Consider the following 115343-nt stretch of genomic DNA (forward strand, 5'->3'; position numbering starts at 1 on the left):
TTTTGTCACTTTTGGCTTTGGCTTAGGGACGACGTGGCAATCGAAACTTATCCAGCGCTCAATTCTGAAAAATCGTATTCGTGGTTTAGGCAAAAATCACAAAACCCCAGTCTTCCCAAAACTGGTGTTTACCATTAAAAAAGGCATTAACCATAGCCCTAGTGATCCTAACTACGACATTAAACAATTGGCTTTAGAATGTGCCTCCAAACGGATGTATCCTGATATTCTCAATTATGACCAAGTGGTGAAAGTCACGGGTTCTTTTAAAGCACCAATGGGATGCCGTAGTTTCTTAGGTGCTTATCAGGAGCAAGGACAGGAAATCCATGATGGACGTAATAACTTAGGCGTAGTGAGTTTGAATTTACCGCGTATTGCAATTGAAGCCAACGCCACGAATTCAGCTCAAAGAGCGGTCGAATTTTATAAAATTTTAGATCAACGTCTTGCGATTGCCAAAAAAGCCTTAATGACACGCATTGCACGTTTAGAACATACCAAAGCTCGCGTTGCCCCAATTCTTTATATGGAGGGTGCCTGTGGTGTACGCTTAAAGGCTGATGACAATGTGGCACAAATCTTTAAAAATGGGCGTGCCTCTATTTCGTTAGGCTATATTGGTATCCATGAAACAATCAATGCCCTCTACGGCGATAAACATATTTATGATGATGAACAACTCCGCCAAAAAGGGATTGAAATCGTCGAATATTTACACGAGACGGTGCAACGTTGGAAACAAGAAACAGGCTATGCTTTCAGCCTATATTCCACACCAAGTGAAAACCTTTGTGACCGTTTCTGCCGCTTGGATACTAAGCAATTTGGGCTTATCGAAGGTGTCACAGATAAAGGCTACTATACTAATAGCTACCACTTAGACGTAGAGAAAAAAGTCAATCCTTATGACAAGATAGATTTTGAATTGCCTTATCCACCGTTCGCAAGCGGCGGGTTTATTTGCTATGGTGAATACCCAAATGTTCAGCATAACCTTAAAGCATTGGAGGACGTTTGGGATTATAGCTATGACAGAGTGCCTTACTATGGGACCAATACACCGATTGATGAATGCTATGAATGTGGTTTCAGTGGTGAATTTGAATGTACCAGTAAAGGGTTTACTTGTCCGAAATGCGGTAACCATGACAGTGAGAAAGTCTCCGTGACCCGACGTGTCTGTGGCTATCTTGGCAGTCCAGATGCCAGACCATTTAATGCCGGTAAACAAGAAGAAGTCAAGCGCAGAGTAAAACATCTCTAAGCCAGTCCGACGTCCTTGACCATATGTCACGGACGTCAGTATCGTAGAAAATAAGCACGGTGAAGCCCGCTATGAATTACGTCCAATATTATCCTACTGACATCGTGAATGGAGAAGGAACAAGGTGTACACTTTTTGTCAGTGGCTGTACGCATGCTTGCCGAGGTTGCTACAACAAAAAAAGTTGGTCTTTTTGTGCTGGTCTTCCATTCGATGAAAAAATGGAAGCACAAATCCTTCAAGATCTCAAAGATACCCGTATTAAACGCCAAGGATTAACTTTAACAGGTGGTGATCCGCTCCATCCACGTAATCTGGCGATACTTCTTCCCTTTGTCAAACGAGTCAAACACGAATGTCCTGATAAAGATCTTTGGGTCTGGACGGGTTATACCTTAGCAGAGCTCAAAGCCGATACATTACAACGGCAAATACTGCCTTATATTGATGTCTTAATTGATGGTAAGTTTGAACAGGATAAAGCGGATCCAAGCCTTGTATGGCGCGGTTCTGCTAATCAGATTATTTATCGTTTCACACAATACTAAGCGATATGGATGCCAGAAGCTGAGTTACATGAGTACCCAAAAGATCAGGAGGTTACCTAATATGAACAGAATCGTACCTAAAATAAGATTAAATCTTGCCGAACGCGACAAGATCGCCCACCCTTTTCTTGGTTTCTTTTGCATTGCATTTCGCTGATATGCTGGTTTAACCACTTGTGCATCAGACAAGTCTTTAGAAACCCAAGCAACGCGCTCAGAAAGTAATAAATAAATGCGTAATAAGAGTAACATCCTTGCTTTGAGCATAAGTTATCTTCTCAACATAAAAAGAGTAAATAGGAACTTTAAATTGAAAACAGCTTACAGCTATTTTGCCAAATAACTTGCTTAATTTCTTCTGGTCTTTCCGCTCTTAACTCACATAAATGAGCAAAAATATTGACGATTCTCTCCGGTCGATTGGCTTGTCCTTGAAAGCCAAATACAGGCATATCAGGCGCATCAGTTTCTAATACAAGGCAATCTAAAGGCAAACGGCGAATCACATCACGAGTTTTATTCGCACGCAAATACGTAATCGTCCCGCCTACTCCGATTTTATAACCGAGATCAACAAAACGAACAGCTTGTTGATAGCTACCAGAAAATCCGTGGATAATACCACACATTGGTGAAGAAATATACCGTAAAAAAGGAACAAGCTGATCATGTGCTTTACGTGAATGTAAACTGACCGCTAAGCCATACTGCTTTGCCAATGCTAGCTGTGCTTCAAGAAACGCACATTGTTTTTCCCATAGCCCGTCATTTAACAAATCGGGTACCGCTCTTTCTAGACCAATTTCTGCCACAGCACAACAATTAGAAAGTCGTTTGTCTAACGTCTGCTGCAATTTCTCTAAATCAGCATAAGTATGCTGCCGAATATACAAAGGATGAAGCCCGACGCCGTAATACAAAGACTCAGGATACGCAGTAGCCATTTGTGTAAGTGTCACAATATGCTCGGAAGAGACGCCAACCATTAGCATTTTTTGCACATTGGCTTGTTGTGCTTGTTCCACTAATTGTGCCAGCGTTTCTCCTGTTTCTTGCTGTAAATAATCTAAATGGATATGTGTATCAAAAAATGGCATATCGTTTTCTATTCATTCTTATGCATTAGAACTAGAGAGTTATTTTCCCTGAATAATCAAAATAACGACCCGCTATCGCGCCCATAAAAGTGATGCTAGCCTTACTCTATTCAATGGTGACACTTTTAATGATCACTGGCTCTTTTGGTACATCACGGTGAAATCCTGATCGCTCAGTATCTACTTGGCTAATACGATCAACCACGTCCATACCTGCCACTACATTAGCAAAAACCGCATATCCCCAACTTTTTTGCGTTTCTGCACTAAAATTCAAAAAATCATTGTCAACTGTATTAATAAAGAATTGCGCTGTGGCAGAATGCGGATCAGACGTCCGTGCCATTGCAACAGTACCGCGCAAATTTTTCAAACCATTATTCGCCTCATTTGTAATAGGTGCGTCAGCTTTCTTTTGCTTCATCCCAACCTCAAATCCCCCAGCTTGAATCATAAAACCGGGAATAACACGATGAAAAATCGTACCGTTATAAAATCCTGCTTGGCTATAACGTAGAAAATTCTGAGTGCTAATGGGCGCTTTCTCCTCTTCTAACACCATTTTAATATCGCCATAATTCGTATGTAAAACCACATTCTTTGCTTGAGCAACACAAACAACACCAGCAAGCAAAAGTGCGGTAATTATTCTTAACATTTTCTCTTCTCCTAAAAGAATCCCCTCAATTACGAGGGGAGATACTGATTATTCAACGGTCACCGCAGTAATTACGATGGCTTCTTGTGGTACATCTTGGTGAAACCCTTTATTTCCGGTTTTCACGCCTTTGATCTTATCTACTACATCCATGCCCTCAACCACTTCACCAAAGACGGCATAGCCCCACTCTTGTACCACCTTTTTACCAAATAACTCTTTTGAACGGTGATCTAAAAAAGTATTATCTGCTACATTAATAAAAAATTGTGCGGTCGCAGAATGAGGATCCGATGTTCGCGCCATCGCAATTGTGCCACGTTTGTTACTTAAACCATTGTTGGCTTCATTTTGGATCGGCGCATTCGTCTTTTTCTCACGCATCGCCTCATCCATACCACCACCTTGGATCATAAATCCATCAATAACACGATGAAAAATTGTGTTATCATAGAATCCACTTTTACAGTAATTTACAAAGTTTTGCGCTGTGTTCGGTGCTTTTTCATGATCTAATTGAATTTTAATGTTACCCAAGTTAGTGTGTAATGTAATCATATCTGTTTTCCTCTAATAGTTTTATATCATTCGATTATTTCATAAAAGCACATTAAATGCTATAAAGTAACTTTGTTTATGGCAAATTACGCTATGCTAAATTTATAACACTCCTATACACTTAAGAGAACCAATCCATGCTAAAAATTTTTAATACATTAACAAGAGAAAAGGAAATCTTTAAACCTATTCATGCCAACAAAGTGGGTATGTATGTTTGCGGTATTACGGTTTATGATTTATGCCACGTAGGACACGGGCGTACATTCGTTTGTTTTGATGTGATTGCTCGTTATCTTCGGTATTTAGGCTATGACTTAACTTATGTGCGTAACATCACAGATGTGGACGATAAAATTATCAAACGGGCATTAGAAAATAATGAGACATGTAATCAACTTGTTGAAAAAATGATTGCAGAAATGCACAAAGACTTTGATGCACTCAATGTATTACGTCCAGATGTAGAACCCCGTGCAACCCACCATATTCCTGAAATTATCGCAATGATTGAAAAGCTGATAGCTCGTCAACATGCTTATGTATCCGCTAATGGTGATGTGATGTTTGATGTCGAAAGTTTTAAAGAATACGGAAAGCTTTCTCGTCAAAATTTAGAACAGCTCCAAGCAGGCGCTCGTGTTGAAATTGTCAATGTCAAAAAAAATCCGATGGATTTTGTGTTATGGAAAATGTCCAAACCAGGGGAGCCAAGTTGGTCATCCCCTTGGGGAGAAGGTCGTCCCGGTTGGCATATTGAGTGTTCTGCCATGAACCATAAAGAATTAGGTGAGCATTTTGATATTCATGGCGGTGGCTCGGATTTAACCTTCCCTCACCATGAAAATGAAATTGCACAGTCTTGCTGTGCCCATAGTGGACGCTACGTTAACTATTGGATACATTCTGGCATGATTATGGTTGATCGAGAAAAAATGTCCAAATCACTGGGTAATTTCTTTACATTACGTGAAGTATTATCACTCTATGACGCAGAAAGTGTACGTTACTTTTTACTGACAGCACATTACCGTAGCCAATTAAATTACAGCGAAGAAAACCTCAATCTTGCGCACAGTGCTTTAGAACGTTTATATACGGCATTACGAGGAACAGACCCAACTGCAGTCGCGACAGAAGGGCAAAACTACCTTGCTGCCTTTAGAGAAGCCATGGATGATGATTTCAATACTCCGAAAGCCATTTCAGTCTTATTCGAAATCGCACGTGAAATCAACAAACTGAAAAATGAAGATATATTAAAAGCCAATGCGCTTGCAGCCCGCTTACGTGAATTAGCGGGAATATTAGGTTTACTCTACCAAGATCCAGAGCAATTCTTACAATCGGGTTCAGACAATGATGAAGTCGTGCTGATTGAGGCGTTAATCAAACAGCGTAATGATGCCCGGGCAGCAAAAGATTGGGCAAGTGCGGATGCCGCACGTAACAAACTGGCTGAAATGGGTGTGGTATTAGAAGATAACGTAAATGGTACCACTTGGCGTAAACAGTAAGTCAAAAAATCATAAAAAATGGCAAGGCTCTCACCTTGCCATTTTTTTAACTAAAATCCAGCCTGTTTCTCAAGTTGTTCCACAAGTGCATCATCTAAATTTAAGGCTTGCGCTAATTGACCAAGAAACACAATTTCTTTACGTGATAAATCTTGGCATACCATGCGTGCAGCAAGGTACACCTGCGTGGCAAGTGCGGTATCTTTTCCGACTATTTTCGCAATCTCGCTCACACTTATCGGATGCGTGATTTCTTGCTCTAACCACTGTTGTAACGCCGGATCATCCCCGCCTTCTTGCATAATCAAGGCACGTTCCGATTCCTCTAATACGCCATCCGAAATCGCAGCTGCAATCATCGTGCGCAGAATAATGGCGCTACTGTCTTCCGTTTGCGGAGTTGCTACGAATGCTTCTTGCGAAAGCTCGCCTGTATTTTGCTGAACAGGCTGGTTCTTCTGATAACTCTGATAGGCTTGATAAGCTAAACTGCCCAAAGCAGCCAATGAGCCCAATTTCGTCAATTTCGCGCCACCCTTGCGACCAAGCACCATGGACAAAATCCCCGCCAAAGCCGCACCACCACCCACTTTCGTGATTGTATCCGCCGTACTTTGACTAGGCTTATTCAACTGACCCGCAGATTGAGTGACGGTATTTAAAACTTCATTTAATAAACGATTAAAATTCATGTTAGCTTTCCTCATAAAGTACCGATAAGAACTCCATTAGACTGTTTATCTTATAAAAGATTCACACAAACCCAAAGTGAAAAAATTTTCACAAAAATGACCGCCCTTTTTCGTCGTTTATCTGTGCTATCACCGCTTGTGTCAAACGCCCAATTTCTTGCCAATTTTGTTGTTGAATTAGCTGTTTTTCTACAAACCAAGAACCACCACAAGCGACCACATTAGGAATTGCCAAATAATCACAGATATTTTGTAAATGAATGCCCCCTGTTGGCATAATTTGTAACATCGGATAAGGTCCTAACAATGCTTTAATCATTGCTACTCCGCCCGAAGCTTCCGCGGGGAAAAATTTTACAGCATGAATGCCCATTTCAAGCGCAGCTTCAATTGCCATTGGGTTATTCACGCCGGGGATAATGGGGAAGGATAAACGTTGACACAGTTCAACAATTTTTGGATTAAATCCCGGTGTCACCACACAATCTGCTCCCGCATTCTTGGCTTGCATCACTTGTTCTGGGTTAAGCACCGTGCCAGCCGCGACAAAAATAGCTGGGCGTTGTTGTTTAAGTAAACGAATGGCTTGTTCCGCTGCACTTGAACGAAACGTGATTTCTACGACAGGTAAACCATGTTCAGCTAAACAATCTGCTAGCGGTAAAATCATCTCAGGATTATCTAACGCAATCACAGGGATGACTTTCCAAACGCGTAATTTTTCAACGATCTCTGCGGTGCGGTAAGCCATGTTGTTCTCCTCTAAACCGTATTATGCTTGTTGTTCAAAAACACGGATTTTATTAAAAGCATCTGATAAATCCGAAGCAAAATTAATTTTCTGAATTTCATTTACCGTATTCGATTTGACAATCATCCGTAGCGGTTGAAATTGCATGTTACACATATAAAGCTGTTGATGTGGTAACATATGTTGTACAAAACGAGTCAACGCATGAATACCTCCCGTATCGAGCACCGTGACCGCATCGCATTGCAATACAATATGTTTAATTTCATGCTCGGTATTGACGGTTTTATCATGTAAATCGGCAAATAAATTATCTGCTGCAGCAAAAAATAACGGTCCACTAATACGATAAACTAGCACATCGTTTAAATCTTCAGGATGGGCAATTTCAATCGATTTTGTCATTTCTGCAATTGTACGAATAAACAGTAAACTTGCTAATAAGACGCCAACAGTAATCGCAATCACCATATCAAAAATGACTGTTAAAATTAAGCACGTTAATAACACCGCGATTTCATTACGACCAGAGCGGCGGATGAGCTGAATAATTTGGGGTACATTTGCCATATTCCATGCCACAACGAGCAATAAAGCTGCCATCGACGAAAGCGGTAAATAAGATAACGCATTTGCAAAAAACAAGAGCGCAAACAGAACCAATAATGCATGTACAACACTGGAAATAGGTGACACGCCACCTGCTTTTACATTCGCGACAGAACGCGCAATCGCCGCTGTCGCCGTGATCCCCCCTAAAAACGGTGCGGCAATATTCCCTAATCCTTGTGCTAATAATTCATTATTAGAATGGTGTTTTGTGTCTGTCATATTATCTAAAATCACCGCACATAATAAGGATTCAATTGCGCCTAATACCGCCATGGAAAATGCTGCTGGCAATAACGCTTGAATGGTCTCTAAATTCCAAGTAATCACTTCCCCTTGTGCATTCGGAATATGCCAAGGCAAGATAAATTCAGGTAAGGCATTTGGGATACCAAATCCTTGTGTGCCATCGGATAAAGTGTATTGAAAGGCTGAACCAATGGTGGCAACATCTTGACCTACAGAAATTAAGCCTAAAGACAATAACGTGGCAATAATCACAGCAGGTAAATGACCCGGAATAGGTAAACGTAATTTATGCCATTGCGTTAACATCAATAAGGTCACGATCCCAACAAGAGCATCAGCCCAATTGATCGTCGGTAATGCAGTGACAATAGTTTGCACTTTTTCAAGATAATGCGCAGGCATTTCCACAATAGATAGCCCTAAAAAGTCTTTAATTTGTAACGTGGCAATGACGATACCAATTCCACAGGTAAAACCTAGGGTAACGGGCAAAGGAATGTATTCAATGAGACGTCCTAAGCGGAACAAAGCCATGAGAACTAAAATCAAGCCCGATAACAACGTGGCCATTAACAAGCCACCCAAACCAAACTGTTGCGTAATCGGGTACAAAATCACTACAAATGCCGCCGTGGGACCAGAAACATTAAAACGCGATCCCCCCGTTACCGCTATAATCATCCCTGCGACAATCGCTGTATATAAACCATGTTGAGGCGCTACGCCACTGGCAATCGCCAGTGCCATTGACAAAGGAATTGCAATCACCCCAATAGTTAAACCGGCGATAATATCTCTAATTAAAGATTGACGCGTGTAACCTGCGCGAAAACTCTCTTTTAACGCACTAAAAGGCTTAACGGCTAAGAACACATTTTTGCTGAGAAACCATTTCTTCAACATATTAAAATAAGACCTACAAAATTTAAGAAAACAAGACTGTTTATTTTATCTCAATTTAGCACAGCATTTTATGTTCTAACGCAAAAAATACTTGACTAACTTCAATGAAATTCTTATAGTTCACACCCTATTCAAAACGGTGAGATGTCCGAGTGGTTGAAGGAGCACGCCTGGAAAGCGTGTATATGCGAAAGTGTATCGAGGGTTCGAATCCCTCTCTCACCGCCATTCAATAATATGATTCATATTAACCGCACTTTTTCTTCTCTTCAGTCGATAACTTATTTGGCACTAAGTGACCATATTTCCACTGGACTAAAATAAATAAAACAAGCCCGAATACTGCAAATAACGCCCCAGCAACACCAATGTAGGCTAGCCCATAATGTTGCATCACTTGATTGCCTAGCAATGCGCCAGCCCCAATGCCAATATTATAAATCCCAGAATAAATTGCCATCGCGACATCTGTAGCATCAGGTGCAAGGTGTAACACTCGAATTTGTAATCCTAAGCCAATGCCTGCTATGCCAATTCCCCAGAAGAAGGTTAATAAAAACATTGTCCACGTTTGTTGGCTCGCAATGAATAAGAGCAAAAGTGTAGCGGTGAGTAGTCCCATTGAAAACAAAATAAAACGGATCGGTCCTGCATTATAATAGCGATTAAATAACAAACTGGCGGTAATGCCAGAAAGACCGAAGACGAAGAGAACAAAAGTTGCCATACTATGACTCATTGTGCTGATATTGAGCATAAAGGGTTCAATATAGCTATACGCAGTAAAATGAGCCGAAATAATAATCATAGTAAGCGCATAAAGCCCAAGCAATAATGGACGTTTAAAAAGCGTTGGCAGACTATTTAAAGAACCCGCATTCTTACTTGGTAAGTGCGGTAAAAGTTGATAAAACAAGCATAAAATGCCTATCGCAATAAGGGCAATAATGGCAAAGGTTGCACGCCAACCAAAGAATTGCCCAATCAAACGTCCGAGAGGCAAACCCAAAATCATTGCCAAAGAACAACCTATAGCAAGTAGTCCAATTGCCTGTGATTTTTTATCTTTAGGCGCAACCCGAATGACTAAAGACGCAGTAATTGCCCAAAAAATAGAATGGGTTAATGCGACACCTATTCTGGCTAATACTAATACCCAAAAATCCCAAGCGATCACGGATAACAGATGACTTAAAATAAATAACACCAGTAATTTAATCAATAACCCTCTACGCTCTGCTTTTGCAGTCAGTAACATAAAGGGCAATGACATTAATGACACTACCCAAGCATAAACAGTAATTATTAAACCCGTTTGTGATACGGGCATCGCGAAGCTTTGCGCAATATCAGAGAGTAAGGCAACAGGAATAAACTCTGTTGTATTAAACACAAACCCAGCAAGCGCAAAGGTGATAACACGCGCAAATTGACGTTGACGAGCGGCCTGAAAAGGTAACATAAATTACCTCAATTTTTCTTTAATAAGATCTTTTAATTGATGACGTAAATTCTGATTAAATTCCACTTTATATTGCGGAGAAGAACAACTGTCGAAAAAGCGGATAGGTAAGGAAAAATGCTGATACTGCGGGGAAGTCAACCCTAAATTCAGCGTTACATCACAGGTCATCGTTTTCAAATTTACGGCACCTTGCCCAGACACTCGGACTTTATCAATATGAAAAGTCAATGTATCTAGGTTTAATTTTGTCGCATCCCAAGAAAGGGAGGATTGCAAGTGTTGAAATGAGGTATTGAGATCTTCGCGATTAAAACGCGCTTCATCATAGTGAATAGGCAGATATTTCGTCACCAAGTCTAATAAATTTAAACCATTAAAGTGCCCTTCAGCCATTCGTATTGCCACTTTGCCTTTTTCTATTTTCGTGTCGGTTAACACCAAATCCCCCGAAATATCTGCCTCCCCAGTAAGCAAATAAGGCAAGTTCAACATTTTTTGCCAAGGTGCTAACGCAATATTTTTCCCTACAAAACGCACTTGCTGAGTTGAATTGACTTTATTGAAGAGCTGTAAATCAAATTGTGACTGAGATTGTGAATGGGCATAATGCAGTTCAGATACTGTTGACAACATTGTCGGCTGCTGGGTTGCCTTAAGTGTGAAAAGAACGAAATGTTCACCATTGATTTTCACATCATCGAAAATCACTTGCCAATCTGATGCAGAATGTTGTTTGATAGAACCTTTCTGTAATGCGATCTCCAATTGTTGTGTATTAAATAAAATGGGTTTCGCAAAAGTCATCTTCAGCAAGATATTCGCTAGCTGAATTTGGTTGGGTTCAATCAGAAAGTCCCCTGCAATTTCCCCTGTTATTCCAACCAGATCTGGTTCATGTTGACCTGAATACCAGACATCCATTTGTTCAAAGCGTACTGTCTTCACTCGCTTTTCTAGCGCCAATAGTGACCAAAACTCGGATTGTAAATAAACTTTTGACGCAAAAACAGACCGCACTTGTTGGTCCTGCCATTTGACATCGGATAATCGGATTTCGACTTGAGGAAAGAAGGTAAAATCGAGTTGAGAAAATGTGATGTGTTTTTCATTGAGGACGTTGGTTAAGACAGCATTGACACGATCAATTTGCCAATATGCAAGCGCAAAGATCGCCACAATGACAGCACAAAAACTGATGGCGATCTTTTTCAACATTTTATTTATCCTCATCAATACGACTGGCTACCGCACTTTGCTGATTTTTGTATTTTGCATTCTTACGACTGCTATATGGACGCGCAGCATAGCCACTCAAAATTTCAAAACTTAACGCACCAATCACCATATTGGGACGTAGTGCTAAGGGTAACTTACCTGAATTAAAAAATTCCAATACGATTCGCCCTTCCCAACCGGGATCAATACGATGTGCCGTCACATGTACCATTAAACCTAAACGCGCAAGTGAAGAACGTCCATCTAACCACCCAATAATATTTGCCGGTAGCTTAACCGACTCAAGTGTTGTGGCTAATGCCAACTCACCAGGATGTAAAAAGAAGGCGTCATTTTCACCAATCAGAATTTCTTCACTCATCACCGATTCTAATTGGGCTGAGACTTGTTCTTTTGGACCACTGAGATCAATATAAGGTGCGGAATGCTCACGGAAAACGCGGAAAGAATTCCCTAAACGAACATCGATCGTTGCACCATTAATTTTGTCATTACTCGGTCGAGGGGTTAACGCGATAATGCCATCATCTAAATAACGTTCAATATCAGTATCACATAATCTCATTCTCAGCTCCTTACTGTTAACGTTTTCCCAAAAGTTGTCTAATTTGTGCTTTTAACATATTAATGGCAATTCGATTTTTACCACCTCGCGGGATCACGATATCAGCATATTGTTTAGAGGGCTCAATAAACTGTAAAAACATGGGACGCACTGTTTTACGATACTGCTCCACCACCGATTCTAAACTTCGACCACGTTCTTTCATGTCACGTTGTAAGCGACGAATAAAACAAATATCCAGTGGTGTATCGACAAAAACAGAGACACTGACTTCATCACGCAATTTTTCATCAGTAAGCAATAAAATCCCTTCCAGAATGATCACTTTTTTAGGTTCAAAGTGTTGGACTTGATTGGTTCGAGTATGCTCAACGTAGCTATAGACGGGAATATCAACAGGTTGACCAGATTTGAGTGCTTTGAGGTGTTCAATTAAAAGGTGTCTATCCATAGAATTAGGATGATCATAGTTGGTTTTAATTCGATCTTCCATATCCAAATGACTTTGATCTTTATAATAAGAGTCTTCGGAAATAATGCCAATTTCTTCGCAACCTAGCTCATCACACAACTCTCGATGAACAGTTGAGGCAATTAAGCTTTTTCCTGATGCTGAAGCCCCAGCGATGGCAATAATAATACAAGATGGTGTTGATGAGTTTGACATAGCTATCCCTAAAAAAGCGTTGTTTTGATCGACAAATTATAAAGAAAAAAATCCACTTTTAATAGCACAATTCCAAGACAGATAAAATAAAGCAGATATTTTGCTCATTTACCATAATTTGGAGTAAAGAATCTCTATTTTGTGATAACTCTCACGGTATTCTCCTTTACTTTGCTGTAGGATTTAGAATCACTTTATGACGTTATGTACTTGTGACATATCATTTTTTTCTAATATGAAAAGGGGCAATCACTATGAAGTTCAAAAAACTTTCTTTCGCCATTTCAAGCGCACTTTTAGCTACTGGGTTACTGGCTTCACAAGCCTACGCCAAAGGGCGTTTAGTCGTATATTGTAGTGCGACAAATGAAATGTGTGAGGCAGAAATTAAAGCATTCGGTGAAAAATATGATGTGAAAACCTCATTTATTCGCAACGGCTCAGGCAGCACATTTGCGAAAATTGAAGCTGAAAAAAATAACCCTCAAGCGGATGTTTGGTATGGCGGAACTTTTGACCCACAATCACAAGCCGGTGAATTAGGTCTATTACAGCCTTACCGTTCGCCTAATGTTGATCAAATTGTGCCACGTTTCCAAGACCCTGCAAAAGTGAAAGGTAACTATACTTCTGCGATTTACATGGGGATTTTAGGTTTTGGTGTGAATACAGAACGCCTCAAAAAACTAGGCATCAATGAAGTACCAAAATGCTGGAAGGATTTAACAGACCCTCGATTAAAAGGAGAAATTCAAATTGCCGATCCACAAAGTTCTGGTACAGCTTACACAGCTATCGCTACCTTCGTTCAACTTTGGGGAGAAGAAGCCGCATTTGATTACTTCAAAAACGTACATCCAAACATTTCTCAATACACAAAATCTGGTATCACACCGTCCAATAACACGGCACGTGGCGAAACGACCATTGGTATTGGTTTCTTACATGACTACGCTCTACAAAAACAACAAGGTGCGCCAATTGAAATGATCGTGCCATGTGAAGGTACGGGCTATGAACTTGGTGGGGTGAGTATCCTCAAAGGTGCGCGTAACTTAGATAACGCTAAACTCTTCGTAGACTGGGTATTATCGAAAGAAGGACAAGAGCTTGCTTGGCAAAAAGGCAATAGCCTACAGATCTTAACAAATACCACAGCCCAACAATCACCAACCGCTTTTGATCCAACAAAATTAAACTTAATCGATTATGATTTTGAAAAATACGGTGCCGCGGATGAGCGTAAACGCTTGATTGGTAAATGGGTAGATAGTATCAAATTATCGAAATAGTGAGACAAAAAAGAGGGCAAACCATGAAAAAAACACATCTTGCCCTATTTGGCATGTTAGTGGCAGGTTTAACTGCCACTAATGTGGCAAAGGGCGAAGGCAGATTAGTCGTTTACTGCAGTGCACAAAATGTTGTTTGTGAAAAAGCAGTACAAGGTTTTGCAAAAAAATATGATGTCAAAACCTCTTTTATCCGTAATAGCTCGGGCAGTACCCTAGCGAAAATCGATGCAGAAAAAAATAACCCGCAGGCTGACGTTTGGTATGGTGGACCTTTTGATACTCACTTACAAGCGGCTGAACTCGGTTTATTAAGTCCTTATCCATTCCCTAAACTCAGTGAAGTGATGCCACAATTCCAAAAATTAGGTGATGGCAAAAGCTCCATTGTCTATATGGGAGTACTCGGTTTTGGGGTCAATACAGAACGTTTGAAAAAGTTAGGGATCAAGGACGTGCCAAAATGCTGGAAAGATTTAGCTGATCCTCGTTTTAAAAATGAAATTCAAATGGCTGACCCACAAAGTTCAGGTACAGCATATACGGCTATTGCCACGTTCGTGCAACTTTGGGGAGAAGAACAAGCATTTGATTATTTAAAACAACTTGATCAGCATATTTCACAATATCCAAAAGCAGGGACCGCACCGTCACGTAATACTGCGCGCGGTGAAACCACTGTTGGCATCGGCTTCTTACAAAACTATTCTTTTGAAAAAGAAAATGGTGCGCCAATCGAATTGGTTGTACCTTGTGAAGGGACAGGGTATGAATTGGGTGGCATCAGTGTGATTAAAGATGCGCGTAACTTAAAAAATGCGCAGCTCTTTGCTGATTGGGTTATGTCAAAAGAAGCACAGGAACTGTCTTGGAAGGAAGCGCAATCACACCATGTACCAACTAACATTCACGCCGAACCGTCACCTTATGCGCTTAAGCCAAGTGAATTGAACTTAATTAATTATGACTTTGATAAATTTGGTTCAAATGAAATGCGTAGTCACCTCATCGGAAAATGGGTTGATAAAATCAAACTCAATAAATAGTCAGGAGTCAGCATGAAAACATTAAAAATCTCTGCCATTTCCACCGCACTTTTACTCAGTGGCGGATTGCTCTCCTCTCTCGCTTTCGCAGAAGGGCGATTAACTGTTTATTGCAGCGCACAAAACACGATGTGTGAGCAAGAAGTTGAGGCATTTGGCAAAAAGTATGACGTCAAAGTCAGCCATATTCGTGCGGGAACAGGCAGTATTTTAGCGCGAATAGAGGCAGAAAAAGCCAATCCTCAGGGTGATGTTTGGTATGGCGGTACGCTAGATCCCCATTCACAAGCTGGAGAAATGGGGCTCCTCTCTGCTTATCAATCACCTAATTTGCAATACATTCCGGATGAACTCAAAGATCCCGCTAAAGTTAAAGGGAATTACACTTCCGCCATTTATTTAGGGGTACTCGGTTTTGGAGTAAACACAGAACGTTTAGCCAAATTGAATATTCCCGTTCCTAAATGTTGGCAAGATTTGACCGATCCACGCTTGAAAAATGAAATCCAAGCCGCCGATCCACAAAGCTCAGGAACAGCCTACACAGCATTAGCGACTTTTATCCAACTTTGGGGGGAAGACAAGGCGTTTCGTTATTTGACGGATTTACATAAAAACGTGTCGCAATATACCAAGTCCGGTAACACGGCGACACGCAATACTGCGCGAGGAGAAGCGGCTATTGGTATCGGGTTCTTACATGAACATTCCATTGAAAAAGAAAAAGGGGCGCCTGTTGAATTAATCGTCCCTTGTGAAGGAACGGGTTACGAAATTGGCGGGGTCAGTATTATTAAAGGCGCGAGAAACCTCGATAATGCTAAATTATTTGTAGATTGGGCATTATCAAAAGAAGCACAAGAATTATCTTGGCAAAAAGGGGAAACGCACCAGATTTTAACCAATACTCAAGCAAAACAATCACCTTATTCTCTCGACTTTAAATCAATTAATTTAATTAATTACGATTTTGATAAATATGGTGCTGTAGAAGAACGTAAACGTCTGATCAAAAAATGGGTAGATGAAGTCAAACTTGCAAAATAGTTGGTGGAAATACGTTTAATATGATTCACACGTTGTTCAACAAAAAATTTATCATTCTTGATAAGTAAAGAGGATTTTTTATTTCTTCATTCAATAGGGGCAAGCCCCCTATTGAATGGTCTATTACTGCTTAATTAGAGGTCTTTATGGAGCAGAAAAACACTTTCACATTTAGCACACCATTAATTTGGGTGTTATTCGCCTTATTAGGCTTTGCCCTTTTACCATCAAAAGCCTTAGATTACGGCTTATGGGACTCTACCAGCGATGAAATGCTTGAAGCTATGGGCTGGTATAATCTCAATTTGAGTTGGTCTTGGTTTTTAGCCGTGCTCATTTTTCCCGTTTTATCTTTGATTTTTCCAAAAGAAAGTACAAAACGTGCCAAAATAGAACTTGCTCTGATTGCAGCGATTTTCTTATTTGTCTTTATCTCTGCCACAGTCGCTAAGTTTAGCCTAGGGTATTCCGTCATCATTCTCATGGTGGCACTTCTCGCCCTTGCGACAAATGCTTTAGCACAATTAAAAGTCATGCAGGGGGATAAATTTGTCATCGCCTCGCTCATTGCGATTGTGATGACGATTTTTTTCTTTATCGTTTACCCGACTTTTGCCATTTTACTTTCCATGTTCTTTGATAATGGTGAGTTTAAACCGCAACAAGTCGCTGAAATTATCCAACAACCTTATGTGATTCGCGTTGTAGGAAACTCGCTTGCCGTCTCCTCTGTGGTCGGTGTGCTATCCACCATTTTTGGTTTAGCCTTTGCCCTCTATACCACACGTATCGCTAAACGTACGGCGTTCATTGGTAAAATTTTCTCTATTCTGCCAATTGTTACCCCGCCTTTTGTGGTCGGTTTAGGGGTTACTTTAATGCTTGGACGCTCAGGGTATGTCACTGCTTTTTTAGTGGAATATTTAGGCTTTAGCAGTAACTGGCTATATGGCTTTACTGGTATTGTGATTGCCCATACCTTAGCACTCACCCCTATGTCTTTTATGATCTTGGAAGGTGCCTTAAAATCGATCCACCCTTCGATTGAAGAGGCGGCTTATACGTTACGCTCAAATCGTTACCAAGCGTTCTTCCATATTATTTTCCCATTGCTCAAACCTGCATTAGCCAACTCCTTCTTAGTGGTCGTCATCCAATCCCTCGCGGACTTCAGTACTCCACTTGTCCTTGGCGGAAGCTTTGATGTCATTGCGACTCAAATTTACTTCTATATTGCGGGTTCACAATTAGATTATGCTTCAGCCAGTACATTAGGTACGATTCTCTTAATGTTCTCACTGGCGATTTTCGTGATTCAATATTTATGGATTGGTAAACGTTCCTATGTGACTGTTTCTGGTAAATCGTACCGCGGTGATGTGCAAGAATTGCCAAATGGGCTAAAAGGGATTATCGTCTTTTTCCTTGGCTTTTGGACGCTATTTAACCTTGTTCTGTACGGCAGTATCTTCTACGGCAGTTTCACCGTGAACTGGGGAGTTGACTACACACTCACCTTGAAAAACTACCAAATCCTGTTTGGACAAGGTTTCAGTGACGGTGCATGGCCTTCTTTAATTCAAACCGTGATTTTTGCTGCCAGTGCAGCGCCAGTGACCGCCTTATTTGGTTTACTGATTGCTTATATTACGGTTCGCCGTGAATTCAAAGGCAAGAAAACCTTGGAATTTTTAACCTTACTGTGTTTCGCTGTACCCGGTACCGTGGCGGGGGTATCCTATATTATTGCCTTCAACAGCTCACCAATTTATCTCACAGGGACAGCGATGATCATTATTTTATCAATGGTCATGCGTAATATGCCTGTGGGGATGCGTGCTGCCATTGCAGGCTTAGGTCAATTAGACAAATCGCTTGATGAAGCTTCCCTTTCCTTAAAAGGTAGCTCCTTCAAAACCATTTGGTATATTGTCTTCCCACTCTTAAAACCTGCTTTACTTTCTGCTTTAGTAACCAGTTTCGTCCGCTCAATGACCACGGTCAGCGCAATTATTTTCTTGGTTACCGCAGATACACGCGTGGCAACCTCCTATATTTTAAACCGTGTAGAAGATGGTGAATACGGTATTGCAATTGCATATGGTTCAATCCTCATCGTAGTAATGATGGCGATTATCTTATTCTTTGACTGGATCGTGGGCGATACGCGCATTTCACGTTCTAAAGCGAAAAAAATGAATTAATTGATAGGTAGTAGAATATGAGTAATAACGATTTCTTAGTGTTAAAAAATGTCACAAAAGCATTTGGTAAAGCCGTAGTGATTGATAATTTAGATCTCAGCATTAAACGTGGCACCATGGTCACGCTGTTAGGTCCTTCTGGTTGTGGGAAAACCACTGTATTACGTTTAGTGGCAGGCTTAGAAAGCCCAACTTCAGGGCAAATATTCATTGATGGAGAGGATGTCACAAAATCATCGATCCAAAATCGTGATATTTGTATTGTTTTCCAGTCTTATGCGCTTTTCCCTCATATGTCCATCGGTGATAACGTTGGCTATGGTTTAAAAATGCAAGGTGTCAGTAAAGAAGAACGTGCCAAACGTGTTAAAGAAGCACTGGAACTGGTTGACCTAGCTGGATTTGAAGATCGTTATGTGGATCAAATTTCTGGTGGTCAACAACAACGTGTTGCACTAGCACGTGCCTTAGTGCTTAAGCCGAAAGTGCTGTTATTTGATGAACCGCTCAGTAACCTTGACGCCAATTTACGTCGCTCTATGCGTGAAAAAATCCGAGAGTTACAACAACGTTTAGGCATTACTTCACTGTATGTGACCCACGATCAAACGGAAGCCTTTGCCGTATCCGATGAAGTTATCGTGATGCATAAAGGGAAAATCATGCAAAAAGCACCGGCCAAAGAACTGTATTTGCGTCCAAACTCGCTGTTTCTCGCTAACTTCATGGGCGAATCCAGTATCTTCCAAGGTACATTGCAACAAGATCAAGTCACCGTAAACGGCTACCAATTTAAGCTCAATAATGCCGCCCAGTTTGGATTAACAGACGGAGCATGCTTAGTCGGTATCCGCCCAGAAGCCATTTCTTTTAAAGAAACAGGCGAAGCTGCACAACGTTGTAGCATTAAAAGTGCGGTGTATATGGGGAATCATTGGGAGATTGTCGCCAATTGGGGAGGACAAGATCTGTTAGTCAACACCAACCCAGAGCAATTTAATCCTGAGTTGAAAGAAGCCTATGTGCACTTAGCTGAACATGGTGTCTTTCTATTAAAGCCAGAATAAAAGGTAAGAAAGGCAGACTTTACCGTCTGCCTTCTTTTTTCTAAGCCGATTTATCTAAACTTTAATGCATTCACCCTAAAGTGAGTCGTACTTGTTTAGTCGCGGACAGAATACACTTTAAATTTAGTGGTTTTGGCTAACACACAATGTGAGCCAAAATGTTGATCCAATAAATCAGGATAAGGCAAGAATGCATTCGCCACAATGCGTAATTCGCCGCCCGGTACTAAATGCCATTTCGCTTGCATAATTAATTCACTGACAGCACGATAAGCCGTGTCAATGCCATCGTGAAAAGGGGGATTTGAAATAATCAGATCGAATTTTCCTGCCACATTAGAAAAAACGTCACTGGCGATCACCTCTGCCACTAACTGGTTCTCAGCTAAAGTCCGTTGGCTAGAAGCTAAGGCTAGCGCATGAATATCCGCCATAGTCAGCTCAACTTGAGGATATTGCTGTTTAATATAAGCACCAATCACACCCGCACCACAACCTAAATCTAACACCTTTCCTCGCACCGGTTGATCTAAGGTTGAAAGCAACAAATCTGTGCCAACATCCAACTCACTCGCACTAAATACCCCCGGTAAACTGTAAATACGCAAATCACCTAAGCGAGGATGCTGATAAGTTTTCCAATAATCTGCTAACGCAAAGTGCGGTGTGTTTTTTAAACAAAAATGATACAACCCACAACGCCTTGCCGAGTCAATTTTAGCAATATCGCCATAAGCATCGAGCATTTTTTCCACAGAACGCACTCCGCAGCGATTTTCACCTACAATCAACATTTCTTGACCAATCGGAGCTTGAGCGAGTAATTGCATAAGTTGGAATTGCACTTCTTGCTTGTTTTTAGTCCAGTAAAACACCATGAGATCCGCTTTTTCTTCACAAGTTAATGAAAAATCGACCGCACTTTTGCTTTTGGCATAATCAAAATACCAACTCCATACCTTCACGCTGCGCGCCGGCACTTGCTGAGGAAACTGATCATTAATGCCCCCCGCAAATAAAACTGATTTATGCTCAAAAAAAGAAAGATGACGCTGTAGAACTTGGCTTTCAAGAGAAATCACGCTGTTAATCCTATCTGTTATTCGTTAAAATTGACGCATTATAAAGGAAAAACACGCAACGATGAAGAAATAGCATGAATAGACGAGATCTTCTGTTACAACAAATGGGTATCACACAATGGCAACTGAAGTCCCCTACTCGTTTGAAAGGGGTGGTAAAAATTAATGTAGAAGAAAAAATACGTCTCATCATCGTTGCCGAGCACGCTCTCACAACAGATTCTCCATTATTAAAAGATATTTTACGTAGCTTAGACCTTGATGAAAGCATGTGCTTATGCTTGGATTTTGAACGTATCCCCCATCTAAATACGCAATATCCTGTCCATTATTGGCTACTCAGCGATAATCAGGAAGAAATCGAACGCCTTTCGGCTTTCTGTCAACCCGCAACCGCAATTTGGCAAAGTAGCGCATGGTCGCAGTTTAAACACAACCATCATGCCAAACGCCAACTCTGGCAACAAATGCAAACAACGCTATGATGATCATTACGCAAATTACAGAACATGACTTAGAACGCTTATTTGAAATTGAGCAATCAGCCCACCTCGTCCCTTGGTCTATGGGAATCTTAAAAAATACACAAGGCGAAAATTATCTGAATTTAAAACTCACTTACCATGATCAAATTATCGCTTTCGCCATTTGCCAACACATTCTTGATGAAGCAACACTACTTAATATTGCCGTTGCTCCCTCTTTTCAAGGTAAAGGCTTCGGTAAACAGTTACTGAATCACTTACTTCAGCAATTAACCGAAAAAGGAATTTCTACCTTATGGTTAGAAGTGAGAGAATCCAACATAGCAGCACAGAAATTATATGAGCAACTAGGTTTTAATGAGGTAGATAGGCGCAAGAACTATTACCCCACGCCTCATGGTCAACGTGAAAATGCGATTGTGATGGCACGCTATCTATAAAGCTCATTTCGTTCACTATCAATGGCATAGGCATACAAAAATGCGCTCTATTTTTCAAGCTGCTCAAACATAAGCTTAAACCACGATGTTGTCCGTTCACCTATCGCGTTGAGCCTCTCCTCATCGAGTACTTGTTGTGCAAGTACTCGTTGCCAATAAATATCCCCATCCGAAGCATAATCCCCTTCCGCTAGATGATGTAACAATGTCCGAATCATATCAAAATCTGGCGTCTCAGTATGTCCATATGCTTCTAAATAACGTTGAATATTTTTCATCGGAACCATTTGCATCTGCTGATAGCCCTGCAAATAACTTTCAACATAGATTTGTAATTGTGCTAACGCGATTTCTTTTACACTTAACGCCTCGCTAGCACACAATGCTTGAAAGGTCGCTTGCCCATTCTTACCATAATAAATAGGAGGTTCATGCTGTGCTAACATTGCACATTGAATAAGGTAATACACCCAATTTTCAATTAAATGTTTTTCCTGAATTTGTCCCACTCGCCACATCACTCTACGCTGTGCATACAACTGATCTAGCAGCCCAATCAGACGAATATCGCCATAGCCACTCGGGATAGTCAAATCCACTTCGACGACATGCGCCTCTTGTTTTAAATAATCAGCAACGGTTGTTTTTAACGCGGCAATGTCTTCTTGTTGTTGTAACGCAAAGATCTGGGCAAATTCACCACGCGGTAGCATACCTTTTACTTTTAATTGAGCGAGAACCTCCGCGCTTTTTTCCTCATCACAATAAAGCAATTGCTCATTAATTTGATAGCGCATTAAGCCATCTAAAGTAAAATTTTCACTGTCTTCAATACGTTCTTCTTGTTTAGTAAAAGAAACGCCTAAATGACGTTTAAAGAAAAACGCAACAGGATGTTGAATAAAGGCAATTAAATCCGCTAACGCAATTTCACGATCCTCGGCTAACACTGTTTGTGCGATAGGTTGAACAAAATCCGCCCTCTCTTGTTTCTGAATATTTGCTAGGGGTAACCATTGGTTAGCAAAAGATCCGTTTTCTCCTCGAAAATTATCCGGACTAAATGCTGTCATCGGATGCTGTTCAATTAATCGAGCCTGCCAATCTTGTGTTTCAGCGCTTGATAACTTATCTACTAAATAGTCAATCAATTGACTGACTAACACAGACGGAGGTTTGCTTTGGTTATCCACAATGGAACGTCCCACAAAACTCACATAAAATGCCTCTTGTGCTGACAGCAGCGCTTCAAGGAACAAATAACAATCATCGTCACGGCGAAAACGGTCGGCTTTACGTCGATCATATTGCATCAAATCAAAGCTATTTGGCGTTTGTTGACGAGGATAATCACCTTCATTCATCCCCAATAAACACACCACTTTAAAGGGAATCGAACGCATCGGTAGCAAGGTGCAGAAATTCACTTTCCCTGCCAGAAACTTCATGCTATTCGGATCATCTTCTAATAATGCCGACAGGACATCAGAAACCACTTCACTACTTAACGGTTGATCAAAATGTGTTTGTTGAATATCTGTTACCATTTGCACTATTGTTTCTTGAATATATAGCAAAGTGGTAATATTCGTTTCATCCTCAGCGAAGAAATCTGTTAAAAGCGTAAGTAAATGCTGTTGCCATTTTTCAATAGGCTGAGGCGTTTGTAAAAACTGATACCATGCTGATAACCTTGCAATAAACTCCGCCAAGCGTCCGGCTAATTGCCCTTGTAGTCCATAACAAGGATCAAAGCCTAAATTCCCTTGCCAAATCCCATTTTCCTCACGCATCGCATAACCAAGCAGCATCCGCTCCAGCCCAGCTTGCCATGAGTTAGTGTTCTTTTCTTGTTTACCTTGTTCTTTTTCTACACCAAAACGTATGCCAGCATGTGCGACCCAATGCCGAATCTGCTCTAACTCCATTAACTCAATCTGAAACCTATTCCGAATCGCAGGAATATCTAATAAAGCTAAGATATCTTCTGCGCTAAACTGACTCTCTTTTAAAGCAAGTAAATGAATAAAACTTGCTATTAACACGTCATTTTCAGAAAGACGGTTATCCGAAATAGAAAAAGGAATCTGCCGCTGTGCGACCTGATTGTACTGTCCAAATACAGCTTGAATATAGGGTGTATATTTATCAATATCCGCCACCATCACCACAATATCTTTTGGAGTAAGTGTCGAGTCTTGCTGAAATAAATGAAGCAAATAGTCATGTAAGACTTCAACTTCACGCATAGGGCTATGGCAAGAATGGAACGTTAAAGAGCGGTCATTTTCAGCCAAATTTAAACCTTGCTTGCCTTCTAAATGTAAAATACGCGCTTGTACCTGAGATAAAAGATGTTGGGAAGTTAATTCGGTGTACGCATCAATACTTCGTACGCCTTCGAGCTGTTCTAATTCTGTTAATAAATATAAAAAATCTCGTCCCAATTTCCCCCAGCTTGACAGCAAAGGATGCCCCTCAAATAAATGCTCATGATCATAACTTGATTCAAATCGGGCATTATCTGTATGGTGAAAAACAGGTATAGGTAAAGCGGTATGGTAGCCAGTTCGTTGCATTTGACTTAAGCGTTGCATAAAACGCGGATCAATTAAATCACCCCAATATTCACGACAGCCATTGGTAAAAAATAAATGTACTTCACAATACCGACTCATGGCATAAAAAATTTCTAAATAGCCTTTTGGCAACGCTGAGATACCAAAAATAAAAAGACGCGGAGGTAAATTGACAGGGTGCCGGGTCTGTAAGAACTGCAAGAATTGTGTTTGTAAATAAGCACGATGTAAAGGAACAGTCTGACCGCTTTCAGACAAAACATCCGCCACTAGAGCACGCCATAGTATTGCTTGCCATTTAACATCTTGAGAAAAAGCGTTGCCTATTGGTAGGCGTGTATCTTTTAGCTTGCGTTCTAACTGTGCCATCATAGTGGCTTCATCACCACGCTCCCAACAAGCGATCCATTCTGGGCGGTAAACAAGATATTGGTCAAATAAATCAGCAATTTGGTAGGCTAATTGGTACAACTTTTGTTGTTCTGTTTGATGAGAAGAAGATAAATAATGACGAAGTGATTGAAATTCGACTTGTTCAAGATGCTCGGGAATTAAACGCATTAAACGCCATGTCATCGACGCTTTATTAAATTGGCTTTGTTCCTCAGTATTCGGTAAATTGTCTACGTATTGTTGCCAAATAAAGCTCGCAGGCATAGGAAACTTAATATTACTCGAAATCCCTTGCTGCTCCGCAATTTTCCATTGTAACCACTGTGCCATGCCTGGACTTTGAACTAAAATCACGTCTGACTGAAAGGGATCATCCAGTGTATCTTGCATTAACGTGAGCAAAATATTTTTTTGTACATCAAGATCATTAGAATAATAAATTGTAAACACAGGTCGCCTTATCCACATCGAAACAATCAGTTTGACTATTGTTCCCCACTTTGTGTTCTACCGCAAGTCTTTTACAAGCTAATCTCCGCCAAGGACGTACTGACTTTTACATGCTGTGATGTACATTGAATCTGAAACACTAAGTCATTTCGTTTTACGTTGTTTTCACAAGCTAAGCCCAAAAATTGACGTTGTTTCTGGTTCTGTGCAATTTGTAAAGCTTGAACATGTTGATAAATGTATATTGCACGTTGGCGTTGATAACTTAGCCACTGCTGTGTTGAAAGGAAAATACCACTAAACAACATTAGTGCCATTAACAATACAGGTAAACTCATGCCTTTATCATAATAAAAAATCATGCCAACTTTTCTCTGCTAATTGCCAATCTCGTAATTGTGTTACCCAATATGCTACTGTCGCTTTATGGTAACTCACTTGCACACTTGGCTCTAAAGTTAATCGCCCTCCAGTCACAATTGTTCCTTTTATCTTCCCTTTTCCGTGAATATGTAAATCGCCTTCAGCAATAATTATCGCCTCGATATCTTGTGTCAGCGTCCAACTCGTTTGTTTAGCATCAAACCAGTAAAAATAGGGAGCATGTTGGACAGAAAATTGATGAGAGAAAAGATCTCGATATTCTCGTTGAATAAAATACGCTAATTTCCCGATATTAAGCGCTTGACGAGGTTGTGCTTTAAATAACGCCCGACAAATACACCAAACATAATTCGCTTTACCTTCAACAAGATGAAAAGCGACTTGTTGCCGATTTTCTGAAGATGTTGCTGAGATATGTTTACAAAGATGTTGCTTTTTTTCCTCGTTCTGACGTTGTAATACTAACATTTGTTGAACATCTAATTTCCGTTGATGAAACACAGACAAATGCCAATGTAAAATATCGTCATTCAATAACATTAAAATAGTTAATCCACTGCTTAATAACACTAAAATGACGAAAGTTACCATACCTTTATGATAAATCATTGCTTCTCTCCATGATTCAAGAGTGGTACAACCATTGTCGTTTCATATTGAAAATGTGGCTGTTTTTTTAAGTATCCTTTCAAATAGATTTCAAGCGCTGGCTTTCCCATAAGCCAATGAAATGATAAATCGCTGATGATATATTCTTGATCATCTAATAAATCTACCCAACCACCACTATGACACGCTGACTGTTGTAAGTAAGTACGACATTCTGCTAATTTACAGCGAGAATTTACCGCACTTTTATATGTTAAGCGTGTTTCGAGCATCCCATTATTCAAACGGTAACCAAACAGCTCACGTTCAAGGTGACTGGTATTATTTCGTCCATCCTTAATACAGGTTTTCTCTTTGAACTTTCCCCCTAAACAACCGTTCATATCCAGATCATAAAAAAATAAAATACAATCCGATACATTTCCGCCATGTATTGAGAACAGTTGTAAACTAGCCTGTATTTCTGATTCAAACAGTGAAAAGTTCACTTTATTCGTCGTCTCTGGAGGCGCACGAAAGCCCGCTCGACGAATATCTTTTCCCATTAATTGAATCACTCTTTCTAGCTCAGTTTGCAGTTGCATTTGGAAATGGATTGCCCTATTTTGTCTCTGAACATCAACATAAAAAGCGATAGCAACAAGTAACAAAAGAGAAGAAAGACTTAACGAGATCATCAAACTCAATACTGTATAACCGCGAAATAACATACTTTAATTTTCCTTGTTATGTTCACAAGCACTTAATGAAGCCTCTTTCTTCAATTTAATACTACCCACATTAAATAAAGAAAAAATTGCTTTTTGATAATCGGTTTGTAAAACAAAGCAGGTTGTTTCCAACGTGTCTCTGACAGCACTCAATCGAGTCATCGTATTTGGGTAATAATGTTTCGTCTTTAACATCGTATAACCGGTAAAATGCGAGGAATAGAATTGTGCAGATAATCTTTGGGGACAATGTTGAGGAGCAAAACAATCACAAATATATTCACTTTTTAATTGTGCTGTTAAACACCAATGTTGGCGGTTTACATCACGATTCGCAATCAAAAACCAAACTTGTCCTGATGTTGCTACTCGTGTCTGTAATTGCCGAAGAAAAATCCATAATTGGCGTTGCTCTTGCTCGAAAGAAATAAAATCAATCACTCTCGTCCAATTCGGTAAGACGACGAGCAACATACTGCTTATCAGCAGTAATACCATGAGTATTTCTAACAATGTAAAGCCTCTTTTCATATCTCCTCTTTTTTTGCATATACTGTATATCGCTACTGATTTAACTCATCAATTGACTAGTAATGTTTTGAGATGCGGATCGCAAAAATAAAGTGATAGATAGAAAAATAGGATAAGGAAATGCTGTACTGAAAATAGTCTTGTTGAAAAGAATATAGAATGAAAAAGAAGTGGTGGGTCGTGAAGGATTCGAACCTTCGACCAACGGATTAAAAGTCCGCTGCTCTACCGACTGAGCTAACGACCCATTGCATTAATTGCTTTGGAGTTTATATCGGATTTGAATTAAGTGGTGGGTCGTGAAGGATTCGAACCTTCGACCAACGGATTAAAAGTCCGCTGCTCTACCGACTGAGCTAACGACCCATTGCATTAATTGCTTTGGCGTTTATACAGGATTTGCGTTGAGTGGTGGGTCGTGAAGGATTCGAACCTTCGACCAACGGATTAAAAGTCCGCTGCTCTACCGACTGAGCTAACGACCCGCTTCATATCACTGCGTAACGGAGGCTTATAATACTGATTTTATTTTAATAAGCAATAAAAATTTTCATTTTTTTGTTTATTTGAATGAATACTCACCAAAAGACCGTAATTCTCGCCTTTCTCACTACAAGTAAAATTCCACACATAAAAAAACTGGGTGCGAATGCACCCAGTTTTTAGACAGAAAAATAAATTAGTATGCTAACACAGCACGACGGTTTTTAGAGTAAGCTGCTTCATCGTGACCTAACACAGCAGGTTTCTCTTCACCGTAAGAAACTGTTGATACTTGACCAGCTTGTACACCTTTCGCTGATAAATAATGTTTAACTGCATCTGCACGACGTTGACCTAATGCGATGTTATATTCTGGTGTACCGCGTTCATCGGTGTTACCTTCAACAACGACTTTCGTTGCAGGTGTTGCATTTAAGAACGCCGCATGTGCATCTAAAATTTGTACATATTCACCTTCGATATTGTATTTATCGAAGCCGAAATACACGGTATTATAACGTTGTTGTAAATCTTGTACTGAATAACCGCCAAACATTTGACCAGCGCTTTCATCTTTTTTAGATGAACCACAAGCAGCTAATACAGCAACAGAACCAGCAACTAATAATACTTTAGTTAGTTTTTTCATTGTTTTCTCCTTAGAGTTTTTTATTTAGTTAAATAAGGTGACCAAGCTGGGAATTTAACTTGTCCATCATTTCCTGGTAACCGTGCTTTAAAACGACCGTCAGCGGATACCAATTGTAGCACTTTTCCTAACCCTTGAGTAGAGCTGTAAATGATCATGATACCGTTAGGTGAAATACTTGGACTTTCATCTAAGAAAGTGGAACTTAGCACTTCTGTGGAGCCAGAAGCTAAATCCTTTTTCACAATATTATCTCTACTGATCATGATTATAGCGCTACCATCGGCAGTCATTTGCCCACTATAACTGCGACCACCAGTGCTTACTAATGATGCACCACCACCGGATGCACTCATTTGGTAGACTTGCGGTGAACCGCTTCTATCAGATGTGAACACAATTGTTTGTCCATCAGGTGACCAAGATGGTTCAGTATTATTCCCTGTACCACTAGTCAACTGTGAAATCTGTCCACTACCTAAATTCATTACATAAATATTCAATACACCGTCTTTTGAAGAGGCAAAGGCTAATCTTGAACCGTCTGGTGAAAATGCAGGCGCACCATTATGCCCATTAAACGACGCGACCACTTTACGTGCACCAGAGCCTAAATCCTGCACTACTAGCTGGGATTTTTTATTTTCAAAAGAAACATAAGCTAACTTTTTACCATCATGTGACCAAGCTGGTGACATTAAAGGTTGCGCACTACGGTTAACGACAAATTGATTAAACCCATCGTAATCAGATACTCTGACTTCATAAGGTTGAGAGCCACCGTGTTTCTGCACAATATAAGCAATGCGCGTTCTAAACGCCCCTCTGATGCCCGTTAATTTTTCAAAAACTTCGTCACTGACTGTATGTGCTCCATAACGCAACCACTTTGCTGTTACTGTATATTGGTTTTGTGTTAACACCGTACCCGCAGTACCAGTTGCACCAATCGTATCAACAAGCTGATAAGCGATGTTAAAACTGCCATTTGCTGGTGTTACATGCCCCACTACTACCGCATCAATACCAAGCGCAGCCCAAGCTTCTGGATTCACTTCTGAAACAGATGTTGGGTGCTGTGGCATCCGATTGACTGGAATCGGATTAAATTTACCACTATGGCGTAAATCGGCAGCAATGATATCGGCAATATCCGCTGGTGCAGAACCCGGCCCATTCCACTTAAATGGCACAACCGCAATTGGTCTGGCACTATCTACACCTTCATCAATGACAATTTGTACCTCTGCTTGTGCAGGTTGCAATACAGCAAGAAAGAATACGATCAATATACTCCACATACGGGTGACTAATTTCATTGGAACCACCTATTATTTTTCATTTCCAATCCTTTATCGTTGATTTACGATAAACAAAAAGGCAATACTAACTTTATCTTAATTTAAATTCAATTGGGGATTTCTTATATCTTTGATAGATATCATCTGTTGGTGCTGGCGGGACTTTCTTCGTCCTTGCCACGGCACTTACCGCAGCTTGACAAATATCATCAGGTCCTGATACTCGACGATAATTTGCAATGGTTCCATCCCGTAAAAACTCGACTTCAACGACGCAAACTTTATTTGCAAAACTCGGCTCTTTCAAAAATCTGCGTTGAATTTCTCGTTTAATTACTCCGGCATATTGATCGCCTGTTTTTCCACCATCACCAGCCCCCAGTGCTGCACCGCTTCCTTGGCTTCCCTGACGATCCGTATTTGATCCTCTCGTTGCAGAGCCTCCACCGACATCTCCTCCACTAAAGAAATCATCCAGCGCGGCTTGATTCGCTTTGCGTTGTGCAGCTTCCGCATCGGCTTTTGCTTTTTCAGCTTTTGCTTTTGCTTCCGCTTTGGCTTTTTCTGCTTTGGCCTTCGCTTCCGCTTCTGCTTTGGCTTTCTCTGCTTTGACCTTCGCTTCTGCTTCTGCTTTCGCTTTTGCCTCAGCCTCTGCCTTCGCTTTTTCCGCTTTACGCTTGGCTTCTTCTGTTGCTTTCGCTTTCGCCTCTTCTTCTGCATGTTTAGCCAATGCAGCTAAGCGTTTAGCTTCTGCTTCTGCCTTTAGTTTTGCCGCTTCAGCTAGCTGCTTCGCTTTTGCTTCTTCTGCTTGTTTTTGTTTTTCTAATGCCGCCAAGCGTGCTTGTTCTTCTTGCTTTTTCTGCTCAGCAAGTTGTTTTTGACGTTCAATTTCTTTTTGTTTTTCAATTTCTTTCTGTTTTTCTAACGCTTTTTGCTTCTCAATTTCTTGCTGACGAATGATCTCTTGTTCATCTGGCTGTACAGGTTTCTCTTCAATAACAGGTTCCGTTTTTTTCGCTTTATCGGTTTGACCTTTTTTCTGTTGCTGAAGGCGTCCCCACTCTTGAGCAGCTGCGCCTGTATCAACCATCACCGCTCCCATCACCTCGCTGTCACCTTCACCGCCACCCATAATTTCAACCCGATGATAGAGGGAACCTAAAATCAATAAGCCAAATAAGATCGCGTGCAAAATGACGGAAAGAATAACCGCACTGATGTCTTTATTGTTCTGCTTACTTTGCACAATATTGCCTTTTTATTAAATCGGGTTTGTCATTAATCCAACAGATTTAATACCTGCAAGATGAAGCAAGTTGAGTGCTTTGATCACTTCTTCATAAGGAACATCTCTCGCACCACCCACTAAAAACAACGTATTATTATCTTTATCGAATTCTTGTTTAGACAATTGAGTAACCATCTCTTCAGTCAGTCCCTCTAAGCGCTCTGTACCAATCGCTAAACTATATTGTCCGATACCTGCTACTTCTAAAATAACCGGCACTTTATCTTCATTACTGACACTTTGGCTCTCTACCGCATCAGGCAATTCAACTTGGACACTTTGGCTAATAATTGGCGCTGTTGCCATAAAAATCAGCAACAACACGAGTAACACGTCCAAAAAAGGAACGATGTTGATCTCAGATTTCACATCTCTACGTTTACGGCGGTAAGACATTATCTCCCCTCAAAATTCTAAAAAAACAACCGCACTTATCTCAAAAGGCACGGAACGCTAAACATCGCTTAGCGATTAGTGTGTGCCATTTTTACCAAATGCTTGGCGGTGTAAAATTGTGGTAAATTCATCAATAAAATTACCGTAATTCTGTTCTAATTTACTGACACGTAAACTTAAACGGTTATAGGCCATCACCGCAGGAATTGCTGCAAATAAACCAATCGCCGTTGCAATTAATGCTTCTGCGATACCTGGGGCAACCATTTGTAATGTGGCTTGCTTAGCACCACTCAATGCCATAAATGCATGCATGATCCCCCAGACTGTGCCAAATAAACCAATATATGGGCTAATAGATGCCACCGTTGCTAAAAATGGCACGCGCGTCTCAAGTTCTTCCACTTCACGATTCATGGCCAAGTTCATTGCTCGTGAGCTCCCTTGAATAATAGCCTCTGGTGCATTAGGATTAGCTTGTTTTAAACGCGAAAACTCTTTGAAACCAACATAAAAAATTTGTTCACTTCCGCTCAACCCATCACGCTTATTTTCTAAACCATCAAATAGACGGTTTAAATCTTCACCGGACCAAAAACGATCTTCAAAGGCAGCTGAATCTTTCAATGCCTTTGTTAAAATACGACTACGTTGAATAATAATTGCCCAAGACATAATTGAGAAAATTATTAAAATTACAATAACAAATTGAACAACGATACTGGCTTTTAGAAATAATTCTAAAAAGTTCAAATCTGCAGTCATTACATACTCCAAAAGGTTTTATAACTCATTTACCAATACAGCTTTCATCTCTGCAGGAATAGCGATTGGTTTCATTTTTCCAAGATCAACACAGGCTACTTTTACTGTAGCCTCGCATAAAATCTGTTCCTCTTTCTTTAATCGTTGAGTGAAGAAAATCGATGCGCCTTTCAACTCAGTGACTAACGTCTCGACGATTAATAAATTATCGAGCTTTGCTGGATAGCGATAATCAATATTCATTGTTTTGACAACAAAAGCGAGCTGTTGTTCATTTAACAGTGTATGCTGTGAAAATCCTGCGCAACGCAAATATTCTGTTCTTGCTCGCTCAAAAAAATGCAAATAGCGCGCATGGTAAACGACACCACCCGCATCAGTATCCTCATAATAAACACGAATAGGAAAATTAAATACATTGGCGACCATTGTTCTATTCCTTCCGTTTGTTTACGTCGTCACATCTCGACAAATTGGTGGCGTATTTTAGAGCTTGTATGAATGATAAGCAAGTCTAGCATACGATTCTGAGCAAAAATTTTGCTTTACAACTCATCATTATCCCGCCCAACTTACCACGATAGCCAAAATAAATCCAATATAGCCAATTATAGGCGAAAATAAGCCTTTCCAAAGTGTGCTACGGATCTCAAAGCCAATACCATGAATCCAGAGAATCCCCGTCCCCCAAATCATCAATAAAATTAAGGGTGCTGGTGCACTACGTAAGTTTGTAGAAAAATCATTGATATTGAAGAAAAAAAACAATGTGATCAAGATAGCGAATATAAATGAAAGGGTTCTTAACGAACCCTTATTAAAGATTTGATATAGTGAATTAATCATTGAGATTACTCATCAAATTTACCGGTTTTCTCAATACCGATAGTAATTACCGCGGCTAACATCACCGTAAACAAAACACCCAATACCCAAATGACATAAAACATAATATTTCTCCTTAGTATAATGAGTTTTTGTTCTCTTCGATAAATTGACTATCGAGACGACCAAACATTTTCCAATACGCCCAAATCGTGTATGCAAGTAAAATTACAACAAATACAAGTGCAAAACCGAGCATTAAGGTTAATGTCAATTTACTTGATGTAGAATCCCACATTAACAAGCTTAATTCAGGATGCGTAATGGATGGCATCACGAATGGGAACATAGAAATGCCCGCAGTCAAAATAATACCCGCCATCGTTAAGGATGAGAATAAAAACGCGAAACCTGAACGATCTGCTTTAGAGGCTAAAATGTTCAATACTGCACTTACCACCGCTAGTAAAGGGAAAATCCATAAAATCGGCATGTCTTTATAGTTATTAAACCATGCACCCGCTTCAATCGCCACAGTTTTACCAAATGGAGTTGATGGGGCGTTATGATCAATCACAGATGTCACAACAAAACCGTCTTTGAAATATAACCAAACACCAGCAAGCACAAAAGTAATGATTGTAGCAACGGCACCAGCTTGTGTAATGCTACGAGCACGATGACGTAATTCGCTAGTTGTTTTCATTTGCAACCAAGCACTACCTTGTGTTGTTAACATTGCTAAGCTCACTAAACCACAAAGTAACGCAAACGGATTTAATAATGCAAAGAATGAGCCTGTGTATTTGACTTGCAATAATTCGTTGAATTCAAATGGTACACCTTGTAACAAGTTACCAAATGCCACACCGAAAACTAGCGAAGGGACAAAACCACCAATGAATAATCCCCAATCCCATAATGTACGCCAGGTTGGATTATCAATTTTAGCACGATACTCTAAGCCGACAGGACGGAAGAATAATGCCGCTAAAACTAAAATCATGGCGATATAGAAACCAGAGAAAGAGGTGGCATACACAATCGGCCATGCGGCAAACATTGCGCCACCAGCTGTTAATAACCAAACTTGGTTACCGTCCCAGTGTGGTGCAATGGAGTTAATCATGATACGTTTTTCCACTTCTTTTTTACCAGCAAAAGGCAACAAAGTTAGAACACCCATATCAAAACCATCAGTTACTGCAAAACCAATAAGCAATACACCGATCAAGATCCACCAAACAAAGCGTAGAATTTCATAATCAATCATAATCAGGCTCCTACTTATTTAGATGATTGTTCAAAGTAGTAACGACCTGTTTTTAATGAACTTGGTCCTAATCTACCGTATTTGAACATTAAATACATTTCTACTACAAGGAATAAGGTATAAAGTGCACAGATTAATCCAATGGAGAACCAAAGATCACCTGTTGTGAGTGCAGAGTTAGCCACACCAACTGGTAACACTTCATAAATCGCCCAAGGTTGACGACCATATTCAGCTAAGAACCAACCACTTTCAATTGCAATCCATGGTAATGGAATCGACCATAAAAGCGCTTTTAAGAACCAAGGTTTTGTTCCCACTGTTTTACGCACATTTTGTACAAATGCACCAACCAGAAGAAGAAGTAATAAACCACCTGCTGCCATCATGATACGGAAAGACCAGAAAGTAGGTCCCACATTTGGAATTGTATCTGCCGCAGCTTGTTTAATTTGCTCTTCAGTCGCATCAACCACTTTGTCGGTATAACGTTTCAATAATAAACCGAAACCGAGATCTTTAGAGACAGCATTAAATTGTGCTTTTGTTTCTTCACTGATTTGACCTGCTTTTTTCTGTGCTTGTAATTGAAGTAACAAGTCATATGCTTGAACACCATTACGTACACGTTCCACATTCAACGCTTCTAAATCAGCAAGACCCGCAAATTGTTTATCTAAAGAACGTGTCACAATAATCCCTGCAGCGTAAGGAATTTGAATAGCAAAATCATTACGTTTCTCTGCTTGATTTGGCACTACAAGTAAATTCCAGTCAGCTGGTGCAGGTTGAGTATGCCATTCCCCTTCCATTGCTGCTAATTTCACAGGTTGTGTTTGACCGATTTCATAACCAGATTCATCACCCATGATGATCACCGAGAAAATAGAAATCACACCGAAAGTGGAAGCAATAGAAAACGAACGTTTAGCAAAACCGAGATCACGACCTTTCAAGATATAATAAGCGCTAATCCCTAATACAAACATTGCACCACTCACATAACCTGCAGAGAGAGTATGTAAGAATTTACTTTGTGCAACTGGGTTTAACCATAAATCCATAAAACTGGTCATTTCCATTCGCATGGTTTCAAAATTAAACTCAGAAGCGACAGGGTATTGCATCCAACCGTTTGCAACAAGAATCCACATTGCGGATAAATTTGAACCAAATGCCACACAGTATGTCGCAATTAAGTGTTTACCTTTTGATAATCTGTCCCAACCGAAGAAGAATAAACCAACGAAAGTCGACTCTAAGAAGAATGCCAATAATGCTTCAATTGCAAGAGGCGCACCAAAAATATCTCCCACATAATGAGAATAATATGACCAGTTCGTACCAAACTGGAATTCCATTGTAATACCAGTTGTGACACCGAGAGCAAAGTTAATACCAAATAACTTACCCCAGAATTTTGTCATATCTTTATAAACTTCTTTGCCTGTGGCTACATAGAGCGTTTCCATAATCACTAGAATGAACGATAAACCTAGTGTTAATGGCACAAACAAAAAGTGATATAACGCAGTTAATGCAAACTGCAATCGAGAGAGTTCAACAACGTCCAACATCTCAACTCCTTGTAAATGCTACAAGTTCCTACAAAATGATTACAAAGTAACCACCCCCAATACTTAAAGAAATTCCCTAAGTAGACCCCTTGAATTACCTTCACAATCACAACTATAACACTATGATGTATAATCATTTTTACAGTTGAATAGTTTATCATTATATAGGCAACCCAACTTCGGTATCTATTCTACTACTAAACATAAGGATTAAAAATATAAAAAAATGACACATAGATCACATTTTTATACTTAAATCAAAAATAATGAAAAATATGTAGAACTCTAAGAATTGATACAGGTCAAATTATAAATTTTATTAACATTTTAGCAACGCTTACTGAAATAAAAATCACGGTTTGGATAAAAAAACGACAAAACACTAGACATATCCTATGTATTTTGTTACTTTTCCTAGCGATTGATCCTCAGAAAATAAAAGAATCTAAAGGTATTATAATGAAAAGAAGATTTTCGTTCATTTTGACCGCACTTTTCGCGGCAAGCGCGTTGGTGACTTCACCTGTTCATGCAAGCAAACCTGCTGAAATTAAAACCAATACCAATGCTGCAGTTCCTCAACAGTGTGAAAAACTTTTCAAAGAAACCGAGGATTTAATTGCCGAGGCAGAAAAACAGCCGGGTACACATACCCAAGTGAGTAAAATTAAAAGCAAACTCAACCAAAGCAAACAACAAATTCTCGAGATGGAATTAGCCACTCAAATTAAAAGTTGCGATTTTGCTTTAACTAAGTTAAATACTCTCAAACAGCAATAAACTAAAAAAGCGTGTTAATTTTTCATTAACACGCTTTTTTAATAATGTTTCGCTCGTCTTATTCTGTTAATTTCTCTAACCCAAAATAACGGTACGTTCTTGAGGTTGCCATACGTCCTCGAGGTGTACGCTGTAAAAAGCCTTGCTGTATTAAATAAGGCTCTAGCACATCTTCTATCGTTTCTCGTTCTTCTCCAATCGCAGCAGCAAGATTATCTAATCCTACAGGTCCCCCGTCAAAACGTTCAATCACAGCATTTAACAGTTTGCGATCCAAATAATCAAAACCTGCATCATCCACATCCAACATTAACAATGCGGCTTTAGCACTTTCTTCTGAAATAATGCCGGCATGACGGACATCTGCAAAGTCTCTCACGCGTCTTAATAAACGATTAGCAATTCGAGGTGTCCCCCTTGAACGACGTGCAATTTCATAACACGCGCTATCGGAAATAGATAAATTCAAACAATTTGCACTACGCGCTACGATCGAAGTTAAATCTTCCACTGCATAAAACTCCAGCCGTTGTACAATCCCAAAACGATCACGCAACGGCGATGTTAACGAGCCCGCACGTGTTGTTGCCCCAATTAATGTAAAAGGTGGAAGATCTAACTTGATTGAACGAGCCGCAGGTCCTTCACCTATCATAATATCTAATTGATAATCTTCCATCGCTGGATATAACACTTCTTCAATCGCAGGGGATAAGCGATGAATTTCATCAATAAATAGCACATCATGTGGTTCTAAATTCGTAAGCATTGCGGCAAGATCGCCCGCTTTTTCTAATACTGGTCCTGAAGTAGTACGAATATTCACACCCATTTCATGCGCTACAATATTGGCTAATGTGGTTTTACCTAACCCAGGTGGACCAAAAATCAATAAATGATCCAAAGCATCTTGGCGCAATTTAGCCGCTTGAATAAAAATCGCCATTTGTTCGCAGACGTGCGGTTGTCCAACATAATCATTTAGCAATTTTGGACGAATCGCACGATCAATATACTCTTCATCGCCTTTCGCACTTGTACTAATAATTCTATCTGCTTCAATCATGTTCTTTTCACTTAAAGATTATAAGGCGGCTTTTAATGCTTCACGGATAAGTTGCTCACTAGAAAGTGCCGGCTTGCTGATTTTTTTCACCAGTTTTTCAGCTTCTGCGGCTTTATAACCTAACGCAATCAGCGCAGAAATAGCTTCACTGGCAGGGATATCTTGTTCATTTAAGGCATGTTCAGGCTGTTTAAGATGTTGACTTTCAATAAAGAAGTCTTCTTGTTGAATGCCTTTGAACTTCCCTTTTAATTCCACTAATAAACGTTCTGCTGTTTTCTTACCAACCCCAGGAATCTTCACTAATTTAGAAAGTTCTTCACGTTCAATCGCATAAGCAAACTCTTCCACTGACATGGCTGATAAAATAGCCAGAGCGAGCTTAGGTCCTACACCATTGGTTTTGATTAATTCACGAAACAAAGTGCGGTCGGTTTTTTGCGAAAAACCAAACAGTAAATGTGCATCTTCACGCACAACAAGATGAGTAAATAGAGCTGTCTGTTGACCAATATCGGGAAGCTGATAAAAGCTGGTCATCGGTAATAATAATTCGTAGCCAACGCCTTGCACATCTAACAAAATCTCAGGAGGGTGTTTTTCAACTAAACGTCCCGTCAAATGACCAATCATATCTTCCTCATCACATCATTTATTTTGTTGTATAGCATAAAATAAAACTGGATGAACATCCAGTTAAATTTTTAAACGAAAGCGTCCTCGGCTGTATCGCGCTTTAAGCAGTGCGGTCGTTTTTTCTGGTTTTTCTGTCGCTTGTGCACTATTTGTAACATGGAAAGCGTGTTGAAGAGAATGGGCATGCGTAATCGCTATCGCTAACGCATCCGCCGCATCGGCTTGTGGTTTTTCAGATAAAGTTAAAATCCGTGTTACCATATCTTGTACTTGAATTTTATCTGCAGAACCAATCCCTACTACCGTTTGTTTGACTAAGCGCGCCGCATATTCGAAAACGGGCAAATCATGATTAACTGCGGCAACAATCGCGGCACCTCTTGCTTGCCCAAGTTTTAAAGCTGAATTGGCATTTTTGGCTAAAAACACTTCTTCAATAGCAAACATATCCGGTTGATATTGCAAAATAATTTCATTTACCCCCATGTAGATCCGTTTCAAACGAGTTGGTAAATCTGTAACAGACGTCCGGATCACGCCACTACCTAAATATTCTAAATGCCTACCCGCTTGACGTATAACGCCATAGCCAGTTACGCGAGAGCCAGGATCGATGCCTAAAATAATTGCCATTACTTGCCCCAAAAATAAATGGATCTACATTTTACTGTAAATCCATTATTTTCATCTATGCCGAAAAATTGTTAACACACATTATTTTGCGTTAGTACAATTTTTAGCTAGGATTTTGTTGTTGTCAGTAAACATTACTGCAGCAGTTGTGCCGACTGTGCTTGCTGCAAAGCCATTATCTAATGACCAGACTTTGTTCCCTTCTACGAAACGCACACCATCTTGATAAGTGCTATCGAGTTTCATTTCATGACCAACAACTTGACGATTAATTGTTACTGTTGCGCTATCTGCTTTACCATTAACAAATGTATACGTGGCTGAAACAACTTGATTTTTCTTACCTTTCACATCACAAAAATAAGCTGCTGTTTCAAATGTTGGCTCAGATGATTTCATTTCCATCGCTTTTTTCATGTCCGCACCATTTTGTGCACAGGCAGTTAATGCGCCAGCAACCATTAAGCTTGCAAAAAGTTGAGTTAATTTCATAAGTTCTCCTAAAATAAATGATCAATTGTATGCACGATACAATCGGTAAAATCACTATTAAATAAATCGCATTTAATAGAATAATCTATAGCATAGCCGCTATTTCATCACTGATTTCGCCATTATGATAAACATTTTGTACATCATCACAATCTTCTAGCATATCAATCAGCTTTAACAATTTCGGTGCAGTTTCTGCGTCAAGTTCAACAGTCGTAGACGGAATCATGGTAACTTCGGCATTATCAATTTTAATCCCTGCGGATTCAATACCATCACGGACAGCACCAAGTTCTTCCCAAGCAGTATACACTTCGAAACTCCCATCTTCTTGAACTTGTACGTCATCCGCACCGGCTTCAATTGCGGCTTCCATAATAACATCTTCATCACCAGAAGTAATTAAAATTAACCCTTTTTTGCTGAACAAATAACCAACAGAGCCTTCCGTTCCTAGATTACCGCCACATTTTGTAAAACTCGGTCTAACTTGTGAAATTGTACGGTTAGCATTATCACTTAAGCATTCCACCATCACTGCCGTACCACCAGGACCATATCCTTCATAGATTTTGGTTTCCATATTGGTGTCATCACCACCGCCCACACCACGTTCAATTGCACGGTTAATGGTATCACGCGTCATATTACTTGATAAGGCTTTATCCACCGCAGTACGTAAACGCGGGTTTGCATTGACATCACCACCACCTAACTTCGCAGCTGTCACCAATTCACGAATTAATTTAGTAAAAATCTTGCCACGTTGTGCATCTTGTGCGGCTTTACGGTGTTTAATGTTAGCCCACTTACTATGACCTGCCATTCTCAATTTCCTTCTTTATTAAATAATTATACTCGTTCGATATTCTCTGTAAGATGCCACTATCCAATGGTTGTTTCACTAAATACTTTTCGATTACTGCGCGATTATTCCATGACTTAGTCAAGATCGCTGCCTGCTCTGCAGGTAGCCATTGAAAAGCAACATGCTCTGTTAAATGGGGTATTCTTTCCTCTGCAAGCCCTAGCAAAAACCAGTGTTCAAGACAATGAGTGACATTTGGTGCGTATTTATAACGGAAATGGGGAAAAATTTCAAACGCTATCCTTTCTTCACAATCAAAAAGCGCTAAGCTCTCTGACTGAATATCAATTCCGACTTCTTCTTTCACTTCCCTTATCGCAGTTTCTCTTGGTGACTCATTTAAGGCTAAAGAACCGGTAACAGATTGCCAAAATGTCGGATCATCTTGTCGTTGTAACATGAGAACACGTTGTGTGCTATAACAGAAGATGACCACTAAGACACTATGCGGATTCTTATACATTTTCATCCCATTAATATAGTAATTCAGGTTTAATAATGTCCTTTAACTGGCGATAAGGAAGCACTAAATCGATTTCACCATCTGCATAAGAACCTAATGTATAAACAGGATAACGGAATGTTAATCCATTAATTGTAAAGACAAAATTATCCGTCAGCTCGAGTTCATCATGCATAGAAAAATCCGATATTCCTAATGTTTTTAAACGAGCTAAATTCGCTTCACGCAATAATTCAATCAACTGATAACGTTTATCTGATGAAACCAAAATATCGTCTAGTGTATAAATTTGCTTATTGGTTAAATCAATATTTAAAAACTGTGTATCATACATGCCATGCGCACCACCCGTATAGTAACTCGTGATCACAGAAAATGTCGCTAATTGTTCACGCTGTCCAATAAAATGGATCTCTCGCGAATAATCCCAGCTTTGATTAAGTTCTAATTCTGGCAACACGTCATTAAACCACTTTTGTACGAGCTGTTCGATACCTTGCTCAGAGGATTTGGTTTCAATCAATATACTTAAAGTAAGATTATCCAAGAACGTATTGAGCCAATCGACATTGGTTTTTTGAGATATCAAGCTCAAATTCGCGCAATGTTCTTCTGTTGAACCAACATCAAGTTTAACGTTAACACATTGAAAACGCTGAGCTAAAATATAAAAATCGGACTGGATAGCAATCGTGTCATGCGAGGCTTGAGAGGTATTATTTGCTTTCAGGAATGGTAGTTTATCAAAGCATGATATTAATAAAAAAATAGGAATCAATAAGATAGCATAACGCATAATTACCTCCCAATAAATTTACATGAAAAGGTGCAGTTATGATAACCGCACCTTTTATAAACTTTATTCAGATTTAATTACTTGAACTGACAGTTCATTCAATGCTTGTGGGTTTGCAAAACTCGGCGCCTCTGTCATTAAACAGGCGGCGGCTGTGGTTTTCGGAAACGCAATCACATCACGGATATTGTCCGTTCCAGTCAATAGCATCGTTAAACGATCTAAACCAAAAGCCAAGCCTGCATGTGGTGGTGTACCAAATTTTAACGCATCTAATAAGAAACCAAATTTTTCACGTTGTTCTGCTTCATTAATCCCTAAAATACGGAATACCGTTTGTTGCATTTTCGGATCGAAAATACGCACCGATCCCCCACCCACTTCATAACCATTAATCACCATATCATAAGCATTAGCAACGGCTGAAGTTGGATCCGCTTCTAATTGTTCTGGGCTGAAATCTTTTGGTGAAGTAAATGGGTGGTGCATAGCGGCAAGATCACCTTCATCATCGCGCTCAAACATTGGGAAATCAATCACCCAAAGTGGTTGCCATTCTTCTAATTTCGTTAAGCCCAAATCACGTCCTAACTTCAAACGTAACGCGCCCATTGCATCAGTTGTTACTTTATAGTTATCCGCACCAAAGAAAAGAATATCGCCGTTTTGTGCTTGTACACGCTCTAAAAGGGCTTTTAACACCGCTTCAGATAAAAATTTTGCGATTGGACTTTGTACGCCATCCATCCCCGCAGCAAGATCATTGACTTTTAACCAAGCCAAACCTTTTGCCCCATAAATCCCAACAAATTGCGTGTATTCATCAATTTGTTTACGCGTAATGTCTGTGCCATTTGGTACACGAATGACGGCAATACGACCATTAGGGTCATTCGCTGGACCATTGAATACTTTAAATTCAACCTCTTTTAATAAATCCGCTACGTCCACCATTTCTAATGGATTACGTAAATCAGGTTTATCTGAGCCAAAACGACGCATCGCTTCTGCAAAGGTCATCACGGGGAATTTACCTAAATCTACCCCAAGGGTTTCCCGCCACAAACCATGTACCATTTTTTCCATTATCTCACGCACTTCTGGTGCCGTTAAGAAAGAGGTTTCTACATCGATTTGAGTGAATTCAGGTTGACGATCCGCACGCAAATCTTCATCACGGAAACATTTCACAATTTGATAATAACGGTCAAACCCTGACATCATTAACAATTGTTTAAATAACTGTGGTGATTGCGGTAATGCATAGAATTTACCTTTATGTACTCGGCTTGGTACTAAATAGTCACGAGCTCCTTCCGGCGTTGCTTTGGTTAACATCGGTGTTTCAATATCTAAGAAACCATGTTCGTCCATAAAGCGACGCACAAAGCTGGTAATTTTGGCTCGTGTTTTTAAACGTTGCGCCATTTCTGGGCGACGTAAGTCTAAATAACGGTATTTTAAACGCTGTTCTTCCGTATTATTTTGGTTAAAGTCGAGAGGTAATGGCTCTGCGCTGTTATAAATAGACAGGGATTTTGCTAACACTTCCACTTCGCCTGTTGCCATATTTTTGTTGATTTGATTATCTGGGCGGGCAATCACTTCGCCTTTAATTTGAATACAAAACTCATTACGTAAACTTGCTGCTGTGGTGAGTGCTTCTTGATATACTGGATCGAAACACACTTGTACAATCCCTTCACGATCACGCATATCAATAAAAATTAACCCACCTAAATCACGGCGACGATGCACCCAACCACTCAATGTTACTTCTTGTCCGATATTGTCACGGTTTAATGCACCGCAATAATGTGTACGCATCATTTCAAAATCCTTTGTACTCTTAATTATGCTCAAAAATTCACTCAATTATAGCGGAAAACCAAGAGAGATAAAAAGGTTATTTATGCTTACAAATCAACCAATAAGAAAAAGAAAAGCGATGAACGTTCAAAATAAAGGCGTATTTCCATGCCATATCATCGGATTTTTTGTTATATTACGCCACTTTATTGGAATAAAATTATGTTAAGGATAACCACATGTTATTTATCAATATCACTTTTGCCTGTATTTTAGCGATCCGTTTTTATAGTCTGTCTATTTCAATCCGCCATGAAAAAGCATTGATTGCAAAAGGTGCAATACAATATGGTAAACGCAATTCTACGCTGTTATCCATTGCCCATGTTGTATTTTATCTCGCCGCGATCATTGAAGCTAATAACCAAAACACAGCATTTAATAGCACCTCACAAATAGGGCTGGCGATTTTAGTCTTTGCGATCGCCATGCTATTTTACGTGATTTATGAACTGAAAGAGATTTGGACAGTAAAACTTTACATTTTACCGGAACATCACATTAACCGCTCTTTCTTATTTAAATACGTACGTCACCCGAATTATTTCTTAAACATTATTCCCGAGTTAATTGGTTTATCGCTTTTCTGCCAAGCAAAATATACCGCATTGATTGGATTACCCATTTATTTGCTTATCCTAGGCGTGCGTATTAAACAAGAAGAAAGTGCCATGGCGCATTTATTCCCGAAATCATAATTTATTTGTGATAGGTCGAAACTTCTTCTAAAATGACCGCACTTTTTCTCGGTCTTTAACACATTATGACAAAAGATACTCTATTTTCGACTCCCATTGCTAAATTGGGGGATTTTACTTTTGATGAAAGCGTAGCTGAAGTCTTTCCCGACATGATCCAACGCTCTATTCCCGGCTATGCCAACATCATTACCGCTATTGGGATGTTGGCATCACGCTTTGTTACGGCGAATAGCAACGTCTATGATCTGGGGTGCTCGCGTGGTGCAGCAACATTATCTGCACGTCGTCATATTAATCAGCCCGGCGTCAAGATCATTGGTGTTGATAACTCACAACCCATGGTCGATCGTTGTCGCCAGCATGTTAGTGCCTATCAAAGTACAATACCTGTGGACATTATTTGTGATGATATACGCCATATCGAAATCGAAAATGCCTCCATGGTAATTTTAAATTTCACTTTGCAATTTCTGCCACCTGAAGATCGTCGAGCCTTATTAAGTAAGATTTACCAAGGCTTACAACCGAATGGGATCTTGGTACTATCCGAGAAATTTCATTTTGAAGATCAAAACATGAATGCCTTGTTGATTGATTTACATCATCAATTTAAACGCGCGAATGGATACAGTGAACTTGAAGTCAGCCAAAAACGCACCGCACTTGAAAATGTGATGCGTACAGACAGCATTCAAGCCCATAAAATACGTTTAGCTGAAGTCGGTTTTCAACAAGTGGAATTATGGTTTCAATGCTTTAATTTTGGCTCAATGATTGCGGTGAAGTAAGTGGCATACAACATAAAGGCGGTTCACTACCGCCTTTTGTTTTATAATGCTTTTAAGTTCTTATCTAGTAAGCGGAACAACAACGCTTTTCCCCCTTTAAAGCGATATTCTGCATATTCAGCTTGTGCATAATATTCACCTTTTCCCTCGGCAAAAAAGTAGTCTTGACTTGGTAAACGTGGCCACCACATCGCGACATTCACCGGTAAGTAAATATTTGGTGTACACCCGTCAAATGTTGTAGGTGCTTTGGTTTCAAGACGACACAAGGTAGCAATCCCTAGGCTGTCTCGTTTTAACAACGCATAAATAAAATACTGTGTTTTTTCCTCTTCTAAATTTTTTCCCCATTCCTCACTAATGTCTGCCAAGATTTCATAGTTCAACGTCATATAATCCCCTTGCATCAAGGAACGCGGATCAACAGGTGCCGTTTTTAAAATAATTGACTCACCATTCGTTAAAATATCTTCATATTTATGAATAGTATAATTCGTGGCAAAGGCAATCAAACATGTCGCCAACAAAGTGAATCCTAGTTTTTTACGTAACATTGTTTGTGGTTGAAACGTATTGTGCGATTCAGCTTGTAATGTTGCCTGCGGTGCCTTGTTATAACGTGATAAAACAAACGTAACTAGTGCCAGAACGATGCCTACTCCCATGAGTAAGAAAGATTTATGTAATAAAGGGATACTCAAGAGATAATAGTAATAGCTCAAATTCATGATCACGCCCAACAACGCGAGCGCAAATAATACTCGGCTAACGCTTAAATAAGCCAACAATAACAAAGAAATACACGCTAGGGTTTCATTCACCGCAATAAAACCCAAACACAGTGCGAGAAGAGTCAATAGTACGCTAGCATACAGAAACTTAGCTAACTCAAAACGTCGACTTATTAACACAAAAAATATAATCGGGGTGATAGATATCAATAAATGTAGACTCTTTATCAACCAAGTATCAGAGGTTAGCGCCGTAAAAAAATACCCAGTAATGACATGAAACCAGTCATTTAAATCAGACATTTCTGGTGTCTGTTGTGCAGTATCAAGAAATGTCCAACGGTTGAATATGTCAAGATTCATAGCCAAACCGACTAACAACATTGCCCAAGCAATAGGTAATAGCTTTATCGTATACGGTCTTTCCTCACTTAACGAAAAAAAGTAATAAAGTAGCAAACCACCAAGAATTATCCACTGTTGTGCAGATAACACAAATTGCCCTAAATGCTCTTCATAATAGGCATACCATCTCAAATCAAAAAAACCAATGTAAACTAAAAACGCGATGATAAAGAGTGATGCAATTAAGAAACGTAGCCAATTTGATGAACGTAATTGATACAAAAAGACCGATAGTATTGCCATTAACGCAAGATAAAGGTCATTTTCTCCATCAAAAAGGAAAAAAATGAAATACAGAATAAAACCTGTTGCCATGAACATATCAATGGCAATATCAAACCAGTCTGCCTTTTCTTTTTGATTAAAATGCATTACTAAGGCAACGATAAGAAAAAGGATACTCGGATAGATAAGATCTTGTTCATCTTCCAAACCAAATGAGAAAAATAAAGTAATAAGGAGTAGGCCAGTACAAAATATAATTAATAAAATAAAGAGTGGATAAATATGCCAAGTGACTCGAGAAGCAGTAGGATTATGCCACTTAAACCACTTAATTAACGTGATAATCGCACCAATCGTGCCACCAAATGCCAATATCGTTACCAAAAAGATATCTGATAAAAAATCTTCCCCTGAGCTTAATAGTACTTTCGTACAAATACTGACGACTAAATAGAAAAATAAAACGATTAAATTAAGAAAGTCAAAACGACGCTCTTTATAATAATAGACAAGCCCTGCACTCAATAACCACGACAACAGCACGCTATTGTTGACGATCAGCGCCCAACCAAAGGCAAACACTAAGATAAGCAACGCGATCTTAGGTAAAATGCGCCAATTCTGATCTCTTAAACGCTCACCAAAATATTCATAGCACACGAGAAACAGCATATTTAAAAAGATCATCATGTGCACGATATCACCGAGCAGGGAAATAGCTAAAGATAAAGCCACATTTGCCGTGACCAATAATAATAAGGCACTTGCTACATTAGGAAATAACAGCAAAAACGGAATTTGGCAAATAGACCAAATAGCGAAAAGTTCCCAAGGGTCAGCGCCCGTTTGATACGTTTGCCCAATTAAAGCGAATATTGCCCCAAGCAATACCGCAGCGAGAAAAGCAAAAACAAGAGGAAGTACAGAAGTAACCTGCTTTTTTTTCGCTTCATAGTAATAAAAAAAGACACTTAAAAGGATAGAAACGCCAAAGAGGCTTTGTACTCCATAAAGCTTTTCAAAGCGAGAAAAATAGTCCCAATTTGCCGCAATCCAAGTAATCACGCCACTTGCAAAAAAGCCGGTTCCTAGCAGGAGAAATAAGAGAGTAAGATATTTCCGCCAAGATAAATGAAACAACGTCGTATTTTGCATATACTCGCTCCTCTAGTTAGAGAACATAATGATTTTTCACGATGATTATGGCATAATCATTTCCAATTTTGGCAAAAATTTTTCAGGTTCATAAAAATCAAAATGGGGGGATAATGCGAATTTTACATACAATGTTGCGCGTAACAAATTTAGAGCGCTCAATCCAGTTTTACCAACAGGTTTTAGGTATGCGTTTACTGCGTACAAGTGACAATCCGGAGTATAAATATACGTTGGCATTTCTTGGTTATGACGATGAAGAGAATGCCTCCGTATTAGAATTAACCTATAACTGGGGCGTGACTGAATACGAACTGGGTACGGCTTATGGTCATATTGCGATTGGCGTTGAGGATATTTATGCAACCTGTGATGCGGTACGACAAGCAGGCGGTAAAATCACCCGTGAGCCCGGTCCAGTGAAAGGTGGAAAAACAGTGATTGCGTTTGTCGAAGATCCTGATGGTTACAAAATCGAATTTATTGAAAATAAACATGCGCAATCTGGCTTAGGTAATTAAGTTTCTCGCTCATGAAGTGCGGTCAATTTTAAAAAAATTTCTATAGCGTGGCCTTTGTCCACGCTATATTATTTCAAATAGGATAATAAGGTGACAGAAATACAAGCTGAAGCAGCAAATACCCATTTATTAAAACATCGTTTTCGCGGTTATTTCCCGGTTATTATTGATGTTGAAACTGCAGGGTTCAATGCGAAAACTGACGCATTACTTGAACTTGCCGCCATTACAGTCAAAATGAACGAAGAGGGTCTTTTAGTCCCCGATCAAACTTGCCATTTTCACATTGAACCTTTTGCGGGTGCTAATATTAACCCCGAGTCACTCCAGTTTAATGGGATTGATATTCACAATCCATTACGAGGGGCAGTCAGTGAAACAGTCGCTATCACAGAGCTCTTCAAAATGGTTCGTAAAGCACAAAAAGCAGCAGACTGCCAACGCTCTATTATCGTGGCACACAATGCGGCCTTTGATCAAAGTTTCTTAATGGCCGCAGCAGAACGAACAGGCGTCAAACGCAATCCATTTCATCCTTTTGGTATGTTTGATACCGCAACGTTAAGTGGTTTTATGTTTGGACAAACCGTCTTGGTTAAAGCTTGCCAAGCCGCTCAAATTGCTTTTGATGGTAAACAGGCCCATTCTGCGTTATACGATACAGAGCGGACTGCTGAATTGTTCTGTTATATGGTGAATCATTTAAAACATTTAGGTGGTTTTCCACACCAACAAGCTAACGAAAAGAAATGATTATTCTGCATAAAAAATCTGTTTTATCACCATTTTTATGCAAAAAGATAGACAAATTATTTTTTTTAAGTAAATTTAGAACTCTTTTAAAAAAAACATAACTTAATAACCTAAGGACACATACAATGTTATTAACTAACCCTGTCGTGATTTCCATTGTGGTTCTACTTGCGCTCAGTTTATTGCGTATTAATGTTGTCATCGCACTCGTTATTTCCGCATTAGTGGCAGGTTTAACTGGCAATTTGGGCGTCAGTGAAACAATAAAAACGTTTACGAATGGACTAGGCGGAGGTGCAGAAGTCGCCATGAATTATGCGATTTTAGGCGCATTTGCGGTTGCCATTTCAAAATCAGGCATTACTGATTTACTTGCCTATAAAGTCATTAAACGTTTGGGCAATACACCAAGCAGTCGCTCAATGGCGGGTTTTAAATATTTTATCTTAACAATCCTCACGCTGTTTGCCGTTTCATCGCAAAACTTATTACCTGTCCATATCGCGTTTATTCCTATTGTGATTCCACCGCTTCTTGCGATTTTCAATAAACTAAAATTGGATCGTCGTGCCGTTGCTTGTGTTTTAACTTTTGGTTTAACCGCCACTTATATGTTATTACCAGTAGGGTTTGGGAAAATTTTTATTGAAAGTATCCTCGTTAAGAATATCAACCAAGCCGGCGCGACTTTAGGCTTACAGACATCTGTGGCTAAAGTGTCATTAGCTATGGCCGTCCCAGTGATTGGCATGATTCTTGGTTTACTGACAGCGATCTTTATTAGCTATCGTAAACCGAGAGAATATGCCATGATGCGCAGCGAAATCAGCACGCAAGATATTGAATCACATGTTGCTCAAATCAAGCCGTTCCATGTCGGCGCAAGTTTAGTGGCAATCATTGTTACTTTTGCCCTTCAGCTCTTTACCAGTTCAACCATTATTGGTGGATTAGCCGGTCTGATTATTTTTGCTGTTTGTGGTATTTTCAAATTAAAAGAAAGTAATGACATTTTCCAACAAGGCTTACGTTTAATGGCGATGATTGGTTTTGTGATGATCGCTGCTTCTGGCTTTGCCAATGTTATTAATACAACGGGTGGTGTAACGGCGTTAGTTGAAACCTTCAGTCAAGGTTTTGGCGCAGAAAATAAAGGGATTGCAGCCTTTTTAATGCTGTTAGTTGGCTTATTTATTACTATGGGGATTGGCTCATCATTCTCAACGGTACCTATTATTGCCTCTATTTATGTACCACTTTGTCTTTCTCTTGGTTTCTCACCTTTAGCAACGGTTTCGCTTATTGGGGTATCCGCTGCGCTTGGTGATGCGGGTTCGCCTGCCTCTGACTCAACATTAGGACCAACCTCGGGTTTAAATGCAGATGGTAAACATGATCATATTTGGGATTCTGTCGTCCCGACATTTATCCATTATAATATCCCACTCATTCTTTTCGGTTGGTTAGCCGCCATGTATCTGTAATATCCACATCAATCCTCCTACTAGGGAGGATTGATTGTTTATCACCACCTATGAAAAAAACAGAACTTATTCGAATCTTAACAAACAAGATCACGCAACTTGATCACAAACAGTGTACAGCGACAGAACAGCCATTAAAAACGCGTTTTGCCCCTCATTTATTTAGTGAAAATAACCAAGTCTTTTCTTTTTATTTTCAAGAACTAAAGCAAACGCTAACACAACTAGAAAATGCACCGGAAACGGACATTGCACTCTGCGCCTTTTTTGCAGAAAAATTACTATCACAGTATGTTGCTTTATCTGAAGCCTTAACTCATACTCAAATCAAAACAAAAACCTTCACTCCGACCAATAAAGCAACACATCATGTTCATCAACTCCCACCTAGAGAACGTTTAGAAAAATATTATGAGGCATTACAAGCATTAAATGAAAAATTGATGTCACTACAAGATAGCCAACAAAAAACACAAGCAGAGCAAGAAAAAAAACTGTTAGGACAAAAAATCCAACTAACTCAGCAACGAAAAGCAAAGTGTCTGGCAGCCATTGAAACGTTAGAAGAATATTTAGTATTCAAAAATACACAAGATAAAAAGTAATTAACCTACTGAGATAAACACTGTCCTCATCATTCAGCATATCATTTCTCTCCCCCGTAAATTTCTTACGGTCTAAAATATAGCTCATTGTACGCCTCCTCAACTAAACATTTAGGAGGAACTATGCGATACCTTTTGTGATCGCACTCAAAGATAATACCATTATACTTTTCGTACAACATCACATCATAAACCAGATAGTTAATAAGAAAACAAGATGTAAAGATAAGAAAAAACCGTAAGCCAAACGACTTACGGTTTTCAAAATTTGATGGCGGAGGAAGTGAGATTCGAACTCACGGAGGGCGTAAACCCTCGCCGGTTTTCAAGACCGGTGCCTTCAACCACTCGACCATTCCTCCGTGATTTAAGCGTGGTGAATAATACGGATTTTAGCTTGCTAAGTCAAGCAATTAAATAAGGATTTTTATTCAATTGCTTTATTTTAGAACAATTCGTTACTTGCTATCTTGTTGTCTAATAGCAAATCACAACTCCGTGCTTATTCGCCTTTATTCTCCGCTTTTGTCGGTCCTGCATAAACGTGGCTAATCGCACTATGATGCCCTGCTGAACCTTTGCCATGGAAATAGTAACGCGACTCACTCCACACGCCAATTTGGCACATTTCAAGAGGCTCATCACTTGCTTTAGCTAGCGTCATTTCTGATGTCGTATGCGGCACTGCCGAAATAGTACCTAAGCGTCCACTAAACTGATAGTTTCGTTGTAAGCGACTAATGGACTTCACTTCATCCCCTTGAGCAGGCATTTCGACTTGTTCAACAACTTCTTCTACTGGCGGCTGTTGTGGAAGTCTATTTTCGTCCTTCTCCTTCACACTGAGTTCTGTCGAAACGTCGTTTAATGGCTTGTGCTCGGTTTCCCCTTCTGCTTCGCCTATTTTAGTATCTGCTACCGATAAAGGTTGCATAATGGCTAAAGCTTGCTCTTCTTCTAAACGCTGTAACGATTGTTTGACTTTCTTTTCAACCGACTCATTCGCAGGCTGTACAACGAAACCATTAAATGGTGATACACCTTTTTCACTGCCTTCCGCCACCAAATCAAGTGCAGGAATCGTTGCTGCGCTTTCTTTTGGCTGATGTTGTTGTTCTAATAACTCATCTACCGATAAGAATTGGTTTTCTTTTACTACAACAGGTTGGAAATCAGGCCATACTTTACCACTTGCTAACTCTGGAGAAGCTACCGCAGCAAATAATGGCATTGGTGCTTTAAACTCTTGGTTCTGACGACGACGGCGTTGATTATTCACACGTAAATGACGAGGTAAACGGCGACGATTATTATCACGGCGTTTTTCTGTTTCTCCTTCTTCAACTACAGGCACAGTTTCTGGCACAAGTTCTGTTGCAACAACCGTCTCCTCAACCACGGTTTCTGCTTCAGGCATACTTATTTCTGTCTCGACAAGTGGCAATGCACGTTCATGAGCATCATCGCTAATACGGACTTTTTTACGCAGATCGCGACGTTGACGACGTGGCGAAACGGACTCCACTTTTTCCACTTCAACGCTCTCAACGGTAGCAGTATCTAATGTATTTTCCGTTACAGATACGGTATCAACCGCATGATTTGCCTTACGATTACGTTTAGTATTACGTTCTGAACGAGGACGAATCACTTCTTCAACAACCTCATCTTGACGTTTCGTATTGCTATCACGCTCCACATTCTCTGCACGTGAACGACGTTGATTACGACGTTCTTGTTGACGGCGATTACGGTTACTCTTAGGACGATTTCCTTTTGACTTCTCTTCCACCACTGGTTTATCAGCAAAAATTGCTTTTAATTTTGCCAGTATGCGAGTCAATAAAGACGGTTTATTTTCGACCTTCTTCTCTGGAACGGGTGCAGGTGCAGGAATTGCCATTGAAACAGCCGCACTTTCTAAAACGTTTTCACTTGTTAAAGCTGCGGTTTCAATATTACGTGACACAAGAGATTCCTCAGGCACAAAATGCTCATCTTTCTCTTGATGTAATTTAACTAAATTATAACTGAGCTCATGTACTTCTTCGCCCTCACGCACACGGAACACGCCAAAGTGTGGAGTCTCCATCGTTTCATTTGGTACGACAATCACATCCACATCGTGACGTTTTTCAATGCTGTGAATCGCACGACGTTTTTCATTTAATAAATAAGAAGCAATTTCTACTGGCACAAGGGTATGCACTTGTTTGGTATTTTCTTTTAATGCTTCTTCTTCGATTAAACGTAAAATAGAAAGAGAGAGTGATTCATTATCACGGATTTTACCTGTCCCTTGACAACGCGGGCATACATGATGGGATGACTCCCCTAACGATGGGCTTAAACGCTGACGTGACATTTCCAACAAACCAAAACGAGAAATACGACTAATTTGGATACGTGCACGATCTTGACGTACAGCATCACGAATACGATTTTCTACTTCGCGTTGATGACGAACTGGAGTCATATCAATGAAATCAATCACAATCAAGCCGCCTAAGTCACGTAAACGTAGTTGACGAGCAATTTCATCTGCCGCTTCAAGGTTAGTATTTAACGCGGTTTCTTCAATGTCGCCACCTCGCGTCGAACGAGATGAGTTGATATCAATCGCCGTTAAGGCTTCTGTCACATCAATGACGATCGAGCCACCAGAAGGTAACCGCACTTCACGTTGGAACGCGGATTCGATTTGTGATTCAATTTGATAGTGGCTGAACAACGGTACTTCGCCCTGATAAAGTTTGACTCGATGAATAAAGTCAGGACGCACTAATTTAATATGCGCTTTGGCTTTTTCATACACTTTAGGGCTATCAATTAAAATTTCACCGATATCACGGCGCAAGTAATCACGAATAGCTCGTACAATCACATCGCTTTCTTGGTGAATCAGGAAAGGCGCAGGGCGACTTTGCGAGGCTTGTTTAATTGCTTCCCAATGGTGAAGTAAAACTTTTAAGTCCCATTGTAATTCTTCCGGCGACTTACCTACCCCGGCAGTACGCACAATTAATCCCACACCGTCTGGTACTTCAAGAGAACTCAATGCATCTTTTAACTCAAGACGTTCATCCCCCTCAATACGACGTGAAATACCGCCTGCTCTCGGGTTATTCGGCATGATCACCAAGTAACTTCCCGCTAAAGAAACAAAAGTTGTCAACGCAGCCCCTTTATTCCCACGTTCTTCTTTATTTACTTGAACAATGACTTCTTGCCCTTCGCTCAAAATATCGCGAATGTTTGGGCGTCCTTGATAGACATAATCATCGGGAAAATACTCACGTGCAATTTCTTTCAAAGGCAAGAAACCATGACGTTCGGCACCATAATCCACAAACGCGGCTTCAAGACTAGGTTCAACACGAGTAATACGGCCTTTGTAAATGTTTGCTTTTTTCTGTTCATGACCTGGACTTTCAATATCCAAATCAAATAAACGTTGTCCATCCACTAGAGCAACGCGCAACTCTTCCTTTTGAGTTGCGTTGATTAACATTCTTTTCATTATTTGTTCTCTTAATTTTTATTCTGTCTCTATTAAAAAATCACCGCACTTTTCTTCGCTATCGACCTCGTGTCTGTCGCAGAATGTCAGTCTCTCGACTGTCAGCTGCTGGGTGCATTGATAACGTTACTCAAATGAAAGATACATTTGCGTAAAACAGCATCGACTCATCAAAATGATACTGTAAGTCGCGATAGGATTTTTAATATATAAAATCATTGGGTTACTAATGTCTTATGCCATTCGCTGCATTATATGACCACAATAATAACGCTCCATTTTCAAGCCAATTTAATGGCATAAAAATACGCCTTATTATGTACTTATCCCTCTTATTTATCAAGGTAATTTTAATCCTTTAAAGGAAAGCAAAATATGATATGATCCGTCCAATTTCTATCAAATAGACGTATCAAATGAACCAAAAAAAAGACGAAAAAGTCATCAATCAAACAGTAAAAATGCTGACGATTAGTGAAGATGAAGCAGGGCAACGTATTGATAATTATTTATTAGCTAAACTCAAAGGTGTGCCAAAAAGTTTAATTTATCGTATTTTGCGTAAAGGCGAAGTCCGTGTAAATAAAGGGCGTATTAAACCAGAATACAAACTGCAAGCCAATGATATTGTACGAGTTCCTCCTGTCTGTGTGTCAGAAAAAGAACACGCGCCAATTTCAACTAAATTAAATAAAGTCAGCCAATTAGAAAAACAAATTTTATTTGAAGATGAGTGTTTATTAGTCTTAAATAAGCCCTCTGGTATTGCTGTTCACGGTGGGAGTGGATTAAGTTTTGGCGTGATTGAAGCCTTACGCACCTTACGTCCTGACGCCCGTTTTCTTGAGCTTGTCCATCGTTTAGACCGTGATACTTCGGGAATTTTATTGGTCGCGAAAAAACGTTCCGCCTTACGCAGTTTACATGAGCAATTACGCGAAAAAACGGTACAAAAAGATTATTTAGCCTTAGTCCGTGGGCAATGGCAATCCCATTGCAAAGTGGTGAAAGCGCCACTACTAAAAAATGAGTTATCCAGTGGCGAACGTATTGTACGAGTCAGTGAACAAGGTAAACCGTCTGAAACCCGTTTTTCAATCGAAGAACGTTATGAATATGCCACTTTGGTAAAAGCCTCCCCCGTCACAGGACGAACTCATCAAATTCGAGTACACACTCAATATGCAGGTCATCCTATCGCTTTAGACGATAAGTATGGCGATAAACACTTTGATGAGCAAATGACTCAATTAGGCTTAACACGCTTATTCTTACACGCGTTTTCTATTCGTTTTGAACACCCTAAAACAGGTGAAACATTACGCATTAATGCACCATTAGATCCAGAAATGAAAAAGATCTTGGGTGCATTGCGTGAGCAAAAATCAAGCAATTAATATCATAACAACAAAAAATGACGGGGAAATACGAGTGAAATCTTGTGAGAGGTAAGAAGAACCACACATCAGGAGGAAAACGCATGACAAAACAAGTTAGAATTGTTGTCTTAACCGGTGCTGGCATTTCAGCCGAATCGGGTATTCGCACTTTCCGAGCTACTGATGGCTTATGGGAGAATCATCCTGTTGATGAGGTTGCTACCCCAGAAGGCTTTGCTCACAATCCCAAACTCGTGCAGCGCTTTTACAATGAACGCCGCAAGCAGTTATTTTCTGATCAGATTGCACCCAATGCTGCCCATTTCGCCTTAGCGGAACTGGAGAAAAAACTCGGCAATAATTTACTCATCGTCACACAAAATGTAGATAATTTACACGAACGTGCAGGGTCAAAAAACTTGATTCATATGCATGGGGAATTATTGAAAGTTCGCTGTGTCAAATCAGGAAAAATTTATGACTGGCAAGGAGATATTGGTGAGCACGACAAGTGTCTTTGCTGTACACCTACTCAGATTCTGCGTCCGCATATTGTATGGTTTGGCGAAATGCCGTTAGAAATGGAAAAAATTCAGACCGCACTTTCTGAGTGTGATTATTTTATTTCAATTGGAACGTCTGGCAATGTTTATCCCGCAGCAGGGTTTGTACGCGAAGCGCTATTTTATGGGGCTCACACAGTCGAGCTTAATTTAGAACCTAGCCAAGTGCGGTCTAGTTTTGACGAATGTCATTATGGTAAAGCGACGGAATTGGTTCCACACTATTTAGCACAATTTCTTTAAACATAAAAAATCCCAAACACACCTGTTTGGGATTTTTTATGCTATTCGTTAACTAGATATTCTGATTAATAAAGTTAGCTAATTGGTTCTTTGGTAAAGCACCCACTTGTGTCGCAACGGCTTTACCATTTTTAAATAAGACTAAAGTAGGGATACTACGCACACCTAATTGTGCTGGTGTCGCTTGGTTTTCATCAATATTAATTTTCACCACTTTCACTTTACCCGAAAATTCTGCTGCAATTTCATCTAAAATTGGAGAGATCATACGGCAAGGACCACACCAAGGTGCCCAAAAATCTAATAAGACCGGTACATCTGAATTGACGACGTCTGCCGTAAATGTTGCATCAGTTGAATGTAATACTTCCATTATTTCTTCCTTTTTTGTTAATAACATTCTTTATAATAAGAATATTTTTTATCATTTCAAGTGCAATGATAATATCATAAGCATTATGCAAATCAATCCGTCCACGAGGAAAACTTAGTTTAATTGTGCAAACGCTTGTAATAAATCCGCTTTAATATCCTCTACATTTTCTAAACCAACAGAAAAACGCAAAAGACAATTACACACACCGCGCGCAATACGCTCCTCTTCTGGAATATCCATATGGGTTTGTGTCGCTGGATAGGTAATAAAGCTCTCTGTTCCCCCCAAACTTTCAGCAAAAGTGATTAGTTTCAGCGCTTTCAAAAAAGGATTAACCCAATGTGCTTCATGTAAGCGGAAAGAAAGCATACCGCCCTTATTTGGATATAACACATTTTTTACTTGTGGCTGAGAAGCCAGAAACGCAGCCAGCTGTTTGGCATTTTGTTCATGACGTTCCATACGTAAGGCGAGGGTTTTCATGCCTCGAATCGTTAACCATGAATCGAAAGGCGACAGAACTGCACCAGCCCCATTCTGAATATAGAATAAACGTTGGCAGAGTTCTTCACCTTTTGCCACAACCAGTCCAACCAAGGCATCGTTATGACCAGCCAAGTATTTAGTTCCACTATGAATCACAATATCTGCACCAGCCTCAATTGGTCTAAATAAAACCGGTGTTAAGAAAGTATTATCGACAATCAAAAGCAGATTATGTTTTTTCGCAATTTTTGCAATCGCAGCCACATCACATTCCTCCATCAAAGGATTAGAAGGAGTTTCTACAAAAATTGCTTTTGTATTAGACGTAATCGCCGCTTCGATACAGGATACCTCTGATGTATTCACATAAACTGGTTTAACGCCTTGTGTATTTTTGTACGCGAAATCCAATAAACGATAGGTGCCACCATACACATCACGCGAAACAATCCACTCATCAGGGGAAGTAAATAAGGACATGATTAATTGAATTGCCGCCATTCCTGAAGCACAAGCAAAGCCTCGTTCCCCACCTTCTAATTTAGCAATGGTTTCTTCTAAAACGCTACGTGTTGGATTTTTCGTACGTGTATAGTCATAGCCTGTACTTTCACCAATTCCATGGTGGGCATAAGCTGTTGATAAAAAGATCGGTGTAGAAACTGCACCAGTACGCTCATCCGTTCGATTTCCAGCCTGCGCTAATAACGTTTCAATTGAATAATGTTGTGTCATAGAACCTCTGTATTCCCTAAGTAAAGAATAAAAACTTATTATTTTAGCTATCTAGATGTCTAGACTTGATATTATGTCATAAAAGTGAAAAAAGAAAATAGAAAAATTTTCAATCAACAAGAAAACACCAAGTTGTTTAAAGTTAAGCAAAAAACACATTTTTTAAACAGAAAAAATTAATATGCACTTTTTTTCACCAATTAATCACTTTTTTTCAAAACAACCGTTGACAGATTTTTATAAATCAGTAGAATGCACCGCACTAACAGCGAATGCGGGAATAGCTCAGTTGGTAGAGCACAACCTTGCCAAGGTTGGGGTCGCGAGTTCGAGCCTCGTTTCCCGCTCCAAACTAACGGCGTGTTAGCAAAGCGGTTATGCACTGGATTGCAAATCCATGTAGCTCGGTTCGACTCCGGGACACGCCTCCATACGCTGATACTAAGTTAGTTTAAAAAAGATATAAAATTGTGCGCCCGAGTGGTGAAATCGGTAGACACAAGGGATTTAAAATCCCTCGCTTTTCGAAGCGTGCCAGTTCAAGTCTGGCCTCGGGCACCATTTAAAATATCAAGGAAATCAGCAATCCAGTCGCTTAACGCGGCTTTTTTTTGTATCTAAAATTTCCTGTTTTTCTTAATCTTTCACCTAGTCGCTATTTGATAGCCGTGATTTTCTTTATTAATATTTTATATACAAGCCAAATGGTGACCAATCGTGCCGCCTGCTCATGCTTCAAATGCTCTCTATCACTCATATATGCTTTTCATCCGTATTTAGTTTATCTTACGCATGCTAAAAGACGGCATTTCTCGTCTACTTTAGCGATCACAAATAGAGCGTGTTTTTCGCTTTCTGCTTTCTTCCTTCTCCACTTATATCACATCAATAATCCTTATACGTCCTTATTCCTGTGACAAGGCGACAACAGGCTTTAATCTTGCAGCATTACGCGCAGGAAAATAACCAAAGATCATGCCGATCATTGACGAACAAACAAAAGCAATCAAAAAGGAAGAAAACGTAAATTGCATTTTAATACTGTCAGTGAATGCAGAAAAAAGTCCCCCCAATAATAAAGAAAGTAATACGCCCAACATACCACCAAGTAAGCTCACACTCGCTGACTCAATCAGGAACTGGTGTAAAATATCTTTCTCTTTTGCACCGACAGCAACACGAATACCGATTTCACGAGTTCTCTCTATAACAGAAACTAGCATGATATTCATTACCCCAATCCCCCCTACAACTAACGAAATAAACGCAATAGACGAGATCATCATCGTCAACGTTTGGGTCGTGCGCTGAAGAGATTGTAAAAACTTACGACTGCTGAAAGTAAAGAAATCTTTCCTACCATGTTGTATGGTTAATAAATCAATAATAGCTTTTTCTGCCAGTTCTGGTGCAATATGCTCTTTAACTTGTACCGTAATCTGCTGAAAATAAGACTGATTGTATAACCGGCTCACGACAGTGTTATAAGGTAACCATATTGCGGCACGCTGTCCTTCTATATTTTGAGAAGGGGTTTCTACTACCCCGACAATCAAAATCGGAATTTGCCCAATAAAAACCGTTTTTCCGACCGCACTTTCCGTCCCAAAGATGACCTGCTGTGATTTTTTATCAATCACACTAACCGCTTGATGAGTTGCCATATCGTGAGCATTAAACCAACGTCCATTGAGCAACCTGTGCTTTCTGAGTTGGAAAAAAGCGTCACTTACGCCATAAACTGACGCATTCACTGTTCTATTTAAGAAACGTAACGGTAGATCGACTGAAATCTGAGGTGTAGCCCCTTTTAAGTAAGGTTGTTGGCGTAAGAGTGCTAAATCAACCTGATTGAGCGTTTGAATTTTTATCGCATCGGGATCACCCCAATTCTTTCCTGGATAGATATCAATTGTATTATTGCCTAACGCACTAAACTCAGCTAAAACTTTATTTTTTGCGCCTTCCCCTAACGCAATGACACACACTACCGCAGCAATGCCAATAATAATGCCGAGCATCGTAAGTAATGTTCTGATTTTATGCGCAAACATCATGTGCATTGCCATCAAAAAAGCCGCATGATAACGGCGTAGCGTAGCCAAATAATGGATTGAAGAGAGCTGAGGTGTCACTTCTTGAACGGATGATTTCATTAGGTTTTGAGTCACGCCACTATCCGCAATAATCTCACCGTCTTTCATTGTGATAATTCTGTCTGCATGCGATGCAATTTGCATATCATGCGTAATCAAAATAACCGTATGTCCCTGATGATTCAAGGTCTTCAGTACGGATAAAACTTCCTGACTGCTTTGACTGTCTAATGCTCCAGTAGGCTCATCAGCTAAAATAATCTCACCGCCATTCATCAATGCCCGTGCAATGCTCACACGCTGTTGCTGCCCACCGGAAAGTTGAGAAGGTTTATGCTTTAACTGATTTTCTAATCCCAAACGACACAATAATTTTTGTGCTCGTTCAATCCGCTTTTCCTTCTCCATAGCAGAATAAATAGCCGGTATTTCGACATTTTCTACTGCAGTGAGATGAGGCAATAAATGATAACGCTGGAAAACAAAGCCAAAGTGGTAACAGCGTAAATCCGCCAATTCATCAGAGGATAATGTGCTGATCTGACGACCTCGAAAAAGATACTCACCATCATCCGCCTGATCAAGTACACCTAATAGATTCATTAAGGTCGATTTCCCCGATCCCGAAGCCCCTACGATCGCTACCATTTCGCCAGCATAAATCTTAAGATTGATCGACTTTAATACTGTCGTTTCAGTATCGCCATGACCATAACGACGCACAATATTTTTCAATTCAATTAAAGGTTGATTCATCATAATCCAAGATCATATATTTCTTCGTCATTCAAGGACGTAGCTAGATTTACTGACAGGACAACGTTATCACCTTCAGATAAACCTTCTACAATTTCTATTCTTGCCCCATCTTTTAAGCCTGTTTTCACGATAACCTGCTCTTTTTCACCTGATTGATTTAAAACAGTCACAGAATAATGATTGGGTTTGAGCATTTGTCCTAATGCAGAAATCGGGAGCGTCACAACATTTTCTCGTTTATCTAATAAAATAGACACTTCTGCTGTCATCGCGATACGTAGTTTATGGTCGGGATTAGGAACCTCAAAAGTTGCATAATAATACGTCGCCTCACTCACTTTCACAGGTGATAATTTAATTGCAGCTAATTTGGCATGAAATTGTGCATGTGGTGCCCCTAATAAAGTAAAATGAACTGGTGCACCCACTTGTAGATCAATCACATCCGCTTCAGAAACCCGAGCATTCACTTTCATGGTGTCAATGACAGCCAATTTCATTAACACCGGTGTTTGTTGACTCGCGGCTAAGGTTTGTCCACTCTGTGCCACAACGGAAATCACTACACCATCAAGCGGAGAACGGATTTCAGTATAACCTAATTCTGTGCTCGCTTTTTCCACTTTGACTTTGGCACTTTCTACTTGGCTTTGCGCCATACGTAATTCTGCACTTGCAATAATTCGCTTATTTTCGGCTTCCTCAATATCTTTTTTTGTCGTAGCCTCTTTTTTATTCAACTGATAATGGCGTGCCAAATTCACTTCAGATAACACCAAATTCGCTCGCTTTACCTCTAAATTTGCTTCAGCACTTTCTAACTCTGCTTTTGCAAGCTTCAACTCGGTTTCCGCAATACGCGGATCAATAAGTGCTAATAAGTCCCCTTTCTTGACACGCTGCCCTTCTTGCACCACGATTTGTTTCACTTGACCAGAGGCCTGTGAACCAATCTCAACTTCTTCTTTTGCTTGCAAAATACCACTTGCCGTAATCACTTTTTGTATATCACTTCTTATCGCTGGAAAAATAATATCGCTGCTATTTTCCTCTTCGCTTATATAGTAAAAAGTAACGAGACAGAGTAATAAAACAAGCAAGGCATATTTACTGTATTTCCTCATGTAAAATCACTCTCCTTTATCAATTTCACTTAATATCATGCTAGAAAAGAATAAAAAGGGAGGCATACTTTGCCTCCCTCAAGATAGATTAAAACATATAGTAGAAATTTAAAGCTGAACTTATTTCACCACTTCGTTTCACAATCGGTGATTTTTTTATCGCTTTAGAATAAGTTTCCCAGGAAAAAGAAAGTCCCATACCAATATGATTGGTAATTGCATAATGACTATTCAATGCAATATGTCCTGAATACGCTTTTTTCGGATGGTACACAGATTTAAGTTTCGTTTGATTCAGTTCTGCTTTCTTAATACCGAAATAGTAATTGGTATATTTTGCAGAATAATAACTCAAACCAAAAGAAGGGGAAATACTAAATTTATCGGTTAACATAAAAGTACGGGTCAAAGTAATATCGCTATTGAACCCCCGACGTCCTTTTTTCATTTCAAGTGAAATGTTCGTATTTGGTAAATTAAACAAATCACTTAAGTCATAATCTAGACCTAACCCTACAGCAACTTGTGTTTTACGATCTTGAATAGAATCATAACCAGGCTTAAGATCTTTTCTTTTTATGGGGGCACCATCAAAGGGACTCAAGAACAGTGAAGTGCTAAAACTCGGGGTAAAAACGTGCTGATAACCTAGTTCGCTTAACCCTGCCGCACCACGCATATAAAAATTGCCAAAAGATAAATCAAGCATCAAAAACGGTTCAACGGCTGTCTTCTTTTTTACCTGATAAATACTATTTCCAGCAGATACACCGACACCAATTAAATTGTTATTTCCAATTGAAAAACTGGATATTGGAAGAGCCATTAAACAACATGCTAACAATTTACTTTTATTTTTCATACAAACCTCGTATAAAATGAATTGGAAGATGAATTCTGATATTAAATACATATTATTTCAATAAAAACTGGTCAAACCTCAATAAAAGCAAACGTTTGCTTAAATTTAACAAGATAATAAATAATCAAATTAAATAAAAATTAAACACTTAAAATTTTATTAATAATAAATAAAATGAATTAAAAAATAATCTTATTATTCATTAATCTCATTATGAATAAAAATAATAGAAAGTCATAAAAACACAAAGAGAATAAATTGACTTAGAAATAAGCATTGCATATTAAAAAAGATATTCAGTCTCAATGTCCAAATAATCTAAAGAGATCTATTGGGGGAAGAAAAAAACGAAAAAGGTAAAAAGGTTGAGCAAATAACTTATCTTGCTCAACCTTTTAAGTCAACAACATCGTACAATAAGCCCCTTTCATGAAAGATAATATCATTGAGTCGCTTCTTAGACGAATAAAGTGCGGTGTAAAAAGCCACTATTTTAGAAACCCGCTCTCCTCCGAATATCATCAAAATGTTCATCAATCAGTAATTCTCCATTCAGAAACACTGTGCGGAGCTGGTTCTTTTGCTGTCCAAGCGCCTTTTGTTCAATCGTGTGCCACCGGTTCTCTTGTTTCACTAAGGCAAGCACGCCTCTTTTCGAGCGCTTTGCTTGGCTAGTAATCGGGTCTTTATACACATCATGCCATTCGCCTGCAATACACACTGCACTGGCCTTCATTGCCCAACTCATTGTGTCTCGATTCACTTGCTGTAATAATCCGCCTCCCATACCAAAGGCGACATTCTCAACACTAAAACCGCTGGCAAGAATTGCCTCCAAAATTTTACCTAAAGAATTCACATTAATACCATCGCCTTGAATAAGGCGCACACAATCAGGCAAGACTTTATAACCTTTACTATTTAAAGTCGTACCAAATTTCTCAGCCAAGATCGCTAAAGTGCGACAAACCACTTCAGCAGGATCACCACTATCAGGGCGAACCACTAAAGTGCCTCCTTTTATCTCCACCAGATCTTTTAGTTGCGTGCCCCAAATATTTTCTAAAGCATTCCAAAGGTCATAACTATCTGACACGACTGCATATATTTTATGTTCACCTGCAAATTGCTCAACCATATTACGATAAGCATCCACTTCTCTCTCTTTTCCCCAAGACGTCATCGTGCTATGTTCCGCCGCAGGAATCGAAAACGCAGGCATGCTAGTCGCGTTATACCAACGCTTTGCTGCGACAAGCGCAGACACACTGTCGGTTCCCATAAAATTCACTAAATGTGCTAAACCGCCTAATGCCACGGTTTCTAAACTTGATGCACCACGAGCACCAAAATCGTGCAATTTAAAACCGAGTCCTGCTAAATTATCTGACGATTTTTCTAATGCCGTTTTAATTTTTTGTTTACAGAAATATGACACACTCGCCACCGTAGAAGGATACCAAATCGCACGCAATAACGCGGTTTCTAAATAGCCAACTAACCAAAAAAACTCAGGATCAGTATTAACGATTTGACAAACCACATTTCCAGTAGGTAACACAGTGCCTTCTGGTACTGCTTCGATTTTGATTGGTAATAAACCTTGATGTTTCTCCAATAAACGTTGCCAACCTTGACGATTAAATGGCAAGCCGTGTGCCGTCAAAACAACTTCTGCTTCATCAATATCATTTTGCGAGATAGGTTTCAGTAAATATTCTTTAATAAATGCTTGTAAACCAAACGCAAGCACATCAAAGTTTCCTCTACGCGCTTCAATATAGTAAGAAATATATTCTGTATTAGGAGGATATTGGAGCCAATGAGAGGCTTTATAGCTATCTGTATTCAAGATAAGATTAAGAAAATTAGAAGTATACATTTCATTTAACCACTAAAAATAAATAAAAATATAAAATTTGATGCATACACTTTACCAAAAATTTTTATCCACTGCATTAATAATCTTGAAGAATGAAAAGTGCGGTACGTTTTCTTAGCATTAAGATATTAAAAATAGAAAAAGTAATGAAAATCGCATTTCTGTTCAATTTTCATTACTTTTATTTAAAAAGGTACTCAAGTCCAATGAGCACTCAGTCCTTAGAACTGATAATGTGCTCCAACAGCAAAGGAAGACTGTCCTTTATTCCGCGCATGCTGGAAACCAACTTCCGTTGAAAATGCAAAACGTGGCGTTAAATGGGCAACGAATTGTGTATTTAAATGAAGTGTATCAGCCAGTTTACCTTGCTTATAAGCTACATCATCAACATACAATTGACGTGTTTTTTGTTGATACATATCGTAAGAAAGTAAACCTTTTACTTCAAACTTCCCGATTCGATAGTTCACATCAACACCTAAATTCGTTTTTAACGCATTGAAATTATTATATTTCAATAACGCTTTATTCGCTTGGTCATTGACATCTGAAAGCGAGGCATATAAATAATGCAAACCAACCATTGGTGTAATAAACGCATTTTTCATCCATTGATAGCGATAACCTAAATCCGCACCAATATTAAAAGTATAACCTTTCACATGACCTGCATGTTCAATGTCGCCCTTATGTTTTTGATAGCCAGCTGATAAATCTACTATCAGATTGTGAGGCAAGTTACTATGCCAATTTATACTTCCTCCCCAGCTGTGGTATTTCGCTTTCGTCTCACCATCTACAGCTTTCGGCGTCACTTTATAGGACGTTTTATTCAATGCTGTATACAGGGCATGGTTACCACGTTCAGACTGCCATACTTTGCCTCCTAACATCACACCGCTATAACTCGCATTAAAATCATACCCATAGTCAATAAAGCTTAAGTTTGAGCCATATTTTTGTTTACCATTAAGATACTTAACAAAAATACTGCGATCTTTTTCTTGCAATAAACGCGTTTCATGCATGAAACTTTGCTGAAGTTGCTCGCTCATTTTATTAAGCGCAAGATTGGCGGTTAAATAAGAAGCTAATACCGGATTTACTTGTGGGCGAGCATTTACGGTTAATGGTGCTTTCAATGGAGCCACCGTGGATACGGCTTTACCATCTGCTGTAATTAACTTATTTGTTAAATAGAGTGAATGTGGCTGACTTGTTGTACGTAAAACACTTGGTTTAGCCACTGAAGCCAAAGTATAAACATACATGCCATCTTTTAGTTCATCGTTAACTAAACGCCATTTGACTTGTCCATTATCCTTAAATGCGATTAGTTCTTCTCCTTGGGCATGGTAATAACCTTTATCATTTGGTTTGAGTTTTTTCTGTAAGTTGACATGCAGCTTAACTTCTTTACCAGATACCCCTTTCGCAATATTTAACATCGGTGTGCTCTCATCTGAAACACTAAGTTGAATATACCCTGATGCTTCATTATTGACAGTTAATGTATCAATATTTTGCACTGATTCAACTTGTAGAATACCTGTTTTATTGAGCGTAACATCTGTGAAAGCTTTATTTTTATCTTGTTCTGATTTTTGCGCTAAAACTAAGGTCCCTTCACTGACTGTCACACCGCCTAAACTTTCTCCTACACCTTGCTTAATCGCAATACCATCACCTATTTTTTCAAGGGAGTCTGCACCGTTATAAGTAACAGTTAATGGTGTTTTTTGGCGGATATCACTGAATATTTTGCCATCACGCCAGAAAAATTCTTGCATTTCAATTGGTAAGTACATAATAGTTGTGTAATCAACCGTATTTTCATAGGCTAAGCCAATACTACCATCTCCTAATTCAGCAAGAGAACTATATACATAACCATTACTATATCCTCTCAAATTACTCTGTCTAGAAGTTCCAGTACTGCTAATTTCTCGCAACAATTTGTCTGTTTTCCAAACAATAGAACCATCCTTTTGTACTTCACCTAAAAATAATTTTCCATTTTTTCGTTTATCATCTCCACCATTTCCTTCGACTGATTGTCCAGAAAAAATCAAATACTCTTTCCCATTGATTTTTTTAGAATATTTAATCACTGAAAGTTGAGAATAGCCATGTTTTAATTCACTTACCTGATGGGTATCTAACCAAGTATATCCACCATCTTTTGATGTGGACATAATCACTCTTCCACTTGTATTACGCATAAAAAGTTTCAAATCACCATTCTCAAGCTCGATAAGTTGAGATTCTGTTAGCTCATGTCCACGCTGATTTGTTCGAAGCGTTTGAGAGTTTTGCCCATACAAATCTGGACGGCTATCATTAGGGCTAGCGCCCAAATCCCAAGTTTTACCACCATCTTTACTAATAACCAATGCTGATGATTGCTTACCATGTTGATTAGTGTAATAAATAGGAAAAAGTAAACTTCCATTCTTTGTTTGGATTCCAACACCAGGACCTGTACCAAAAAACTTCATCCAATCTTTCTTCACTTGTGCACTTAAATCAATAGGATTTGACCAAGTTTTTCCATTATCATCCGAATGGATTAACCAAACATATGCAGTATTAATGGCTAAAAATGGTGTATTCCTATCTTTCAAATAAATATTTCCAACTTTCTCATTTCTCTCATTATAAATATCTCCCAAATCTTTAAAGTTTAATTTTGGATTCCCTTCTACAACAACTCTATAAGATGTTTTCTTATTCTCATGATCGAAAACCTCTCCATTTTCACGAAGAGTCCAACGTTGACCCGATTGCGTTTCATTTAAAATAGGATACTGTTTACCATCAATATTAATGCGCCCATTACCACTGTCTTTTACACCAAAAAAACCTGCTCCATCGGCAAACATATCAACTGCTAAAAAAATTCTACCATTACGTTTATCTTGTACCATCTGAGCATCGATCAAAAAAGCAGAATTACAGTAAGTTGTACAATTTGGTCTATCTCCCCACGCGTTGAATGTTACAGGATCTGGTGCTGATGGGGATTTTTCCCCATTCTTTGATGGCAAATCCAAAATCGTTGTAATATTTCCCCATGTTTTCCCATCATCATGACTAATTCGGATTGCGGTATCAATATCGCCCCAGTCACCACGGTGTTGCCAACGCTTATCTGCGGCGGCAATTAATACACCGTCTTTTGTTCTTAATAAAGACGGAATGCGCCAAATTGGCACATTATCACTACCTTGTTCTACTAAGCTCTGATGAAAGAGTAGGCTTTCTTGATGTTCTTTCACACCAAAGAGTGCTTTATCTTGTTGCTGGATTTGACCAAAGGTCAATGTGGATGTGAGTAGCAGACTTGATATGGACAACGCCAATACACTAGGATTAAATTTTTTCATCATCACCTCAACTATAAAATAAGCTCAACCTTCAAACAACTTCAAAATATGTTGTAAAAACAACATGATCTAAACTAACCGCCTTATAAAATGGAGTAAAGCACGAGAGAACAATAGTTAGAGTGGAGTCACAATTTTATGTAAAAATATGGAGAAACACACCATTTATGTATAAAAAATAACCATGCTATAAATAGAAAAAAAGCAAAAAACAACAATTTTGATAAGCAATTGAAATTTAATAATTTATTAATGAAGTGAAATAAAAAGAAATACGATGAATAATAGAAAACACGCTGTCTATCATAAAATGAAGCAATAAAAAGAGCGGTCAATTTATCAAAAATTTTTCATAAAAAATAACCGCTCTTGAGAAACACAAGAGCGGTTAAATATTTGAAGGGATAGCACTACTACGCGTGATAACGTCCCACGCCGAGTTCATCTTCTTTACGAGTACGATTAATCACCATTTGTGGCGATTGAACAACGCGAAGTCCCATTTGTTCTTCAGTTCTGACGACTTCACCACGCAGTGAGTTAGTAAACACATCCGTGATCTTGATATCAACAAACTTCCCAATCATATCTGGCGTACCCACAAAATTTACGATACGATTAGTTTCTGTACGCCCTGTGAGTTCCATTAAATCTTTTTTCGATGGTCCTTCCACTAGCACGCGCTGTTCTGTTCCTAACATTGCTCGACTAAATTGCGCGGCTTGATTGTTAATGCGTTGTTGCAACACATATAAACGTTGTTTCTTCTCTTCTTCTGTCACATCATCAGGCATATCTGCTGCTGGCGTGCCTGGACGTGCTGAATAAATGAAGCTGAAACTCATATCAAAATTTACTTGTGCAATTAAATTCATGGTTTGCTCAAAATCTTCTGCTGTTTCACCCGGGAAACCAACAATAAAATCTGAGCTAATTTGAATCTCTGGACGCACCGCTCTTAACTTCCGAATAATCGATTTATATTCTAATGCCGTATGATTGCGTTTCATCATAGATAACACACGATCAGAACCACTTTGTACAGGTAAGTGTAAGAAGCTCACTAACTCTGGCGTATCACGGTACACATCAATAATGTCATCAGTGAACTCAATTGGGTGACTGGTGGTAAAACGTAAACGGTCGATACCATCAATAGCGGCTACTAAACGTAACAATTCCGCAAAAGTACAAATACCGTCATCATGAGTTGCACCACGATAAGCGTTCACGTTTTGTCCTAATAAATTCACTTCACGCACGCCTTGCTCTGCCAACTGTGCAATTTCAAATAATACATCATCCACTGGACGACTGACTTCTTCACCACGCGTATAAGGCACTACACAGAATGAGCAATATTTATTACAGCCTTCCATAATGGATACGAAAGCAGTTGGACCTTCTGCACGCGGTTCTGGTAAACGGTCGAATTTTTCAATTTCTGGGAAACTGACATCGACTACTGAGCTTTTACCACCTCTGATCTGATTGATCATTTCAGGTAAACGATGTAAGGTTTGTGGTCCAAAAATAATATCGACATAAGGAGCACGAGTACGAATGTGTTCTCCTTCTTGTGAGGCAACACAGCCCCCAACACCGATAACGAGTCCCGGCTTATGTTTCTTTAATTCTTTCCAACGTCCTAATTGATGGAAAACTTTTTCTTGTGCTTTTTCACGAATTGAGCAAGTGTTTAACAATAACACATCCGCTTCTTCCGGAATTTCTGTTAACTCTAAGCCGTGAGTACTGTTTAAGAGATCTGCCATTTTAGATGAATCATATTCATTCATCTGACAACCCCACGTTTTAATATGTAATTTTTGCGTCATATCGTTTAAAAAATTCAGTTAACCTATAAAAATGTGACTGGCTATTTTACAGTCTTGAACCTATGCTGGCTAGCTAAAAAAGAGATTTCTTTTGAAATTCCCTCATTGACGGTAGAATACGTAACAAAAAGAAAAGGAAAATCCTATGGACGTCATACAAAAAGACATGATCGTGGTTGGCGGTGGCATGGTTGGTGCAGCCTGTGCGCTTGGCTTAGGTAAACAAGGACATCAAGTCCAGCTTATCGAACACGCCCCACTCCCACAGTTTCAACCTAATTCGCCTTACGATCTTCGCATTTCTGCGATCAGTGTTGCTTCCGTTAATCTCTTAAAACAATTAGGTGCTTGGCAGTATATCGAAAATACTCGTATTTGCCCGTATCGCGCCTTAGAAACCTGGGAGATCGAAGGATTTGGTACCACTTTCCATAGTCAAGAATTAAACTTACCTGAGCTGGGTTTTATGATAGAAAATAATGTTGTACAACTTGGTTTGTGGCAGGCAATTTCAAGCATTGAAAACATCCAAACTTGCGTAGAATGTACTATCCAAAAAGTCGAAAAGTGCGGTGAAAATTGGCAAATTTTGCTAGCTAATGGTACAACTTACCAAGCCCCTCTTATCATTGCCGCAGATGGGGCGAATTCACAATTACGCCAAATTGCTAATATTGGGACGAGTGGTTGGCAATATCGTCAAAGCTGTTTGCTTATTACCGTCGATACTGAACTTGAACAACAAGATGTCACCTGGCAACAATTTTTCCCTTCTGGACCAAGAGCCTTTCTACCATTATTAGGCAAACAAGCCTGCTTAGTTTGGTATGATTCCCCACAACGTATCCAAACCCTCAAACAACTTTCTCACGAAAAATTAGCGGCGCAAATTGAGCAAGCTTTCCCGGCACGATTAGGAAAAATCAAAGTGCAAGCAGCAAATAGCTTTGAGCTGACTCGAACCCATGCGCAAGATTACTTTAAACAAGGTATTGTGCTAGTAGGTGATGCTGCACATACCATTAATCCTCTTGCTGGACAAGGTGTGAATCTAGGTTTTAAAGATGTCAACATTCTGCTTGAAGTACTACAGCAGGCGAGTCAGAAAAAAGAGCCTCTCGCCAGTGATGATGTACTTATACGTTATCAGCGTAAACGTAAACCCGATAACCTATTAATGCAAACAGGTATGGATGTATTTTATAAAACGTTTAAAGAAGATATCTTACCGCTCAAAATAGTACGTAATGCCTCATTATTCCTCGCCAACAAAGCAACACCATTGAAAAAGCAGGCATTGAAATATGCATTGGGTTTATAACACTTATTTCTCATGGCATGAGGCTTAACTTGACGAGCTAACCGTTCAATAGACAATAAACCAATACAAAATCCCTTTAGATTTATGCGTCGTAATACAAACTGAAGGGATTTTAAATTTCAATATTCCTTTTCTAAGAAAAGGCTTGCATTATTTAACTGTTTTATTTTAGAATACGCCATTGGAATAAAATATATTTTACCTTTCTCGTCATTTATCTGAAAAATTCGCTTTCATTAATCCCCCCTCCGCAACATATTTACAGTGTTTTACTCTTTATTACAACAAAATGAATTACTTTATGTTTATTTAAATAAGGTAAACATTATTTCTGAATTTATATCTTTTCTGATTATTTTTTTACTTATATTGATACATCTTTATATTTATTTATGTATTTCATACAATAAAAAACATAACAATCCAAACTATCTTTGTTTTATGAGTAAAACTTTATTTTTTATCTAGAAAACCCATTAGTCCAATTAAACCACACCTTGACCTAGTTTGCTTTTTTTAAAACGAGATCTATAATCAAGTCAAACTCAAATCACATAAACAATGTAAATTCATTTATTTAACACAAACAGCACTAAAACTTTAAGGCATATTTATAACAATACAAAGAAAATAAAAAATAATTTTTTAAAACATTGTTACATCTCTATCTAAATTATATTTAGATACTCGGTATATTTTTTTCAAAAATATAGTGACTTTAATTAAATAAATTAAGTATTACGTTATATCCTCGTTAGCATTTTATTAAGTTATACCATCTGTCATTTTCATTTCTATTTTTTCTTTAAGGGACAGAATATGAATATTGAAAAATTAAAAATTGGCATCATTGGTCTTGGTTACGTTGGACTACCTATCGCTGTGGAATTCGGTAAAAAAGTCCCTACGGTGGGTTTTGATATTAATGAAAAACGTGTCAAATCACTGGCGTCAGGTAAAGATTACACATTAGAAGTGTCTGAAGAGGAATTACAACATGCCTCCAAATTACGTTATACAAACCAAACCAAAGGGTTAGAAGAATGTAATTTCTTTATTGTGACAGTTCCCACTCCGATCGATCATTACAAACAACCGGATCTTAAACCCCTGATAAAAGCCTCAGAAACTATCGCAGAAGTATTGAAAAAAGGGGATGTCGTTGTATATGAATCGACAGTTTATCCAGGTGCGACTGAAGAAATTTGTGTGCCTGTACTTGAAAAAATGTCAGGTTTGAAATTTAACCATGACTTCTTTGTCGGTTATAGCCCCGAGCGGATTAATCCCGGTGATAAAGAACATCGTGTTACGAATATTTTAAAAATTACATCCGGTTCAACTCCACTCGTCGCCAATTATATCGACTTCGTTTATAAGCTCATTATAAAAGCGGGAACACATCAAGCCCCAAGCATCAAAGTGGCTGAAGCCGCTAAAGTAATTGAAAATACACAACGAGATGTCAATATCGCCCTGATTAATGAACTTGCCTTAATCTTCAACAAAATGGGGATTGATACCGAAGATGTGTTAAACGCGGCAGGAACGAAATGGAACTTTTTGCCTTTTAAACCCGGTTTGGTAGGCGGGCACTGTATTGGCGTAGATCCTTATTATTTAACACACAAAGCACAGTCACTGGGCTTACATCCCGAAATTATTCTTGCTGCACGCCGTTTAAATGACCGTATGGGAGAATATGTCGCGACACAACTCATTAAAGAAATGGTGAAAAAAGACATTCCCGTGGTCAATTCTAAGATTTTAGTGATGGGCTTGAGTTTCAAAGAAAATTGTCCAGATATACGTAATACCAAAATTATTGATCTCGTTAATTCATTAAAAGAATACGACATTGATATTGATATCTACGATCCTTGGGTAGATAAATACGAAGCAGAAGCAGAATATGGCTTAACACCAATCACAGAGATTCATTCACATAACTATGATGCCATTATTATCGCCGTTGCACATCAACAATTTAAATGTATGACGGAAAAAGATTTTAAAGCATTAGGGAAAGAAAATTTTGTCCTTTATGACCTGAAATATGTGTTAGATCAATCTCAAGCCAATATTAGATTATGAATCTGAAATTATGTTAATACGAAATACACTATTACTCACAATAAGCCATATGTTATCTCGAGGAAGCTTAATTTTTTCTTCCATGATCATATCAAGCTTAATGGATAAAGAACAATTCTCAATCTACAGTTATTTCATATTAACAACGACGACAATATCTATTTATTCTGCCTTGGGAATAGGAATCACGACAAATAAATTTTTTTCCTCATTAAAAAAAGAACTTAATTTAGAAACACCCGTGATGACACTATGGATTATAAATATTAGCCTAGCAATCTTAGGAGGAGTAATATTCACTCTATTATCAGAGCAAATCATTCCTAAATCAATTAACTTTAATAAAAATTATTTTGCTATTGTTATTCTTTTTTTATGCTTGGATATTTATACAAGCAATGCGCTCATTGGATTAGGAGAATATATAAAATTATGTATTACATCACTCCTTTTCTTTTGCATAAACATCATTATGGTGGTGATAGCAATTTTAAATAACAATATCGATTACGCGATACTAGGATTAATCTCTGGCGTGATAGTCCAGCTGATCTTTAATACAGTATTCGTACTCCGATATCTTTCGAGCATACAGCTTTTAGAGAAAGTAAATATAAAAATAGCCCACTTAAAAGAAATTTTAAAAACAATGGGACCTATGATGTTTGTTTCTCTCTTTGCCGCATCGAATACTTGGATAGTAAGTCAATATATTTTAGTTTCAAACAGAGAAAGTGCCCTTGAGTTCAATCTCTTTTCAATAGGATTACAATGGTTTTCACTGGCGCTCTTTTTACCCTCTGTTTTTTCTAGAGTATTACTAAACTATTTTATCTCTCATACACATTCAAATAGTTTAGTCATAGCGAAAAGAAATATTGCGTTGATTCTTTCCCTATTTTTATTGCTCACATTTGTTTCATATATTGCGTCACCCATCATTCAAGGGATTTATAGTAGATACACGATTCCTGCAATATTAATACCTTTATTCTTATTCATTGCAGGAATAAATTCATCTACAAACATATTAGGTAATATTTTGATTTCTCAAAATCAAGAATGGGTATGGTTAATTTTCGTAACAATTGGTTTTCTATTGCTAAACATACTTTGTGCTTTAATAAAAGAAATCGACAGCATGACTGGTACAGTCATTATGTTAATTAATAACATTCTTATATTTTCACTTTCTCTTTTTTATTTATTCGTTTATAAAAAACCTCATAAAGAAGAAATAAAAATATGAAATATCTCGTTATACTTATATTAAGCTTATTTTCATTACTGTTTATATCAACAACAGGAAATTTGTTCTTTGTATTAAGTATAACTCTTACACTAATAACATTATTGGTAACAGAAAATAAAAATTTAGTCCATCAATTATTAGGTATAGGATATGTCACCTTTGTCGCTTATCCTTATATCATACTCTTCTACCTAGGCTGGCAAGAAGAAACGCTTTATCTCTTTTATATGGTTTATTTTTTCTTTTTCTTTCTTTACTTTACAAAAGAAACTGATTTTTCAAAAGAAAAAATAATCAGAGAAAATGTAAGGTTAAAAAAAATAAAATACTATTTTTTATGTTTATCATTAATAGGAATGTTATTTTTAACCAACGGTGATCCAACTTTTTTCGTCGCTGGTGCTGCAATAATATTATTATTCATGCTGAGATATATGAATAACTTTGGCTATAAAGACTTGTTTATATATAGCATACCATACCTAGGTTACATCATTATTTACTCAATATTTTTCTGGTCTGGGTTTGGTCGTCTTGTTCTCGTTGGTAATATTATTTTCCCATTATTATATTGGTTAAAATTCTCCAGATTTAAAATAGGCAATAGCATTATATTTATTTTTTCAATCATCATTGGCTCCTTAATGTCATTACTTAGATTTGAAAATGAGAGCCTAACACTTGATTTATTATTAAAAGATTCAGCTGTGGGGCCCTTTATATTGAGTTACGGTATGTTTTCTGCAAAAGATTATTATCAAATTGATTTATCTGGCTTATCAGAACAAATCCAACTGATGTTTTTCGCTTTTACACCAAGAGCACTATGGACAGATAAACCTATTGGATTCGGCAGACTCTATGTAGATAAAGAAATGGATACGACAATTTTTTCAGATAGTCATTCTATCGCTGCGCTTATTTTCGGTGATTACTATTTCTTTCTGAGTGAGTATTGGTTAATTGGTATCATTTTATTTTCTGTTTTCATCATTTTGTTTTATCGGTTTTTAAATCATAAACTCGTATCAATTAACCATGTTGCCCTCATTTATCTCCCTACATTAATTTGGGGAGGCATGGCTTCTTTCGGTGCAAGATTTAGTACTGGTGCAATGGCAATATTGATTTTACTCTTTATTGAAAAATGTTTATTTAAATACATCAAAGGTAAAAAATAATGGAAAAGAAAAATGTTTTGATTTTCACAGGATTATACTTGCCTGGTGTGAAAGGTGGTGGTCCAATTAGAACGATTTATAATTTAACCTCACGCCTTAAAAATGACATCAACTTTTATATTATTACGTTAGATAGAGATCTTGGCGATCCTTCACCATATAAAAATATTGCAACAAATACATGGACAGCCGATGAAAATGGCACAAGGATTTATTATATCAACCCAAATTTTAAGATAAGAGAATTAATAAAAGTCGTTAACCAAATTGACTATGACGTTCTATACCTTAATAGTTTCTTTAATTTTAGATTTACTATTATCCCGTTATTTTTAAATAAATTTCATTTTTTTAAAACAAGTAAACCCATTGTTTTAGCACCACGTGGGGAATTGTCATCAAGTGCATTATCTCTCAAAAAATACAAGAAAGAGATATTTACAAAACTCGCATCATGGATTGGGCTCTATGATCAAGACATTGTCTGGCAAGGGTCAAGTGCGCATGAAATTAATGATATATATACATTCTTAGTCAAAAATAATATCACTTATAAAAAAATAATTGAATGTAGAAATCTATCAACCCCCTCTTCATTAACAACATCCAAAGAGGGAATAAATAATCAATCAAGGTTGAGAATTTGTTTCTTATCAAGAATAGCAAAAATAAAAAATTTATATTTCGCATTAGAAATACTACAAAAAATAGATTTCCCTGTTTTCTTAGGTATCTATGGACCATTAGAAGACAAAAAATATTGGAACGCTTGTTTATCATTAATTAGCAAGCTCCCTTCTCATATTGAAGTGAAATATTATGGCATCGTTGAAAATACAAAAGTACAAGAAACAATTTCAAACTATGATTTATTTTTCGTGCCGACTCAAGGTGAAAATTACGGTCACGTATTTATAGAAGCCCTTTCTTCTGGCACCCCAATATTATTAAGCGACCAAACACCTTGGCGAAATTTAAAAGATAAAGGCATTGGTTGGGATATTCCTTTAGCAAGAAAAGATCGCTTTATTCATGCTTTACAGGCGTTTAATCATCTCAACGTGGAAAAAAGACAGATTATTAAACAAAAATGTATCAATTTTGCTGACAGCATTATTAATAGCAAAGAAGTCTTAGATGCCAATAAAAATATATTTTTGGATTTAGTCTAATCTTTACATTTGAGGAAAGTATTATGTTTAAAAATAAAACACTTTTAATTACAGGTGGAACGGGTTCTTTTGGTAATGCTGTACTCAAACGTTTCTTAGAAACAGATATTCGAGAAATTCGTGTTTTTTCGCGTGATGAGAAGAAACAAGATGACATGCGGAAAAAATATAATGATGCAAAATTAAAATTTTATATTGGCGATGTTCGTGACTACGATAGCATTTTAAATGCCTCACGAGGTGTTGACTATATTTATCATGCTGCCGCATTAAAGCAAGTGCCTTCATGTGAGTTTTATCCGTTAGAGGCAGTGAAAACCAATATTTTAGGTACGGCAAATGTCTTAGAAGCCGCCATCCAAAACCAGATAAAACGCGTCGTCTGTCTTAGCACAGATAAAGCGGTGTACCCAATTAATGCGATGGGCATTTCTAAAGCAATGATGGAAAAAGTCATCATCGCAAAATCGCGTAACCTAGAAGGCACACCAACGACAATCTGTTGTACTCGCTATGGCAATGTCATGGCTTCTCGTGGTTCGGTTATTCCATTATTTGTCGATCAAATACGTCAAGGCAAGCCTTTTACTATTACTGATCCTGAGATGACACGCTTTATGATGACATTGGAAGATGCTGTGGATTTAGTCCTATATGCATTTAAAAATGGTCAAAATGGTGATGTTTTTGTACAAAAAGCCCCCGCAGCAACCATTGGTACCCTTGCCAAAGCAATTACTGAATTATTATCTGTCCCAAATCACCCTATTTCCATTATAGGTACGCGTCATGGAGAGAAAGCATTCGAAGCTTTATTAAGCCGTGAAGAAATGGTTCATGCAATTAATGAAGGTAATTATTATCGCATCCCAGCCGATCAACGCAGTTTAAATTACAGTAAATATGTCGAAAAAGGGGAACCAAAAATTACCGAAGTCACCGACTACAACTCCCATAATACCGAGCGTTTGACTGTCAAGGAAATGAAGCAGTTACTGCTTAAACTTGAATTCATACAGAAAATGATTGAGGGTGAATACATCTCACCGGAGGTATAAAAATGAAAGTCTTAGTAACAGGTTCAAATGGTTTTATTGCGAAAAATCTGATTCAGTCTTTATTTGAGGAACAAGATATTGAGATTTTATGTTATCACCGTCAATCCTCTGAGAAAACGCTTATTCATCATGTATTGAGTGCTGATTGGATTATTCATCTTGCGGGTGCGAATCGTCCACCTGAAGAACAAGAATTTATGACATCAAATACACAATTGACGGAAAAAATTTGCCGTATTTTACAGCGTCATCAGAAAAAAACGCCTTTGTTATATTCCTCTAGCATTCAAGTAGAAAGTCCCAAAATAAGTACTTATTCGCAAACCAAATTAGAAAGTGAATATCATATTCATCAATTACATAAAGAAAATGGTAATCCGATTTATATCTGCCGTTTAGCTAATGTCTTTGGCAAATGGTCACGCCCTCACTATAACTCGGTAGTCGCCACATTTTGCCATAACTTAATTCATGATTTACCCATCGAAATTCATGATCATGCTGCAGAAATAAGGCTCATTTATATTGATGATGTCGTTGACACCTTTTGCCGTCTTATTGCAGGCAAATACCAACCTCAAACTACGCCTTTTTATATCAACCCAGAATATAAAATCACGGTAAGTGAGTTATATCAACTGCTCATGTCATTCAAAAATACACGCAATACCCTGATAACCAGTGAGGTTGGCACGGGGTTAAAGCGCGCATTATATGCCACTTATCTCAGTTTCTTACCCCCTGAAAAATTTACTTATGTGATTCCGCAATATCGAGATGAAAGAGGTGTTTTTGTCGAAATGCTTAAAACACCGAGCGCGGGACAATTCTCTTATTTTTCAGCACAACCTGGAATCACCCGCGGCGGACACTACCATCATAGTAAAACAGAAAAATTCTTAGTGATTCGAGGTAAAGCGCTGTTCAAATTCAAACATGTCATAACAGGGGAAACTTACCAGTTAGAAACACATGGGAAACACCCGACGATTGTCGAAACGGTTCCAGGTTGGGCACATGATATTACAAACATTGGTCATGATGAGATGTTTGTCATGTTATGGGCAAATGAAATATTTGACCGTGAAAAACCCGATACGTATGCCATGCCAATTACATCTTAATAGGAATAACTAATGAAAAAGCTAAAAGTCATGACGGTTGTTGGTACTCGACCAGAAATTATTCGCTTATCTCGAGTCATTGTGGCTTGTGATAAACACTTTCAGCACATTCTTGTCCATACTGGACAAAACTATGACTACGAATTGAACGAGGTCTTTTTCCATGATTTAGGTATTCGCAAACCTGACTACTTCCTTAATGCTGCGGGAAAAACCAGTTCAGCCACCATCGGAAATGTCATTATTGCCGTTGATCAATTACTGGAGGAAACCCAGCCAGAAGCATTATTGGTTCTTGGTGATACCAATAGCTGCCTTGCCGTATTACCCGCCAAGCGTCGAAAAATCCCAACGTTCCATATGGAAGCAGGAAATCGTTGTTTTGATATGCGTGTGCCAGAAGAAATCAATCGTCGTATTGTAGATCATACAGCCGACATTAACCTGACTTACAGCACTATCGCAAGAGATTACCTCCTCGCTGAAGGACTAAGTCCAGATCTTATCATCAAGACAGGGAGTCCGATGTTTGAAGTACTGCATTTCTATCATGAGCGGATTAAGCACTCAAAAATATTAGATAAATTAGGATTAACCCCTTTCCAATATTTTGTAGTCAGTGCGCACCGCGAAGAAAATATTAATTCAGAACCGCACTTTTTGGATTTAATCCATACATTAAATGCGGTTGCGAAAAAATATCAATATCCTGTGATCGTTTCGACACATCCAAGAACCCGAAAACGGATCGAGGAGTTAAACATCACTTTTCATCCATTAATTCAGCTATTAAAACCGTTAGGCTTCCTTGACTACAACAAATTACAGCTCATGGCAAAAGCCACTCTATCTGATAGTGGAACGATCAATGAAGAGTCCTCTATTTTAAATTTTCCTGCATTAAATCTACGACAAGCTCATGAAAGACCTGAAGGAATGGAGGAGGCGGCTGTCATGTTAGTTGGACTACAAGCTGAACGTGTTTTACAAGGTTTAGCTATTCTTGATGAGCAACGTCGTGGACAAGAGCGAAATTTACGCTTAGTCGCAGATTACAGTATGCCGAATGTAAGTGCCAAAGTGATACGTATCCTTTTAAGTTATACCGATTATGTTAACCGCGTTATTTGGAAAAAATACTGATGAAGATTTTACTATTAACTCAATGGTTTGAGCCCGAGCCAGCTATTAAAGGGTTGGCATTTGCAAAAGAATTAAAAGCGCAGGGACATGACGTACAAGTCTTAACTGGCTTTCCGAATTATCCCGGCGGAAAAATATATGAAGGTTATAAACTTCGATTTTTCCAAAAAGAATGCATTGAAGGCATTCCTGTATTAAGGGTGGCGCTCTACCCAAGCCATGATAGCTCAGCCATAAAACGCATTCTCAATTATGTCAGCTTTGCCTTTATGGCAATGTTATTCGGTATCTTTGCGACCAAAAAATGTGATGTTATTTATGCCTATCACCCTCCTTTAACAACAGGCATCGCCGCCATCATGATTAAACTTTTTAGACGGACACCCGTTATCTATGATATTCAAGATTTATGGCCAGATACTTTAAAAGCCACTGGTATGCTAACGCATGATCGATTACTAAAAATCGTCGATTACGTCTGCCAATGTGTTTATAAATGTGTTGATCATATTGTGGTTTTAAGCCCTGGCTTTAAAGAAAAACTCATCCAAAAATCCGTTCCCGCAAATAAAATCAGCGTGATCTATAACTGGTGTAACGAAACTGCGCTAATCAACACTGAAACATCACAGACTGTTCATTTATGTCACCAAAAATTCAATGTTCTTTTTGCTGGCAATATGGGAAAAGCGCAAGCCCTCGATACGATACTGGATGTCGCAGCTAATATGCTTCCTTATCCTGATATTCATTTTACCTTTATCGGTTCTGGTACAGAAACAACACGCTTAAACACGAGAAAAGATGATGAAAATTTAACGAATGTGACTTTTATACCACGTGTACCGATGTCTCAAATCGGTCATGTATTACAACAAGCAGATTTATTACTAGTTCATCTGAAACAAGACGCGTTATTTGAAATCACGGTTCCCTCAAAAATACAGGCGTATATGGCAATAGGAAAACCCATTTTAGTTGCAGTACCAGGAGATGCGAGCAATTTAGTGAGGCTCGCACAATGTGGAGAAACCGCGCTATCAGAAAATATCGAGAGCATACAACGTGCCATTTTGAAAATGTATCACTTGCCGGCGCAAACACGCCATCTTTTAGGCAAAAATGGGAATACTTTCTATTTTAATGAATTATCTTTGCAAAAGGGTACTGAGAAATTTATTGAATTGTTTAAAAAAATAAAACCTGAAAAATCAGTTTGATATTCAGCTCACAGCTTCGTAAACAGCTTAGGAGAGTGGAACAATGCTAAAACGTTTTCTCGATATTGTGATTTCAGCCACTGCGCTAATTTTACTTTCTCCCCTATTTTTAATTATTGCTTATCAAGTAAGAAAAAATCTAGGGACGCCTATTTTATTTCATCAGATGCGCCCTGGGCGATATGGTAAAGCATTTAACATGATCAAATTCCGCACAATGAAGGACAGCAGAAATGAAAAAGGCGAACTTTTACCTGATAGTGAACGATTAACACCCTTTGGTCATTTCCTACGTTCAAGTAGCCTAGATGAGTTACCGGAATTATGGAATGTCTTAAAAGGCGATATGAGTTTAGTTGGACCTCGTCCTCTCTTAATGGAATATCTCCCCTTATACAATGCTGAACAAGCTAAACGGCATAACGTGCGCCCCGGCATTACCGGTTATGCCCAAGTTAACGGGCGTAATGCAATCAGTTGGGAACAAAAATTCAAATTAGATGTTTGGTACGTAGAAAATCAATCGTTGTGGCTAGATATCAAGATTCTCTTGAAAACCCTCAACGTCGTCATTTTTCGCAAAAATGTTAACGATCAATCGGGGCATTCGATGCCGAGATTTTTAGGTGATACGGAGAAAAAATAAGATGAATACTTCTGTAACATGTACGCTTGTTGAGATCGATCATGAATGGGATAACAAGATTCAATCCTTTGACTTCGATATTTATCACATGTCTGGTTGGATCAAATCGTCTGCACTCATTGATCAAGGTGAGCCCAAAGGATTGATTATTACCCTGAATGAAAAAACCTTGTTGTTTCCTCTCATTATTCGTCGATTAGATGACAAATATTGGGATATTACTTCCACTTATGGTTATAGCGGTGTATTAGCCAGCACAAACTTAACAGAAACAGAAATCGATAAGATGTTAACCACTGCGATAGATTATCTGAAAGACAGACATTGTGTTTCATGGTTTCTACGTCTTCATCCTATTTTAAATGCTAATTGGTTTTCGCATGTTGGTCATTTAGTAGCACATGGTCCAACCCTTTCCTCCGATTTAACAAAAACAGCAGAAGAACATTGGGCAGAAACACAATTAAGACATCAAAGAGGCATCAAAAAAGCGCAGAAAGTCGGCGTAACAACAAAAATCGAACAATTAAATAATCAGAATCTTGAAATCTTTATCCATATCTATGAAGAGACAATGCGTATGTTAGGCGCAACGGCATTCTATTTCTTTCATAAGCAGTATTACGACAGTTTATTACAGTTATTACATAACAACATTATCTTAATTACAGCATTCAATAAGAAGCAAAAACCGATAGCCTCTTCAATGTACACCTATTGTCAGAAAAGTGGAATTATGCAGCACCATTTAGGCGGGACATTAGATGATTATCGAGAGTTACAACCCTCAAAATTGATTACTCATGAAGCACGTCAATGGGGAAGAGAAAATCACTATAAGGTATTACATTTTGGTGGTGGTTTGGGGGCCCAAAAAGACTCTTTATATGAATATAAGAAAGGTTTTAGCTCAAATAGCCATATATTCAAGACTCACCGCATTGTGATTAATCAAAATGTATATCATCAACTATGTCACGCCAAAGGGTGTACAGAAGAACAGATTCACAATCTAACAGAGTATTTTCCACTCTACCGCAAATAAGGGGAAAGCAATATGTTAACAGGTGAAAAAGTAGTATTAAGAGCAATTGAGCTCAAAGATAGCGAATTATTACAACACTTAATGAATGATCCTCTTATTACGGGTAAGACGATTGGTTGGACTTTTCCAGTGTCATTACATGCCCAAGAGAATTTCATCAAATCTTTATCTAATTCAAACAAAGATTATCGCTTTCTTGTTGTTGATAAACAAACACGAACAGCAATTGGTCTGACTGGATTGTGGAATATTCATTGGCAAAATCGATCCGCAGAATCTGCCATTAAGCTTTCTCCTCACGAAAGCCAAAAAGGTTATGGCACTGAAACTATTATGCTCATGATGGCTTGGGCATTTTACACCGTTGGTTTAAGACGCCTTTATGCAGAAATTCTCACTGAGAATGCGCCCAGTCTTGCAGTTTATCTTAAAAAGTGTCACTGGCGAATTGAAGGCACACAACGAGAAGCCATCTTTAAAGCGGGAGAATGGCGCGATGTACATAATATCGCCATTTTAAAAGAAGAGTTTGATCAATTACCCGAGGCACAAAAATATATTCATTTTGTTTGCCCTAATAATAAGACTCCAACTCGTTAACCTTTTACTTTGGAGAAATTTATTATGCTCAATACACCTTTTGCACCTTGGCCATCCTTTTCAGCACAAGAAATTGATGCCGTCGTCAAAGTACTTCAGTCTAATCAAGTCAATTACTGGACAGGACAAGTATGCCGAGAATTTGAAAAAGAATTTGCACACTACACTCAAACAAAACATGCCATTGCGTTGATGAATGGTACAGTTGCACTGGATCTTGCCTTAAAAGCCCTCGACATTAAAGCTGGCGATGATGTGATTGTGACTTCTCGCACTTTTCTTGCTTCAGCAAGCTGTATTATCACTGCCGGCGCAAATCCTGTGTTTGCCGATGTCGAGCTTGATTCACAAAATATCTCTCGTCGAACTATTGAAGCCGTTTTAACGCCGAATACAAAAGCTATCATCTGTGTACATTTAGCAGGGTTAATGTGTGATATGGATCCGATTATGGCGCTGGCTCAAGAAAGAGGATTGTATGTCATTGAAGACTGTGCTCAAGCTCATGGCGCAATGTATAAAGGACGTTCCGCAGGTTCCATAGGTCACATTGGTGCTTGGTCATTCTGCCAAGACAAAATCATGACAACTGGCGGAGAAGGCGGAATGGTGACTACGAATGATACGGTCCTTTGGAATAAGATGTGGTCCTATAAAGATCATGGTAAAAGTTTTGACGCAGTTTATCATAAAACACATCCTGCAGGCTTTAAATGGCTTCACGAATCTTTTGGCACCAACTGGCGCATGATGGAAATTCAAGCGGCGATTGGACGTATTCAACTTACAAAAATGCCAGAATGGACGAAAAAACGGAATCAAAATATGCAACGTATTTTGACCGCATTTGCTGATTCACCTTATTTTACGCAACATACACCAACACCAGATTATGTTCATGCCGCCTATAAATGTTACGTACAAGTCAACCCGAAAACGCTACCTCAAGGCTGGGATCGTGATCGTATCATGCAACATATCAATGCATTAGGCGTGCCTTGTTATAGCGGTTCTTGCTCAGAAGTTTATTTAGAAAAAGCATTTGACCACACCACATGGCGACCAAATAAACGTTTAGAAAACGCGAAACAATTAGGGGAAACCAGTTTAATGTTTTTAGTCCATCCCACATTAACTGAATCAGACATCAGTCGATGTGTGGAAGTGATAAAAACAGTAATTGAACAAATTTAAATGGCGTTTAGAACTTATGAATATGCATTATTTAATCACTTCCTTAACACTGCTTTCTAAAACGAATAAAAAGATTTTTTTATTGGTGTTAGATTTCATTGCATGCCCAATTCTGCTTTGGCAATGTTATATGCTGAGATATTGGAGTATAGAAATTTCAGTAAATTTACCATTTTTATTGGGTATTTCGTTACTCACTGTAGGAAGCCTCCTTTTGTTTGGTGTGTATGACTTCATTATCCGTAGTTTTAGCGAAACGTTAATTTTACGCTTAGGTTTAGCCACCATTATCACCGTGCTTAATCTTTATCTTGTGACGTTCATCGCGGAAGAAATGTTACCGAGATCGATTCCGTTAATGTATGGTTTTTTAATGTTCACTTGGATTTGGCTCAGCCGTGGCATTATACGCTTTATCGTAAAAGCACACTTAACTACAAAAGCCCCCAAAATACGTATTGTTGTTTACGGTGCAGGCGCATCAGGACAACAAATTATCAGCGCACTACAACGTTCTTGTGAGTACTTACCTTTATTTTTTATTGATGATAATAAGCAACTTTGGGGAAGAACTTTAGGTGGTTTCAAAGTCTATTCTTTCGAAACTGCCATGACCTTGTTAAAAGACTATCGTGTTGATGAAATCTTAATTGCGCTTCCTTCTGTCAGTCGGGAACGTCGAAGAGAACTCATTAAAAAGCTGAATAAAACACCTTGTAAAATAAAAGAATTACCGAGCTTACAACAACTCGTGGATGGCGAAGTAGGGCTTTCTGACATTCAAGAAATTGCTATCGAAGATCTCTTAGGGCGCGATCCAGTCCCCCCAATCACCGCTTTATTAAATAAAAATATCCAACATAAGTCCGTTATGGTAACTGGCGCTGGCGGTTCAATTGGTTCCGAATTATGTCGGCAAATTCTGTTAAATCATCCGACGAAATTAGTGCTGTTTGATGTTTCAGAATATGCCCTCTACTCTATCCATCTTGAGTTATTACATATTCAGCAAGAGAAAGGAACACACGTGGAAATTATCCCACTGTTAGGCTCTGTACAAAATCTCAAGCTGCTTATCAAAGTCATGCAAACTTTTGAAGTTAATACGGTATACCATGCTGCTGCGTATAAACATGTTCCATTAGTTGAATACAATGTCATACAAGCGGTATACAACAACATTTTTGGCACATATAACGCAGCTAAAGCGGCGATGCGATGCCAAGTCGATGCCTTTGTATTAATTTCTACCGATAAAGCCGTAAGACCCACAAATGTGATGGGCACAACAAAACGTGTTGCAGAATTGTGTTTACAAGCCTGTGCCGATACTTATGGTAAAACCCTAGACGGCGTCGTCCATAAAACCCTTTTCTGTATGGTCCGTTTTGGCAATGTATTAGGTTCCTCAGGCTCTGTTATTCCTTTATTTAAACAACAAATTAAAGAAGGGGGACCGATTACTGTAACAGACGAACGTATCATCCGTTATTTCATGACAATCCCTGAAGCTGCACAGCTTGTTATTCAGGCAGGAGCTATGGCAAAAGGAGGAGATGTGTTTATCCTCGATATGGGCGAACCCGTTAAGATTCTTGAATTAGCGAAGAAATTAATTTTACTTTCCGGTCTCAGTATCAAAAATGAAAACAATCCAAATGGTGATATTGAAATTAAATTCACGGGTTTACGTCCCGGAGAAAAACTTTATGAAGAACTCCTCATTGGCGGAGAAAATGTCAGAAAAACGTTGCATCCACGAATCCTAACCGCGCAAGAAACATGTCTTCCTTTTTCGGAGTTGTCCTTACTCTTAGACGAATTGGAGCGTGCATGTAAAAAATCAGATTATCAAAAAATTCATGACATTTTGCGCAATGCACCGACAGGATATCAACCTGTCACAGAATTAGCAGACTTAATTTACACTCAACAAAATAATCACATACATCTATGGGGGTAAAGCAACGGTGAACATCAATAAATAAACTGTATCCAGATGAACAAAAAACCGAGGTAGCTGTAAGCCTTTCACTTATTCACTAATTAAAATGAGTAAAAGACATGTATAAATTATCTAGACTTCTCATCCTAATCGGCATTGGCATGTCTGTCTCTGCCTGCTCCGTCATGCTACCCTCCACCAAATCACCCGTAAGTGGTGTTAAGGTCTATGCGCAAGGCGGACCTCTTGATGCGCAAAAAGCAGTCGATGCCTACTTAATTACCCCTTCGTTGGTTAAGCAACTCGCGCCTTCTATACCTTTTGCTCGTGCCAACCCGCCACTCGATCAAAAAATTAAAGCCTACCAATACCGTGTAGGTCCTGGTGATGTATTAAATATTACCGTTTGGGATCATCCTGAATTAACAACACCAGCAGGGGCTTATCGTTCGGCGGCGGAATCCGGTAGTCAAGTTCATGCTAATGGCACGATCTTCTACCCTTATGTAGGTTCTATTCATGTCTCTGGACTGACCGTAAGCCAAATTAGAAACAAACTGACCAAAAGGCTCGCCAACTATATTAGTGAGCCACAAATTGAGGTCAGTGTCGCCACTTACCAATCGAAAAAAGCCTATATTACAGGGGAAGTAAATCGTCCGGGGCAACAATATTTGACTAATGTTCCGTTAACTTTATTAGATGCAATTAACCATGCTGGTGGCTTATCTGAACATGCTGATTGGCACAATGTCACACTCAATAGCAAAGGAAAAGATGAAAAAATCTCAGTCGAAGCACTTATCCAACGAGGAGATTTAAGCCAGAACCGCTTATTAGTTGATGGTGATATTGTTCATGTTCCTCGTAATGATGCGAATAAAGTCTTTGTGATTGGTGAAGTTGCTCAACCGCAAATGCTCAAAATTATGCATTACGGTATGACATTAACTGAAGCAATCACAGCAAGTGGTGGTATTGATAAATTAGCTGCAGATGCAACGGGGATTTTCGTTATTCGTGGACAACGTTCGCCATCTACAACAAGACAAGCGACATCGTCTGAGGAAAATATAGAAAAAATTGCAGATATTTACCAATTAGATGTCACCGATGCTACCTCTTATCTTCTTGGTACCGAGTTTTATTTAAAACCTTATGATGTGGTTTATGTCACAACAGCTCCAGTTGCCCGCTGGAATCGTGTGATTAGTCAGATCGTGCCTACTTTGTCAGGGTTCGACTCAATCACTGAAAGTATGTTAAGAATCCGAAATTGGTAATATGTTTGAGCAAATTCTGGTCGTATGTATGGGAAATATCTGTCGTTCCCCTGTAGGGGAAAAATTACTACAACACCATTTCCCAGAAAAAAACATTACCTCTGCAGGTCTTGTCACTGAACGTAGTTGCTTAGTTGACAAGCCTGCCGACGATATGATGATAAAAATTGCTAGCCAGCACGGATTAAATCTTTCGGCTCATCGTGCTAAGCAGTTGACACATGCATTATGTCATAAAGCCGATTTGATTCTTGTTATGGAAAAAGCGCATATTGAATTAGTTCATCAAATATGCCCTTTATCTCAAGGTAAAGTCATGTTGTTTGGACATGGATTAACTGCGTCAAAAGAGATTCCCGATCCCTATAAAAAGAGTCAAGAAATGTTTGAGTATGCTTATCAAATGCTAGATAGCGCAGCATATCAATGGAAAAAAATGTTATAGGATATGAAATAATGAACGAGAAAAACCATGAAGAAACACTTGATGTAATGAAATTCCTCGGCATTTTATTAGATCATAAAGGGTGGATTGCCCTGTTTACCCTACTTACAACACTCATTGGAGCAGGCTATGCCTTTCTTGCCCCTCCTGTTTATCTTGCGAATGCTTCCATACAGATTGAAGATAAATCAGCGGGCGGTGCATTAAAAGATTTCGCGGGGATCTTTGAGGAAAAATCCTCCTCGCATACCGAAATCGCGATTTTAAAATCGAGAATGGTGCTCTCGTATGCGGTTGAAAAACTCGATTTAACGACACAGGTTGAGCCAATTTATCCGGTTCCTATCTTGGGTAAACTGTTCGCAAGTGCCACAGGCTATTCACCGCAAATCACCATTTCCCATTTCACACCACTCAATGAAGCAGCCAATACACTCATCTTAGAAATTGGTGAACAACGAGATAGCTATACCCTTTTTCTGGAAAAAAACTACAGAGCCACTGCTAACAGGCAAAGTGGGGGAAAAATATGATACGGATCTTATTCAATTTTCTTTATCTCAGATAAATGCCAAACCTAAACAACGTTTTCTAATCAACAAGCTACCAGAATTAACCGTTATTTCAGCCTTACAGGAACAACTGTCGGTTCATGAAATTGGTAAACAAACGGGCATCATTAATATTGCGATTCAGGGAAAAGATAAAAAACACATACAAGATATCGTTTCGAGTATTGCTGAAAGTTACTTATTACAAAATGTCGCGAGAAATTCGGCAGAAGCCTCTAAAAGTCTAGAGTTTCTTAATCAACAATTGCCAGATGTACGTCAGAAACTGTCTGACTCAGAAAATAGATTGAATGAATTCCGCTTAAAAAATGAATCTGTTGATCTCAGCCTTGAAGCAAAAGCCACATTAGACACCATTATCCAAATAGAAGCGGATCTCAGCGAATTGTCTATTCAAGAAAGTGAAATCTCACGTAAATTTACGCTAAAGCATCCTTCTTATGTTGCTTTAATTGATAAAAGAAATGTCTTGAATGCGGAGAAAGAACGATTAAATAAGCAATTAGAAAAATTGCCAAATATACAGAAAGAAATGATTCGTTTTACACGTGATTTAGAAGTCAACCAACACATCTACATCCAACTCTTAAATAAAATGCAAGAGTTAGATGTTGTAAAAGCAAGCACTATTGGTAACGTTCGTATTTTAGATCATGCACAAGTATTTCCAAATCCTGTTGCACCTAAAAAAGCGCTCGTTATCATACTTGCCTTTTTATTAGGCGGACTTTTATCGTCCTTTTTAGTGCTGTTTAGGAATTATTTCCAACGTGGTATTGAATCAACGGCGGATGTTGACAAAACGGGACTACCGACTTACGCCGCCATTCCACATTCAGAACAACAGCCGGCGATTTCCCGCAAACATGTACATAAAGGAAAATATCGTCTCCTGTCAGAAAGTCACCCTGAAGACAATGCGATTGAGGCCATTCGTAGTTTAAGGACAAGTCTCCATTTTGCCATGTTAGAAGCACCAAATAATCTTGTGATGATTTCTGGCACATTACCTTCTGTAGGAAAAAGTTTTATTTCGAGTAATTTAGCTAATGTGTTAGCAAAAACTGGAAAACGAGTTTTACTGATTGATGCTGATTTACGTCGCAGTTACTTGCGCCCGTTCCTCGGTATTGCAAATAAACAGGGATTAAGTGAGGCTATTGCACAAAATATTCCATTTGAAGACATCGTTCATCAATATGCTGAATTTGCCATTATTACGAAAGGAAATACACCACCTAATCCATCAGAACTTTTTTATACTGCGCGTTTTCAGCAACTTCTTGAATGGGCATCGAGTCATTATGATCTTGTTGTAATTGATACACCGCCAATTCTGCCGGTAACAGATGCTGCTATTATTGGACGTTATGTTGGTACAACCCTACTGGTTGGCTTATTTGGGAAAACAACGGTTAAAGAAATTGAAATCGCTAAAACACGTTTTGCACAAGCAGGTGTCCCCGTTAAAGGGTTTATTTTAAATGGTACAAAACGCAAAGCGCTGAGCTACTATGATTATTACAATTACCGCAGCTAGCATTTGAGGAAAAAAAAGGAAAGTGCGTCATGTCACTCACTTTCCTAATCAATTTAGCCTAACTTAAAAAAACAAACATGTGTTGCCACATGGCTGTTTTTGCTTAATAGCCATCTTCATGCATATTCGGGAAGAACGTCTTATCTTGAATGCGTTTTACGCGTGTTTCAATCCGACCATCACTGTGTAATTCAAGCTCTCGCCAACCAGGCTGAACTGAATCAAGTGTAAACGTATTATGATCTGGTTTAAATTGGATACAGGTTGCAGGTGTTGCCATCACTCTATAACCTCGCCAGTTAGCATCCATTTCTTGGTGAATATGACCATGTAAAATCCCTTTCACTTTATCAAAAGGGGCTAATGCATACGCTAATTCATGAGCATTACGTAAATTATGCTGATCTAACCAAGTTGAATGGGTAGGCAAAATGTGGTGATGTAAGACAATTAACGTATAACGTTCTGGATGATCTTTTAATTTTGCGACCAACCAGTCTATTTGATATTGGCTTAATTCACCATGTGGAACGCCAAACACTTGACTATCTAACATTAAAATCTGCCAAGATTTGCCTAAAAGAATGTGCTTTTTCGGATTTAAATTACCTTGATCCTGATTCAAGATTTCAAACATTTTTGGTTGAAAATCATGATTTCCGGGAATCCAAAAGACGGTTTTTTCTAAGCTTTTCACTTGTTCACAAAAATGTAAGTAGCCTTCACGACTACTATCTTGAACCAGATCCCCTGTAGCTAACACCAGATCATAGTCAAAACGACTGGCTTTAATTTCGTGTAAAACTTGAGAAAAGCTTTGAAATGTATTGATGCCTAATAATTCCCCATGCTCATCTTTAAACAAATGAGGATCGGTAATTTGAATGATTTTGAACACCTCCGCTGATGTATCATATCTATAAGTGCTGAACAAAGCGAACTCCTACGACTAAAATAAAACTCTTTGTAAATTACCGACTTATCAAAGAAATTGCACCTACCAAAATAAAAAAATGTTAGCTATGTCATATTTATTGATAAAAAATTTTCTGAAAATTAAACCTAAATCACACTTTTATCGTGTGGATTTAGAAAATTGAATTATGAGAGGGTCTTATAATTCAACTGTAACCACTGTAATCCCAACACCGCAATGCTATTATCAATTTTTCCCTCATTAACCCATTGATAAGCTTGCTCACGGCTCACTACATGGACACGGATATCTTCATTCTCTTCGCTCAAACCGTGTAGCCCTTTCGCTGTTGTGCTATCCACTTTGCCCACAAACAAATGGATACGCTCAAACACACCACCTGGGCTGTCCCACACGCTTAAACAATGTTGCAAATCTTGCACTTGCACGCCGGCTTCTTCTTCGCTTTCACGTAGCGCAACCTCTTCTGGTTTTTCCCCTTCTTCTACCATGCCGGCGATCAACTCTAACAACCAAGGTGACTGTGCTGAATCAGGTTGATAAGCACCAATACGCACTTGCTCAACCAATACAACGGCATCTTTAATCGGATCGTAAGCAATCACCGCAGATGCTGCCCCTTTGACTAACAATTCACGAGTGACTACCCCACTGTATCCGCCAGCAAACAGCTTGTGTTTAAATTGAATCTTTTTTAATTGAAAAAAACCTTGGTATAAGGTTTCTTCTTTAAGAATGTCAATATCTTGCTGACGAAACTGTTGAATTTCCATGTTATCTCCTTAAATAAAAAAACGACAAAAAATCTGCGCGAGATTCGCAAGCAAACAGGCTTTGCCCGCAATTTCTTCCTGCTGCCATGCCTCACATAATATATCTGCATTCAACTGTTGTTGGGCTTGTTGTGCAATCGGTAAATAACTGATATGCCAAGGTTCATAACCAATTTCTTTATCTTGTGGTAACTGCGTGAAAGGCAAGGCAAAATCAAAATGAGCGAGATTTTGTTGCAACCAGTCACTTAATTCAAAGAAATAACCGCCTTGTTCATATTCCCAAGGTTCAAGTTGTAAAGTTTGATGAGGAGGCAATAAGTGCGGATCAAAAACATCAATTTCCGTGCCCCAATGATGACGACTACCACCCGGCAAAGCAGACCAACGTAAAATAGCTTGTACTTTTTCCCAGTCGGAAAGTGTGCTCAAATCGAGCGGATTTCCCTGATCATCATGCACTTTACGCTCACCATAAAATTTCGCATTCCAAATGGCTTGTTGACGTTGAAAGTCACGAAAGCTACTGGCTGGCTGTAAATTAAAGCCATGTTTAGCTGCACTTTGCTGTAAACATTGAAAAGCCACTAAGCAATCTTGGTGTAAGAAATGATGGACAGAAAATGGGCAAGGGAGTGCAACTAAATGTGTGCGTGCCTTGCCGGTTAATTGTTCGGGTGTAAAGAGAAAGCTCATACGCGTTCCAACATATTACACAAAACGTGCTGATATACCTCACCACATTTTGCCAGATCATCTACATTGACACATTCATCGACTTTATGAATAGTTTTATTCAACGGTCCAAATTCCACTACTTCTGCCCCCATTAACGCAATAAAACGGGCATCTGACGTGCCACCACCGGTATCTAAGTGCGGTCGGTTTTGCGTGATTTTTTCCACGACATCTAGCAAGGTATCCACCAATTTGCCTTTCGCTGTTAAAAACGGTTTGCCCGATAGATGCCACTCAATACGATAATTTAACTGATGTTTTGCCAACATCTCTGCAACTTTCTTTTTAATGATGTCATCGGTCACTTCTGTGCAATAGCGTAAATTAAATTGCACATAAAGCTCACCCGGGATCACATTATTGCTACCTGTTCCCGCCTGAATATTAGCAATTTGCAATGAAGTCGGTGGAAAAAAGTCATTACCGTTATCCCATTGATAAGTGGTCAATTCCGTTAAAAAGCCAAGTGCCTTATGCACTGGATTTTGTGCTAAATGCGGATAAGCCACATGCCCTTGTATCCCTTGAATATAAAGGTTTGCTGTAATCGAACCGCGGCGACCATTTTTGACAATATCACCAAACTGCTGAGCACTTGAAGGCTCGCCGACAATACAATAATCAATCGGCTCACCTCTTGCCATTAATGTCTCGACTACACGTACTGTACCATCTTTAGCGGCAGCTTCTTCATCTGAAGTAATTAATAAAGCAACAGTACCTGAATGCTCTGGATTGGCTTTCACATAGTGTTCTGCTGCCACCACCATCGCCGCAAGCGATCCTTTCATGTCTGCCGCACCACGCCCATACAGCACATTATCCACTAGCTGTGCGGAAAAAGGCGGATACTGCCATTGGGTTGTATCCCCCACAGGCACCACATCGGTATGTCCTGCAAAGGCAATGACTGGCGAACCCGAACCATGTTTCGCCCATAAATTTAACGTATCATTAAAAGGGAGCCATTCGATTTGGAAACCTAAACGTTCTAAACGCTCAGCGATGATCTGTTGACAACCTTGATCGTCAGGGCTAATGGATGGTCGGCGAATCAATTCACGGGCTAATTCAATAATGGAATTTTTCATTTTTATACCGCACTTTTGCTCAAGAAGGTAAAACGGGGTTTCTGTCAAAAAAGATCAGGGCAACCATGCCACGATCGTCTTATTTAAAACAGGCTGCATACTCTTTTGCATTAAAGCCAATCAATGCCTTGCCGTCTTGTAAAATAATTGGACGTTTAATTAAGGTAGGCTGCTCAAAAAGCACCTCAAGTGCGGTCTGTTTTGATAAATTTTCTTTCACCTCATCACTCAGATTCCGCCATGTAGTGCTACGTTTATTGACTAACACTTCCCAACCAAACTGGGCTTCAGCTTGTGCCAACCAGCTTTTGTCTAAGCCATCTACACGATAATCATGCAATTGGTGTGTAATATTATTGGCACTTAACCAACTTAATGCTTTTTTCACAGTATCGCAATTTTTAATGCCATAAACAGTAATCATCATTTCTCCTTAAAATAAAAATCCCTTAGATATTTGACCCAAGGGATTTTAGCATATTTCAAAATACGACGTTAATGACTTGTGAGTTTACCTAACAAGGTGTTCATGCGTTTAATAAAGGCAACTGGATTTTCAAGGCTACCACGCTCAGCCAACATCGCTTGTTCAAGTAGCAATTCAATCCAATCGGCAAATTGCTGCTCATCGGCAATTTCTGCTACTTTTTGTACTAAACCATGTTCTGGATTTAATTCGAAGGTGTATTTAACCTCTGGCATCGCTTGACCCGCCGCAGCGAACAATTTCGCCATTTGGGTGGTCATCTGATCATCACCCGTCGAAACAACCGCTGGCGTATCCGTTAAACGGTGGGTTAAGCGCACTTCTTTCACGCGCTCGCCAAGCAAGGTTTTCACACGTTCCACAAAAGAAGCATATTGCTCATCTTGTGCTTTTTGACTGTCTTCCTCTTTATCCGCTAAATCACCTAGATCTAAATCCGCTTTACTGATGGTTTGCAGTGGCTTACCGTCAAATTCCGTTAAGTAACTTAACATCCATTCATCAATACGATCGGACAGCAATAATACTTCAATGCCTTTCTTATTGAATAATTCTAAGTGCGGTGAGTTTTTCGCGGCGACATAAGTATCTGCCGTAATGTAATAAATCGCCTTTTGTCCTTCTTTCATACGTGCCACATAGTCTTCTAACGATACGCTTTGTTGGCTGCTGTCATTGTGTGTTGAAGCAAAACGTAATAATTTTGCAATCGTTTCTTTATTTGCAAAATCTTCTGCTGGACCTTCTTTTAACACTAAACCAAACTCTTGCCAAAAGCGTTGGTATTTCTCTGCATCGTCTTTGGCTAATTTTTCGAGCATTTGTAATGCACGTTTCGTTAGGGCTTTACGTAAAGCACTCGTGACTTTGTTATCTTGTAAAATTTCGCGTGATACATTCAGTGGTAAATCATTGGAATCTAATAAACCACGCATAAAACGCAGATAATTTGGCATAAAGACTTGCGCATCATCCATAATAAAGACACGTTGCACATACAGCTTTAAGCCGTGTTTATGTTCGCGATTAAATAAATCCCAAGGGGCTTTTGCTGGCACATAAAGTAAACTAGTATATTCTTGATTTCCTTCTACTTTATTGTGTGCCCAAAGTAACGGATCGGTAAAATCATGACTTAAATGCTTATAGAACTCTTGATATTCTTCTTCCGAAATCTCATTTTTTGCACGTGTCCACAAGGCTTGCGCTTTATTGATTTTTTCCCATTTAATGCCGGTTTCTTTGCCTTCATCGTCATATTCTTTGGTTAAGATTTCTACTGGCAAACCAATATGATCCGAATATTTGCCGATAATTTCACGTAAGCGCCAATCATTTAAAAAGGCTTTTTCATCTTCACGTAAGTGAAGGGTAATTTCGGTACCACGTTCTTTTTTGTCAATATCCGCCACAGAATACTCACCTTCGCCTGCCGATTCCCAAAGCACCGCTTTATCTGCACTTACGCCTGCTGCACGCGTTTTCACAGTGACTTTATCTGCCACAATAAAGGCGGAATAAAAACCGACCCCAAACTGACCAATTAATTGGCTATCTTTGGCTTGATCTTGTCCTAATGCACTTAAAAATTCTTTGGTACCCGATTTGGCAATGGTACCTAAATGATCGATTACTTCATCACGCGTCATCCCAATACCATTATCACTAATGGTTAAGGTGCCTTTCTCTTCATCAAAACGAATACGCACTTTTAAATCCCCATCACCTTCATAAAGCTCTGGCGCAGACAAGGCTTTAAAACGCAATTTATCTGCCGCATCAGAGGCATTGGAAATTAATTCACGTAAGAAAATTTCTTTATTGGAATAGAGAGAATGGATCATTAGTTGAAGAAGTTGTTTGACTTCTGATTGAAAACCACGCGTTTCTTGATTCGTCGACATAATATTTCCTTCTGTTACGCTTTATTACACTTAATAAGTGCTTCCTGATATAAGTGCAAAAAACGAAATTTCAAGGGAAAATACTACTATTAAGCGCAAAAAAAGTGCGGTAGAAAGTTTCACCTTTTCCACCGCACCATTTAAACAACGTTTAATTAGGCAATCTGCTTAGAAATCGTAACGTAAACCCACTTTCGCGCCGTATTGGTTGATTTTAACGCCATCAATTTTACCTAAACGATTATATTCGATACCCGCGTTCAGAGACACATTCTTCACTAACGCATATTGTGCCCCCGCTAAAAAGCCATAGCCCAATTTATGTACTTTTGTACTGCGATATTCTGAATAGCCTGGCGCTTTAAAATCTAAAGTGGATTTGAAATGATTTTGAGAGAGTCTCATCCCGACATAAGGCTTAATTTCTGTACCAAAATTGAAATCATATAATGCAGACAGCCCCCATGAGGTCACTTTGAGCGAATATTTTTCTGGTCCATAAACAGTTTGAGCCCCCCCACCATTTGAAATCGTGGCACTCTCTTGCTCTGTATGGGTTAATTTTCCATAATGGCTATAATCTAATGCTAAACGGAAATCATCAAATTTATAACCCACTGCTAAACTTGATGAAAATTTACTCTTACTCACATCTTCAAATTTTAACTTGGAATACCCCAAATCACCCTGTACATAAAAATTAGCGCTTGCTGTTGCTGCACATAATGTGCCTAACGCTAATATAAATACTGATTTTTTCATTGTCATGTCCTCTTTAGTGTTAATGGAGTTATAAAATCTTGGCAACGATACTATCAAGCCATATTAAGTCTTCTTAATCAACCGAGATTTACAATTTTTACATAAGTATACAATGTTATTTTTTTGTATATTATAGTGTCTTCTTTGTGTCAAATGATGTTCTTTGCATTGGCAATAGTAAGCAAAAGTCGGTCCTCTTACTCGCGTTACATCAAATTGATGACACACTTCCGGTGTTAAATGAAAAACATCTTGCATTACGCTCTGCCATTCTTCACCGTGTGGTTTAACGCGACCAAATACTTGATAAACAATTAAATGAGCGAGTTCATGGGGCACCACTTGCTGAATAAATGCTGCTGAATTTTCAAGTAACAGAATCGGATTCAGCCGAATTTCATTTTGTTGCAAATATGCCACACCAGCTTTCATGCCTCGTACATTATAATGCACTGTTGGCATAGAGAACGTACGATTGAAATAGCCACTCGCAAGTTGCAAACACTGAGTGAGTTTACGTTGAACTTGCCTATTTAAATGACGGAGCTGAGTTTGTGGTTGCATAATTGGCATAAAAAAGAAGGCGAACGTTGTTGTCCGCCTTTACGTTTCTTGTCCGAGTAACGGTTATTTAAGTCCTGCTGCAGCGCGTAATTCTTCTGCACGATCAACTTTTTCCCATGGGAATTGTTCACGCCCAAAGTGACCATAAGCCGCCGTTTCACGGTAAATAGGCTGAATTAAATCAAGCATTTTAATTAAACCGTACGGACGTAAATCAAAGAATTCACGCACCAATGCTACTAATAATTCGTTAGCAACTTTACCGGTACCAAAAGTTTCCACCATGATAGACGTCGGATCAGCAACCCCAATCGCATACGAAAGTTGAATTTCGCAACGATCTGCAAGCCCCGCAGCGACAATATTTTTCGCCACATAACGCGCCGCATAAGCAGCTGAGCGGTCTACTTTGGAAGGATCTTTACCCGAGAATGCACCGCCACCATGACGCGCGGCACCGCCGTAAGTATCCACAATAATTTTACGCCCTGTTAACCCGCAGTCCCCCATCGGACCACCAATCACAAAGCGTCCTGTTGGGTTGATGAAATATTTGGTTTCTTTTGATAACCACTCTGCAGGTAAAACAGGCTTAATAATTTCTTCCATCACTGCTTCATGCAAATCATGTTGTGAAATGCTGTCACAGTGTTGCGTAGAAAGGACGACCGCATCGACCCCAACAATTTTGTGATCTTCATATTTTAGCGTGACTTGGCTTTTTGCATCAGGACGTAACCATGGCAAGGTACCTTCTTTACGCACCTTGGCTTGACGCTCCATTAAACGGTGCGCATAGGTAATGGCTGCAGGCATCAGCACTTCAGTTTCATTAGTGGCATAACCAAACATAATCCCTTGGTCACCAGCACCTTGATCTAATGGATTTTCACGATCCACACCTTGATTAATATCGGAAGATTGTTTACCAATTGCATTTAACACGGCACAAGAATGACCATCAAAGCCCATATCAGAATGTTTATAGCCAATATCACAAATCACCTGGCGGGTTAAGTTTTCAATATCTACCCAAGCCGATGTTGTGATCTCGCCACCCACTAATGCCATCCCTGTTTTTACATAGGTTTCACAAGCAACGCGGGCTTTGGGATCTTGTTTTAAAATTTCGTCTAATACCGCATCGGAAATTTGATCGGCAATTTTATCTGGATGTCCTTCTGATACGGATTCGGAAGTGAATAAATAACGAGACATAATATCCTTCTTGTGTTCTTTTAGATGTTTCTGCGTCTGGACGGCTATAATACGCTTTTATTGAGAAAATTCAATCTTTATCGCAAAAAAATTTCCCTTCGTGATAAAACACACGAAGGGAAATCGTTTTCAGACAAGCAAGAAAAGACAATTAAAAAATTTCACTCTCCACGAAAAAATAAGCAATTTCGCGTTTTGCACTGTCCAGACTGTCCGACCCATGCACTGAATTATGTCGCCCATCAATCGCAAAATCGCGACGAATTGTCCCCTCTGCGGCTACGGCAGGGTTCGTTGCCCCAATTAAGGTGCGATAATCTTTCACCGCATTTTCTTTTTCTAGCACTAATGCTAAAACCGGTGCAGAGATCATATACGCGACGAGCTCAGGAAAAAACGCTTTATCTTGATGCTCCGCGTAAAACCCTTCTGCTTGCGCTTGTGTCAGATGTAACATTTTCGCTGCCACCACGCGAAACCCCGCTTGTTCAAAACGGCTTAGAATAGCGCCAATTAAATGTCGTTTTACCGCGTCAGGTTTAATCAATGAGAGTGTTCTTTCTACTGCCATATCTGGTCCTTATCCCTTGACTGGATTTAATAATAAGTTGGCGAGCGTTTGCACACCAATCCCCGTTGCGCCCACAGCCCATAAATCGCTGGCTGTTTTACGATAAGTGGCTGAACAATCAATATGTAACCAATGTTGTTGATAATTTTTCACAAAGTAAGATAAAAAAGCTGTGGCTGTACTTGCACCCGCCCCTACTGGCACCGTCCCTGTATTCGCAATATCGGCAAATGCCGTGCTTATTTGTGAACGATGTAATTCCGCAAACGGTAAACGCCAGAAAGGTTCTTGTTCGGTTTCCGCAGACTTAAAGAGCGCAGCTACCAATGCATCATCCATAGACAATACTGAGTGGTAATCATTGCCTACCGCCATTTTTGCAGCTCCAGTTAACGTTGCACAATCAATGATCATTTTTGGCTGTTGTTTATCGGCTTCAATTAATCCATCTGCAAGTACCAAACGCCCTTCCGCATCCGTATTTAAAATTTCAGCAGTCACGCCGTTGCTGTAAGTGATAATATCACCCAATTTAAACGCATTGCTGCTCACCAGATTTTCTGCACAGCATAAATAGAGTTTCACACGTTGTGTTAAACCACGGGCGATGGCTAACCCTAATGAGCCTGTTAACAATGCCGCGCCGCCCATATCTGTACGCATCGTGCTCATATTATCACTTGGTTTAATGCTATAACCGCCACTGTCAAAAGTAATGCCTTTCCCCACTAAACAGGCTAATACCGGCGCATCAGGATTGCCTGTTGGGTTGAAATCTAATTGCAACATCGCTGGCGGGTTAGCAGAACCACGTCCCACATTCCAAATACCTTGATAATTCTGTGCTTTTAATTCTTCGCCCGAAATAATGTTAAAACTGACCGCACTTTTATCCCCATATTCTTCTGCTTGTTCTTCGATAAAGTGGGCTGCACGGCGCGCCAATTCCACAGGGGTAATCACTTCCGCGGGCAAATTAATCATTTCACGTACAAAATCACCACATTGAATGCGCGCTAATAATTCCGCTTGCGGTGCATCGTCTAAAGTTGGAAATTCCACCGCATAATCTTGTTTTGCGCTATAAAAACCTTGATAAAATGCCCAGCAGGTTTCTAAATCCCAATTTTCGCCAGCAAGTACCACATCTTTAATCCCCTGACCACGTAATTTACGCGCTGCTTTTTGTACAGTATTACGCGCGGAATAGTCAGTAACATGAATAGTGGCTTGCGCCTGATGAAAACTTAATAGTGCATTTTTTCCCCAAGCTTCATCTGCCACTTGAGTCGATAACATAATTTGCATTGGCATAAACGATCCTTTTATTTTTTGTATTATCTAAATAAAAATAAAGTGCGATTCACTATACCAGTTTTTCCGCACTTTAGTACCTTTTCCACAAAATATCTTTTCTTTCATGGTGACAAATAATTCACATACCATGCGACTGTTTTTCGTAATCCCGTCTCAAAATCCGTTTTTGCCACCCAGCCTAATTCGTCTTGAATTTTTGAGGCATTTATCGCATAACGCAAGTCATGACCGGGACGATCTTTCACAAAAGTGATCAGCTGCTTAAAGTCGGTTATTTCGCTGAGTTGATCCAAAAACGCTGTCAATCCTCCCGCCTGTTTTAACTGATTTAAGATCTCACATAACCGCATCACAAGATGAATATTACTGTACTCACAACGTGCACCAATATTATAGGTTTCCCCCACTTTGCCCTTTGTTAGTACAAGATACAAAGCTTGTGCATGATCATCAACAAACAACCAATCTCGCACTTGCTGCCCATCGCCATAGAGCGTCAGCGGTTTTCCCTGTAAAGCCTGACTTAACATAAAAGGAATGAGTTTTTCAGTATATTGATAAAAACCATAATTATTCGTACTGTTGCTCATCACAATGGGCAAACCATAAGTTCGATGCCAAGCTCGTACTAAATGATCACTAGCTGCTTTTGAGGCAGAATAAGGGCTACTTGGACGATAGGGGGAAGTTTCTGTAAACGCAGGTTGTGTGAACTCAAGGTCACCAAATACCTCATCTGTTGAAACATGGTGAAAACGAAAAGCCGCTTTGCTTTTTTCGTCTAATGTGAGCCAATATTGCCGAGTCACCTCAAGTAAAGTATAGGTACCAACAATATTTGTTTGAATAAACGCGGCTGCGCCAGCAATTGAGCGATCAACATGACTTTCTGCTGCCAAATGCATAACACAATCCGGTTGATAGCGCTGAAAAATGTTGCTCAAGGTCGTGGCATCTGCAATGTCACCTTGTTCAAAATGGTAACGTGGGTTGTCAACAACAGTGGCTAAAGCGTCCAAATTACTGGCATAGGTGAGTTTATCGAGATTTATAATCTGATCTGATGTTTGGCTTAAAATGTAGCGAATAACGGCGGAGCCAATAAAACCTGCCCCACCAGTAATAAGGATCTTTTTCATCTTTTATCTTGAAACGGATGGAATAAAAACTTGCCGTACATCACAAAACTTGTATAATTCAGCACAACCGTATAATATACAGCAATTAAAATCAAAATGCTGTAAACATTTGTAGTTTATTTAGAGGAACCAATGGCAAAAGAAGATTGCATTGAGATGCAAGGCACAATTTTAGAAACCTTGCCAAACACGATGTTTCGTGTTGAATTAGAAAACGGTCACGTTGTGACAGCCCACATTTCAGGTAAAATGCGTAAAAACTATATTCGTATTTTAACCGGTGATAAAGTGACCATTGAAATGACACCTTACGACTTAAACAAAGGTCGCATTATTTTCCGTAGCCGCTAACCTATTTTGACAAAAAAGCACTGATATTTCAGTGCTTTTTTGTTTGTTCTGACTTATGTACGGGGCATGAATAAACGACGACGAATCAGTGCGCCGACCCCACGCATTAAGAGCAGTAGCAACGACAGTCCATAGATAGCGGTATTACCAAACACAGCGTAAGGCGTTTGACCTTCCGTAGCCACCACTTTATGCGTTAACGTCGTTTCAATGAATTGTGGCGCTTGTGCAACAATTTTACCTTGCTCATCAATAAACACGCTAATGCCAGTATTGGTGGCACGAATGACTGGTTTCCCAAACTCTAAAGCACGCATTCTTGCCATCTGTAAATGTTGCCAAGGTCCAATAGAGTCACCAAACCACGCATCATTTGAGACTGTGAGAATGAAATCCGTGTCTTGTTTCACATTCTTCCTTAGTTGCTCACCCAAAATAATCTCATAACAAATTGCCGCACTTAGCTGGCGATTTTTGACCACTAACGGCGATTGAATTTCATCACCACTTTGGAAAGCAGACATAGGTAAATTAAACACACTCCCTAATGGACGCAATAATGTCTCTAAAGGAACATATTCACCAAAAGGCACAAGGTGATGCTTACTGTAACGATTTGTCGTTTCTAATGAATAAGGGAAATCCGTATTTCCCAAGGTAATAATTGAATTTAATAACTTATTTGCTGTTTCATCTTGATAGATCGTCCCCATGACGATTTCCGTTCCAGCTTGTTGTGCATGTGTTTGCAGTCCTTGGAAAAAAGGCTGAATATGATTTTCTAACACTGGCAATGCAGATTCAGGCAAAATAATGACGTCAGTTTTACCGAGATGTTGACTAATTAACTTATGATAAATATCTAAAGTTTGATACAGATATTCTGGTTCCCATTTTAAATTTTGCTCAATATTGCCCTGTGCTAACGTCACAAGCAAATCCCTGTCTTCTATTTTTCTGACATACTCAGCCTTGGAAGAATAAGCTGACAATCCACCAACTAGGGTGAGTAAAAGGAGATTAGCTATCACAACATTCCACTTTCTTGGTTTAATAAGCAAGACGGAAAACAAATTAAAAATCACCGCACTGACCCACATTACAAAGAAAGTGACGCCAGTAACACCAAACATCGGCGCGAGATGAGCAAATGGGCTATCGATTTGACTATAACCAAATTGTAACCACGGAAACCCGGTAAAGAGCCAGCCGCGTAAAAATTCGGTAAAGGTCCAAATCACGGGGAACATCGCTAAGCTACTGATTTGAAAACGCTGGATCAAATAAGCAAAGAGCATCGGATACAATGCAAGATAGGCGGCTAAGACAAGGACTAACACATAGCTCACCACGACAGAGGCACCACCAAATTGATGAATGCTAACGTGTACCCAATTTATCCCAAAAGTGAAAAAAGCTAATCCCCACAAAAATGCCGACCAAAGTGCGGTCTTTTTTTCCGCTGTTTTAGCAACAAAAATAAGACCTAAAAGCGATAAGTAAGCACAACCCCAATAATCAAAAGGGGAAAAGGCTAACACCCCGATCATGCCTGAAAAAATCGCAATAAAATAAGTAAAAATCTTTTTTTTCATCTTCTTTAAATAATGAAGCACGAGTCTTTACTCGTGCTCGTCTTCTGTATCGACGTGTTTAATCTTCCTTTAGTTCTTCGGCTTTTTCAATTTCAGCTAACTGCTCATCCGTGACAGTAATGCGTAATTGAATCAAACGACGACTATCCGCAGAAGTCACTTTAAAACCGATATTCTCAATGGTGATTTCTTCACCGCGTTTTGGTAAGTAACCAAAGGCTTGCATGACCACCCCACCAATGGTATCCACCTCTTCATCAGCAAAGTGAGTATTAAACTGTTGATTAAAGTCTTCAATATCCGTTAAAGCGCGTACCGCATAAGTATGGCGAGAAAGCTGACGAATATTGACAATTTCTTCTTCATCGAATTCATCTTCAATATCCCCTACAATTTGCTCAAGAATATCTTCAATTGTCACCAAACCAGACACTGCACCAAACTCATCAACCACGATCGCCATATGAAAACGTTCTGAACGGAAATCTTTGAGCATCCGATCAACTCGCTTACTTTCCGGCACAATTACCGCAGGACGTAATAAAGGCATTAAATCAAATTCTTCCGCATTGGAACGTAAAAAGCGGAGCAAATCTTTCGCATGTAGAATCCCTGCGATATTATCACGCTCATCCGTAATAACCGGAAAACGCGAGTGTGCTGACACAATGATCGTATCCAAACAAGAATCTAAATTTTGATCCGTGTGAATAAATACTATTTGTGAGCGGGGGATCATAATGTCACGCACGCGTAATTCCGCGATTTCCATGACACCTTCTATCATCTCCCGTGTATTTTGATCAATCAGCTCGTTTTGCTCTGAATCGCGAATCACTTCGACCAGTTCTTCACGATTTTTTAATTCACCTTGGAAAAAGCGCCCAAACAGCGATTGAAAAAAACTTTTTTTCTGGTGAGATTCAGTAGAGTAAGTATTTGATTGTTCTTCGTTAGCCATAAATTTTTGAATACGTTTCCGTCAACATTGACCGTTGAAAAGTAACATATTTCCTGCTTAATAGCAAAAAAAAGCCCCTAGACAGTGGGGCAAAAAACGACAATTCGCATTTATTGTTATGATGAAAAGTTAAAACGGGTCCAATGTTGATATTTTTCTCCGGCTTGGCTCATGCCGCCCAATGTCCACCACTCAGGATGATTAGGGGTATCAGGTAAGGCTTGTGTTTCTAACGCAATCCCGACGTAATCCTGATAGTATGAGCCGAAACGATTCGGCGTGCCGGCTAGAAAATTCCCAGTATATACTTGTAAGGCAGGTTGAGAGGTGGAGACCTGTAAACGTAAAGAACCGTCTGCTGCCGTAAGAACCGCACTGAGTTTTTCTTTGTCTTGATTTAATAGAAAAGCATGATCATACCCTTTTACTAGGGCTTGTTCATCTTGTAAAAAGTCTTTCTCAATAGACTTCATCTCACGAAAATCAAAACTGGTGCCCTGTACGGATTTCAACGCTGCACAAGGGATCCCCTCTGGATTCACAGGTAAATAATGGTCAGCATTGACTTGCAAATAATGTTCTCGAATGTCCTCACCAAGCTCCGCGTTATTGAGATTAAAATAAGCATGGTTGGTTAAGTTTAGTGGGGTATCTTGATCACTTTCCGCCTCAAATTGAATTTCTACACAATTTTGCTCGCTCAGTAAGTACGTTACACGTACTTTCACATGACCGGGAAAACCTTGATCACCGTCTGGCGAAGAAAGTGAAAAACACACAAAATTTTCACCGCACTTTTCCAATTGCCAACGTTGGCAATCAAAACCATTTTCGCCACCATGTAACTGATGTTGTCCTTGATTCGTCTGTAACTGAATCGGCACCCCATTTAATACAAAACGTCCATTCGCAATACGATTCGCATAACGCCCGATAGTCGCACCTAAATAAACCTGTTGCTTAGGGTAATCCTCAAGCTGACAGCCTAATAACACCTCACGTAATTGATTTTGCACAGGCACCTTACAAGACAACCATGTCGCCCCCCAATCCATCACTTGGATAGACATCCCTTTTGCATTGGATAAAGTGACTAATTGAAATGGTTGTCCATCTGGTGCGACACCCAGTGTACACTTGCTCAGCATACGCTTACTCCTTGTGAGGCAGTACACACATAAAAATCTTCTTTTAAACCCGTTTGTTGGGCGTAATTATCAGCAATAATCTGACGAACGGCTTCCACTTTTTCCACCGGTGCAACCGCCACAATACACCCACCAAAGCCACCGCCAGTCATTCTAGCGCCACCGGTTTTACCAATTGCAATCTGTGCCAGTTCCACTAAATAGTCAATTTGAGGTACCGTAATCTCAAAATCATCACGCATTGACTCATGCGATTGCGCCATAAGTTCTCCCAGTAGCGCAAGATTGCCACTTTGTAAGGCTTTAACCGCATCTAAAACACGTTGGTTTTCCGTCACCACATGACGTGCACGTTTCGCCACTTCGGGATCCAATGCCGTCAACTCTGCTTCTCTTTGTTTAAATTGAGCAAGAGACACATCACGTAATGCTTTCACGCCAAAGAATTTCGCGGCGACTTCACATTGCTGACGACGAGTGTTGTACTCCCCCGCCACCAAATCGTGTTTCACATGAGAATTCACAATCATCACCGCCACATTAGCGGGAATAGGCGTTGGAATCGTTTCTAACGAACGACAATCGATCATCAGTAAATGATCTTTCTGTCCTAAGGCTGAAATCAATTGATCCATATTGCCACATTGGCAACCGACAAACTGGTTCTCAGCTTTCTGACCAATAAGCGCAATTTCCGTATTAGTTAAAGGTAAATTACCTAATTGTTGGCAAAATTTGCCAACCGCCACTTCTAAAGAGGCAGAAGAACTCAAGCCCGCAGATAACGGCACATTACCAGAAATCACTAAATCCGCACCGCACTTAAAGTCTGGACAATGGGCCTGCACAAATTTCACCACGCCACGTACATAACCTGTCCATTTTTTACTTGAATCTGGAGTAATCTCTTCTGCTAAATCAAATTCATCCCATTGCTGCAAATCACCAGCATAGACTTTAAATCGGCTATCATCCCGTTTTCGACCACTGATGGCGGTGCCATAATTAATTGCACAAGGCATCACAAAACCATCATTATAATCCGTATGTTCACCAATAATATTGACTCGACCTGGTGCATAAACATTTAAGGTCGGTGTACAATTAAATTTTTCTTGAAATAAGCGTTGAGCAGATTGCTGTGGAGTCATGTTATATCCCTTTCCTTATCGCAAACAATATGCGTCTTATCAAATGACAAATAGAAATCGCGTTGTATCTCACTTAGGTTATCTTTGCTTATAATGCACTTCACTGAGCACACGTAAACGTTCTGCGGCTTGCTCTGCAGTTAAATCACGTTGAGATTCCCCTAACATTTCATAACCTACCATAAATTTACGTACAGTAGCAGAACGTAATAATGGTGGATAAAAATGGGCATGAAGTTGCCAATGTTCATTGCTCTCTTCATTAAAAGGCGCCGCATGAAACCCCATGGAATAAGGGAAAGAGGTTTCAAATAAATTATCGTATTTTGTCGTCAGTTTTTTTAATGCCAGCGCTAAGTCTTTGCTTTGTTCTTCAGTTAAGTCCGTCAAACGTTTCACATGCGCTTTCGGCATCAATAACGTTTCAAATGGCCAAACCGCCCAATAAGGCACCACCGCTAACCAATGTTCAGTCTCAACCACCACGCGTTCTTTCAGTTCAATTTCACGTTTGGCATAGTCCATTAACATCACCGAACCTTGCTTAGCAAGATACGCGCGCTGAGTCTGATCCGCACGCGCTACCTCATTTGGCAAAAAGCTATTCGCCCAAATTTGCCCATGTGGATGCGGATTAGAACAGCCCATAGCGGCACCTTTATTTTCAAAGATTTGGACCCATTGATATTTTTGCCCCAATTCTAGCAACTGCTCTTGCCACACTTTTATCACGTCATGAATTTCTTCGACTGTTAATAAAGGTAAGGTTTTGCTATGATCAGGCGAAAAGCAAATCACGCGACTTTCGCCTTGTGCTTTTGATATTTGGAATAAAGGATCGGTCGACTTTTCTGGATTAGGTGTTTCTTCTAATAACGCAGAAAAATCATTTTTGAACACGAAAGGCTTTTGATAATCAGGGTTTTGTTCACCCGTAATACGCTTATTGGATGGGCATAAATAACAGGTTGGATCATAACTTGGCTTTTCATCTTCAGCCACTTTTTCTTGTTGCCCTTGCCAGGGACGTTTTGCTCTATGTGGTGATACAAGTACCCACTGATCGGTTAACGGATTATAACGGCGATGTGGGTGTTCGGTTGGTTCAAATAGTGAATGACGCATCTTTTACTCCCGACAACTGAAAACGGTTACATTTTATTTTTGGCATAAGATACCAAATTATCAAAAATAAACTGTTAACTAGATCACAAAATCAAGAAATCCCTTACGATTTTACTTTGTTTTTTGTGTATAAGGTGTCAGATTTAGTGCTAAACGTTTTCAAACCTAGCAAAATTTTATAGGATGAAAACAAGGGTTTCTCACAGGAAAGGTCATATTCGTTATGGTTACTATTCATGATGTTGCACAACATGCGGGTGTTTCTGTCGCTACGGTATCTCGCGTACTCAATAATCATCCTTCTGCGAGTGAAAAAGCTCGCATCGCCGTCCAAGCTGCCATCGAAAAGCTTGGTTACCAACCCAATGCGAATGCACAAGCACTTGCCATGAAAAATACCGATACTATTGGTGTGGTGGTAACAGATGTTACCGACGCCTTTTTCGCGATCTTAGTGAAAGCTGTCGATAAAGTGGCAGAAGAATACAAAAAAACCATTATCATTGGGATTGGCTATCATAATGCAGAAAAAGAAAAAGAAGCGATCGATACACTATTACGCAAACGTTGTAGCTGTCTTGTGGTACATGCAAAGGCACTCAGTGATGAAGTCCTATGTCAATATTTAGAAAAAGTGCCAGGTATGGTGATTATCAATCGTGTTGTGCAAGGGTATGAACATCGTTGTGTTAGCTTAGATAATGAAAAAGGGACTTTTATCGCGACAGAAACCTTAATTAAGCTCGGGCACAAAAAAATCGGCTATATTGGTTCAAACCATTATATTATGGATGAAATAGAAAGACATCGTGGTTATCTGGCGGCGTTAAAGCAATACCATATCCCCGTCATTGAACATGCGATTACGCACAGCTCACCCGATTTTGAAGGGGGAGAAGAAGCCATGATTAACCTACTCAGTTACAATTCCGATCTCACCGCGGTGGTCGCTTATAATGATTCTATGGCAGCCGGTGCGATTTCTGTATTAAATGAAAATAACATTCGTGTTCCAGCCCAATGTTCGATCATCGGCTTTGATGATATGCCAATTGCACGTTATTTGATTCCTAAACTCACTACAATCCGCTATCCCATCGATTTAATGGCGAATTATGCGGCAAAATTAGCGCTAAGCTTAGTGGATCAAGATGTGAAAAAACCTTCACACATTCAATTTAATCCCACATTAGTTAGACGTTTCTCAACTGAGCAGCATTCACAATGAGCTAATGATGAAAACGTAAACATTTTCCATTAACAATACAAAAAACGTGGTTAAATTTGTGCAAATTTAGCCACGTTTTCTTTTTTTATAGTAAAAAAACACCTTGAAAGTGTGATCAAGGTAACAGTTTCATGAGTCAATTGTAATCGTTTTCACAAATGTGAGTGAGATCACAGTCTTAGAAAATATTTTCCAGTATGATTCACCCCAGTTATCTAGGCAAAGTGGGTTAAACGCAAAAAGATAACAAAATCTATTCGTTCTAAATAGGAGAGTTATTATGAAAAAAACCGTATTAAGTGCTGTTGCTTTAGCAGTCGGTCTAGGCGTAGCCGCTTCAGCAGCGCAAGCCGCCGATCGTATTGGTGTAACCATTTACAAATATGATGATAACTTCATGTCACTCATGCGTAAAGAAATCAATAAAGAAGCTGAGCAATTTAAAGATATTGAGTTATTAATGAACGACTCACAAAACGCACAAGCGGTACAAAATGACCAAGTGGATGGTTTGATTTCTAAAGGCGTTAAAGCCTTAGCCATTAACCTCGTTGATCCAGCGGCAGCACCAACTATTATCGGTAAAGCAAAACCTGATGATATTCCTGTTGTGTTCTTTAATAAAGATCCTGGTGCAAAAGCAATCGGTAGCTATGAACATGCATACTATGTGGGTACCGATCCAAAAGAGTCTGGTTTAATTCAAGGTTCATTGATTGCTAAACACTGGCAAGCTAACCCTGCATATGACTTAAATAAAGACGGTAAAATTCAATACGTTTTATTAAAAGGTGAACCAGGGCACCCAGATGCAGAAGCTCGTACAAAATTCGTCATTGAAGAATTAAATAATAAAGGCATTCAAACTGAGCAATTATTCATCGACACGGGGATGTGGGATGCCGCTTTAGCGAAAGATAAAATGGATGCATGGTTATCTAGCTCTAAAGCAAATCAAATCGAAGTGATCATCGCTAACAACGATGGTATGGCGATGGGGGCATTGGAAGCCACGAAAGCACATGGTAAAAAATTACCAATCTTCGGTGTAGATGCATTACCAGAAGTCCTCCAATTAATCAAAAAAGGTGAAATTGCAGGTACGGTGTTAAATGACGGTGTGAACCAAGGTAAAGCCGTTGTTCAATTAAGTAATAATCTTGCAAAAGGAAAACCTGCCACTGAAGGCACAAAATGGCAGTTAAAAGATCGTGTAGTACGTATCCCTTATGTTGGTGTGGATGCGGATAACTTAAACGAGTTCCTAAAATAATAAACTATAACAAAACAAGAAGTTGTAATTCTCGGGGAGGTATACCCTCCCCCTTTTTATGTGAGGTTGGATATGACAACTCAAATTCCAAATCAAGACAGTGAAATACTGCTCACAATGACCAATGTCTGTAAATCCTTTCCCGGTGTTAAAGCGTTAGACAATGCAAACCTAACTGTGCGCTCGCATTCTGTCCATGCCTTAATGGGCGAAAATGGGGCGGGCAAATCAACCTTATTAAAATGCTTATTTGGTATTTACAGTAAAGATGAAGGTGACATCCTTTTCTTAGGCAAGCCAGTCAACTTTAAAACGTCGAAAGAAGCCTTAGAGAACGGGATTTCCATGGTGCACCAAGAACTTAACTTGGTTAAACAATGTACTGTAATGGATAATCTTTGGTTAGGACGTTATCCATTAAAAGCAGGCTTTGTCGATCACGGCAAAATGTATCGTGATACCAAAGCGATTTTTGAAGAATTAGATATCGATATCGATCCAAAGGAAAAAGTGGCCAAATTGTCAGTGTCACAAATGCAAATGATCGAGATCGCAAAGGCCTTTTCATACAATGCCAAAATCGTAATCATGGACGAACCGACTTCTTCGCTTTCAGAAAAAGAAGTTGAACACCTATTTAAAATTATCGCGAAGCTGAAACAACGTGGCTGTGGCATTATTTATATTTCGCACAAAATGGACGAAATCTTCAAAATTTGTGACGAAATTACGATTTTACGCGATGGTAAATGGATCAATACAGTCGCTGTTAAAGGCACCACAATGGATCAGATTGTATCCATGATGGTTGGGCGTGAACTCACACAACGTTTCCCACCAAAAACCAATACCCCAAAAGAAACCATCTTAACGGTGGAAAATCTGACCGCACTTAATCAGCCATCTATTCAAGATGTTAGTTTTGAATTACGCAAAGGCGAAGTGCTCGGCATTGCGGGACTGGTTGGGGCAAAACGTACCGATATTGTGGAAACGATCTTCGGGGTGCGTGAACGTAAATCTGGTGTGATTAAACTGCACGATAAGGAAATGAAAAACCGCAATGCGTTCGAAGCCATTAACAATGGTTTTGCTTTGGTCACGGAAGAACGTCGCTCTACAGGGATTTATGCGAATCTCAGTATTGAGTTTAACTCATTAATTTCTAACATGAAATCCTATATCAGCAAGTTAGGTTTATTGAGTAACACAAAAATGAAAAGCGACACGCAATGGGTCATTGATTCCATGAATGTGAAAACGCCATCTCACAAAACCAATATTGGCTCATTATCTGGTGGTAACCAACAAAAAGTGGTCATTGGTCGTTGGTTATTAACCCAACCTGAAATCTTGATGTTAGACGAACCAACACGTGGTATCGACATTGGTGCGAAATATGAAATTTATCAGCTGATTATGGAATTAGCCAAAAAAGATAAAGGTATCATCATGATTTCATCTGAAATGCCAGAGTTATTAGGGGTTACTGACCGAATTCTTGTGATGAGTAACGGTAAAGTCGCAGGTATCGTGAATACTGCTGAAACCTCACAAGAAGAAATTTTACAGCTCGCTGCAAAATATTTATAAAACACAGAATTAAGGAAATAAATTATGGCTGCATTAAAACAAAATAAATCCCTTGATTTCTTTAAACAAAATGCAATCTACTTTGTATTATTAATTTTACTCGGGATCATCATTGTTCAAGACCCAACATTCTTGAACTTACGAAACTTCAGTAACATTTTAACGCAATCTTCCGTACGCTTAATCATCGCGCTGGGTGTAGCCGGCTTACTTGTCACACAAGGGACAGACTTATCTGCCGGTCGCCAAGTCGGTTTAGCGGCGGTTATTTCAGCGACCTTGTTACAAGCCATGGACAACTTTAACCGCGTTTTCCCAGATTTACCTGAGCTCCCAATTCCGGTTGTAATTTTAACCGTTTGTGCGATTGGTGCAGTCATCGGTTTAGTAAATGGTTTAGTTATTGCTTACTTAAACGTAACACCATTTATTGCCACCATGGGGACCATGATTATTGTTTATGGGATTAACTCACTTTACTATGATGCGGTGGGAGGATCGCCAATTGCAGGCTTTAACGAAACCTTCTCAACGTTTGCACAAGGTTTCTTTAAATTCGGTTCCTTCAAACTGTCCTATATCACGATTTATGCTGCTGTTGCGACCTTCTTAGTGTGGGTATTGTGGAATAAAACGCGCTTTGGTAAAAATATCTTTGCTATCGGTGGTAACCCAGAAGCGGCTCGAGTATCTGGCGTTAACGTCGCACGTAACTTAGTGGTTATCTATATGATCGCGGGAATGTTCTACGGTTTTGGTGGAATGTTAGAAGCCGGTCGTATCGGTTCTGCCACTAATAACTTAGGTTTCATGTATGAATTAGATGCGATTGCTGCCTGTGTAGTAGGGGGCGTTTCATTCGCCGGTGGTGTGGGTACGGTTATTGGTGTGGTAACTGGGGTAATTATCTTTACCGTCATCAACTACGGCTTAACCTATATCGGTGTTAACCCATATTGGCAATATATCATCAAAGGTAGCATCATCATTCTTGCGGTGGCTATCGACTCACTCAAATACGCGAAGAAAAAATAAAAAGGCGTATCGCACTAGCACAAAAAAGGCGATTCTCAGAATCGCCTTTATTTTCTATCGAAGCGTCGTAAAAGAGACGAACACCACACAACTCATCACACTACTGGCTCAATCCTTTCACGAGATTCTCAACAAAATCCAACCGCACTTTATGCCCCTCAAAGGTTTTGCTAAAGCGGAATTTGGTTGGTCCATCAAAACGATACACACTTGGTTCAGTTTGAATTAATTGTAAAAATTTCATTGGATCCAGAGCCGCATTAGAGGCAAACTCAATGAAGCCACCCTGTGCATTCGCATCAATTTTCTGAATTTGAATCTTTTTCGCTAACTGGCGTAATTCTGCGATACGGAATAGCGATGTAGTGGCTTCCGGTAAACGACCAAAACGGTCAATTAACTCCACTTTTAACTCATCTAATTCCGGCTTATTCTCCGCCCCAGCAATCCGTTTATAGAAAGATAAACGAATATTTACATCACCCAAGTAATCCTCTGGCAACAAGGCAGGCAAACGTAAATCAATCTCGACTTGTTGTTGAGTGAGTTCTTCTAGGGACGGCTCACGCCCAGCTTTTAAGGCATTCACCGCACTTTCCAATAAATCCATATACAAAGAGAAGCCAATCGATTCAATTTGCCCACTTTGTTCAGAACCAAGGAGTTCCCCCGCACCACGAATTTCTAAATCGTGAGTAGCAAGAATAAAGCCCGCCCCTAAATTATCTAAGCTCTCTAACGCCTCAAGACGTTTTTGTGCATCTTTGGTCATGGCTTTTATCGGTGGGGTTAATAAATAGGCATACGCTTGGTGATGTGAGCGCCCCACTCGACCACGTAATTGATGTAATTGGGCTAGACCAAAGTTATCCGCACGCTCAATAATGATCGTATTTGCGGTAGGGACATCAATCCCCGTTTCAATAATGGTGGAACACACCAACACATTAAAACGCTGATGATAAAAATCCGACATGACCCGCTCAAGCTCACGTTCACGCATTTGACCATGACCAATGGTCACCCGTGCCTCAGGTACCAGTGTACGCAATTTTTCAGCACAATTTTCAATACTCGCTACGTCGTTATGGAGATAATACACTTGTCCACCACGCAAAATTTCACGCAAAATCGCTTCACGGATCACTGATTCATCGCTTTGTTTGACAAAGGTTTTGATCGTCAGGCGGCGCGCTGGCGGTGTAGAAATAATCGACAAGTCCCGAATACCGTGCATCGCCATATTTAAAGTTCGTGGAATAGGTGTCGCGGTTAAGGTAAGAATATCAATATTGGCACGTAGCTGCTTAATCCGCTCTTTTTGACGCACCCCAAAACGATGTTCCTCATCGATCACAAGTAAACCCAAATCTTTAAATTGCACATCTGATTGAATCAGTTTATGCGTGCCAATCAAAATATCGACTTTCCCTTCCGCCAGATTCTGCAAGACCACTTTTTGTTCTTTCGCTGTTTTAAAACGTGAAAGCACTTCCACATTGATCGGTAAATTGGCAAAACGATCTTTAAAATTCTCAAAATGTTGTTGCGCCAATAAGGTCGTCGGTACCAACACCGCCACTTGCTTATGATTCATTACCGCCAAAAATGCCGCACGCATCGCGACTTCTGTTTTTCCAAAGCCCACATCACCACAAACTAAACG

The 115343-nt window shown here is 39.2% G+C and carries 103 protein-coding genes, 8 tRNA genes and 1 pseudogene (2 of these 112 running past the window's edge); 45 read left to right on the forward strand and 67 right to left on the reverse strand.

The window, feature by feature from the left end:
• Both nrdD and nrdG read left to right on the forward strand, forming a co-directional pair.
• Nucleotides 1-1267 carry the 3' portion of an anaerobic ribonucleoside-triphosphate reductase gene (gene nrdD, locus KPF51_RS06305; protein WP_005722867.1) on the forward strand. Its footprint begins 875 nt before the window's first position, so 1267 of the gene's 2142 nt are visible here — the last part of the coding sequence; its start codon lies off the left edge, out of view; it ends in the stop codon at nucleotides 1265-1267.
• A gap of 71 nt (nucleotides 1268-1338) precedes the next feature.
• The gene (gene nrdG / locus KPF51_RS06310) at nucleotides 1339-1815 is read left to right on the forward strand and encodes an anaerobic ribonucleoside-triphosphate reductase-activating protein (protein ID WP_005722868.1); all 477 of its coding nucleotides are present in this window, start codon (nucleotides 1339-1341) and stop codon (nucleotides 1813-1815) included.
• A 24-nt stretch (nucleotides 1816-1839) separates the two neighbouring features.
• Here the strand turns inward: nrdG and KPF51_RS06315 are convergent, their stop codons facing one another.
• From KPF51_RS06315 to KPF51_RS06330, 4 genes are all read right to left on the reverse strand, one after another.
• On the reverse strand, nucleotides 1840-2082 hold the full coding sequence (locus KPF51_RS06315) for a hypothetical protein (protein WP_005722869.1): 243 nt from the start codon (nucleotides 2080-2082) through the stop codon (nucleotides 1840-1842).
• 38 nt (nucleotides 2083-2120) lie between these two features.
• Nucleotides 2121-2912 carry a TatD family hydrolase gene (locus KPF51_RS06320; RefSeq protein WP_005722871.1) on the reverse strand — a complete coding sequence of 264 codons (792 nt, stop codon included), beginning with the start codon at nucleotides 2910-2912 and terminating at the stop codon, nucleotides 2121-2123.
• Nucleotides 2913-3018: 106 nt separating this feature from the next.
• Nucleotides 3019-3570, reverse strand: coding sequence for a peptidylprolyl isomerase (locus KPF51_RS06325; RefSeq protein WP_005722873.1), 552 nt, complete (start codon nucleotides 3568-3570; stop codon nucleotides 3019-3021).
• Between the two features lie 48 nt (nucleotides 3571-3618).
• Nucleotides 3619-4128: a peptidylprolyl isomerase gene (locus tag KPF51_RS06330; protein WP_005717092.1), complete on the reverse strand. Its 510-nt coding sequence runs from the start codon at nucleotides 4126-4128 to the stop codon at nucleotides 3619-3621.
• 137 nt (nucleotides 4129-4265) lie between these two features.
• On the opposite strand from KPF51_RS06330, the gene cysS reads away from it, so the two are divergent.
• Nucleotides 4266-5645 carry a cysteine--tRNA ligase gene (gene cysS, locus KPF51_RS06335; protein WP_005722875.1) on the forward strand — a complete coding sequence of 460 codons (1380 nt, stop codon included), beginning with the start codon at nucleotides 4266-4268 and terminating at the stop codon, nucleotides 5643-5645.
• A gap of 50 nt (nucleotides 5646-5695) precedes the next feature.
• Here cysS and KPF51_RS06340 read toward each other — a convergent pair whose 3' ends face one another.
• The 3 genes from KPF51_RS06340 to dauA all read right to left on the reverse strand — a co-directional run bounded on the left by KPF51_RS06340 (nucleotide 5696) and on the right by dauA (nucleotide 8849).
• Nucleotides 5696-6337, reverse strand: a complete 642-nt coding sequence (locus KPF51_RS06340) for a tellurite resistance TerB family protein (protein ID WP_061405920.1) — start codon at nucleotides 6335-6337, stop codon at nucleotides 5696-5698.
• Nucleotides 6338-6425: 88 nt separating this feature from the next.
• On the reverse strand, nucleotides 6426-7088 hold the full coding sequence (locus tag KPF51_RS06345; RefSeq protein WP_061405919.1) for a bifunctional 4-hydroxy-2-oxoglutarate aldolase/2-dehydro-3-deoxy-phosphogluconate aldolase: 663 nt from the start codon (nucleotides 7086-7088) through the stop codon (nucleotides 6426-6428).
• 21 nt (nucleotides 7089-7109) lie between these two features.
• On the reverse strand, nucleotides 7110-8849 hold the full coding sequence (gene dauA / locus KPF51_RS06350) for a C4-dicarboxylic acid transporter DauA (protein WP_016534464.1): 1740 nt from the start codon (nucleotides 8847-8849) through the stop codon (nucleotides 7110-7112).
• 138 nt (nucleotides 8850-8987) lie between these two features.
• Here dauA and KPF51_RS06355 point away from each other — a divergent pair.
• Nucleotides 8988-9077: transfer RNA gene (locus KPF51_RS06355), tRNA-Ser, on the forward strand.
• A gap of 19 nt (nucleotides 9078-9096) precedes the next feature.
• Here the strand turns inward: KPF51_RS06355 and KPF51_RS06360 are convergent.
• The 4 genes from KPF51_RS06360 to udk are packed head-to-tail and all read right to left on the reverse strand — an operon-like array spanning nucleotide 9097 to nucleotide 12782.
• Entirely contained in the window at nucleotides 9097-10311 is a 1215-nt protein-coding gene (locus KPF51_RS06360; protein WP_059246128.1) for a sugar transporter, read from the reverse strand.
• Between the two features lie 3 nt (nucleotides 10312-10314).
• Nucleotides 10315-11529, reverse strand: coding sequence for a hypothetical protein (locus KPF51_RS06365; protein ID WP_061405918.1), 1215 nt, complete (start codon nucleotides 11527-11529; stop codon nucleotides 10315-10317).
• A gap of 1 nt (nucleotide 11530) precedes the next feature.
• Nucleotides 11531-12115, reverse strand: a complete 585-nt coding sequence (dcd, locus tag KPF51_RS06370; protein WP_005717106.1) for a dCTP deaminase — start codon at nucleotides 12113-12115, stop codon at nucleotides 11531-11533.
• Between the two features lie 16 nt (nucleotides 12116-12131).
• Complete coding sequence (udk, locus tag KPF51_RS06375; RefSeq protein ID WP_005722886.1) at nucleotides 12132-12782, reverse strand: uridine kinase; 651 nt, start codon at nucleotides 12780-12782, stop codon at nucleotides 12132-12134.
• 254 nt (nucleotides 12783-13036) lie between these two features.
• Between udk and KPF51_RS06380 the strand changes: the two genes are divergently transcribed.
• From KPF51_RS06380 to fbpC, 5 genes are all read left to right on the forward strand, one after another.
• Nucleotides 13037-14074, forward strand: coding sequence for an ABC transporter substrate-binding protein (locus tag KPF51_RS06380; protein ID WP_005754420.1), 1038 nt, complete (start codon nucleotides 13037-13039; stop codon nucleotides 14072-14074).
• 23 nt (nucleotides 14075-14097) lie between these two features.
• On the forward strand, nucleotides 14098-15120 hold the full coding sequence (locus KPF51_RS06385; protein WP_005722890.1) for an ABC transporter substrate-binding protein: 1023 nt from the start codon (nucleotides 14098-14100) through the stop codon (nucleotides 15118-15120).
• 12 nt (nucleotides 15121-15132) lie between these two features.
• Entirely contained in the window at nucleotides 15133-16167 is a 1035-nt protein-coding gene (locus tag KPF51_RS06390; protein ID WP_005722892.1) for an ABC transporter substrate-binding protein, read from the forward strand.
• A gap of 146 nt (nucleotides 16168-16313) precedes the next feature.
• Nucleotides 16314-18371, forward strand: a complete 2058-nt coding sequence (locus KPF51_RS06395) for an iron ABC transporter permease (protein WP_005754424.1) — start codon at nucleotides 16314-16316, stop codon at nucleotides 18369-18371.
• Between the two features lie 17 nt (nucleotides 18372-18388).
• Nucleotides 18389-19438 (forward strand): ferric ABC transporter ATP-binding protein, encoded by a 1050-nt coding sequence (gene fbpC, locus KPF51_RS06400; protein WP_005722897.1) that lies wholly within the window; start codon nucleotides 18389-18391, stop codon nucleotides 19436-19438.
• Nucleotides 19439-19533: 95 nt separating this feature from the next.
• On the opposite strand, the gene rsmC is transcribed toward fbpC, so the two are convergent.
• A complete protein-coding gene (rsmC, locus tag KPF51_RS06405) occupies nucleotides 19534-20520 on the reverse strand; it encodes a 16S rRNA (guanine(1207)-N(2))-methyltransferase RsmC (protein WP_061405917.1) in 987 nt (328 codons plus the stop codon).
• A 74-nt stretch (nucleotides 20521-20594) separates the two neighbouring features.
• Between rsmC and KPF51_RS06410 the strand changes: the two genes are divergently transcribed.
• Nucleotides 20595-21005, forward strand: a complete 411-nt coding sequence (locus KPF51_RS06410; RefSeq protein ID WP_005722901.1) for a DNA polymerase III subunit psi — start codon at nucleotides 20595-20597, stop codon at nucleotides 21003-21005.
• Nucleotides 21002-21445, forward strand: coding sequence for a ribosomal protein S18-alanine N-acetyltransferase (gene rimI / locus KPF51_RS06415; protein ID WP_005722903.1), 444 nt, complete (start codon nucleotides 21002-21004; stop codon nucleotides 21443-21445). Before KPF51_RS06410 ends, rimI begins: the two co-directional genes overlap by 4 nt.
• 47 nt (nucleotides 21446-21492) lie before the next feature.
• On the opposite strand, the gene recC is transcribed toward rimI, so the two are convergent.
• The 18 genes from recC to KPF51_RS06505 all read right to left on the reverse strand — a co-directional run bounded on the left by recC (nucleotide 21493) and on the right by KPF51_RS06505 (nucleotide 35658).
• A complete protein-coding gene (gene recC, locus KPF51_RS06420; protein WP_005722905.1) occupies nucleotides 21493-24867 on the reverse strand; it encodes an exodeoxyribonuclease V subunit gamma in 3375 nt (1124 codons plus the stop codon).
• Nucleotides 24868-24938: 71 nt separating this feature from the next.
• Nucleotides 24939-25229 carry a DUF5374 domain-containing protein gene (locus KPF51_RS06425; RefSeq protein WP_005722908.1) on the reverse strand — a complete coding sequence of 97 codons (291 nt, stop codon included), beginning with the start codon at nucleotides 25227-25229 and terminating at the stop codon, nucleotides 24939-24941.
• Nucleotides 25213-25860 (reverse strand): DUF2572 family protein, encoded by a 648-nt coding sequence (locus KPF51_RS06430; RefSeq protein WP_064661088.1) that lies wholly within the window; start codon nucleotides 25858-25860, stop codon nucleotides 25213-25215. The genes KPF51_RS06425 and KPF51_RS06430 overlap by 17 nt, the downstream gene beginning before the upstream one ends.
• Nucleotides 25857-26570, reverse strand: a complete 714-nt coding sequence (locus KPF51_RS06435) for a type II secretion system protein J (protein WP_005722912.1) — start codon at nucleotides 26568-26570, stop codon at nucleotides 25857-25859. The genes KPF51_RS06430 and KPF51_RS06435 overlap by 4 nt, the downstream gene beginning before the upstream one ends.
• A 3-nt stretch (nucleotides 26571-26573) precedes the next feature.
• Nucleotides 26574-27101, reverse strand: coding sequence for a prepilin-type N-terminal cleavage/methylation domain-containing protein (locus KPF51_RS06440; protein WP_005722914.1), 528 nt, complete (start codon nucleotides 27099-27101; stop codon nucleotides 26574-26576).
• A gap of 171 nt (nucleotides 27102-27272) precedes the next feature.
• A tRNA-Lys gene (locus tag KPF51_RS06445) sits at nucleotides 27273-27348 on the reverse strand.
• A gap of 43 nt (nucleotides 27349-27391) precedes the next feature.
• Nucleotides 27392-27467 (reverse strand) — tRNA-Lys (locus KPF51_RS06450).
• A gap of 43 nt (nucleotides 27468-27510) precedes the next feature.
• Nucleotides 27511-27586: transfer RNA gene (locus tag KPF51_RS06455), tRNA-Lys, on the reverse strand.
• Nucleotides 27587-27780: 194 nt separating this feature from the next.
• Nucleotides 27781-28233, reverse strand: a complete 453-nt coding sequence (pal, locus tag KPF51_RS06460) for a peptidoglycan-associated lipoprotein Pal (RefSeq protein WP_005722918.1) — start codon at nucleotides 28231-28233, stop codon at nucleotides 27781-27783.
• 20 nt (nucleotides 28234-28253) lie between these two features.
• Nucleotides 28254-29552 carry a Tol-Pal system beta propeller repeat protein TolB gene (gene tolB / locus KPF51_RS06465; RefSeq protein WP_211599570.1) on the reverse strand — a complete coding sequence of 433 codons (1299 nt, stop codon included), beginning with the start codon at nucleotides 29550-29552 and terminating at the stop codon, nucleotides 28254-28256.
• 73 nt (nucleotides 29553-29625) lie between these two features.
• Nucleotides 29626-30780, reverse strand: a complete 1155-nt coding sequence (gene tolA / locus KPF51_RS06470) for a cell envelope integrity protein TolA (RefSeq protein ID WP_061405913.1) — start codon at nucleotides 30778-30780, stop codon at nucleotides 29626-29628.
• A gap of 15 nt (nucleotides 30781-30795) precedes the next feature.
• Nucleotides 30796-31218 (reverse strand): colicin uptake protein TolR, encoded by a 423-nt coding sequence (tolR, locus tag KPF51_RS06475; protein WP_005722921.1) that lies wholly within the window; start codon nucleotides 31216-31218, stop codon nucleotides 30796-30798.
• A gap of 75 nt (nucleotides 31219-31293) precedes the next feature.
• Nucleotides 31294-31983 carry a protein TolQ gene (gene tolQ, locus KPF51_RS06480; protein WP_005732598.1) on the reverse strand — a complete coding sequence of 230 codons (690 nt, stop codon included), beginning with the start codon at nucleotides 31981-31983 and terminating at the stop codon, nucleotides 31294-31296.
• Nucleotides 31984-32001: 18 nt separating this feature from the next.
• Complete coding sequence (gene ybgC, locus KPF51_RS06485; protein ID WP_005722941.1) at nucleotides 32002-32412, reverse strand: tol-pal system-associated acyl-CoA thioesterase; 411 nt, start codon at nucleotides 32410-32412, stop codon at nucleotides 32002-32004.
• A gap of 129 nt (nucleotides 32413-32541) precedes the next feature.
• A complete protein-coding gene (ybgE, locus tag KPF51_RS06490) occupies nucleotides 32542-32829 on the reverse strand; it encodes a cyd operon protein YbgE (RefSeq protein ID WP_005717137.1) in 288 nt (95 codons plus the stop codon).
• A gap of 5 nt (nucleotides 32830-32834) precedes the next feature.
• The gene (locus KPF51_RS06495) at nucleotides 32835-32933 is read right to left on the reverse strand and encodes a cytochrome bd oxidase small subunit, CydX/CbdX family (protein WP_005717140.1); all 99 of its coding nucleotides are present in this window, start codon (nucleotides 32931-32933) and stop codon (nucleotides 32835-32837) included.
• A gap of 11 nt (nucleotides 32934-32944) precedes the next feature.
• Nucleotides 32945-34081: a cytochrome d ubiquinol oxidase subunit II gene (gene cydB, locus KPF51_RS06500; protein ID WP_005717141.1), complete on the reverse strand. Its 1137-nt coding sequence runs from the start codon at nucleotides 34079-34081 to the stop codon at nucleotides 32945-32947.
• Between the two features lie 14 nt (nucleotides 34082-34095).
• Complete coding sequence (locus tag KPF51_RS06505; RefSeq protein WP_005722953.1) at nucleotides 34096-35658, reverse strand: cytochrome ubiquinol oxidase subunit I; 1563 nt, start codon at nucleotides 35656-35658, stop codon at nucleotides 34096-34098.
• Nucleotides 35659-36117: 459 nt separating this feature from the next.
• On the opposite strand from KPF51_RS06505, the gene KPF51_RS06510 reads away from it, so the two are divergent.
• On the forward strand, nucleotides 36118-36438 hold the full coding sequence (locus tag KPF51_RS06510) for a DUF5339 domain-containing protein (RefSeq protein WP_005754446.1): 321 nt from the start codon (nucleotides 36118-36120) through the stop codon (nucleotides 36436-36438).
• Nucleotides 36439-36496: 58 nt separating this feature from the next.
• Here the strand turns inward: KPF51_RS06510 and ruvB are convergent, their stop codons facing one another.
• From ruvB to aspS, 8 genes are all read right to left on the reverse strand, one after another.
• Entirely contained in the window at nucleotides 36497-37504 is a 1008-nt protein-coding gene (gene ruvB / locus KPF51_RS06515) for a Holliday junction branch migration DNA helicase RuvB (protein ID WP_005757065.1), read from the reverse strand.
• Nucleotides 37505-37522: 18 nt separating this feature from the next.
• Nucleotides 37523-38137 carry a Holliday junction branch migration protein RuvA gene (ruvA, locus tag KPF51_RS06520; RefSeq protein ID WP_005754448.1) on the reverse strand — a complete coding sequence of 205 codons (615 nt, stop codon included), beginning with the start codon at nucleotides 38135-38137 and terminating at the stop codon, nucleotides 37523-37525.
• A gap of 63 nt (nucleotides 38138-38200) precedes the next feature.
• Nucleotides 38201-38773 (reverse strand): crossover junction endodeoxyribonuclease RuvC, encoded by a 573-nt coding sequence (gene ruvC, locus KPF51_RS06525; protein WP_005751719.1) that lies wholly within the window; start codon nucleotides 38771-38773, stop codon nucleotides 38201-38203.
• 81 nt (nucleotides 38774-38854) lie between these two features.
• On the reverse strand, nucleotides 38855-39265 hold the full coding sequence (locus KPF51_RS06530; protein ID WP_005722963.1) for a hypothetical protein: 411 nt from the start codon (nucleotides 39263-39265) through the stop codon (nucleotides 38855-38857).
• 85 nt (nucleotides 39266-39350) lie between these two features.
• Nucleotides 39351-40091 (reverse strand): YebC/PmpR family DNA-binding transcriptional regulator, encoded by a 741-nt coding sequence (locus KPF51_RS06535; RefSeq protein WP_005722965.1) that lies wholly within the window; start codon nucleotides 40089-40091, stop codon nucleotides 39351-39353.
• On the reverse strand, nucleotides 40078-40602 hold the full coding sequence (nudB, locus tag KPF51_RS06540; protein ID WP_313903925.1) for a dihydroneopterin triphosphate diphosphatase: 525 nt from the start codon (nucleotides 40600-40602) through the stop codon (nucleotides 40078-40080). The genes KPF51_RS06535 and nudB overlap by 14 nt, the downstream gene beginning before the upstream one ends.
• A gap of 4 nt (nucleotides 40603-40606) precedes the next feature.
• On the reverse strand, nucleotides 40607-41392 hold the full coding sequence (locus KPF51_RS06545) for an RsiV family protein (protein WP_005754451.1): 786 nt from the start codon (nucleotides 41390-41392) through the stop codon (nucleotides 40607-40609).
• A 63-nt stretch (nucleotides 41393-41455) separates the two neighbouring features.
• Nucleotides 41456-43222, reverse strand: a complete 1767-nt coding sequence (gene aspS, locus KPF51_RS06550; protein WP_010906950.1) for an aspartate--tRNA ligase — start codon at nucleotides 43220-43222, stop codon at nucleotides 41456-41458.
• Between the two features lie 218 nt (nucleotides 43223-43440).
• Between aspS and KPF51_RS06555 the strand changes: the two genes are divergently transcribed.
• Together KPF51_RS06555 and cmoA are read left to right on the forward strand one after the other, a co-directional pair.
• A complete protein-coding gene (locus tag KPF51_RS06555; protein WP_005722973.1) occupies nucleotides 43441-43959 on the forward strand; it encodes an isoprenylcysteine carboxyl methyltransferase family protein in 519 nt (172 codons plus the stop codon).
• Nucleotides 43960-44024: 65 nt separating this feature from the next.
• Nucleotides 44025-44750 carry a carboxy-S-adenosyl-L-methionine synthase CmoA gene (gene cmoA, locus KPF51_RS06560; RefSeq protein ID WP_064661116.1) on the forward strand — a complete coding sequence of 242 codons (726 nt, stop codon included), beginning with the start codon at nucleotides 44025-44027 and terminating at the stop codon, nucleotides 44748-44750.
• 41 nt (nucleotides 44751-44791) lie between these two features.
• Here the strand turns inward: cmoA and KPF51_RS06565 are convergent, their stop codons facing one another.
• Complete coding sequence (locus KPF51_RS06565) at nucleotides 44792-47266, reverse strand: GDYXXLXY domain-containing protein (RefSeq protein ID WP_061405912.1); 2475 nt, start codon at nucleotides 47264-47266, stop codon at nucleotides 44792-44794.
• Between the two features lie 113 nt (nucleotides 47267-47379).
• Between KPF51_RS06565 and gloA the strand changes: the two genes are divergently transcribed.
• From gloA to priC, 4 genes are all read left to right on the forward strand, one after another.
• Nucleotides 47380-47787 carry a lactoylglutathione lyase gene (gene gloA / locus KPF51_RS06570; protein WP_005717189.1) on the forward strand — a complete coding sequence of 136 codons (408 nt, stop codon included), beginning with the start codon at nucleotides 47380-47382 and terminating at the stop codon, nucleotides 47785-47787.
• A gap of 90 nt (nucleotides 47788-47877) precedes the next feature.
• Nucleotides 47878-48540 (forward strand): ribonuclease T, encoded by a 663-nt coding sequence (gene rnt / locus KPF51_RS06575; protein ID WP_211599569.1) that lies wholly within the window; start codon nucleotides 47878-47880, stop codon nucleotides 48538-48540.
• Nucleotides 48541-48665: 125 nt separating this feature from the next.
• A complete protein-coding gene (locus tag KPF51_RS06580) occupies nucleotides 48666-50024 on the forward strand; it encodes a Na+/H+ antiporter family protein (protein WP_064661115.1) in 1359 nt (452 codons plus the stop codon).
• A gap of 50 nt (nucleotides 50025-50074) precedes the next feature.
• Nucleotides 50075-50629 carry a primosomal replication protein PriC gene (priC, locus tag KPF51_RS06585; RefSeq protein ID WP_061405911.1) on the forward strand — a complete coding sequence of 185 codons (555 nt, stop codon included), beginning with the start codon at nucleotides 50075-50077 and terminating at the stop codon, nucleotides 50627-50629.
• A 272-nt stretch (nucleotides 50630-50901) separates the two neighbouring features.
• Here the strand turns inward: priC and KPF51_RS06590 are convergent.
• Together KPF51_RS06590 and rne are read right to left on the reverse strand one after the other, a co-directional pair.
• Nucleotides 50902-50991 (reverse strand) — tRNA-Ser (locus KPF51_RS06590).
• A gap of 140 nt (nucleotides 50992-51131) precedes the next feature.
• The gene (gene rne, locus KPF51_RS06595) at nucleotides 51132-54149 is read right to left on the reverse strand and encodes a ribonuclease E (protein ID WP_061405910.1); all 3018 of its coding nucleotides are present in this window, start codon (nucleotides 54147-54149) and stop codon (nucleotides 51132-51134) included.
• Nucleotides 54150-54565: 416 nt separating this feature from the next.
• On the opposite strand from rne, the gene rluC reads away from it, so the two are divergent.
• Together rluC and cobB are read left to right on the forward strand one after the other, a co-directional pair.
• Nucleotides 54566-55546: a 23S rRNA pseudouridine(955/2504/2580) synthase RluC gene (gene rluC / locus KPF51_RS06600; RefSeq protein WP_005722994.1), complete on the forward strand. Its 981-nt coding sequence runs from the start codon at nucleotides 54566-54568 to the stop codon at nucleotides 55544-55546.
• Nucleotides 55547-55629: 83 nt separating this feature from the next.
• Nucleotides 55630-56334, forward strand: a complete 705-nt coding sequence (gene cobB / locus KPF51_RS06605) for a Sir2 family NAD+-dependent deacetylase (protein WP_005722996.1) — start codon at nucleotides 55630-55632, stop codon at nucleotides 56332-56334.
• A gap of 52 nt (nucleotides 56335-56386) precedes the next feature.
• Here the strand turns inward: cobB and trxA are convergent, their stop codons facing one another.
• Nucleotides 56387-56710 (reverse strand): thioredoxin, encoded by a 324-nt coding sequence (gene trxA / locus KPF51_RS06610; protein ID WP_025248426.1) that lies wholly within the window; start codon nucleotides 56708-56710, stop codon nucleotides 56387-56389.
• 111 nt (nucleotides 56711-56821) lie between these two features.
• Nucleotides 56822-57931: a methionine biosynthesis PLP-dependent protein gene (locus KPF51_RS06615; protein WP_005722999.1), complete on the reverse strand. Its 1110-nt coding sequence runs from the start codon at nucleotides 57929-57931 to the stop codon at nucleotides 56822-56824.
• A gap of 274 nt (nucleotides 57932-58205) precedes the next feature.
• Here KPF51_RS06615 and KPF51_RS06620 point away from each other — a divergent pair.
• The 3 genes from KPF51_RS06620 to KPF51_RS06630 all read left to right on the forward strand — a co-directional run bounded on the left by KPF51_RS06620 (nucleotide 58206) and on the right by KPF51_RS06630 (nucleotide 58492).
• Nucleotides 58206-58281, forward strand: a tRNA-Gly gene (locus KPF51_RS06620).
• A 7-nt stretch (nucleotides 58282-58288) separates the two neighbouring features.
• Nucleotides 58289-58362 (forward strand) — tRNA-Cys (locus tag KPF51_RS06625).
• 43 nt (nucleotides 58363-58405) lie between these two features.
• A tRNA-Leu gene (locus KPF51_RS06630) sits at nucleotides 58406-58492 on the forward strand.
• A gap of 344 nt (nucleotides 58493-58836) precedes the next feature.
• Here the strand turns inward: KPF51_RS06630 and KPF51_RS06635 are convergent.
• The 6 genes from KPF51_RS06635 to miaB all read right to left on the reverse strand — a co-directional run bounded on the left by KPF51_RS06635 (nucleotide 58837) and on the right by miaB (nucleotide 69881).
• A complete protein-coding gene (locus KPF51_RS06635) occupies nucleotides 58837-60786 on the reverse strand; it encodes a MacB family efflux pump subunit (protein ID WP_005723002.1) in 1950 nt (649 codons plus the stop codon).
• Entirely contained in the window at nucleotides 60783-61910 is a 1128-nt protein-coding gene (locus tag KPF51_RS06640; RefSeq protein ID WP_061405909.1) for an efflux RND transporter periplasmic adaptor subunit, read from the reverse strand. Before KPF51_RS06640 ends, KPF51_RS06635 begins: the two co-directional genes overlap by 4 nt.
• 88 nt (nucleotides 61911-61998) lie before the next feature.
• The gene (locus KPF51_RS06645) at nucleotides 61999-62772 is read right to left on the reverse strand and encodes a MipA/OmpV family protein (RefSeq protein WP_061405908.1); all 774 of its coding nucleotides are present in this window, start codon (nucleotides 62770-62772) and stop codon (nucleotides 61999-62001) included.
• A gap of 493 nt (nucleotides 62773-63265) precedes the next feature.
• Nucleotides 63266-64654 (reverse strand): nicotinate phosphoribosyltransferase, encoded by a 1389-nt coding sequence (locus tag KPF51_RS06650; RefSeq protein WP_064661152.1) that lies wholly within the window; start codon nucleotides 64652-64654, stop codon nucleotides 63266-63268.
• Between the two features lie 221 nt (nucleotides 64655-64875).
• Complete coding sequence (locus KPF51_RS06655; protein ID WP_061405906.1) at nucleotides 64876-68043, reverse strand: exo-alpha-sialidase; 3168 nt, start codon at nucleotides 68041-68043, stop codon at nucleotides 64876-64878.
• Between the two features lie 413 nt (nucleotides 68044-68456).
• On the reverse strand, nucleotides 68457-69881 hold the full coding sequence (gene miaB / locus KPF51_RS06660) for a tRNA (N6-isopentenyl adenosine(37)-C2)-methylthiotransferase MiaB (protein ID WP_005717221.1): 1425 nt from the start codon (nucleotides 69879-69881) through the stop codon (nucleotides 68457-68459).
• Between the two features lie 145 nt (nucleotides 69882-70026).
• On the opposite strand from miaB, the gene KPF51_RS06665 reads away from it, so the two are divergent.
• From KPF51_RS06665 to KPF51_RS06745, 17 genes and pseudogenes are all read left to right on the forward strand, one after another.
• Nucleotides 70027-71202 carry an FAD-dependent monooxygenase gene (locus KPF51_RS06665; RefSeq protein WP_005723020.1) on the forward strand — a complete coding sequence of 392 codons (1176 nt, stop codon included), beginning with the start codon at nucleotides 70027-70029 and terminating at the stop codon, nucleotides 71200-71202.
• Nucleotides 71203-72021: 819 nt separating this feature from the next.
• On the forward strand, nucleotides 72022-73296 hold the full coding sequence (gene tviB, locus KPF51_RS06670; RefSeq protein WP_005754484.1) for a Vi polysaccharide biosynthesis UDP-N-acetylglucosamine C-6 dehydrogenase TviB: 1275 nt from the start codon (nucleotides 72022-72024) through the stop codon (nucleotides 73294-73296).
• Between the two features lie 10 nt (nucleotides 73297-73306).
• Nucleotides 73307-74545 (forward strand): hypothetical protein, encoded by a 1239-nt coding sequence (locus KPF51_RS06675; protein WP_061405905.1) that lies wholly within the window; start codon nucleotides 73307-73309, stop codon nucleotides 74543-74545.
• The gene (locus KPF51_RS06680; RefSeq protein WP_211599568.1) at nucleotides 74542-75729 is read left to right on the forward strand and encodes a hypothetical protein; all 1188 of its coding nucleotides are present in this window, start codon (nucleotides 74542-74544) and stop codon (nucleotides 75727-75729) included. The genes KPF51_RS06675 and KPF51_RS06680 overlap by 4 nt, the downstream gene beginning before the upstream one ends.
• Complete coding sequence (locus KPF51_RS06685) at nucleotides 75729-76901, forward strand: glycosyltransferase family 4 protein (RefSeq protein WP_061405903.1); 1173 nt, start codon at nucleotides 75729-75731, stop codon at nucleotides 76899-76901. Before KPF51_RS06680 ends, KPF51_RS06685 begins: the two co-directional genes overlap by 1 nt.
• A 23-nt stretch (nucleotides 76902-76924) precedes the next feature.
• A complete protein-coding gene (locus tag KPF51_RS06690) occupies nucleotides 76925-77959 on the forward strand; it encodes a nucleoside-diphosphate sugar epimerase/dehydratase (protein ID WP_005723086.1) in 1035 nt (344 codons plus the stop codon).
• A 2-nt stretch (nucleotides 77960-77961) separates the two neighbouring features.
• Entirely contained in the window at nucleotides 77962-79083 is a 1122-nt protein-coding gene (locus KPF51_RS06695) for an NAD-dependent epimerase/dehydratase family protein (RefSeq protein WP_005723088.1), read from the forward strand.
• Between the two features lie 12 nt (nucleotides 79084-79095).
• Nucleotides 79096-80226: a non-hydrolyzing UDP-N-acetylglucosamine 2-epimerase gene (gene wecB, locus KPF51_RS06700; protein ID WP_005723090.1), complete on the forward strand. Its 1131-nt coding sequence runs from the start codon at nucleotides 79096-79098 to the stop codon at nucleotides 80224-80226.
• A complete protein-coding gene (locus KPF51_RS06705) occupies nucleotides 80226-81446 on the forward strand; it encodes a glycosyltransferase family 4 protein (protein WP_005723092.1) in 1221 nt (406 codons plus the stop codon). Before wecB ends, KPF51_RS06705 begins: the two co-directional genes overlap by 1 nt.
• Before the next feature lie 43 nt (nucleotides 81447-81489).
• Nucleotides 81490-82092, forward strand: coding sequence for a sugar transferase (locus tag KPF51_RS06710; RefSeq protein WP_005757100.1), 603 nt, complete (start codon nucleotides 81490-81492; stop codon nucleotides 82090-82092).
• Between the two features lies 1 nt (nucleotide 82093).
• A complete protein-coding gene (locus KPF51_RS06715) occupies nucleotides 82094-83137 on the forward strand; it encodes a GNAT family N-acetyltransferase (protein WP_042742647.1) in 1044 nt (347 codons plus the stop codon).
• A 12-nt stretch (nucleotides 83138-83149) separates the two neighbouring features.
• Entirely contained in the window at nucleotides 83150-83737 is a 588-nt protein-coding gene (locus KPF51_RS06720) for a GNAT family N-acetyltransferase (RefSeq protein ID WP_005723112.1), read from the forward strand.
• 24 nt (nucleotides 83738-83761) lie between these two features.
• Nucleotides 83762-84931 carry a DegT/DnrJ/EryC1/StrS aminotransferase family protein gene (locus KPF51_RS06725; protein WP_061405901.1) on the forward strand — a complete coding sequence of 390 codons (1170 nt, stop codon included), beginning with the start codon at nucleotides 83762-83764 and terminating at the stop codon, nucleotides 84929-84931.
• A 22-nt stretch (nucleotides 84932-84953) separates the two neighbouring features.
• A complete protein-coding gene (locus KPF51_RS06730) occupies nucleotides 84954-86894 on the forward strand; it encodes a nucleoside-diphosphate sugar epimerase/dehydratase (RefSeq protein WP_025248425.1) in 1941 nt (646 codons plus the stop codon).
• Nucleotides 86895-86995: 101 nt separating this feature from the next.
• A complete protein-coding gene (locus KPF51_RS06735) occupies nucleotides 86996-88159 on the forward strand; it encodes a polysaccharide export protein (RefSeq protein ID WP_005723127.1) in 1164 nt (387 codons plus the stop codon).
• Between the two features lies 1 nt (nucleotide 88160).
• Nucleotides 88161-88604 carry a low molecular weight protein-tyrosine-phosphatase gene (locus KPF51_RS06740; RefSeq protein ID WP_014325758.1) on the forward strand — a complete coding sequence of 148 codons (444 nt, stop codon included), beginning with the start codon at nucleotides 88161-88163 and terminating at the stop codon, nucleotides 88602-88604.
• 11 nt (nucleotides 88605-88615) lie between these two features.
• Nucleotides 88616-90716 (forward strand): annotated as a pseudogene (locus tag KPF51_RS06745) (polysaccharide biosynthesis tyrosine autokinase).
• A 103-nt stretch (nucleotides 90717-90819) separates the two neighbouring features.
• Here the strand turns inward: KPF51_RS06745 and cpdA are convergent.
• The 12 genes from cpdA to rfbB all read right to left on the reverse strand — a co-directional run bounded on the left by cpdA (nucleotide 90820) and on the right by rfbB (nucleotide 102217).
• A complete protein-coding gene (gene cpdA, locus KPF51_RS06750; protein WP_061405900.1) occupies nucleotides 90820-91650 on the reverse strand; it encodes a 3',5'-cyclic-AMP phosphodiesterase in 831 nt (276 codons plus the stop codon).
• A gap of 167 nt (nucleotides 91651-91817) precedes the next feature.
• Entirely contained in the window at nucleotides 91818-92426 is a 609-nt protein-coding gene (gene nudF / locus KPF51_RS06755; RefSeq protein ID WP_061405899.1) for an ADP-ribose diphosphatase, read from the reverse strand.
• Between the two features lie 9 nt (nucleotides 92427-92435).
• Nucleotides 92436-93122, reverse strand: coding sequence for a M15 family metallopeptidase (locus KPF51_RS06760; protein ID WP_061405898.1), 687 nt, complete (start codon nucleotides 93120-93122; stop codon nucleotides 92436-92438).
• Complete coding sequence (dapE, locus tag KPF51_RS06765) at nucleotides 93119-94255, reverse strand: succinyl-diaminopimelate desuccinylase (RefSeq protein ID WP_005754516.1); 1137 nt, start codon at nucleotides 94253-94255, stop codon at nucleotides 93119-93121. Before dapE ends, KPF51_RS06760 begins: the two co-directional genes overlap by 4 nt.
• 79 nt (nucleotides 94256-94334) lie before the next feature.
• A complete protein-coding gene (locus KPF51_RS06770; protein WP_005717328.1) occupies nucleotides 94335-94679 on the reverse strand; it encodes an ArsC family reductase in 345 nt (114 codons plus the stop codon).
• 71 nt (nucleotides 94680-94750) lie between these two features.
• Nucleotides 94751-96646 carry a molecular chaperone HtpG gene (htpG, locus tag KPF51_RS06775; RefSeq protein ID WP_014325753.1) on the reverse strand — a complete coding sequence of 632 codons (1896 nt, stop codon included), beginning with the start codon at nucleotides 96644-96646 and terminating at the stop codon, nucleotides 94751-94753.
• Nucleotides 96647-96814: 168 nt separating this feature from the next.
• The gene (locus tag KPF51_RS06780; protein WP_061405897.1) at nucleotides 96815-97408 is read right to left on the reverse strand and encodes an opacity family porin; all 594 of its coding nucleotides are present in this window, start codon (nucleotides 97406-97408) and stop codon (nucleotides 96815-96817) included.
• A 63-nt stretch (nucleotides 97409-97471) separates the two neighbouring features.
• Nucleotides 97472-97981 carry a SprT family zinc-dependent metalloprotease gene (locus tag KPF51_RS06785; protein ID WP_014667844.1) on the reverse strand — a complete coding sequence of 170 codons (510 nt, stop codon included), beginning with the start codon at nucleotides 97979-97981 and terminating at the stop codon, nucleotides 97472-97474.
• A 54-nt stretch (nucleotides 97982-98035) separates the two neighbouring features.
• Complete coding sequence (gene metK, locus KPF51_RS06790) at nucleotides 98036-99190, reverse strand: methionine adenosyltransferase (RefSeq protein ID WP_005751763.1); 1155 nt, start codon at nucleotides 99188-99190, stop codon at nucleotides 98036-98038.
• Nucleotides 99191-99341: 151 nt separating this feature from the next.
• Complete coding sequence (gene ndk, locus KPF51_RS06795) at nucleotides 99342-99761, reverse strand: nucleoside-diphosphate kinase (RefSeq protein ID WP_005717335.1); 420 nt, start codon at nucleotides 99759-99761, stop codon at nucleotides 99342-99344.
• A gap of 9 nt (nucleotides 99762-99770) precedes the next feature.
• On the reverse strand, nucleotides 99771-101069 hold the full coding sequence (pepB, locus tag KPF51_RS06800; protein ID WP_016533576.1) for an aminopeptidase PepB: 1299 nt from the start codon (nucleotides 101067-101069) through the stop codon (nucleotides 99771-99773).
• A 110-nt stretch (nucleotides 101070-101179) separates the two neighbouring features.
• A complete protein-coding gene (gene rfbB, locus KPF51_RS06805) occupies nucleotides 101180-102217 on the reverse strand; it encodes a dTDP-glucose 4,6-dehydratase (protein WP_061405896.1) in 1038 nt (345 codons plus the stop codon).
• A gap of 132 nt (nucleotides 102218-102349) precedes the next feature.
• Here rfbB and infA point away from each other — a divergent pair, with 132 nt between their 5' ends.
• Nucleotides 102350-102568: a translation initiation factor IF-1 gene (infA, locus tag KPF51_RS06810; protein WP_005717339.1), complete on the forward strand. Its 219-nt coding sequence runs from the start codon at nucleotides 102350-102352 to the stop codon at nucleotides 102566-102568.
• A 53-nt stretch (nucleotides 102569-102621) separates the two neighbouring features.
• On the opposite strand, the gene lnt is transcribed toward infA, so the two are convergent.
• The 5 genes from lnt to galT all read right to left on the reverse strand — a co-directional run bounded on the left by lnt (nucleotide 102622) and on the right by galT (nucleotide 108548).
• Nucleotides 102622-104163 carry an apolipoprotein N-acyltransferase gene (gene lnt, locus KPF51_RS06815; protein ID WP_005723158.1) on the reverse strand — a complete coding sequence of 514 codons (1542 nt, stop codon included), beginning with the start codon at nucleotides 104161-104163 and terminating at the stop codon, nucleotides 102622-102624.
• Nucleotides 104164-104221: 58 nt separating this feature from the next.
• Complete coding sequence (gene corC / locus KPF51_RS06820) at nucleotides 104222-105124, reverse strand: CNNM family magnesium/cobalt transport protein CorC (RefSeq protein WP_005733087.1); 903 nt, start codon at nucleotides 105122-105124, stop codon at nucleotides 104222-104224.
• 116 nt (nucleotides 105125-105240) lie between these two features.
• Nucleotides 105241-106272, reverse strand: a complete 1032-nt coding sequence (gene galM / locus KPF51_RS06825; protein ID WP_005723159.1) for a galactose-1-epimerase — start codon at nucleotides 106270-106272, stop codon at nucleotides 105241-105243.
• Complete coding sequence (gene galK / locus KPF51_RS06830) at nucleotides 106266-107423, reverse strand: galactokinase (protein WP_005723161.1); 1158 nt, start codon at nucleotides 107421-107423, stop codon at nucleotides 106266-106268. Before galK ends, galM begins: the two co-directional genes overlap by 7 nt.
• Nucleotides 107424-107501: 78 nt before the next feature.
• Nucleotides 107502-108548: a galactose-1-phosphate uridylyltransferase gene (gene galT / locus KPF51_RS06835; protein WP_005723163.1), complete on the reverse strand. Its 1047-nt coding sequence runs from the start codon at nucleotides 108546-108548 to the stop codon at nucleotides 107502-107504.
• Nucleotides 108549-108771: 223 nt separating this feature from the next.
• Here galT and KPF51_RS06840 point away from each other — a divergent pair, with 223 nt between their 5' ends.
• From KPF51_RS06840 to mglC, 4 genes are all read left to right on the forward strand, one after another.
• Nucleotides 108772-109776: a substrate-binding domain-containing protein gene (locus KPF51_RS06840; RefSeq protein WP_005723165.1), complete on the forward strand. Its 1005-nt coding sequence runs from the start codon at nucleotides 108772-108774 to the stop codon at nucleotides 109774-109776.
• Between the two features lie 280 nt (nucleotides 109777-110056).
• Nucleotides 110057-111049, forward strand: coding sequence for a galactose/glucose ABC transporter substrate-binding protein MglB (mglB, locus tag KPF51_RS06845; RefSeq protein WP_005751770.1), 993 nt, complete (start codon nucleotides 110057-110059; stop codon nucleotides 111047-111049).
• Between the two features lie 72 nt (nucleotides 111050-111121).
• A complete protein-coding gene (gene mglA, locus KPF51_RS06850; protein ID WP_005717348.1) occupies nucleotides 111122-112642 on the forward strand; it encodes a galactose/methyl galactoside ABC transporter ATP-binding protein MglA in 1521 nt (506 codons plus the stop codon).
• A gap of 24 nt (nucleotides 112643-112666) precedes the next feature.
• Complete coding sequence (gene mglC / locus KPF51_RS06855) at nucleotides 112667-113677, forward strand: galactose/methyl galactoside ABC transporter permease MglC (RefSeq protein WP_005723170.1); 1011 nt, start codon at nucleotides 112667-112669, stop codon at nucleotides 113675-113677.
• A 100-nt stretch (nucleotides 113678-113777) separates the two neighbouring features.
• Here the strand turns inward: mglC and mfd are convergent, their stop codons facing one another.
• Nucleotides 113778-115343, reverse strand: partial view of a transcription-repair coupling factor gene (gene mfd / locus KPF51_RS06860; RefSeq protein WP_061405895.1) — the 3' end only. Its footprint extends 1872 nt past the window's final position; only the last 1566 of its 3438 coding nucleotides appear in the window; its start codon lies off the right edge, out of view; the stop codon is at nucleotides 113778-113780.

Source organism: Pasteurella sp. XG20, from assembly GCF_018968665.1.
In the GTDB taxonomy this organism is placed as follows: Bacteria; Pseudomonadota; Gammaproteobacteria; order Enterobacterales; family Pasteurellaceae; genus Pasteurella; species Pasteurella multocida.

Bases quoted from the DNA above. Each gene is read 5' to 3' on its own strand.
- nrdG (WP_005722868.1), top strand. From the start codon at position 1,339: ATGAATTACGTCCAATATTATCCTACTGACATCGTGAATGGAGAAGGA.
- KPF51_RS06315 (WP_005722869.1), bottom strand. From the start codon at position 2,082: ATGCTCAAAGCAAGGATGTTACTCTTATTACGCATTTATTTATTACTT.
- KPF51_RS06320 (WP_005722871.1), bottom strand. From the start codon at position 2,912: ATGCCATTTTTTGATACACATATCCATTTAGATTATTTACAGCAAGAA.
- KPF51_RS06325 (WP_005722873.1), bottom strand. From the start codon at position 3,570: ATGTTAAGAATAATTACCGCACTTTTGCTTGCTGGTGTTGTTTGTGTT.
- KPF51_RS06330 (WP_005717092.1), bottom strand. From the start codon at position 4,128: ATGATTACATTACACACTAACTTGGGTAACATTAAAATTCAATTAGAT.
- cysS (WP_005722875.1), top strand. From the start codon at position 4,266: ATGCTAAAAATTTTTAATACATTAACAAGAGAAAAGGAAATCTTTAAA.
- KPF51_RS06340 (WP_061405920.1), bottom strand. From the start codon at position 6,337: ATGAATTTTAATCGTTTATTAAATGAAGTTTTAAATACCGTCACTCAA.
- KPF51_RS06345 (WP_061405919.1), bottom strand. From the start codon at position 7,088: ATGGCTTACCGCACCGCAGAGATCGTTGAAAAATTACGCGTTTGGAAA.
- dauA (WP_016534464.1), bottom strand. From the start codon at position 8,849: ATGTTGAAGAAATGGTTTCTCAGCAAAAATGTGTTCTTAGCCGTTAAG.
- KPF51_RS06360 (WP_059246128.1), bottom strand. From the start codon at position 10,311: ATGTTACCTTTTCAGGCCGCTCGTCAACGTCAATTTGCGCGTGTTATC.
- KPF51_RS06365 (WP_061405918.1), bottom strand. From the start codon at position 11,529: ATGTTGAAAAAGATCGCCATCAGTTTTTGTGCTGTCATTGTGGCGATC.
- dcd (WP_005717106.1), bottom strand. From the start codon at position 12,115: ATGAGATTATGTGATACTGATATTGAACGTTATTTAGATGATGGCATT.
- udk (WP_005722886.1), bottom strand. From the start codon at position 12,782: ATGTCAAACTCATCAACACCATCTTGTATTATTATTGCCATCGCTGGG.
- KPF51_RS06380 (WP_005754420.1), top strand. From the start codon at position 13,037: ATGAAGTTCAAAAAACTTTCTTTCGCCATTTCAAGCGCACTTTTAGCT.
- KPF51_RS06385 (WP_005722890.1), top strand. From the start codon at position 14,098: ATGAAAAAAACACATCTTGCCCTATTTGGCATGTTAGTGGCAGGTTTA.
- KPF51_RS06390 (WP_005722892.1), top strand. From the start codon at position 15,133: ATGAAAACATTAAAAATCTCTGCCATTTCCACCGCACTTTTACTCAGT.
- KPF51_RS06395 (WP_005754424.1), top strand. From the start codon at position 16,314: ATGGAGCAGAAAAACACTTTCACATTTAGCACACCATTAATTTGGGTG.
- fbpC (WP_005722897.1), top strand. From the start codon at position 18,389: ATGAGTAATAACGATTTCTTAGTGTTAAAAAATGTCACAAAAGCATTT.
- KPF51_RS06410 (WP_005722901.1), top strand. From the start codon at position 20,595: ATGAATAGACGAGATCTTCTGTTACAACAAATGGGTATCACACAATGG.
- rimI (WP_005722903.1), top strand. From the start codon at position 21,002: ATGATGATCATTACGCAAATTACAGAACATGACTTAGAACGCTTATTT.
- KPF51_RS06425 (WP_005722908.1), bottom strand. From the start codon at position 25,229: ATGATTTTTTATTATGATAAAGGCATGAGTTTACCTGTATTGTTAATG.
- KPF51_RS06430 (WP_064661088.1), bottom strand. From the start codon at position 25,860: ATGATTTATCATAAAGGTATGGTAACTTTCGTCATTTTAGTGTTATTA.
- KPF51_RS06435 (WP_005722912.1), bottom strand. From the start codon at position 26,570: ATGTTATTTCGCGGTTATACAGTATTGAGTTTGATGATCTCGTTAAGT.
- KPF51_RS06440 (WP_005722914.1), bottom strand. From the start codon at position 27,101: ATGAAAAGAGGCTTTACATTGTTAGAAATACTCATGGTATTACTGCTG.
- pal (WP_005722918.1), bottom strand. From the start codon at position 28,233: ATGAAAAAACTAACTAAAGTATTATTAGTTGCTGGTTCTGTTGCTGTA.
- tolB (WP_211599570.1), bottom strand. From the start codon at position 29,552: ATGAAATTAGTCACCCGTATGTGGAGTATATTGATCGTATTCTTTCTT.
- tolR (WP_005722921.1), bottom strand. From the start codon at position 31,218: ATGTCTTACCGCCGTAAACGTAGAGATGTGAAATCTGAGATCAACATC.
- tolQ (WP_005732598.1), bottom strand. From the start codon at position 31,983: ATGACTGCAGATTTGAACTTTTTAGAATTATTTCTAAAAGCCAGTATC.
- ybgC (WP_005722941.1), bottom strand. From the start codon at position 32,412: ATGGTCGCCAATGTATTTAATTTTCCTATTCGTGTTTATTATGAGGAT.
- ybgE (WP_005717137.1), bottom strand. From the start codon at position 32,829: ATGATTAATTCACTATATCAAATCTTTAATAAGGGTTCGTTAAGAACC.
- KPF51_RS06495 (WP_005717140.1), bottom strand. From the start codon at position 32,933: ATGTTTTATGTCATTTGGGTATTGGGTGTTTTGTTTACGGTGATGTTA.
- cydB (WP_005717141.1), bottom strand. From the start codon at position 34,081: ATGATTGATTATGAAATTCTACGCTTTGTTTGGTGGATCTTGATCGGT.
- KPF51_RS06505 (WP_005722953.1), bottom strand. From the start codon at position 35,658: ATGTTGGACGTTGTTGAACTCTCTCGATTGCAGTTTGCATTAACTGCG.
- KPF51_RS06510 (WP_005754446.1), top strand. From the start codon at position 36,118: ATGAAAAGAAGATTTTCGTTCATTTTGACCGCACTTTTCGCGGCAAGC.
- ruvB (WP_005757065.1), bottom strand. From the start codon at position 37,504: ATGATTGAAGCAGATAGAATTATTAGTACAAGTGCGAAAGGCGATGAA.
- ruvA (WP_005754448.1), bottom strand. From the start codon at position 38,137: ATGATTGGTCATTTGACGGGACGTTTAGTTGAAAAACACCCTCCTGAG.
- ruvC (WP_005751719.1), bottom strand. From the start codon at position 38,773: ATGGCAATTATTTTAGGCATCGATCCTGGCTCTCGCGTAACTGGCTAT.
- KPF51_RS06530 (WP_005722963.1), bottom strand. From the start codon at position 39,265: ATGAAATTAACTCAACTTTTTGCAAGCTTAATGGTTGCTGGCGCATTA.
- KPF51_RS06535 (WP_005722965.1), bottom strand. From the start codon at position 40,091: ATGGCAGGTCATAGTAAGTGGGCTAACATTAAACACCGTAAAGCCGCA.
- nudB (WP_313903925.1), bottom strand. From the start codon at position 40,602: ATGAAAATGTATAAGAATCCGCATAGTGTCTTAGTGGTCATCTTCTGT.
- KPF51_RS06545 (WP_005754451.1), bottom strand. From the start codon at position 41,392: ATGCGTTATGCTATCTTATTGATTCCTATTTTTTTATTAATATCATGC.
- aspS (WP_010906950.1), bottom strand. From the start codon at position 43,222: ATGATGCGTACACATTATTGCGGTGCATTAAACCGTGACAATATCGGA.
- KPF51_RS06555 (WP_005722973.1), top strand. From the start codon at position 43,441: ATGTTATTTATCAATATCACTTTTGCCTGTATTTTAGCGATCCGTTTT.
- cmoA (WP_064661116.1), top strand. From the start codon at position 44,025: ATGACAAAAGATACTCTATTTTCGACTCCCATTGCTAAATTGGGGGAT.
- KPF51_RS06565 (WP_061405912.1), bottom strand. From the start codon at position 47,266: ATGCAAAATACGACGTTGTTTCATTTATCTTGGCGGAAATATCTTACT.
- gloA (WP_005717189.1), top strand. From the start codon at position 47,380: ATGCGAATTTTACATACAATGTTGCGCGTAACAAATTTAGAGCGCTCA.
- KPF51_RS06580 (WP_064661115.1), top strand. From the start codon at position 48,666: ATGTTATTAACTAACCCTGTCGTGATTTCCATTGTGGTTCTACTTGCG.
- priC (WP_061405911.1), top strand. From the start codon at position 50,075: ATGAAAAAAACAGAACTTATTCGAATCTTAACAAACAAGATCACGCAA.
- rne (WP_061405910.1), bottom strand. From the start codon at position 54,149: ATGAAAAGAATGTTAATCAACGCAACTCAAAAGGAAGAGTTGCGCGTT.
- rluC (WP_005722994.1), top strand. From the start codon at position 54,566: ATGAACCAAAAAAAAGACGAAAAAGTCATCAATCAAACAGTAAAAATG.
- cobB (WP_005722996.1), top strand. From the start codon at position 55,630: ATGACAAAACAAGTTAGAATTGTTGTCTTAACCGGTGCTGGCATTTCA.
- KPF51_RS06615 (WP_005722999.1), bottom strand. From the start codon at position 57,931: ATGACACAACATTATTCAATTGAAACGTTATTAGCGCAGGCTGGAAAT.
- KPF51_RS06635 (WP_005723002.1), bottom strand. From the start codon at position 60,786: ATGATGAATCAACCTTTAATTGAATTGAAAAATATTGTGCGTCGTTAT.
- KPF51_RS06640 (WP_061405909.1), bottom strand. From the start codon at position 61,910: ATGAGGAAATACAGTAAATATGCCTTGCTTGTTTTATTACTCTGTCTC.
- KPF51_RS06645 (WP_061405908.1), bottom strand. From the start codon at position 62,772: ATGAAAAATAAAAGTAAATTGTTAGCATGTTGTTTAATGGCTCTTCCA.
- KPF51_RS06650 (WP_064661152.1), bottom strand. From the start codon at position 64,654: ATGTATACTTCTAATTTTCTTAATCTTATCTTGAATACAGATAGCTAT.
- KPF51_RS06655 (WP_061405906.1), bottom strand. From the start codon at position 68,043: ATGAAAAAATTTAATCCTAGTGTATTGGCGTTGTCCATATCAAGTCTG.
- miaB (WP_005717221.1), bottom strand. From the start codon at position 69,881: ATGACGCAAAAATTACATATTAAAACGTGGGGTTGTCAGATGAATGAA.
- KPF51_RS06665 (WP_005723020.1), top strand. From the start codon at position 70,027: ATGGACGTCATACAAAAAGACATGATCGTGGTTGGCGGTGGCATGGTT.
- tviB (WP_005754484.1), top strand. From the start codon at position 72,022: ATGAATATTGAAAAATTAAAAATTGGCATCATTGGTCTTGGTTACGTT.
- KPF51_RS06675 (WP_061405905.1), top strand. From the start codon at position 73,307: ATGTTAATACGAAATACACTATTACTCACAATAAGCCATATGTTATCT.
- KPF51_RS06680 (WP_211599568.1), top strand. From the start codon at position 74,542: ATGAAATATCTCGTTATACTTATATTAAGCTTATTTTCATTACTGTTT.
- KPF51_RS06685 (WP_061405903.1), top strand. From the start codon at position 75,729: ATGGAAAAGAAAAATGTTTTGATTTTCACAGGATTATACTTGCCTGGT.
- KPF51_RS06690 (WP_005723086.1), top strand. From the start codon at position 76,925: ATGTTTAAAAATAAAACACTTTTAATTACAGGTGGAACGGGTTCTTTT.
- KPF51_RS06695 (WP_005723088.1), top strand. From the start codon at position 77,962: ATGAAAGTCTTAGTAACAGGTTCAAATGGTTTTATTGCGAAAAATCTG.
- wecB (WP_005723090.1), top strand. From the start codon at position 79,096: ATGAAAAAGCTAAAAGTCATGACGGTTGTTGGTACTCGACCAGAAATT.
- KPF51_RS06705 (WP_005723092.1), top strand. From the start codon at position 80,226: ATGAAGATTTTACTATTAACTCAATGGTTTGAGCCCGAGCCAGCTATT.
- KPF51_RS06710 (WP_005757100.1), top strand. From the start codon at position 81,490: ATGCTAAAACGTTTTCTCGATATTGTGATTTCAGCCACTGCGCTAATT.
- KPF51_RS06715 (WP_042742647.1), top strand. From the start codon at position 82,094: ATGAATACTTCTGTAACATGTACGCTTGTTGAGATCGATCATGAATGG.
- KPF51_RS06720 (WP_005723112.1), top strand. From the start codon at position 83,150: ATGTTAACAGGTGAAAAAGTAGTATTAAGAGCAATTGAGCTCAAAGAT.
- KPF51_RS06725 (WP_061405901.1), top strand. From the start codon at position 83,762: ATGCTCAATACACCTTTTGCACCTTGGCCATCCTTTTCAGCACAAGAA.
- KPF51_RS06730 (WP_025248425.1), top strand. From the start codon at position 84,954: ATGCATTATTTAATCACTTCCTTAACACTGCTTTCTAAAACGAATAAA.
- KPF51_RS06735 (WP_005723127.1), top strand. From the start codon at position 86,996: ATGTATAAATTATCTAGACTTCTCATCCTAATCGGCATTGGCATGTCT.
- KPF51_RS06740 (WP_014325758.1), top strand. From the start codon at position 88,161: ATGTTTGAGCAAATTCTGGTCGTATGTATGGGAAATATCTGTCGTTCC.
- nudF (WP_061405899.1), bottom strand. From the start codon at position 92,426: ATGGAAATTCAACAGTTTCGTCAGCAAGATATTGACATTCTTAAAGAA.
- KPF51_RS06760 (WP_061405898.1), bottom strand. From the start codon at position 93,122: ATGAGCTTTCTCTTTACACCCGAACAATTAACCGGCAAGGCACGCACA.
- dapE (WP_005754516.1), bottom strand. From the start codon at position 94,255: ATGAAAAATTCCATTATTGAATTAGCCCGTGAATTGATTCGCCGACCA.
- KPF51_RS06770 (WP_005717328.1), bottom strand. From the start codon at position 94,679: ATGATTACTGTTTATGGCATTAAAAATTGCGATACTGTGAAAAAAGCA.
- htpG (WP_014325753.1), bottom strand. From the start codon at position 96,646: ATGTCGACGAATCAAGAAACGCGTGGTTTTCAATCAGAAGTCAAACAA.
- KPF51_RS06780 (WP_061405897.1), bottom strand. From the start codon at position 97,408: ATGAAAAAATCAGTATTTATATTAGCGTTAGGCACATTATGTGCAGCA.
- KPF51_RS06785 (WP_014667844.1), bottom strand. From the start codon at position 97,981: ATGCCAATTATGCAACCACAAACTCAGCTCCGTCATTTAAATAGGCAA.
- metK (WP_005751763.1), bottom strand. From the start codon at position 99,190: ATGTCTCGTTATTTATTCACTTCCGAATCCGTATCAGAAGGACATCCA.
- ndk (WP_005717335.1), bottom strand. From the start codon at position 99,761: ATGGCAGTAGAAAGAACACTCTCATTGATTAAACCTGACGCGGTAAAA.
- pepB (WP_016533576.1), bottom strand. From the start codon at position 101,069: ATGCAAATTATGTTATCGACTCAAGTGGCAGATGAAGCTTGGGGAAAA.
- rfbB (WP_061405896.1), bottom strand. From the start codon at position 102,217: ATGAAAAAGATCCTTATTACTGGTGGGGCAGGTTTTATTGGCTCCGCC.
- infA (WP_005717339.1), top strand. From the start codon at position 102,350: ATGGCAAAAGAAGATTGCATTGAGATGCAAGGCACAATTTTAGAAACC.
- lnt (WP_005723158.1), bottom strand. From the start codon at position 104,163: ATGAAAAAAAAGATTTTTACTTATTTTATTGCGATTTTTTCAGGCATG.
- corC (WP_005733087.1), bottom strand. From the start codon at position 105,124: ATGGCTAACGAAGAACAATCAAATACTTACTCTACTGAATCTCACCAG.
- galM (WP_005723159.1), bottom strand. From the start codon at position 106,272: ATGCTGAGCAAGTGTACACTGGGTGTCGCACCAGATGGACAACCATTT.
- galK (WP_005723161.1), bottom strand. From the start codon at position 107,423: ATGACTCCACAGCAATCTGCTCAACGCTTATTTCAAGAAAAATTTAAT.
- galT (WP_005723163.1), bottom strand. From the start codon at position 108,548: ATGCGTCATTCACTATTTGAACCAACCGAACACCCACATCGCCGTTAT.
- KPF51_RS06840 (WP_005723165.1), top strand. From the start codon at position 108,772: ATGGTTACTATTCATGATGTTGCACAACATGCGGGTGTTTCTGTCGCT.
- mglB (WP_005751770.1), top strand. From the start codon at position 110,057: ATGAAAAAAACCGTATTAAGTGCTGTTGCTTTAGCAGTCGGTCTAGGC.
- mglA (WP_005717348.1), top strand. From the start codon at position 111,122: ATGACAACTCAAATTCCAAATCAAGACAGTGAAATACTGCTCACAATG.
- mglC (WP_005723170.1), top strand. From the start codon at position 112,667: ATGGCTGCATTAAAACAAAATAAATCCCTTGATTTCTTTAAACAAAAT.